Source organism: Bradyrhizobium centrosematis (assembly GCF_045571495.1).
Lineage (GTDB): Bacteria > Pseudomonadota > Alphaproteobacteria > Rhizobiales > Xanthobacteraceae > Bradyrhizobium > Bradyrhizobium centrosematis.
In genome coordinates this window covers 1,670,428-1,783,010 of sequence record NZ_CP120703.1, presented here as the reverse complement: position 1 = coordinate 1,783,010, position 112,583 = coordinate 1,670,428, and the positions used below count along the sequence as shown (strand labels likewise).

At 61.9% G+C, this 112,583-nt stretch carries 109 protein-coding genes and 5 pseudogenes (2 of these 114 only partly in view); 31 read left to right on the top strand and 83 right to left on the bottom strand.

Annotation, left to right across the window (positions count from 1 at the left end; translation table 11 throughout):
• Nucleotides 1-595: the 3' portion of a hypothetical protein gene (locus P6U31_RS08545; RefSeq protein WP_407187766.1), read on the top strand. The gene continues 8 nt to the left of window position 1, outside the view; only the last 595 of its 603 coding nucleotides appear in the window; its start codon lies off the left edge, out of view; its stop codon occupies nucleotides 593-595.
• Nucleotides 596-784: 189 nt separating this feature from the next.
• Here the strand turns inward: P6U31_RS08545 and P6U31_RS08540 are convergent, their stop codons facing one another.
• From P6U31_RS08540 to P6U31_RS08515, 6 genes are all read right to left on the bottom strand, one after another.
• A complete protein-coding gene (locus tag P6U31_RS08540) occupies nucleotides 785-1,231 on the bottom strand; it encodes a hypothetical protein (RefSeq protein WP_407187765.1) in 447 nt (148 codons plus the stop codon).
• Nucleotide 1,232: 1 nt separating this feature from the next.
• Nucleotides 1,233-2,147: a DUF2950 domain-containing protein gene (locus tag P6U31_RS08535; protein WP_407187764.1), complete on the bottom strand. Its 915-nt coding sequence runs from the start codon at nucleotides 2,145-2,147 to the stop codon at nucleotides 1,233-1,235.
• On the bottom strand, nucleotides 2,144-3,808 hold the full coding sequence (locus P6U31_RS08530; protein ID WP_407189796.1) for a DUF3300 domain-containing protein: 1,665 nt from the start codon (nucleotides 3,806-3,808) through the stop codon (nucleotides 2,144-2,146). The genes P6U31_RS08535 and P6U31_RS08530 overlap by 4 nt, the downstream gene beginning before the upstream one ends.
• A gap of 103 nt (nucleotides 3,809-3,911) precedes the next feature.
• Nucleotides 3,912-5,816: an ATP-binding protein gene (locus tag P6U31_RS08525; RefSeq protein ID WP_407187763.1), complete on the bottom strand. Its 1,905-nt coding sequence runs from the start codon at nucleotides 5,814-5,816 to the stop codon at nucleotides 3,912-3,914.
• Between the two features lie 79 nt (nucleotides 5,817-5,895).
• Nucleotides 5,896-7,131 (bottom strand): HlyD family secretion protein, encoded by a 1,236-nt coding sequence (locus P6U31_RS08520; protein ID WP_407187762.1) that lies wholly within the window; start codon nucleotides 7,129-7,131, stop codon nucleotides 5,896-5,898.
• Nucleotides 7,124-7,582 carry a hypothetical protein gene (locus P6U31_RS08515; RefSeq protein WP_407187761.1) on the bottom strand — a complete coding sequence of 153 codons (459 nt, stop codon included), beginning with the start codon at nucleotides 7,580-7,582 and terminating at the stop codon, nucleotides 7,124-7,126. Before P6U31_RS08515 ends, P6U31_RS08520 begins: the two co-directional genes overlap by 8 nt.
• Nucleotides 7,583-7,734: 152 nt before the next feature.
• On the opposite strand from P6U31_RS08515, the gene P6U31_RS08510 reads away from it, so the two are divergent.
• Complete coding sequence (locus P6U31_RS08510) at nucleotides 7,735-8,190, top strand: hypothetical protein (protein WP_407187760.1); 456 nt, start codon at nucleotides 7,735-7,737, stop codon at nucleotides 8,188-8,190.
• Between the two features lie 7 nt (nucleotides 8,191-8,197).
• Nucleotides 8,198-8,998 carry a polyphosphate kinase 2 gene (gene ppk2 / locus P6U31_RS08505; RefSeq protein ID WP_407187759.1) on the top strand — a complete coding sequence of 267 codons (801 nt, stop codon included), beginning with the start codon at nucleotides 8,198-8,200 and terminating at the stop codon, nucleotides 8,996-8,998.
• Between the two features lie 66 nt (nucleotides 8,999-9,064).
• Here ppk2 and P6U31_RS08500 read toward each other — a convergent pair whose 3' ends face one another.
• From P6U31_RS08500 to P6U31_RS08480, 5 genes are all read right to left on the bottom strand, one after another.
• Nucleotides 9,065-9,490 (bottom strand): hypothetical protein, encoded by a 426-nt coding sequence (locus P6U31_RS08500; protein WP_407187758.1) that lies wholly within the window; start codon nucleotides 9,488-9,490, stop codon nucleotides 9,065-9,067.
• Between the two features lie 23 nt (nucleotides 9,491-9,513).
• On the bottom strand, nucleotides 9,514-11,214 hold the full coding sequence (locus P6U31_RS08495) for an aspartate:alanine exchanger family transporter (RefSeq protein ID WP_407187757.1): 1,701 nt from the start codon (nucleotides 11,212-11,214) through the stop codon (nucleotides 9,514-9,516).
• A 12-nt stretch (nucleotides 11,215-11,226) separates the two neighbouring features.
• Nucleotides 11,227-13,980: a decarboxylase gene (locus P6U31_RS08490; protein ID WP_407187756.1), complete on the bottom strand. Its 2,754-nt coding sequence runs from the start codon at nucleotides 13,978-13,980 to the stop codon at nucleotides 11,227-11,229.
• Between the two features lie 137 nt (nucleotides 13,981-14,117).
• On the bottom strand, nucleotides 14,118-15,815 hold the full coding sequence (locus P6U31_RS08485; RefSeq protein ID WP_407187755.1) for a SulP family inorganic anion transporter: 1,698 nt from the start codon (nucleotides 15,813-15,815) through the stop codon (nucleotides 14,118-14,120).
• Nucleotides 15,812-16,495 carry a YoaK family protein gene (locus P6U31_RS08480; protein ID WP_407187754.1) on the bottom strand — a complete coding sequence of 228 codons (684 nt, stop codon included), beginning with the start codon at nucleotides 16,493-16,495 and terminating at the stop codon, nucleotides 15,812-15,814. Before P6U31_RS08480 ends, P6U31_RS08485 begins: the two co-directional genes overlap by 4 nt.
• A 143-nt stretch (nucleotides 16,496-16,638) precedes the next feature.
• On the opposite strand from P6U31_RS08480, the gene P6U31_RS08475 reads away from it, so the two are divergent.
• Genes P6U31_RS08475 through P6U31_RS08465 form a run of 3 tightly spaced genes read left to right on the top strand, consistent with a single transcriptional unit; the run spans nucleotide 16,639 to nucleotide 19,832 of the window.
• Nucleotides 16,639-18,327, top strand: a complete 1,689-nt coding sequence (locus P6U31_RS08475) for an aspartate:alanine exchanger family transporter (RefSeq protein ID WP_407187753.1) — start codon at nucleotides 16,639-16,641, stop codon at nucleotides 18,325-18,327.
• 13 nt (nucleotides 18,328-18,340) lie between these two features.
• Nucleotides 18,341-19,231, top strand: coding sequence for an alpha/beta hydrolase family protein (locus P6U31_RS08470; RefSeq protein ID WP_407187752.1), 891 nt, complete (start codon nucleotides 18,341-18,343; stop codon nucleotides 19,229-19,231).
• 31 nt (nucleotides 19,232-19,262) lie between these two features.
• Complete coding sequence (locus P6U31_RS08465; RefSeq protein WP_407187751.1) at nucleotides 19,263-19,832, top strand: invasion associated locus B family protein; 570 nt, start codon at nucleotides 19,263-19,265, stop codon at nucleotides 19,830-19,832.
• A gap of 20 nt (nucleotides 19,833-19,852) precedes the next feature.
• Here the strand turns inward: P6U31_RS08465 and P6U31_RS08460 are convergent, their stop codons facing one another.
• Nucleotides 19,853-20,518 carry a helix-turn-helix domain-containing protein gene (locus tag P6U31_RS08460; RefSeq protein WP_407187750.1) on the bottom strand — a complete coding sequence of 222 codons (666 nt, stop codon included), beginning with the start codon at nucleotides 20,516-20,518 and terminating at the stop codon, nucleotides 19,853-19,855.
• A gap of 341 nt (nucleotides 20,519-20,859) precedes the next feature.
• On the opposite strand from P6U31_RS08460, the gene P6U31_RS08455 reads away from it, so the two are divergent.
• Entirely contained in the window at nucleotides 20,860-21,294 is a 435-nt protein-coding gene (locus P6U31_RS08455; RefSeq protein ID WP_407187749.1) for a L,D-transpeptidase, read from the top strand.
• Between the two features lie 1,077 nt (nucleotides 21,295-22,371).
• Here P6U31_RS08455 and P6U31_RS08450 read toward each other — a convergent pair.
• Both P6U31_RS08450 and P6U31_RS08445 read right to left on the bottom strand, forming a co-directional pair.
• The gene (locus P6U31_RS08450) at nucleotides 22,372-22,722 is read right to left on the bottom strand and encodes a response regulator transcription factor (protein ID WP_407187748.1); all 351 of its coding nucleotides are present in this window, start codon (nucleotides 22,720-22,722) and stop codon (nucleotides 22,372-22,374) included.
• 178 nt (nucleotides 22,723-22,900) lie between these two features.
• Nucleotides 22,901-23,530 carry a response regulator transcription factor gene (locus P6U31_RS08445; RefSeq protein WP_407187747.1) on the bottom strand — a complete coding sequence of 210 codons (630 nt, stop codon included), beginning with the start codon at nucleotides 23,528-23,530 and terminating at the stop codon, nucleotides 22,901-22,903.
• A gap of 342 nt (nucleotides 23,531-23,872) precedes the next feature.
• On the opposite strand from P6U31_RS08445, the gene P6U31_RS08440 reads away from it, so the two are divergent.
• A complete protein-coding gene (locus P6U31_RS08440) occupies nucleotides 23,873-24,556 on the top strand; it encodes a helix-turn-helix domain-containing protein (protein WP_407187746.1) in 684 nt (227 codons plus the stop codon).
• Here P6U31_RS08440 and P6U31_RS08435 read toward each other — a convergent pair.
• The 4 genes from P6U31_RS08435 to P6U31_RS08420 are packed head-to-tail and all read right to left on the bottom strand — an operon-like array spanning nucleotide 24,537 to nucleotide 28,605.
• Entirely contained in the window at nucleotides 24,537-24,992 is a 456-nt protein-coding gene (locus P6U31_RS08435; RefSeq protein WP_407187745.1) for a potassium channel family protein, read from the bottom strand. The genes P6U31_RS08440 and P6U31_RS08435 overlap by 20 nt on opposite strands.
• Nucleotides 24,993-25,008: 16 nt before the next feature.
• A complete protein-coding gene (locus P6U31_RS08430; RefSeq protein WP_407187744.1) occupies nucleotides 25,009-25,185 on the bottom strand; it encodes a hypothetical protein in 177 nt (58 codons plus the stop codon).
• Nucleotides 25,186-25,224: 39 nt separating this feature from the next.
• Nucleotides 25,225-26,088, bottom strand: coding sequence for an alpha/beta fold hydrolase (locus P6U31_RS08425; protein ID WP_407187743.1), 864 nt, complete (start codon nucleotides 26,086-26,088; stop codon nucleotides 25,225-25,227).
• Between the two features lie 9 nt (nucleotides 26,089-26,097).
• Entirely contained in the window at nucleotides 26,098-28,605 is a 2,508-nt protein-coding gene (locus P6U31_RS08420; protein ID WP_407187742.1) for an alpha/beta hydrolase, read from the bottom strand.
• Nucleotides 28,606-28,738: 133 nt separating this feature from the next.
• Here P6U31_RS08420 and P6U31_RS08415 point away from each other — a divergent pair, with 133 nt between their 5' ends.
• The 5 genes from P6U31_RS08415 (at nucleotide 28,739) to P6U31_RS08395 (ending at nucleotide 32,122) form a co-directional block, all read left to right on the top strand.
• Nucleotides 28,739-29,665 (top strand): alpha/beta fold hydrolase, encoded by a 927-nt coding sequence (locus P6U31_RS08415; RefSeq protein WP_407187741.1) that lies wholly within the window; start codon nucleotides 28,739-28,741, stop codon nucleotides 29,663-29,665.
• Nucleotides 29,662-30,273 (top strand): hypothetical protein, encoded by a 612-nt coding sequence (locus P6U31_RS08410; RefSeq protein WP_407187740.1) that lies wholly within the window; start codon nucleotides 29,662-29,664, stop codon nucleotides 30,271-30,273. The genes P6U31_RS08415 and P6U31_RS08410 overlap by 4 nt, the downstream gene beginning before the upstream one ends.
• A 67-nt stretch (nucleotides 30,274-30,340) precedes the next feature.
• Nucleotides 30,341-30,994, top strand: a complete 654-nt coding sequence (locus P6U31_RS08405) for a CoA transferase subunit A (protein ID WP_407187739.1) — start codon at nucleotides 30,341-30,343, stop codon at nucleotides 30,992-30,994.
• 4 nt (nucleotides 30,995-30,998) lie between these two features.
• Nucleotides 30,999-31,649, top strand: a complete 651-nt coding sequence (locus tag P6U31_RS08400; RefSeq protein WP_407187738.1) for a 3-oxoacid CoA-transferase subunit B — start codon at nucleotides 30,999-31,001, stop codon at nucleotides 31,647-31,649.
• A 14-nt stretch (nucleotides 31,650-31,663) separates the two neighbouring features.
• A complete protein-coding gene (locus tag P6U31_RS08395; protein ID WP_407187737.1) occupies nucleotides 31,664-32,122 on the top strand; it encodes a MaoC family dehydratase in 459 nt (152 codons plus the stop codon).
• Between the two features lie 30 nt (nucleotides 32,123-32,152).
• Here P6U31_RS08395 and fabI read toward each other — a convergent pair whose 3' ends face one another.
• The 7 genes from fabI to P6U31_RS08360 all read right to left on the bottom strand — a co-directional run bounded on the left by fabI (nucleotide 32,153) and on the right by P6U31_RS08360 (nucleotide 40,476).
• Nucleotides 32,153-32,941, bottom strand: a complete 789-nt coding sequence (gene fabI / locus P6U31_RS08390; RefSeq protein WP_407187736.1) for an enoyl-ACP reductase FabI — start codon at nucleotides 32,939-32,941, stop codon at nucleotides 32,153-32,155.
• Entirely contained in the window at nucleotides 32,938-34,152 is a 1,215-nt protein-coding gene (locus P6U31_RS08385; protein WP_407189795.1) for an acetate/propionate family kinase, read from the bottom strand. The genes fabI and P6U31_RS08385 overlap by 4 nt, the downstream gene beginning before the upstream one ends.
• A 5-nt stretch (nucleotides 34,153-34,157) precedes the next feature.
• The gene (locus P6U31_RS08380) at nucleotides 34,158-35,120 is read right to left on the bottom strand and encodes a phosphate acetyltransferase (RefSeq protein WP_407187735.1); all 963 of its coding nucleotides are present in this window, start codon (nucleotides 35,118-35,120) and stop codon (nucleotides 34,158-34,160) included.
• Between the two features lie 29 nt (nucleotides 35,121-35,149).
• Nucleotides 35,150-37,369, bottom strand: coding sequence for a DUF3141 domain-containing protein (locus P6U31_RS08375; protein WP_407187734.1), 2,220 nt, complete (start codon nucleotides 37,367-37,369; stop codon nucleotides 35,150-35,152).
• A 64-nt stretch (nucleotides 37,370-37,433) separates the two neighbouring features.
• A complete protein-coding gene (locus P6U31_RS08370; RefSeq protein WP_407187733.1) occupies nucleotides 37,434-38,522 on the bottom strand; it encodes an AI-2E family transporter in 1,089 nt (362 codons plus the stop codon).
• Entirely contained in the window at nucleotides 38,519-39,163 is a 645-nt protein-coding gene (locus P6U31_RS08365; protein WP_407187732.1) for a hypothetical protein, read from the bottom strand. The genes P6U31_RS08370 and P6U31_RS08365 overlap by 4 nt, the downstream gene beginning before the upstream one ends.
• A gap of 17 nt (nucleotides 39,164-39,180) precedes the next feature.
• The gene (locus tag P6U31_RS08360) at nucleotides 39,181-40,476 is read right to left on the bottom strand and encodes a DUF2254 domain-containing protein (RefSeq protein WP_407187731.1); all 1,296 of its coding nucleotides are present in this window, start codon (nucleotides 40,474-40,476) and stop codon (nucleotides 39,181-39,183) included.
• Nucleotides 40,477-40,650: 174 nt separating this feature from the next.
• Here P6U31_RS08360 and P6U31_RS08355 point away from each other — a divergent pair, with 174 nt between their 5' ends.
• On the top strand, nucleotides 40,651-41,034 hold the full coding sequence (locus P6U31_RS08355; RefSeq protein WP_407187730.1) for a DUF1622 domain-containing protein: 384 nt from the start codon (nucleotides 40,651-40,653) through the stop codon (nucleotides 41,032-41,034).
• A gap of 699 nt (nucleotides 41,035-41,733) precedes the next feature.
• Here P6U31_RS08355 and P6U31_RS08350 read toward each other — a convergent pair.
• Nucleotides 41,734-42,126 (bottom strand): hypothetical protein, encoded by a 393-nt coding sequence (locus P6U31_RS08350; RefSeq protein ID WP_407187729.1) that lies wholly within the window; start codon nucleotides 42,124-42,126, stop codon nucleotides 41,734-41,736.
• Between the two features lie 222 nt (nucleotides 42,127-42,348).
• On the opposite strand from P6U31_RS08350, the gene P6U31_RS08345 reads away from it, so the two are divergent.
• The gene (locus tag P6U31_RS08345; RefSeq protein WP_407187728.1) at nucleotides 42,349-42,642 is read left to right on the top strand and encodes an ABC transporter substrate-binding protein; all 294 of its coding nucleotides are present in this window, start codon (nucleotides 42,349-42,351) and stop codon (nucleotides 42,640-42,642) included.
• A 79-nt stretch (nucleotides 42,643-42,721) separates the two neighbouring features.
• Nucleotides 42,722-42,853, top strand: coding sequence for a hypothetical protein (locus P6U31_RS08340; protein WP_407187727.1), 132 nt, complete (start codon nucleotides 42,722-42,724; stop codon nucleotides 42,851-42,853).
• 461 nt (nucleotides 42,854-43,314) lie between these two features.
• Here the strand turns inward: P6U31_RS08340 and P6U31_RS08335 are convergent, their stop codons facing one another.
• The 10 genes and pseudogenes from P6U31_RS08335 to P6U31_RS08290 all read right to left on the bottom strand — a co-directional run bounded on the left by P6U31_RS08335 (nucleotide 43,315) and on the right by P6U31_RS08290 (nucleotide 54,681).
• Nucleotides 43,315-44,202, bottom strand: a complete 888-nt coding sequence (locus P6U31_RS08335; RefSeq protein ID WP_407187726.1) for a terpene synthase family protein — start codon at nucleotides 44,200-44,202, stop codon at nucleotides 43,315-43,317.
• The gene (locus P6U31_RS08330; RefSeq protein ID WP_407189794.1) at nucleotides 44,199-45,749 is read right to left on the bottom strand and encodes a hypothetical protein; all 1,551 of its coding nucleotides are present in this window, start codon (nucleotides 45,747-45,749) and stop codon (nucleotides 44,199-44,201) included. Before P6U31_RS08330 ends, P6U31_RS08335 begins: the two co-directional genes overlap by 4 nt.
• Before the next feature lie 190 nt (nucleotides 45,750-45,939).
• Nucleotides 45,940-46,923, bottom strand: a complete 984-nt coding sequence (locus P6U31_RS08325; RefSeq protein WP_407189793.1) for a polyprenyl synthetase family protein — start codon at nucleotides 46,921-46,923, stop codon at nucleotides 45,940-45,942.
• A gap of 106 nt (nucleotides 46,924-47,029) precedes the next feature.
• A complete protein-coding gene (locus P6U31_RS08320; RefSeq protein WP_407189792.1) occupies nucleotides 47,030-48,373 on the bottom strand; it encodes a cytochrome P450 in 1,344 nt (447 codons plus the stop codon).
• The gene (locus P6U31_RS08315; protein WP_407187725.1) at nucleotides 48,373-49,218 is read right to left on the bottom strand and encodes an SDR family oxidoreductase; all 846 of its coding nucleotides are present in this window, start codon (nucleotides 49,216-49,218) and stop codon (nucleotides 48,373-48,375) included. Before P6U31_RS08315 ends, P6U31_RS08320 begins: the two co-directional genes overlap by 1 nt.
• Nucleotides 49,205-49,513, bottom strand: coding sequence for a ferredoxin (locus tag P6U31_RS08310; protein ID WP_407189791.1), 309 nt, complete (start codon nucleotides 49,511-49,513; stop codon nucleotides 49,205-49,207). The genes P6U31_RS08315 and P6U31_RS08310 overlap by 14 nt, the downstream gene beginning before the upstream one ends.
• Nucleotides 49,514-49,519: 6 nt before the next feature.
• Nucleotides 49,520-50,803: pseudogene (locus tag P6U31_RS08305) on the bottom strand (cytochrome P450); the annotation flags it as partial.
• A 93-nt stretch (nucleotides 50,804-50,896) separates the two neighbouring features.
• Nucleotides 50,897-52,102 (bottom strand): cytochrome P450, encoded by a 1,206-nt coding sequence (locus P6U31_RS08300; protein WP_407187724.1) that lies wholly within the window; start codon nucleotides 52,100-52,102, stop codon nucleotides 50,897-50,899.
• A gap of 1,792 nt (nucleotides 52,103-53,894) precedes the next feature.
• Nucleotides 53,895-54,320 (bottom strand): TauD/TfdA dioxygenase family protein, encoded by a 426-nt coding sequence (locus tag P6U31_RS08295; RefSeq protein ID WP_407189790.1) that lies wholly within the window; start codon nucleotides 54,318-54,320, stop codon nucleotides 53,895-53,897.
• 109 nt (nucleotides 54,321-54,429) lie between these two features.
• A complete protein-coding gene (locus P6U31_RS08290; protein WP_407187723.1) occupies nucleotides 54,430-54,681 on the bottom strand; it encodes a hypothetical protein in 252 nt (83 codons plus the stop codon).
• 353 nt (nucleotides 54,682-55,034) lie between these two features.
• Here P6U31_RS08290 and P6U31_RS08285 point away from each other — a divergent pair, with 353 nt between their 5' ends.
• Complete coding sequence (locus tag P6U31_RS08285; RefSeq protein WP_407189789.1) at nucleotides 55,035-55,943, top strand: TauD/TfdA dioxygenase family protein; 909 nt, start codon at nucleotides 55,035-55,037, stop codon at nucleotides 55,941-55,943.
• A 164-nt stretch (nucleotides 55,944-56,107) separates the two neighbouring features.
• On the opposite strand, the gene P6U31_RS08280 is transcribed toward P6U31_RS08285, so the two are convergent.
• From P6U31_RS08280 to P6U31_RS08165, 24 genes are all read right to left on the bottom strand, one after another.
• The gene (locus P6U31_RS08280) at nucleotides 56,108-56,344 is read right to left on the bottom strand and encodes a DUF2274 domain-containing protein (RefSeq protein ID WP_407187722.1); all 237 of its coding nucleotides are present in this window, start codon (nucleotides 56,342-56,344) and stop codon (nucleotides 56,108-56,110) included.
• 4 nt (nucleotides 56,345-56,348) lie between these two features.
• Nucleotides 56,349-57,557 (bottom strand): TrbI/VirB10 family protein, encoded by a 1,209-nt coding sequence (locus P6U31_RS08275; RefSeq protein ID WP_407187721.1) that lies wholly within the window; start codon nucleotides 57,555-57,557, stop codon nucleotides 56,349-56,351.
• Entirely contained in the window at nucleotides 57,554-58,588 is a 1,035-nt protein-coding gene (gene trbG / locus P6U31_RS08270; RefSeq protein WP_407187720.1) for a P-type conjugative transfer protein TrbG, read from the bottom strand. Before trbG ends, P6U31_RS08275 begins: the two co-directional genes overlap by 4 nt.
• Nucleotides 58,585-59,268: a conjugal transfer protein TrbF gene (trbF, locus tag P6U31_RS08265; protein WP_407187719.1), complete on the bottom strand. Its 684-nt coding sequence runs from the start codon at nucleotides 59,266-59,268 to the stop codon at nucleotides 58,585-58,587. The genes trbG and trbF overlap by 4 nt, the downstream gene beginning before the upstream one ends.
• Before the next feature lie 93 nt (nucleotides 59,269-59,361).
• Nucleotides 59,362-60,591 carry a P-type conjugative transfer protein TrbL gene (trbL, locus tag P6U31_RS08260; RefSeq protein ID WP_407189788.1) on the bottom strand — a complete coding sequence of 410 codons (1,230 nt, stop codon included), beginning with the start codon at nucleotides 60,589-60,591 and terminating at the stop codon, nucleotides 59,362-59,364.
• Nucleotides 60,588-60,965: a putative entry exclusion protein TrbK-alt gene (gene trbK-alt, locus P6U31_RS08255; RefSeq protein ID WP_407187718.1), complete on the bottom strand. Its 378-nt coding sequence runs from the start codon at nucleotides 60,963-60,965 to the stop codon at nucleotides 60,588-60,590. Before trbK-alt ends, trbL begins: the two co-directional genes overlap by 4 nt.
• A complete protein-coding gene (gene trbJ / locus P6U31_RS08250; protein WP_407187717.1) occupies nucleotides 60,965-61,693 on the bottom strand; it encodes a P-type conjugative transfer protein TrbJ in 729 nt (242 codons plus the stop codon). The genes trbK-alt and trbJ overlap by 1 nt, the downstream gene beginning before the upstream one ends.
• A complete protein-coding gene (gene trbE, locus P6U31_RS08245; RefSeq protein WP_407187716.1) occupies nucleotides 61,690-64,131 on the bottom strand; it encodes a conjugal transfer protein TrbE in 2,442 nt (813 codons plus the stop codon). Before trbE ends, trbJ begins: the two co-directional genes overlap by 4 nt.
• Before the next feature lie 10 nt (nucleotides 64,132-64,141).
• Entirely contained in the window at nucleotides 64,142-64,405 is a 264-nt protein-coding gene (locus P6U31_RS08240) for a VirB3 family type IV secretion system protein (RefSeq protein ID WP_407187715.1), read from the bottom strand.
• A complete protein-coding gene (locus tag P6U31_RS08235; protein WP_407187714.1) occupies nucleotides 64,405-64,728 on the bottom strand; it encodes a TrbC/VirB2 family protein in 324 nt (107 codons plus the stop codon). The genes P6U31_RS08240 and P6U31_RS08235 overlap by 1 nt, the downstream gene beginning before the upstream one ends.
• A gap of 1 nt (nucleotide 64,729) precedes the next feature.
• The gene (gene trbB, locus P6U31_RS08230) at nucleotides 64,730-65,644 is read right to left on the bottom strand and encodes a P-type conjugative transfer ATPase TrbB (protein ID WP_407189787.1); all 915 of its coding nucleotides are present in this window, start codon (nucleotides 65,642-65,644) and stop codon (nucleotides 64,730-64,732) included.
• Between the two features lie 230 nt (nucleotides 65,645-65,874).
• On the bottom strand, nucleotides 65,875-67,203 hold the full coding sequence (locus P6U31_RS08225) for an MFS transporter (RefSeq protein WP_407187713.1): 1,329 nt from the start codon (nucleotides 67,201-67,203) through the stop codon (nucleotides 65,875-65,877).
• A 132-nt stretch (nucleotides 67,204-67,335) separates the two neighbouring features.
• Nucleotides 67,336-67,761 carry a CopG family transcriptional regulator gene (locus P6U31_RS08220; RefSeq protein ID WP_407187712.1) on the bottom strand — a complete coding sequence of 142 codons (426 nt, stop codon included), beginning with the start codon at nucleotides 67,759-67,761 and terminating at the stop codon, nucleotides 67,336-67,338.
• 6 nt (nucleotides 67,762-67,767) lie between these two features.
• Entirely contained in the window at nucleotides 67,768-69,756 is a 1,989-nt protein-coding gene (locus tag P6U31_RS08215) for a conjugal transfer protein TraG (RefSeq protein ID WP_407187711.1), read from the bottom strand.
• 36 nt (nucleotides 69,757-69,792) lie between these two features.
• A complete protein-coding gene (locus tag P6U31_RS08210; protein ID WP_407187710.1) occupies nucleotides 69,793-71,556 on the bottom strand; it encodes a relaxase/mobilization nuclease domain-containing protein in 1,764 nt (587 codons plus the stop codon).
• A gap of 548 nt (nucleotides 71,557-72,104) precedes the next feature.
• Nucleotides 72,105-73,169: an IS110 family transposase gene (locus P6U31_RS08205; protein ID WP_407187709.1), complete on the bottom strand. Its 1,065-nt coding sequence runs from the start codon at nucleotides 73,167-73,169 to the stop codon at nucleotides 72,105-72,107.
• Between the two features lie 367 nt (nucleotides 73,170-73,536).
• Nucleotides 73,537-74,226, bottom strand: coding sequence for a lytic transglycosylase domain-containing protein (locus tag P6U31_RS08200; RefSeq protein WP_407187708.1), 690 nt, complete (start codon nucleotides 74,224-74,226; stop codon nucleotides 73,537-73,539).
• Nucleotides 74,227-74,432: 206 nt separating this feature from the next.
• A complete protein-coding gene (locus tag P6U31_RS08195; RefSeq protein WP_407187707.1) occupies nucleotides 74,433-74,945 on the bottom strand; it encodes a S26 family signal peptidase in 513 nt (170 codons plus the stop codon).
• Nucleotides 74,942-75,406 carry a DUF2840 domain-containing protein gene (locus P6U31_RS08190; protein ID WP_407187706.1) on the bottom strand — a complete coding sequence of 155 codons (465 nt, stop codon included), beginning with the start codon at nucleotides 75,404-75,406 and terminating at the stop codon, nucleotides 74,942-74,944. Before P6U31_RS08190 ends, P6U31_RS08195 begins: the two co-directional genes overlap by 4 nt.
• Before the next feature lie 289 nt (nucleotides 75,407-75,695).
• Nucleotides 75,696-76,577, bottom strand: a complete 882-nt coding sequence (locus P6U31_RS08185; RefSeq protein ID WP_407187705.1) for a replication initiator protein A — start codon at nucleotides 76,575-76,577, stop codon at nucleotides 75,696-75,698.
• A 22-nt stretch (nucleotides 76,578-76,599) separates the two neighbouring features.
• Nucleotides 76,600-76,881, bottom strand: coding sequence for an AlpA family transcriptional regulator (locus tag P6U31_RS08180; protein ID WP_008561544.1), 282 nt, complete (start codon nucleotides 76,879-76,881; stop codon nucleotides 76,600-76,602).
• 130 nt (nucleotides 76,882-77,011) lie between these two features.
• The gene (locus tag P6U31_RS08175; RefSeq protein WP_407187704.1) at nucleotides 77,012-77,509 is read right to left on the bottom strand and encodes a DUF2285 domain-containing protein; all 498 of its coding nucleotides are present in this window, start codon (nucleotides 77,507-77,509) and stop codon (nucleotides 77,012-77,014) included.
• 79 nt (nucleotides 77,510-77,588) lie between these two features.
• A complete protein-coding gene (locus P6U31_RS08170; protein WP_407187703.1) occupies nucleotides 77,589-77,783 on the bottom strand; it encodes a transcriptional regulator domain-containing protein in 195 nt (64 codons plus the stop codon).
• Nucleotides 77,784-77,948: 165 nt separating this feature from the next.
• Nucleotides 77,949-78,221 (bottom strand): DUF2285 domain-containing protein, encoded by a 273-nt coding sequence (locus P6U31_RS08165; protein ID WP_407187702.1) that lies wholly within the window; start codon nucleotides 78,219-78,221, stop codon nucleotides 77,949-77,951.
• Between the two features lie 161 nt (nucleotides 78,222-78,382).
• Here P6U31_RS08165 and P6U31_RS08160 point away from each other — a divergent pair, with 161 nt between their 5' ends.
• The gene (locus P6U31_RS08160; RefSeq protein WP_407187701.1) at nucleotides 78,383-78,634 is read left to right on the top strand and encodes a helix-turn-helix domain-containing protein; all 252 of its coding nucleotides are present in this window, start codon (nucleotides 78,383-78,385) and stop codon (nucleotides 78,632-78,634) included.
• 130 nt (nucleotides 78,635-78,764) lie between these two features.
• Here P6U31_RS08160 and P6U31_RS08155 read toward each other — a convergent pair whose 3' ends face one another.
• Nucleotides 78,765-79,889, bottom strand: a complete 1,125-nt coding sequence (locus tag P6U31_RS08155) for an XRE family transcriptional regulator (protein WP_407187700.1) — start codon at nucleotides 79,887-79,889, stop codon at nucleotides 78,765-78,767.
• 114 nt (nucleotides 79,890-80,003) lie between these two features.
• Nucleotides 80,004-80,729, bottom strand: a complete 726-nt coding sequence (locus tag P6U31_RS08150; RefSeq protein WP_407187699.1) for a hypothetical protein — start codon at nucleotides 80,727-80,729, stop codon at nucleotides 80,004-80,006.
• 252 nt (nucleotides 80,730-80,981) lie between these two features.
• Here P6U31_RS08150 and P6U31_RS08145 point away from each other — a divergent pair, with 252 nt between their 5' ends.
• Together P6U31_RS08145 and P6U31_RS08140 are read left to right on the top strand one after the other, a co-directional pair.
• A complete protein-coding gene (locus tag P6U31_RS08145) occupies nucleotides 80,982-81,953 on the top strand; it encodes a competence protein ComEC (RefSeq protein WP_407187698.1) in 972 nt (323 codons plus the stop codon).
• A 6-nt stretch (nucleotides 81,954-81,959) separates the two neighbouring features.
• Nucleotides 81,960-82,727, top strand: a complete 768-nt coding sequence (locus P6U31_RS08140) for a hypothetical protein (protein ID WP_407187697.1) — start codon at nucleotides 81,960-81,962, stop codon at nucleotides 82,725-82,727.
• A 204-nt stretch (nucleotides 82,728-82,931) separates the two neighbouring features.
• Here P6U31_RS08140 and P6U31_RS08135 read toward each other — a convergent pair.
• Both P6U31_RS08135 and P6U31_RS08130 read right to left on the bottom strand, forming a co-directional pair.
• Nucleotides 82,932-83,105 (bottom strand): annotated as a pseudogene (locus tag P6U31_RS08135) (DUF736 domain-containing protein); the annotation flags it as partial.
• A gap of 165 nt (nucleotides 83,106-83,270) precedes the next feature.
• Entirely contained in the window at nucleotides 83,271-83,570 is a 300-nt protein-coding gene (locus P6U31_RS08130) for a DUF736 domain-containing protein (RefSeq protein ID WP_407187693.1), read from the bottom strand.
• A gap of 609 nt (nucleotides 83,571-84,179) precedes the next feature.
• Between P6U31_RS08130 and P6U31_RS08125 the strand changes: the two genes are divergently transcribed.
• The 4 genes from P6U31_RS08125 (at nucleotide 84,180) to P6U31_RS08110 (ending at nucleotide 88,090) form a co-directional block, all read left to right on the top strand.
• Nucleotides 84,180-85,388, top strand: a complete 1,209-nt coding sequence (locus P6U31_RS08125; RefSeq protein ID WP_407187696.1) for a tyrosine-type recombinase/integrase — start codon at nucleotides 84,180-84,182, stop codon at nucleotides 85,386-85,388.
• On the top strand, nucleotides 85,382-86,302 hold the full coding sequence (locus P6U31_RS08120; RefSeq protein WP_407187695.1) for a tyrosine-type recombinase/integrase: 921 nt from the start codon (nucleotides 85,382-85,384) through the stop codon (nucleotides 86,300-86,302). The genes P6U31_RS08125 and P6U31_RS08120 overlap by 7 nt, the downstream gene beginning before the upstream one ends.
• On the top strand, nucleotides 86,299-87,306 hold the full coding sequence (locus P6U31_RS08115) for a tyrosine-type recombinase/integrase (protein WP_407187694.1): 1,008 nt from the start codon (nucleotides 86,299-86,301) through the stop codon (nucleotides 87,304-87,306). The genes P6U31_RS08120 and P6U31_RS08115 overlap by 4 nt, the downstream gene beginning before the upstream one ends.
• Before the next feature lie 484 nt (nucleotides 87,307-87,790).
• Nucleotides 87,791-88,090 (top strand): DUF736 domain-containing protein, encoded by a 300-nt coding sequence (locus tag P6U31_RS08110; protein WP_407187693.1) that lies wholly within the window; start codon nucleotides 87,791-87,793, stop codon nucleotides 88,088-88,090.
• 140 nt (nucleotides 88,091-88,230) lie between these two features.
• Here the strand turns inward: P6U31_RS08110 and P6U31_RS08105 are convergent.
• Together P6U31_RS08105 and P6U31_RS08100 are read right to left on the bottom strand one after the other, a co-directional pair.
• Nucleotides 88,231-88,386 (bottom strand): annotated as a pseudogene (locus P6U31_RS08105) (DUF736 family protein); the annotation flags it as partial.
• A 188-nt stretch (nucleotides 88,387-88,574) separates the two neighbouring features.
• Nucleotides 88,575-88,862, bottom strand: coding sequence for a hypothetical protein (locus P6U31_RS08100; RefSeq protein WP_407187692.1), 288 nt, complete (start codon nucleotides 88,860-88,862; stop codon nucleotides 88,575-88,577).
• Here P6U31_RS08100 and P6U31_RS08095 point away from each other — a divergent pair.
• Nucleotides 88,826-89,005: pseudogene (locus P6U31_RS08095) on the top strand (DUF736 family protein); the annotation flags it as partial. The gene P6U31_RS08100 and the pseudogene P6U31_RS08095 sit on opposite strands and share 37 nt — an antisense overlap.
• Before the next feature lie 79 nt (nucleotides 89,006-89,084).
• Here P6U31_RS08095 and P6U31_RS08090 read toward each other — a convergent pair.
• The 6 genes from P6U31_RS08090 to P6U31_RS08065 all read right to left on the bottom strand — a co-directional run bounded on the left by P6U31_RS08090 (nucleotide 89,085) and on the right by P6U31_RS08065 (nucleotide 99,579).
• The gene (locus P6U31_RS08090) at nucleotides 89,085-89,417 is read right to left on the bottom strand and encodes a hypothetical protein (protein WP_407187691.1); all 333 of its coding nucleotides are present in this window, start codon (nucleotides 89,415-89,417) and stop codon (nucleotides 89,085-89,087) included.
• A gap of 139 nt (nucleotides 89,418-89,556) precedes the next feature.
• Nucleotides 89,557-90,480: a DUF2493 domain-containing protein gene (locus tag P6U31_RS08085; protein ID WP_407187690.1), complete on the bottom strand. Its 924-nt coding sequence runs from the start codon at nucleotides 90,478-90,480 to the stop codon at nucleotides 89,557-89,559.
• A gap of 340 nt (nucleotides 90,481-90,820) precedes the next feature.
• Nucleotides 90,821-91,879, bottom strand: a complete 1,059-nt coding sequence (locus tag P6U31_RS08080) for a toprim domain-containing protein (protein WP_407187689.1) — start codon at nucleotides 91,877-91,879, stop codon at nucleotides 90,821-90,823.
• On the bottom strand, nucleotides 91,879-96,201 hold the full coding sequence (locus tag P6U31_RS08075; RefSeq protein ID WP_407187688.1) for a strawberry notch-like NTP hydrolase domain-containing protein: 4,323 nt from the start codon (nucleotides 96,199-96,201) through the stop codon (nucleotides 91,879-91,881). The genes P6U31_RS08080 and P6U31_RS08075 overlap by 1 nt, the downstream gene beginning before the upstream one ends.
• Before the next feature lie 184 nt (nucleotides 96,202-96,385).
• Nucleotides 96,386-98,503 (bottom strand): ParB/RepB/Spo0J family partition protein, encoded by a 2,118-nt coding sequence (locus tag P6U31_RS08070; RefSeq protein ID WP_407187687.1) that lies wholly within the window; start codon nucleotides 98,501-98,503, stop codon nucleotides 96,386-96,388.
• 128 nt (nucleotides 98,504-98,631) lie between these two features.
• Nucleotides 98,632-99,579, bottom strand: coding sequence for an ArdC family protein (locus P6U31_RS08065; protein WP_407187686.1), 948 nt, complete (start codon nucleotides 99,577-99,579; stop codon nucleotides 98,632-98,634).
• Nucleotides 99,580-100,800: 1,221 nt separating this feature from the next.
• Between P6U31_RS08065 and P6U31_RS08060 the strand changes: the two genes are divergently transcribed.
• Nucleotides 100,801-101,064 carry a hypothetical protein gene (locus tag P6U31_RS08060; RefSeq protein ID WP_407187685.1) on the top strand — a complete coding sequence of 88 codons (264 nt, stop codon included), beginning with the start codon at nucleotides 100,801-100,803 and terminating at the stop codon, nucleotides 101,062-101,064.
• A 29-nt stretch (nucleotides 101,065-101,093) separates the two neighbouring features.
• Here P6U31_RS08060 and P6U31_RS08055 read toward each other — a convergent pair whose 3' ends face one another.
• The 4 genes from P6U31_RS08055 to ligD all read right to left on the bottom strand — a co-directional run bounded on the left by P6U31_RS08055 (nucleotide 101,094) and on the right by ligD (nucleotide 102,944).
• Nucleotides 101,094-101,279 (bottom strand): DUF3606 domain-containing protein, encoded by a 186-nt coding sequence (locus tag P6U31_RS08055; protein ID WP_407187684.1) that lies wholly within the window; start codon nucleotides 101,277-101,279, stop codon nucleotides 101,094-101,096.
• 273 nt (nucleotides 101,280-101,552) lie between these two features.
• Nucleotides 101,553-101,717 (bottom strand): hypothetical protein, encoded by a 165-nt coding sequence (locus P6U31_RS08050; protein ID WP_407187683.1) that lies wholly within the window; start codon nucleotides 101,715-101,717, stop codon nucleotides 101,553-101,555.
• Nucleotides 101,714-102,019: a hypothetical protein gene (locus P6U31_RS08045; protein WP_407187682.1), complete on the bottom strand. Its 306-nt coding sequence runs from the start codon at nucleotides 102,017-102,019 to the stop codon at nucleotides 101,714-101,716. Before P6U31_RS08045 ends, P6U31_RS08050 begins: the two co-directional genes overlap by 4 nt.
• Before the next feature lie 34 nt (nucleotides 102,020-102,053).
• Complete coding sequence (gene ligD / locus P6U31_RS08040) at nucleotides 102,054-102,944, bottom strand: non-homologous end-joining DNA ligase (RefSeq protein WP_407187681.1); 891 nt, start codon at nucleotides 102,942-102,944, stop codon at nucleotides 102,054-102,056.
• A 359-nt stretch (nucleotides 102,945-103,303) separates the two neighbouring features.
• Between ligD and P6U31_RS08035 the strand changes: the two genes are divergently transcribed.
• From P6U31_RS08035 to P6U31_RS08020, 4 genes are all read left to right on the top strand, one after another.
• Nucleotides 103,304-103,504 carry a hypothetical protein gene (locus tag P6U31_RS08035; protein WP_407187680.1) on the top strand — a complete coding sequence of 67 codons (201 nt, stop codon included), beginning with the start codon at nucleotides 103,304-103,306 and terminating at the stop codon, nucleotides 103,502-103,504.
• Nucleotides 103,505-105,184 (top strand): PHP domain-containing protein, encoded by a 1,680-nt coding sequence (locus P6U31_RS08030; RefSeq protein ID WP_407187679.1) that lies wholly within the window; start codon nucleotides 103,505-103,507, stop codon nucleotides 105,182-105,184.
• Between the two features lie 544 nt (nucleotides 105,185-105,728).
• On the top strand, nucleotides 105,729-106,688 hold the full coding sequence (locus P6U31_RS08025) for a sensor histidine kinase (protein WP_407187678.1): 960 nt from the start codon (nucleotides 105,729-105,731) through the stop codon (nucleotides 106,686-106,688).
• 78 nt (nucleotides 106,689-106,766) lie between these two features.
• The gene (locus P6U31_RS08020; RefSeq protein ID WP_407187677.1) at nucleotides 106,767-106,940 is read left to right on the top strand and encodes a hypothetical protein; all 174 of its coding nucleotides are present in this window, start codon (nucleotides 106,767-106,769) and stop codon (nucleotides 106,938-106,940) included.
• A 107-nt stretch (nucleotides 106,941-107,047) separates the two neighbouring features.
• Here P6U31_RS08020 and P6U31_RS08015 read toward each other — a convergent pair whose 3' ends face one another.
• The 4 genes from P6U31_RS08015 to P6U31_RS08000 all read right to left on the bottom strand — a co-directional run bounded on the left by P6U31_RS08015 (nucleotide 107,048) and on the right by P6U31_RS08000 (nucleotide 110,106).
• Entirely contained in the window at nucleotides 107,048-107,275 is a 228-nt protein-coding gene (locus tag P6U31_RS08015) for a hypothetical protein (protein ID WP_407187676.1), read from the bottom strand.
• Nucleotides 107,276-108,436: 1,161 nt separating this feature from the next.
• On the bottom strand, nucleotides 108,437-108,604 hold the full coding sequence (locus P6U31_RS08010; protein ID WP_407187675.1) for a hypothetical protein: 168 nt from the start codon (nucleotides 108,602-108,604) through the stop codon (nucleotides 108,437-108,439).
• A 55-nt stretch (nucleotides 108,605-108,659) separates the two neighbouring features.
• On the bottom strand, nucleotides 108,660-108,977 hold the full coding sequence (locus P6U31_RS08005) for a hypothetical protein (protein ID WP_407187674.1): 318 nt from the start codon (nucleotides 108,975-108,977) through the stop codon (nucleotides 108,660-108,662).
• 22 nt (nucleotides 108,978-108,999) lie between these two features.
• Nucleotides 109,000-110,106, bottom strand: coding sequence for a DUF1236 domain-containing protein (locus P6U31_RS08000; RefSeq protein ID WP_407187673.1), 1,107 nt, complete (start codon nucleotides 110,104-110,106; stop codon nucleotides 109,000-109,002).
• 216 nt (nucleotides 110,107-110,322) lie between these two features.
• Between P6U31_RS08000 and P6U31_RS07995 the strand changes: the two genes are divergently transcribed.
• Nucleotides 110,323-110,550 carry a hypothetical protein gene (locus P6U31_RS07995; protein WP_407187672.1) on the top strand — a complete coding sequence of 76 codons (228 nt, stop codon included), beginning with the start codon at nucleotides 110,323-110,325 and terminating at the stop codon, nucleotides 110,548-110,550.
• A 267-nt stretch (nucleotides 110,551-110,817) separates the two neighbouring features.
• On the opposite strand, the gene P6U31_RS07990 is transcribed toward P6U31_RS07995, so the two are convergent.
• From P6U31_RS07990 to P6U31_RS07980, 3 genes and pseudogenes are all read right to left on the bottom strand, one after another.
• Nucleotides 110,818-111,327, bottom strand: a complete 510-nt coding sequence (locus P6U31_RS07990; RefSeq protein ID WP_407189786.1) for a PRC-barrel domain-containing protein — start codon at nucleotides 111,325-111,327, stop codon at nucleotides 110,818-110,820.
• 163 nt (nucleotides 111,328-111,490) lie between these two features.
• Nucleotides 111,491-112,501: pseudogene (locus tag P6U31_RS07985) on the bottom strand (glycosyltransferase family 4 protein); the annotation flags it as partial.
• 4 nt (nucleotides 112,502-112,505) lie between these two features.
• Nucleotides 112,506-112,583: the 3' portion of a hypothetical protein gene (locus P6U31_RS07980; RefSeq protein ID WP_407187671.1), read on the bottom strand. 45 nt of this gene lie beyond the right edge of the window; only the last 78 of its 123 coding nucleotides appear in the window; its start codon lies beyond the right edge, outside the window; it ends in the stop codon at nucleotides 112,506-112,508.

Below are 112,583 nucleotides of genomic sequence, written 5' to 3'. Positions count from 1 at the left end.
AGGCGAAGTAGGCCAGCTCAAGTGCTCGGACATCCGCTCGGACGACCAGTTCTATTATTTCGACCTCCGCCCTTTCGACGCGCGCGAGGGACGTGGTGCCTTGAAAGATATCCGAAACCTGAAGACCCAAAATGCCGGTCGGGTAATTCCCATCCACCCGTTGCTGATCGAGCTCGGCCTGCTTGAACGAATGCAGGAGCTCTTGGACAGAGAAGAAGATCGCCTCTTCCCCGAATGGGAACCTTACGAAAGAAAGGACGGCACGAACCGCTGGTCCCAACCGCTCAGCAAATCCTGGCAGTATGTGAAGAAACTACCCAAACTCAGCCGCGCCGACCTTTGCCTGTACAGCACTAGACACCTCATGGCGGACTGGCTCGATAATGAGGGCATCGCCCAGCGTACGCGCGACCGGATCTTGGGACACGCCAGCGACGTCCGCGGTCGCTACGGCCGCAAAGGCGTTCTCGACCCGCAGATCGCCGCGAAAATCGAAGTGCTCGAACCGCCGCTGGTCAAGCAGATGAGGGAAATCTTGCTCACCGCAAAGAACCGTGCCGATGCCGGCGAGCTCATTGTGCTGAAGACGTATTGATTGAGAGCCCCTCCAGCTTCTGAGGGCCGCCCGGTGGGCGCCTTCGCGCCGACGCCTGCTGGATGCGTTCACAGCGCTTGTCGGTAGTCGCCAGATGCGTGCCGAGTGCAGAATTTCTCTACGCGAACTTCTGATGTCGGCAAGAAATTCCAGTCGCCGCAAGTACTAGGCCTGAAGGCCTACAAGAATTCACTTCAGCGAGATCGTAATCGCGCTGAGGTTGGCGGCCATCTCGAGTCCGGCCTTGGGCCCTTGCAGTACCATCACCACTCCGTTGTCGTTCCGCAGGTGGACGCCGCCCACGCCGCCGACGAGAGCGCCGCCACCGCCAACCGAACTGTAGGTGCCAGCGAAGTCGCTGATATCTCTGATCCCGGACGCCCAGCCTTCAAGGCGCCCAGCAGTCGCTCCGGCTGTGATGCCGAAGCTTAGTCCCCTGATCCGGAAGGGATAGCTGCGGCCGCGATAGGTCAGCACGCCGTTGCCTGCGCCGCCGCCAACCAGCAGGCCCGCTTTGACGATCTTGACCCGGACATGACCGGCCGCTTGCCCGAAAGCGGGACTCGCCGCGATGCCCAAGGCGAATAGCGCGATCACGACAAGCCGGCCGATGGACCGCAGCAGCGTGCTCGTCATTTCACTGCTTCGCAGCATCGACTTTCTTCCAGGTCTGATCGGGATCAAACAGAGTGAGGCGCTTGGCCACGAAGTCGGTGCGTTTGCCGAGATCCTTCTGGTAGACGACCCCGGCATGATTGACCAGGAAGGTCATAACGCCGGAATTGCCGTATTCGGCCGGCCAAGCGATCAGCGCAAAACCGCCAATCATCTTGCCCTTGACGACGTAGTTCATCGCGCCGCCGGGAGCATCCGGTCCCTGCCCCTTCAGAATGCGGAAGTAATAGCCGTGATAGGGCGACATACCCTCGCCGGCTTTGTAGCCCTCGCTCGAGGCTTGCGCCGCGAGCGTGCCGAGCGGGCTCGGATCGCTGTCGTCGCGCCAGAACAATCCATCCTTCTTGCCGGGCGAGGAGACGATACGCTGAGCGTAGACTCCGACGCCTTCGCCGCGGTCCTTGTCGGCATATTCGTTCTGCGCGTCGACGAATGCGAGCGCGGTCTGGATCGCATCAAGCTCGTTGCGCCCGATGCGGCGGCGAAGCACCTCGATGCGTCCTTCGTCGGTGTCAAATTCCCAGCCCGCCTTGGTGTTAACAAGCGGAATCGGGAACGGGAATTCGTCGGGCCCCAGGAGGAGGGTCGCGCTCTTGTTGCCCTCAGCCTTGATGCCGTGCCTTGCGTCGTACATCGAGCTGAAACGCTGGCGGATGTCGTTGTCAGCAATTTCGTCGCCAGAGAAAACGATATCCTCGGCTGCCCTGCCGAGCACTCTCAGAATATCGCGAGGCCCGCTCTTGACTGCGGCGGCAAGCGCCGCGGCCGCATCCTCCGGCGTCTTGTAAATTTGCTGGGCCTGGGCCCCCGAGCCAAGCAGCGCAAGCATGAGCATACCCGGCAACATCGCGCGCCGCAGCAACTTCAAACCGATCATGGCATCACCTCCGCAGGGATCTTCGCGCCGCCGGCGAGCCAATCGCGGTAGGTGCAGAATGTCAGACCAAGCTTTTGATAATAGACGCGCAGATAGCCATCGTGGCCGCGGACCACAGCGTCAGGCATGACCTGCGCGACCTCCTGCGCCATCACACCGACATAGGCCTTGTCGCTGCCGATATAGCTGAACCGATAATAGCCGAGACCGTTGGCGAGATGGCCGAGCAGGACGATGTCGTGCTTCAGCGCGATATCCGAACGCCGGCCACCGCCGCCGCCTCCGCGGAAGCCGCCTCCGCCGCCGCCACGCATCGCCATTCCGCCCCCACCACCACGGCCAGCCATGCTCGGGCCGCCGCCACCGCCACGCGGCATGCTCGCCATGCTGGAACGGCCGCGCGCCGATGCGGCGGCCGCAGAGCGACCGGACGAGACGTTCATCGCGCCACCGCGATTGCCTCCGCTGCGGTTAGCTGCACTACTGCCGGCGCGGTTCGCGGCCTTGGCTCGATCGCCGCCGCCTTTTGCAGCTGCTCTTGCACGGTCACCCCCGCCCTTGGCGCGATCCGCGGCACCCGCACGGTCGCCGCCGCCGGGCCGATCGCCGCGGTTCCCGGCGCGGTCACCCGCACGATCTCCGGCCCGGTCGCCAGATCCGCCACGATCACCTGCGCGATCTCCGGCCCAATCTCCCGTTCCCTGATTGGGGCGCAGCACCTGGTTGCCGTCACGGCCCCGGAAGTCCATCCGGTCCGATGCGCCGGCCTTCAGATTGTTGTTGCCGAAGCGCTGCTGAACGTTGGTGTTGCTGTAGCGCACGCCCTGCCGATGCGCCGGATTGTGCTGCCATCCGTTGCCGATATTCGTCGTGCGATGGTTGACGTAAACGTTGCGGTTGCCCCAATTGCAGCCCCCGCCCCAGTAATTGCCCCAGCGTCCGATCGCCCAGGCAGTGCCGAACGCGATGCCGGCAGCAACCACTCCGGCGCCGATATAGGACGGATAGCCCCAATAATAAGGTGGATACTCCGCATAAGGCCAGCTGCCGTAGACAGTCGCCGGGTCGTAATACGGCACATACATCGCCGCGGGGTCCGCCTGCTGGATCACGACAACCTGCTTGCCTTCCTGCGACTGCACACTGACCTTCTGCTGCTTCGTGGTAACCAGCTTCTTGTTGTCATAGGCCTTGGTACGCAGGCGCTGGATCGCGTCCATCACATCGGGCTGCTGGGCAAGAAAGGCATCGCCAAGCTTCTTGGTCCAGTCGAGCTGATCGCTCATCATGGTCAGGACATCGGCGGTGCTGGCCAGAGCCTTGACGCTGTCATCCCACCCCTGCTTGTCGACTTCGGCCTTCAGCGCCTCGCCCTTGAGGTTCTTGCGCTCCTTCAGCCAGCGGTCGGCCTGCACGATCTCCAGGGGGTAGGTCGAGGCGGCCAGCACATTCGCAAGCAATTCGTCCGGATAGAGCGCGATCGGCGCGACGAGAGCCTCCAGCTGTTCGGGCTTCAGAAGCTCGGCTGTCGCCGCAGCGGGATTCGCCGGCTGCGTCTGGGGGGCGGCCGCCGCCGGCTTGTCGGTCGCCTGGGCCGACACGCAAACGGGCGTGGCCAGCAACCACGCAAGCGCGATCAACATCTTGCCGCAGCGGATCATCGCATCCTCCATCTCGGTTCTGCCGAGACCATGGGACCGAGAGAAGGAGGTTCATTGACAAAAATCAACGAAACGAGAGTGCCGCCTGTTGCAACGCGGGATACTAGCTCGCGAGCGGCAGTCGAACGGTGAAGAGCGCCCCAGCGAACGGCTGGTTCTCCGCGGAAATCGTGCCGTGGTGCGCCTCAACGATGGTCCGGACGATGGCCAGGCCCATGCCCATGCCTTCCGGCTTGGTGCTGAAAAATGGATCGAAAATAGACTTGAGATGGCCGACTGCAATGCCAGGCCCAGTATCTCCGATGCGAATTTCGGCAAAATTGGCAGAGCGGCCGACGACGACGCTGACTTCGCGTTTGACTGGATCAACTTCCGAAATCGCGTCCAGCGCATTGAGGATCAGATTGAGCACGACCTGCTGCAGCTGGACGGGATCGCCTTTGACTTTCAAATCAGTGTCGGGTGGCGCATAGAAACTCAACTCAATTTTTCGCCCCGTTGCGAGGTCACGGACAAACCCCATCACCTCTCGCACGGCCATACTTAATTCGATTTCCCTGAGCTCGTACGGCGCTTTTCTGAGCATGCTGCGCAAGCGACGGATGACCTCGCTGGCGCGCTGATCGTCGCGTCTGATATCGGCCAGAATCTCGCTGATCTCATGAAGATCGGGAGAACCGCGCCGGAGCATCAGTTCCGCCGTCTCCGTGTTCGTCAGAATGGAACCGAGCGGCTGGTTGAGCTCATGCGCAATAGAGGCGGTCAGCTCGCCGACCGCCGAATAGCGATTGAGATGTGCGAGTTCGGCAAGGCGCTGCCGTGATTCCAACTCCGCCAGCCTCCTGCGCCGTCGCTCATGCAACAAGCCACTGATAAGTCCGGCCTGGATCAGGATGATGGCTGCAATCATGGCGAGCGGCCAGCGGTACGCTTCCCAAACGGCCGGCTGCCGAAACATGACTTGGCTGCCTGCCGGCAGCCTGTTCTCGCTGATGTGCCAGCGCTGCAGTTCGCGCCAATCGAACTTCGGGGCGGCGAATGTGACAGGCGGGATCCTCACATCGGCTGGCTTCTCGCCACCAAGGATTCGTACGGCAACAGCCGCGGTCAGCCGGCTGATCTCCTCGACCGAATACATCGGACCGCCGACGATCTCCCGCCCGAAAAAGCCGTCGTCGTAAGAAAATATTGGAGCATTCGCCACGCGAAAGAGCAGCTGAAGCGCCCGGTCGCCTTCGTAAGCAACTCCGGCTGCATCAACGTTCATCAAATGCCAGAAGATCGCGGTGTCGGGCGGCAGGGCCGCGCAATTCTTTAAAATTTGGTCAAAGGCGACACCGTCATACCAGATGAATTCTAGCTTGCCCTTGAACCGATCTGCATCCTTCTGGATCTCGCCACGCCATACTTTTTCGTTTGGCGAAGCGCCATTTATGACAACGATTCGCTTCGTTGAGGGCAGGACTTCGGTGATGGTTTCGAAGGATCTCTGGAAGTCATGTGCGACGGCCACAACCGTATCTTCAGAGGATAGGCTGGCGAAATCCACCCGACGCCGTTCCACAGCCGTCAGCACCATTGGCGTGTTGCGGAACAAATCCCTTCGGTTTCGCTGCACGAAGTTTGCTGCCGGCGCACCGATGGAAATAATCAGGTCGGGCGGATGTATGGAGTTGAGCTCCTTCAAATAAGTGACAAACGCGGGCTCCGGATTCTCATTGCTCGACCGTGCTGAAACCAGCGAATGATCTTGAATGTCCAGCTGCCACGGCGACAGCCGATCCAACTGGTCGCGAATTGTCTTCGCGTATTGCCCCCATGGCCTGAAATCACGCCCGAACGAATGCAGGACAATGACTCGCCTGGCATCGTCGGCCTGGCAAGCAGAAGCGAAGCCGAAGCAGGCAACCGCTACGAGAATGGCGGCAGGCCACGTCCGCCGGCCTACATGGGCTAATCGCAGGCTCGCGCGATAGAGCCGGCGCAGATGCCGATCGGCCAATCTCATGGACCAACCATAAGGCGATTTTCCTGCTGACGGGCAAATTGAAACCATTCGCCCCCACCTTCCAATCAGCCCTTGGATCTCAATGCCCGCCGCTGAAAATCAGCGTCTTGAACGGCAGCAGCAAAGCCTGGATCCGCAGCAACAGCGCATGGACGAACCCGATCGCGTCGATGGCATGGAGGACGATCCGCCTTCCGGTCGAGGTCTTGGGATCGACGATCTGATCGTGATTGCTGGTATAGGCGTTGACGATGCAGGTGCTGCCGGCCGTCACGCCGTCGAGGCCACCCTTATAGAGCGGCTCGAGGAAAGCCAGGATTGTCCCCGGCTTCGCGAGATTCTGCGCCTCGAGGAGCTGTTCGCCAGTTCGAAACTGGCCAGCCGCGATGTAATCCTGTACGGAGGTCACGACCAGGGGAATGACAACCCATGGCTTCGAGATGCAGGTTGCCTCCGCAACCATGCCCTCCTTCATCACGCCGGCCTCGATCTGGCCGAAGCCGGCCTGCAGCCGCTCCCGTCCTGAGCCTTCAGGAATCAAGACGCCCGCGGGCCGCATCAGCTGATTGACCACATCGCCGGCGCGAACGAGAAACTGCTCGACGCGTCCATCGACGCCTGCGCGGACGAAGGTCTTGTCGAGGTCGACCTGCGCTTCTGCAAGGGTTGCCTCCGCACTTGCCTTCTGTGACGGCAGCAAGGTCGACACCTGTAGGGCCGCCGATTCTTTCGCAGCGGCGGCGGCATCGATCCCGGCCTGGCGCTGGTCGACGACGACCTGAAGCTTCTCGATATCACGCTGCGGCACGATGCCGGGATTGCGACGTTGCAGCTCGGTCTTGACTTCGAGCTCATCCTTGGCCTGCTGATAGCTCGCCCTGGCCTCCTGGATCTGCGCTTCTGCCTTGACGACGTCAGCCTTGGCCGACGCCATGGAAGCCTCGATCTCCGCCACCTTGCGCCTAGCCGTTTCCAGCGCCGCCGTCTGCTTCGAATTGTCCAGTCTGAAAAGGACCTCGCCCTTCTTCACGGCCTGACTGTAGCCGACATTGACCTCGGCGACGCGGCCCGATCCCTCGGGCAGAATCGGGACGGTCCGGAACAGCAACGCCGCGTTGGAGGTCGCCGGATGGAAGAAGAACACGCTGGTAATCAAGCCCACCGTCAGCATCAGGCAGCCAGTGATGCCCCATCGCAGCTCGTACCAGACGGAGAAGAGCGTGATCTCCTTGCCGAATCGCTTGCCCTGAACAAAGCGGCGGTAGAGGTAGTCCGGAAGGATGGTCAACACCGAGCAGATCAGAAGCTCAAGCATGGCTGCGCACCTTTTGGTCGGTGTCCACGTCCTGTTCGCTTCGACCGATCGCCGCCGGGGTGGCGATCGTGCTCACCTGCGTTACATCGTCCGCGGCAACCTCTGACGAACCGCTCGCGATCTTTTCCACGGATCCGGCGATGCTACGTAGCGGCGTCCCGAAGTCTGGAAGCTCGATCAGCGCAAGAACCAAGGCCGCAATCCAGTACAGATGCTCGTGCGTGAACAGGGCAATAAGGCCCAACACGGCGACGATCTCGAACTGCAGTTTCTGGGTCTTGTGTGCCATGCGCTCCGGCAGGCTGTGCAAATGCCAGTACAAAAGGCCTACCGCGAAAACGGCCACGATCAGGATGATGCCCGTCACGATCATCAGCGCGTCTGTTTCCCCGGGTGAGGTGATGTAGAACGGCAGATGATGTGGTGCCATTGGATGAAGCTGCTCGCTCAACGCGCCCTCCTGATCAGGGATCCGGCCGCCGCGGCCTCGACTGCAGTCTGGCGACGGTCGGCGTTGCTTTGTTGACTTGAATCAACGGAATGGAGCCTGCCCGGCCTAACCTACTCCAAAGCAGTGTAGCAGAGCAGCAGGAGACATCGTCAATGTCCGCCAATCTCGACACCCTGATCCCCAGTGCCACGCAGATTCGCAAGGAAGCTGCCCTCAAGGAGGCCGAAAAGGCGGAAGAATATGCCCGCCTTGCCGCCGCGGCAGAAGCCGAAAAGCGCGCTCTGATCGAGCGGCTGAGCAAGCCGTCCGGCAAAACTGAGGAAGAGAAGATCCAGCTCGCCGCGACCATCATTCAGCGTGCGGTGCGAAACGGGCTGACCGAGGTGCAGGTCTATCGCTTTCCCAACACGCTGTGCACCGACAAGGGGCGCGCCATCAACCAGCAGGAGCCGGGCTGGGAGAACACATTGACCGGTATCCCGAAGGAAATCTTCCAGCTCTGGACCGACTATCTGAAGCCGCGCGGCTACCGCATCAGCTACCAGATCATCGATTTTCCCGGCGGCATGCCCGGCGACATCGGCGTCACGATCTCCTGGGGCGACTGATCATCCCATGGCAAAGGACGAAGCCGGAACTCGGATGAAGCGCAAGACCTACGAAAAGGAGCTGGAAAAGCTCCAGGTTCAGCTCTGCCATCTGCAGGAATGGGTGAAAGAAAAGAAGCTGCGGGTCGTCGTGTTCTTCGAAGGCCGTGATGCCGCGGGCAAGGGCGGCACGATCAAGGCGATTACCGAGAAGGTCAGCCCACGCGTGTTTCGCGTGGTCGCCCTGCCAGCGCCGTCCGACCGTGAGAAATCCCAGCTCTACATCCAGCGCTACATGCAGCACTTCCCCGCCGGCGGCGAGGTCGTGATCTTCGACCGCAGCTGGTACAATCGCGCGGGTGTGGAATACGTCATGGGGTTTTGCTCGCCGGAGGACCACAAACGATTTCTCTCGCTGTGCCCGCAGATGGAAAAGCACCTTGTCGAGAGCGGGATCATCCTGATCAAGATCTGGCTCGAGGTCGGGATGGGCGAGCAGGAGCGTCGGTTCCGCGCCCGGATCGACGATCCATTGCGGCAGTGGAAGCTGAGCCCGATGGATACGGAATCCTATCGGCGCTGGTACGATTACTCCAAGGCTCGCGATTTGATGTTCGAGGCCACCAGCTCCAAGCACGCGCCATGGACCATCGTCCGGTCCGATGACAAACGACGGGCGCGGCTCAACTGCATCGCGCATCTCTTGGATTCGATCCCGTACAAGCGGATCAAGAAGGACAAGGTCAAGCTGCCGCCACGCTCCGAGAAAGGACGCTACAACGACCAGGCGAGCCTGCGGGGAATGAAGTTCGTCGAAGAGCGCTACTGAGCCTGGGCGTCCAGACTGAAAGATATAGGCCGCGCGGTGCGCGGCCTATTCGTCTGTCGATACGGACTACTTCAGCTTGATTGTGACTCCGCCGACGGCTGCCGACACTTCGGCACCCACCTTCGGTCCGCTGAGCTGCAGGATCACACCGTTGGCGTTCTGCAGTTGAACCGCTCCCGCACCGGCCGCCACGGCGCCGCCGGCCCCGCCGACCGCGTAGGAGCCTTCGATCGATGCCGGGCCGCGCAGGTTCAACGCACGCCCGACGAACTTAGTGGTCGAGGCCCCTACGGTCAAACCGACGCTCATGCCGGATACTGTGAACGGATAGTTCTTGCCGCGCAGGTGCAGCACGCCCTCGCCGCCTCCGACGCCGACGATGAAGCCGCCTTTGGTGAAGACCACGGCGACGCTGCCGGTTTCGGCGCGCGATGGCGCGCTGAAACTCACGACGCCGAGGACAAGAGCAGCAACAGCAACCAGTTTCTTCATGACTTTCCCCTGAGTTTGGCTCGCTATTGAGCCAGAAGCATTGCGAAGTAGCCGAACACGGTGAGCAGGATCCCCGAGACGGCATAGCCGACGGGGAAACCGATCCAGGGCACGGAGCTCTGGATCTCCACCGCAGCCTCCCGGCAAGGACCGGAATGCGAGCGCGCACCGGCCACGCCACCCATCAGCACGGCCGGATTGATCTTGAAGACGTGATACCCGATCGCCCAAACGATGAACGGCGGGATCGTGCAGGCGATGAAGCCGACAATGAAGATTTTCAGCGCAACCGCACCGGTGAGCTGGGCAAGGAGTCCGGCACCGGCATTGACACCGACGATGGCGACGAAAACCACGAGACCGAGATCCTCGAGCACGTTGCGCGCCGCATTCGGCGTATTGCCGAAGAAGCGCAGGCGGGACACGATCGAGGAGACGATCACACCCGACAGCAGCAGACCGCCGGCGTTGCCCAGGCCCACCTTGGCGCCGAACGCCGGGAACTCCACCATGCCGATCAGGAAGCCGATGATCATGCCGACCGACAGGGTCAGCAGGTCGGTCGACGTGTTGGTGCGGGCAATGCGGCCCCACATGTCGCCGAGCTCGTTGACCGCGGACTTCAGGCCGACGACGGAGACGATGTCCATCCGCTCCAGCTTGGTCTTCAGGCCGGCCGGAATCTGCACGCCGCCGCGCTCGACCTTGGTGACCTGCAACTGGCCGGCAATCGCGGTGTCACGGAAGGACTCGAAAGTGCGCCCCACCATGTCCTTGTTGGTGACGAGGATGTCCGCCTGGTCCATGGGAATGCCGAGCGTCTTGGCGTCGGCGACCTCGGGACCGATCAGGCCCATCTTGTCGGTGAGATGCTCGATCGAGCCACCCAGCGCGACGATATCGCCTTTTTGCAGCACGAGGTCGGCGTCGGCACCCTGCGGCTCGCCGTTCCGCCCCACGTTGACGATCCGGTACTCCGGATTCATCGCGCGGAATTTGGCGATGCTCATACCGGCGGTTGCGGGATTTTCCAGCCGATAGGCGCGCAGCCCGAACTGGCGATAGCCGGTGAGGCCGCCGCCTTCGAGATCCTTGACGCCGAACTCCTGCTCATACTGCTTTGCAGCGGCCTTGGCATCGACGCCCCACCAGCGCGGCAGGTATTTGCAAATCAGGATGATGCCGACGGTGCCCCAGATATAGGTGATGCCGTAGGAGAGCGCGATCATGCCGGATGCGTCCTCGGGCTTCATGCCCGCGGGCAGCTTGACGACACCGGACGTGACCGCCTGCTCGGCCGAACCGATGGCGGCGGACATGGTCTGCGACCCCGCGAGCATGCCGCCAGCCGCGCCGGTCGGTAACGCGAACAGCTTTGCACCGATGACCACCAGCGCAAGACCGAGCATGCTCGAGACGACCGCGAGTAGACAGAACTTGAGGCCATCGCCCTTCAGGCTGTTGATGAAGGACGGTCCGACGCGCAAGCCAACGCCGTACATGAAGAGGTAGTAGAACAGGCTCTTGGCGAAATTGTTCAGCTCGAGCTTCACGCCGTAGGTGGAAGCCCACACCGACAGGCCCGCCCCTACCACGATCGCGCCGGCAACCATGCCGAGACCATAGCCCTTGATGCTGGCCCGACCGATATAGACGGCAAGGCCGACGACGAAGAACAGCAGCAGATATGGATACTGCTGAAGGAATGTGAAAAAGCTCTGCATGTTCGGTCCCCTCTAAGATGCGGCCTTGAGCTTCGGCGCGGCCGCAGGCTTGGGCCTGCCGATCTTCGCCAAGGCTTCGGTGCGCACGAGCTTCAGGCCCTCCTTGGCGTCGTAACCATGGATCTCCTTGACATCGAGCTTGCGCATGAAGTCGATGGTCTCCTGGGTGATCACCTGGCCCGGCACCATGATCGGGAAGCCAGGCGGATACGGGATTACGAAATTTGCCGAGACAAGCTCGGGTCCTGCTTTCAGCCGCCGGTCGATCTCCGGGTCGTTGAGGCGGATGTGTTCGCAGCCTGCCGCATCGTAAGCTGCGTAGAAGCCGGTGCGGATGTCGCCCTCGTTCGTCTTCGCTCCAGCGTCGCCACGGAAGCTCGGGTGGAAATGCGAGAAGTTCGGCAGGTCCGGCACGTCGGTCATCAAGCTCTTGACCCGCGCCTCGAACGTCTTCCTCGCGTTAGCGCCTCCCTGCGCGAGGCCCCGATCGATCTCGCCAGCAATCTCGGCAAGCACCCGAACCAGGTGAGCGACGTCGCTGCGGGTGTTGTTGATGTTGGACTGGACCAGGATCGAATTGCGCGAAGTCTTGTTGACCTGAATGTTGTACTCACTGGCCAGGAGACCCTTGAACTGCGTGCCGTCGTAGCCAGCCGTTCCGCACACCAACGTCATGCGGGTCGGGTCGAGGCAGAACTCGTCCTCGTCGAGGCTCCTCAGCGTATTCGCCCAGTTCACGCCGGCCGCGAGATAGTCCGTAAAGCCGCTCTGGCGATACTGCGCCGGCACCATGGCGTCTGCGCCCAGCACGCGGAAGTATTTCGAGATCAGCGGATTGCTGTTGACGGCATGGCGAATGGCGAAAGCGATCTCGATCGCGTTGGCCACGAGGCCGTAACCTTCAAGCTCCATCTGCCGCCGCGAGATGTCAAGGCTGGCGATGAGCTGCTGGTTCGGGCTCGTGGAAGCGTGGGTGAACACCGCTTCCTTGAACTGCTGTTCGACTGTGTGGAATTCGACGTCCTTCACGGAGAGCATGGAGCCCTGGCGGATCGCTGACATCGATTTGTGGGTCGAATTGGTCTGGTAGACGCGAAGGCGGATCTGCCGGGGGTCAGGGATGAGCCTGGTCTTGAGCAGCACCTCGTCCGATGGGTTCTTGCCGAGTTCGGCCTGCTGCTTCTCATAGGCTGCCACGGACTTTGGATCGCGCATCCACGCCTCGATCTCGTTGGCGGCGCCCATGGCGGTGCGTCGACGCAGGAACGGCGAGAAGCGCGCGAACCCAAACCAAGCCTCGTCCCATAGGAAGATCAGGTCCGGCTTGATGGCGAGGCATTCCTCCATCACGCGGCGGGTATTGTAGATGTGACCGTCGAAGGTGCAGTTGGTCAGATCGATCATCTTGACTCGATCGAGCCGGCCGTCGGCCTTGGCATTGAGCAGCGCCTGCTTGATCGTCTTCAGCGGCACCGCGCCATACATCGAGTATTCCGTCATCGGGAAGGCTTCGACATAGAGCGGCTGGGCACCCGCCAGCACCATCCCGTAGTGATGCGACTTGTGGCAGTTGCGGTCGACGATGGCGATATCGCCGGGCGCGAGCAGCGCCTGCACCGCCATCTTGTTGGAGGTCGAGGTACCGTTGGTGACGAAGAAGACGCGGTCGGCGCCGAGCGCCCTCGCCGCCTTTTCCTGTGCTTTCTTGATGTTGCCGGTCGGCTCCAGCATGCTGTCGAGGCCGCCGGTGGTGGCGCTGCTCTCCGCCAGGAACAGGTTGGGGCCGTAGAACTCGCCCATATCGCGGATCCAGTCCGACTTGAAGATCGACTTGCCGCGGGCGATCGGCAGCGCGTGGAACGTCCCGATCGGCCGCTGCGCATATTTCTTGAGGTTGTCGAAGAACGGCGTGTCGTAGCGGTCCTGGATGCCTTCGAGGATCGACAGATGCAGCTCCAGAAGCTCTTCCACCGAATAGAAGATGCGGCGGACGACGCTGGCCTCGGGATTGCCTGCGAGTTCCTCTACGTCGCGGTTCGAGATCATGTAGAGGTCGAGTTCGGGACGAACCTTCTTGATGATCTGGGCAAGCCGCAGCGCCGAGGCGTCGGTTTCGTCCTTGAGACCGGCTGTCGCCATGATCGAGCGAAGGACAGGCGCGTCGTGGCGTGACCGCAGGCCAAAACCCTCGTTGATGACGACCGCGGCAATGTCTGGATTAAGCATGGTCGCGCAGAACGCGTCTTCGAGGCTGCCGACGATGACGGGCTCATAGACGAAGCCGTCGACCGGTCGACGCAGCTTGCGCCATTCGGCAGCGAGTGCCGGCCAATGGCTGGACGACACACCGGTCACGATGAGGGTTTCGAAATAGGGCCGGCGTACCGTGGCCCCGCCAAACGACGGCGGCACCAGTTCGGGCACGTCGCCATTGCCCTCGTCCTTCGCGCTCCAATCGCCGGCATGCTGACGGAACGACCGCGCCGCCAGCGCCTGGGCGATCTTCGTTGCAAGCGCAAACGATGTGGCCCCATCGCCCGCGGCTGCGGCTTCCCGCAGCGCCGCCATCAGGTGCAGACCGGGATAACCGTGAAACTCCTCGGTGACCGAGAGCTCGGCCAGCGCCGTATCGTAGGCCGCGCGATTGCCGACCCGCGCCCAAGTCTTCGCTGCTTCCACGAGATCGCGCCAATCATCCGCCCGCGCTCCGGGCCCGGAAAAGAATCGATCGATACGCTTTTCTGCGGAGTTGGCATCCTTGGACATGTCTCTCTCCCGATCCGAGGGCAATTGTGACGCGGGATCGTGGCCTTACGGACCTGCGCTCCATTGATCCAAGTCAACGGTCTGAATGATCTTGGACGACTTCATCGGCGCGCGTGCATCTCGCAACGCAAAAACGTTCAGCCGCCCTTCGGATCACTGTCGCCCAGCACGCTGTCGAGCGTCCGCAGCCATTGTGCGCTGTCGGTCTTTTCGGCGAGCCCCTCCGCACGGAGGAGATCACGCAGCTGCGCGTGCGCGCCAACAATGCAGAGCGCGATGTGACGAGAGGCGAGTTCGTCATAGAGTTCGTGCAGCATGCGGGCGCCGGCGAGATCGATATAGGGCGACGCCGAGAGATCGCAGACGACCAGCCTGATATTCGCCGACTTTCGCAGCGCGCTGAGCACAGCCGCAAGGATGGTCTCGGCGTTGATATAGAGCAGCGAGGCCTCAGGCCGGAAGGCGATCACGCCGACGAGGGGTTCCACACCTTCATGCCTGGCGCTGTCGGAATAGCGGCCGGTTCCGGGCAGCCGCCCGAGAAAAGCGATGTTTGGCTGCGACGCCCGCGCCAGCAGGAGGAAAATTGACGCAATCGCCGCGAGCAGCACGCCTTGAAGGATTCCGAGCAGCAGCACCGCGATCAGCGCGATGGCTGCCGCGTAGAAATCGATCCGACTGACTTTCCACATCCGCCATAGCGCCGGAATGTCCACCAATCTGTACACCGCCGCAAAGACGATCGCGGCCAACACCGCCTTGGGAAGATTGGTCAGCAGCCCCGTGAAGAACAACAGACACAGCGCCAAGGTCGTCGAGCAGATCAGCAGTGCGAGTGGCGTCCGCGCGCCGGCATTGTCGCTCACGGCCGATTGCGACAGGCCGCCGGCGACCGGATATCCGTGGCCGAATGCCGCGGCAAGGTTGGCAGCGCCCAAGCCAAGAAACTCCTGACTAACGTCAAGCACATATCCGTGCTTGGCAGCGAAGCTGCGCGCGGCCGAGACGCCTTCGATGTAGGCCAGCAAGAGGCAACCCGCCGCGATTGGAAACAGCTCTTCGGGCTCGACCAGGCCCAAGGTCGGAACGGCAAGGGTCGGCAGACCCTCGGGAATCTTGCCGGTGACCGGTACTCCCATGGCCGGCAATCCAAGCAGCGTGGCCGCCACGATCGAGAGCGCCACGATGGTGATGCCGACCGGCCGTCCCGGCAGGTGCCGCTCGCCGAGCAGCAACAGCAGGAGCGAAACGGCACCGACGGACAACACAAGCAGATTCGTATCGCCAAGCTGGCCTACGATTTGGATGGCTCGTTCGAAGAAATTGCGACCGCCGCCGGGAATGCCGAACAGGCTCGGCAACTGGCTCATGATGATGGTGAGTCCGGCGCCCGCCTTGAAGCCGACTAGGATGCTGTCGCTGACGAGACGAACGAGACTGGACAACTTGAACAACCAGGCGATCAGGCAGAGCAGCGCCACTGCGCAGGCGACGAGGCTGGCAATCTGCGCATAGCGAACCGGATCGCCTGCTGATAGCGAGCCCACGGTCCCCGCGATCATCAGCGAGATGGCCGACGTCGGGCCGATGGCGAGTTGGCGGGAACTTCCCAGCAGCGTGTAGCCGATACCGCCGAGAATGTAGCCGTAAACTCCGAGCTGCGGCGGCAAGCCTGCAAGGGCGGCATACGCGAGCGACACAGGAATTGCGTACGCGGCCAGTGTCACGCCCGCCACCGTGTCGGAAGGCAGCCACGCCACCCGATAGTCGGAGAGCCAGCGGAAAGGCGGAAAGAGCCGCGCCCAGCCGGCCCGTGGTTCAGATGGCGGCTTCATGAGCTCACCTCGGAGCGCACGACCTCGCAGCGCAGCAGCACGATCAGCAAAGCAATCACAGGAAGCCCCAGCGCGAGGTCGGGAGCGGCCTTGGTCATTAGAGCACCGAGAGCCGCGCCAAGGCCGAAGGCACCGCACACGGCCGTAAAAATGCCAGAGCGACGCAATGTCCCGACCGAAGCACCGCCGGCAGCCACCGCAAAGATGCCCTCGATCGCCTGGCGCATGTTACCGGTGATCATCACCGTGCTGTATGTCGCGCCCTCAACCTTGGTGAAGATCGCGGCTTGCATCGCGGCGACAAGTGAGATCCCCAGCGTGCCGGCAATTTCGGGCATCCGATTGTGAAGAATGCCGATACCGATCAGGAGCAGAATCTCAATCAAGGTACTGATGGCGCTGGCTCTATCTCCCGCAGCGCGGCGCAGCCAGGCGGCGATCACAATTCCGACCGCAAAGGCCAGTATCGGGGGGACAAACTGCAGCGCCCTCGTCCAATCGCCAGCCATCCCGTAAACCCAGACGAACACGAGATTCGCCGTCTGCGCATTCGCCATCACACCGTGAATGATCCAGGTATAGGCATCCAGGCAGCCGCCAGCGAAAGCCAGCAGCAGCGCGACGGTGATCGTTTCGTCGCGGCGCAGTAATAAAGTCGGAGCAATAGCCTGTGAGCTCATATCCGAGATGTCGTGTGCCGCCGATCCGGCTGATGCCCGATTGACGTCGCTCCGGTGGAGAGAAGGCTTGACTTGGATCAAAGCTCTGCGGGGCTTTGAGAATTCAACTTCATCGGGTACACATGCGCTGGGGAATGGCGACCATGGACACCGTCAGGTGGATCATCTCCACCGCTCCCGAAATCTTTCTGCTGCTTGCGGTTGCTCTTGGGACCTTGCTCGGCCGGATCAGGATCCGCGGTTTCTCGATCGGCACCACCGCCTGCACGCTCATCGTCGCCGTACTCATCGGCCAACTCGGCAGCTTCGCGTTTCCGTCGGTGCTGCGGGTGATCCTGTTCAGCCTGTTCGTGTTCACGATCGGCTACAAATCGGGACCTGAATTCTTCGCCTCCTTGAGCATCCGTACTTTGGCCCAGGTCGCCATGGCGCTCGTGCTTGGCGGGACCGGCCTGATCATCGTGCTGGCGTTTGCCTTCACCGTTGGACTCGATCCAGGCACCGCTTCCGGCCTGGCTGCAGGTGCACTGACGCAATCCTCGATCATCGGCACAGCCTCGGGAGCCTTGGCACAGCTTGGTCTGCCGAAGGCCCTGCTCGAGCAACAAGAGGCGAATATCGCGGCCGGCTACGCCGTCACTTACGTCCTCGGCTACATCCTGACTCTCATCTACGTGCCGTTCGTCGCGCCCAAGCTAATGGGGGTGAACCTCAAGGACGAAGCCAAGAAGCTCGAGATCGAGCTCTCCGGCGGCGAGCCACCCAAGACCGAGAACCTGCACTATCGCAAATTCCAGGCGCGCGCCTATCGCGTCTCGGCGGCCGCGGGCCGAACCGTGAAGGCGATCGAGGACGAGATCGGCAGCCGCACCGTCATCGAGCGAATCGTACGTCAGGGAAACGACGTTGAACCCCATCTCGACACCGTGCTCGAGGCCGGCGATGACATCGTGATCGCCGGACGGACAGCGGTGATCGTCGCCGCGCGTCCCGTGCTCGGCACCGAGATCGACGCCGACGAGATCCTGAAGGCGATGCCGGGCAATGTCGTCGACGTGCTCGTCGATAACCGCGATCTCCACGGCCGATCGGTCCAGGACATCGCCGATCGCGTCGGCAGCAATGCGCGCGGCGTGTTCCTGCGGACCCTGACCCGGATGGGGCGCGAGGTGCCGCTCAGCCCTGACACGCGCGTCTATGTCGGCGACGTGATGACGCTGGTCGGCACCAGCCGCAACATCGAACGCGCAGCGGCACAGGTCGGACAGATCTTGCGCGCCGGCGACCGTACCGACATCGCCTTTCTCACGGCGGGAATCGCCGCCGGCCTACTGGCTGGCCTGATCAGCTTTAAGGTCGGAGGCATCGCGCTGACACTCGGCGGTGGAGGCGGCGCCTTGATCGCCGGCCTCGTCTGCGGCTGGCTGCGGTCGCGCCGACCGACCATGGGCGCGATGCCGCCCGCCGCGCAGCAGACGCTGAGCGACCTCGGCCTCGGCGGTTTCATAGCCGCCATCGGCCTCGGCAACGGCCATGCGGCCTGGATCGCGATCCAGGCGCATGGTGTGCTGCTGGTCGGAATGGGTCTTGTCGTCACGCTGGTGCCGCTGATCGTGGCGACGCTGTTCGCTTATCACGTGCTGCGCATGAACCCGGTCGTTACGTGCGGTGCACTGGCAGGAGCCATGACGGTCGACGCTGCCGTCACCGGCGCCTGTGAGGTCGCCGAAAGCCAGACGCCGGTGCTCGGCGTCGCGGTGCCTTATGCTGTGGGCAACGTCGTCCTGACGGTGCTGGGCCCAATCATCGTGGCGGCGACATTTGCGGGATGAGGAGGAGAACGGAATGCGCTCGTATTCCTTGATCCAAACCCTGTTGCGAACGGTGCTGCTGCTGCCGGCTTTCTGGATCGGGATGGCCCGTGCGGATGACCAAGCGCAGCGACGCATACAGGAAGAGGTCTGGGCTTTGCCGCTGCCGCTCCCGATGTTTGCCTATCTGGTGCGTCCCGTCGGCGACGGTCCCTTCCCGCTGGTGATCATGAACCACGGCGTCTCGCTCAACCCGACCGAACGCAGCTTCTTTCCGCTGGTCGAGTTTCGTGATGCCGCCAAATGGTTCGCCAGGCAGGGCTATCTCGTTGTGGCGCCCGTCGGCACCGGATATGGGGCTTCCGCAATCGACATCCCCGAGCGCGGCATCTACGGCCCATTCTTCTCGAAGGTGGGCAAGTGCATCAATCCGAATTTCCGCGACGCGGGTCTTGCCGTCGCCCAGGTCGACCTCTGGATCATCCAGTACATGGTTGCCGAGAAGCGCGTCCTGCCAGACGGCGTGGTCGTGGTCGGACAATCCGCCGGCGGATGGGCAGCGATCGCGCTGTCCAGCCTGAACCCACGGCAGGTCGGGGCGATCATCACCTTCGCCGCAGGTCGCGGGGGGCGGGTCGACGGCAAGCCGAACAACAACTGCGCACCGGACAAGCTGGTCGAGACGACCGGTGAATTCGGTCGCAGCTCGCGGGTGCCGATGCTGTGGATCTACATCGAGAACGACACGTTCTTCGGCCCGGCATTGTCGAAGCGGATGCATCAGGCCTTCACCGCCGCCGGAGGCAAAGCCGAATACCACCTGGTGCCGCCATTCGGCAACGAAGGGCATTATTTCATCGGCTCGCCCGATGCCATTCCGATCTGGTCCCCTCTCGTCACAAGGTTTCTCGATGCGCGGAAGTGATGACCATTGCCGACATCAGGAGGAGCAAGACATGCATGCTCGCAATCAGAACTCCGCTCGCCGCTGGATCGGCATGGCCGGCTTTGCGACTCTGCTGTCCATCGCCATGGCAGCGCCGGTGTTCGCCGAGATCACGCCTCGCGGGCAACGACTCGCGAACGACATTAAGTACGGCGAGTGGAAGAAGCTCTGCTTCAAGGCCGCGGGGGCCCCGCTGCTCTGCAGGACCTCGATCTCGGGTACCTATGAGACCGGACAGATGGCGGTTCGGATTGATCTGATCGAACGCGAGAAAGGAGGTAATCCGCGCCTGCAGATCTTTGTGCCCGTCGGCATGTACCTGCGCGCACCGGCCAAGCTGAAGGTGGATGCCGGCGCGTCCCACCCGATTCCCTATAATTGGTGCCTCAGCAACGGCTGCATCGCAGGCGACGTCGCGAGCTCGAAGCTGATCAAGGAAATGGACGGGGGAAAGGCGCTGACTCTGGAGGTCGTCGATTCCAACTTGCTGTCGCTGTCCACCTCCCTGCCACTCGCTCAATTCAGGGCCGCCCACAATGGACCGCCGGCGCAGACCCTGGAGCAAGACATCGAGGAGTGAGCACGCAACCCCGAATCTTCTCACGCGTCATATTCGGCAAGCCCCTTACGGTCCAGAAGCACGATCTGCCGCTGCGTCGCGCCCTCGAACCTCAGCATCTTGTGGTCGCGGAGTATGGAGCAAGCGCGCGAGACCGTTTCGAGGGTCAATCCGAGATAGTCGGCGATGTCGCGACGGCTCATAGGCAGCATCAGAATTCTGGGGTGACCTAGCCGCTCGTCGAGTTCGAGCAGAAACGCCGCCACCCGCTCCAGCGCCGTCTTCCGTCCAAGCAGAAGCATGTGATTTTCTGCATGCTGCAGATTGCGCGTGACGAGGCCGAGAAAGCTGGAAGCGCCGGATTCCCGGCTTTGCATTGTTTCAAGAAGGCTGCGCCGTTTGGTAATGCGAACCCTGGTCTCGACCACCGCCTCGGCAGTGAAACGATGGGTGGCGCCGTTCTCGAGCCCGAACATGTCACCTGGCAGGTGGAAAGAATTGATCTGGCGGCGGCCGTCTGAGAGCAGCTTGTAAGTCCGCACCGCACCGGAGATGATCTGGTAGACGTACTCCGTTTCCTCACCTTCGCCGAAGACTTCCATCCCTCTACGATACCTGAACTCACTGCAGAACACGCGCTCGCCGGCGAGTGCTGCGAGATGCCCGTCAACCGGACGGATGCTGGAGGTGTTGGTCCTGAGCAGCATCTGGAAAACTCCGACTGAATTAACAATGCACGAATGTTATGCAGGCGGCGGCCGAGCGAATTTGATCTGCAGCAACTTAGAGTGTCACCTACGTAATCTCCCGGAAGCGGCCGGCCACGCGCTTGCAAGTTCAACATCAAAGTGCCGGATTGCCAAAAGCCGATAGGGCGCTGAGAAGGGGCGGATTTGCGTCGGATCAACAATGCGCGCCGAAACTCACTTAGCTTGCAGCACTCTTGAGGATGCGTCCGTCGCGTGCTCGGCGCCGACAAGCGATCGGCCTGATCACATCTGGGCGCCACCTTTCTGTCGCAATTCGCGAATGCTTAAAAAGAAACGAAATGCCTGCACGCCTGTCTTCATCCCTAATCTTGACCGTAATTCTGCTCCTCGGCGTCGCCGGTCAGAGCGCTCAGGCCGCAGTCACGGTGCGAGTTCAGCTTTCCACCCAGACAATGCTGGTCAGCGTCGACGGAGCCGAGTATGCGACTTGGCCGGTCTCAACGGCGCGGCGTGGTTACCGCACTCCCACTGGCACATACCGACCTTATTCTCTCCAGCGCATGCATTACTCGAAGCTCTACGACTTCACACCGATTCCCTATTCGATCTTCTTCCATGGCGGATACGCAATCCATGGGACATATGAGATCCGCAATCTGGGCCGTCCTGTGTCGCATGGGTGCATCAGGTTGGCGCCCGACCAAGCGCAATCGCTGTTTGAATTGATCCGAGTTCAGGGAGCGCAGAATACGACGATCGAGATCTCGCCCTGACCGCAGGCACCTTTGCTAAAGGTCCTAGCCTGTCCTCTGGACCGGCGCAGCGTCCGCGAAGCACCGACCCGGTACGTCAATGGGAGGCTTGCAGACCGCTTTGCCAGATTTGAGCAGATCTCGCGGTTGCAGACGCACCGGCACTTTGTCCAGCGCTCTACGCCTCAGTTGCAACGATGGCAGCCTGTCGCTCTTCCCCGAGCGATTGGCGGCTTGCTGGAGGGAGGACTGAGGTCCTGCCGAAAGGCCAGGCAGTGGAACGGCCCGGTGAACGGCCATCGCGGTCGTCATGCCCGCGATATAGACGAGGGAATGCAACGTGAGTGTCTTGAAAAGCATGATGCTGCTCATTCCACTGGTGTCCGTTCTGGACATCGCCCCACGTGATAGCAAAGGCTAGATCGAGGTCGGGATACCAAGATTGATCTGACGCAAATCCCGGGCCGCCTCCGCAATCCTCCTCAGTAATACCTGTCGGACGGCCAAACAGAACCCCGGCTCAAAGCCGGGGTTCTGTCGTTACGCAGACTGGAGCGCCAGCTTCATCGGCGCTCGATCCGGTCTACGGGGCCGTCGCGATTTATTGGAGTTCCGGGCCACTTCGCTCGGCGCTCATGTTTGCGGCGGGTAAAGCAGGCTGAGAGCCTCACCGCGAAGCTCAGTAGCAAGGTGGATACGGATAGTACCCGCAGGCCCTCGGATACCGATACGCACCATAAGCTGCAGCTCCCGCAGCGGCAGCGCCGTAATAAGCACGGCGATGCACCCGGCGATGGACACCCGCCACGCTCATCGGCGTCAGCGGTCGCCCGACCCTGGCCTCGGCACTATTCAGGGATACGGTGACCAGACCCGTCGATGATGGTTGGAGCGACAGCGGCGCTAGTACGAAGATCGATGCAGCCGCGATCAGTCCAAAATGCTTGGAAATTCCCGTCATGCTCGTCTCTCCCAATTTGCTGGTGATCGAGCCGAGCGTGCGTTCGTCCCGTCGTTGGATCGTTGACGAAGATCAACAGAATTCGATTGAATCGGCGAGCGGGAATGAGAGTGCCGGGCGGCCAACAACAGGCCCAGCTAGGCTGGACGCCCGCACACCGCCTCGACCAAGGCAATCAGCGAACCCGGCTTGAAGGGCTTGTTCAGATAAGCTGCGCAGCCGGACGTCATCGCCGCCGACCGACAGTCTTCGCTGTTGTTGCCGGTGACGAAGATGACGGGCACCTCGATACCCCTGGCCACCAGCTGACGGCGCAGATCGATTCCGGATTCGCCAGCCAGATCGATGTCGAGAACGATGCAAAGAACCTGATCATAGTTTTGATGCTGAAGCAGCGCCCCGGCCGAGTCGAACAGCATGGTGTCGTACCCATGCTCGCGGAGAAGCCGCCTCATGCTTCTTCGGAAGGACGGGTCGTCGTCGACCACGAAAATTGATCTGTCTGCAAGCACGAGACCGGGCCTTGTTTCGAGACGAGCGGAGGCGGCGCGCGCTCCGCGATTTTGTCGTGGCGCATTGCGCGCCTCGCAAGGCCGTCCGGTCAATAACCTATGATATTGGCCTTTCGTACAGGGTGGCGGCCACGCGTGCCTGCAGGCGTAATGCCTAGTCCTTCGAAGCGTTTGCATCGATCAACCCAAGTCGCTCGGCGATCGACACGAGTTCTGCGAACGAGTGGACTCGCATCTTTTCCATGACCTGGTGGCGATGCGCCTTGATGGTGCGCTCCGTCGTTCCGAGTTCATGAGCGATTTGCTTGTTGATCTTGCCCCGCACGATGAGGTCGAAGACCTGCCGTTCGCGCGGTGTCAAGGACGACAGGAGCGCGCGAAACGCATCGAGCTTGTTCCGCTGACTCAGTGCGGCATCGTGACGGGCCAAGGCGCGCTCGATGGCCTCGATCAACTGTTCTGAGGACACAGGCTTCGTCAGGAAATCCTCGGCGCCAGCCTTGATCGTCCGCACGGTAGTGGCCGTATCGGCGTAGCCGGTCACGAAGACGATCGGCAATGTCAAACCCATATCGAGCAGCCGAGCCTGCAGATCGGGACCGCTCAGCCCCTGCATCTTGACGTCGAGCAGCACGCAGGCCTGCTTCTCACCGCTCGGGGGGCGAGACAGCAACTCCTCCGCCGAAGAATATACCAGGACGTCGTAGCCTGCCAGTTTAAGCCGGCGCTCTATCGCCGTCCGGAACGACGCGTCGTCGTCTACCACATGAACCAGACCGGGCAACTTTACCTCTTAATCGCAATATTTGAAGCAACGCCTCTTTGTCAGAACGCCAGCCATCTTGCGTTAGATCACCAAGCAATCTGTCTGTCTGAATGAATTTGTACTCAGCAGAATTGGTCAATCGAAACACATTGCACAAAGTTGAAGATGCTTGTCGGCCCTTCTCATCCCGCGCACGAAACTTCGACCCTGTCCCAAAGTACAATGTCCCCAGAGACAATGGACGGGAATATGCTCTTTAGTCGTAAATCAACCTCGGCGGGAGTTCGATAGCGCGGCGCATTCCCGACGATGGAATTTCGATCTGCTAGGCGATTTCAGCGACTCTTTGAGGAGTTGGCCATGTTTGTGCGCAGCACCACCGCCCCCAGACCCCGCCCCAGCTCACTGCGCGACCTCGGTATGACCAGCAATTCTAATACAATGGTCAGCTTAAACGAGTTCACTTACAAGAAGGGGACCGAAATTTACGGCGAGAAGGAGCCAGCCGAATACGTCTATCAAGTCAAGACTGGCGCGGTGCGAAGCTACAAGCTTCTCTCGGACGGGCGGCGCCAGATCGGCGCGTTTCACCTTGCCGGCGACATCTTTGGCCTGGAGAACGGCAGTTTGCACCGCTTCACGGCTGAGGCGATCGTTGATACCACCGTCAGGCTGATCCGCAGGCAAACGCTGGAGCTGGTGGCGGACAACGATCCTGTCGTTGCCAACAACCTGCTCAACATGACGACGACCAACCTCCAGCACGCCGAAGATCATATGCTGCTGCTGGGCCGCAAGACGTCGCTGGAACGGGTCGCTGCCTTCATCCTGGAGATGGATCAGCGACTGACCAGGGCTGACGTGATCGCGCTGCCGATGTCGCGACGCGATATCGCCGACTATCTTGGCCTGACGCTGGAAACGGTGTCGCGCGCCTTGTCCCGACTGCATGAATTCGGTATCATCGATTTCATCGGCAACACGCAGCGCCAGATCGTGCTCTCGGACCGTCAAAAGCTAGCCACTATCGATCTGCAGGGCTGAATCCGCCGGCGCCGATCGCGACGAGGTGCTCGAGCGTCTTGCGCAGAACTTCGAACAGCACGGCAGTTGACCAGCCGAACAGAAGAATGCCGTTCATGGCGGTCATTGGTCCCGTCAAGCGCCATGCTTGATGCGGCGTGATGTCGCCGTAACCCAGCGTGGTGTAGTTGACAAAGGCAAAATAGAGCAGATCGGATTCCGCTGGCGCAGCGCCGAGGATCAAATAGGCGAGCGCCCAGACCAGAACCTCCAACGTGTGCGCGAGCATGAGCACCGCAGCGGTCGCGACCATCACCGCCATCAGGTGTAGCCTTGGTCGGTGCGTGTGCCTCAATCCGGCGGCCCGAGCGATGCCGATGGCACCGACCGTCACGATCGCGTGGATCATGATGTTGATCGCGCTGACGAAACCGCCGGCCAGGAATTGGATTGCCAACACAGCCGAGCGCAATTCAACTGCGCTTGCGCGAGATTGGATCGAGACGCTGCCTTTGTGCTCTCATGCGTTTGATCTCTTTTTGCAGCGCCTCGGTCTTCTCATCGCGCTGCTCCGTCCCGGTCTTCTGCAGTTCGTCGCGGCGCAGCTTTTCGAGCGCCTTCTCAACCGAGAGCTTGGTCGTGCCTGCCATGATATTGTCCTCGTCCCGTCGTTGCCGATAGCGATGCCGCTATCTCGCTAATCCTCCGAACCACGCCCCGAAATAGCCGGCATAGAGCGCCGGGATTTCGAGGTTCATCGAATGGCCCACGCCGGGCACGATCACCAGCCGGCAGTCCGGCATAGCGGCCGCCATGGTCCTCAAGTCGGCCGGCGGAATCCATCCGTCCCGCTCTCCCCACAACACCAGGTGCGGATGCCGAATTTTGGCCATGCGGCGCTCCAGCTCCTTGCTCTCCCACTCCCGGTTGAGGTTGACGGGTGTGCCGATCCAGATGCCCTCGGAGACGCTGAAGGTCTGCTCGAGGATCCGCTCGAACAGACGCTGGATGTCTCCCAGTCCTTCTCGAAACCGAGGCATGGTGTTCGGCGCAAGACTGTCGGGAACGAACAATGAGGAGGCCGCGGTGGCCATCACCGCCCGCGTCACTTCCCTGCTCGCCATCATCGCCCGAAACACGTCAATCTGACCGGCATTGAAGGCCATGCCGAGCGGCGTAACCGGATCGAGCGCGAACACCCGCCCGAACCGTTGCGGCTGCATCAGCAGCATCCGCGCGGCGATGATGCCGCCGGTGGAATGGGTGGCGAGATGGCAGAACTCGATTCCGAGCGCATCGAGCGCGGCCAGCAGATCCTGCGCATGTTGCTGCATCGCGTAATTGGCATAGTCCGCGGCCGGCTTCGGCCGGTCGCTGTCACCGCAGCCGCGCCAGTCGATGCCGATCACGCGGATCCCCGAGGGGAACAGCGGTGCGGCGAGTTCGATCCAGTCTTTGCTGGCGAGATTGCCGTGGATGAAGACGACCGTGACTTCGCCTGCTCCCCACTCTCGCCAACCCAACTGAACCTCGCCCGCCTGCACTCTTGACATGATCGTGGCCTACTTGTTCAAGCCAGCCGTGGGAGCCGCGCCCGGGGGCGTCGGCGCCACCGGCAACGCCGAGACCACGGCGCCCTTGATCATGCGATCCGTGCCCATCGGAGAAGAGGTGTCGACCGTTCCTCTGGTCACGAAATCGACGATGTCGGCCGGGAATTCCACCGGATTATCCGTGTGGATGAAGTGCCCCGTGTCCGGATAGATCTTCAGCATGGGCCGGTTGCCCGCATTGGTCATCCGGGTCATGAACGGCGTGATTGCGTCACGGCCCAGATCCGTCAATCCGTTGAACGCCGGCGTCGGGATGAAAGGCTCCTTGTCGCCGAATGAGAGGAAGATCGGCGCTCTGATCTGGGTGAGCCGCTCGTAAAGGTTCTTCGGATCGTCCTGCTGGAGTTCGGCCCCAATGGTGTAGATGTCGTAGATGAAGACGTTGCACCACTGTTCGAGCTCCCTGGGGTTGCTTTTGGTCAGGCCGACGCGCTGCTCGGTGTGGAAGCGGGCATATTCGCTGTCGCTGAAGAAGTAGCCGCTCTTGGCAGCCGAGACAGCGCCGGTCTCCGGATCGCGCTTCTTGAAGTAGAAGAAGTCGCGGATGTTCTGCTCATCGCGCGCCTTCTCCGCGGCGAGGATGCCTGTCTGGCCCCAGGTTGCGTTCCACTTGTCGAAGTCGTGATCGAAACCCTGATCGAACAGCTTTGCCTTCTTGTTCTTTGCGATGGTGATCTCGCGCGGATATTCCTCGAGACCGGATGGCGCTTCGAGCGCGAGCCCCTGCACCGCGTCCGGCCAGGTCAGCGCATAGCCCATCACGAACTGGCCGCCGAGCGAATGGCCGAGATAGTAGGCCTTCTTCACGCCGAGCTGGTTGACGACGAGGTCGTAGATGACTTCGCGCATGTCCTGCATGGTGCGCGCCGGACTCTTGTCGAGATTGCCAGGTCCGGACATGCCGTAGTGCGGAAGATCAGGCGCGATCACGCGCAGGCCGCTGCGCAGCGCATATTGCATGACGTTGCCGTAGTGGCCCGCAAAGGCGCCCTTGCCGTGGATGATCACCAGCACCTTCGGATCCTTGTCGGTTCCGGCATACTCGTCCATGTAGCCGATCTGCCAGGAATTGCCGCTCTTGTCCTTCGCGTTGGCGTATTTGACCGGATACGGATAGGTCACGAAGTCCTTCCAGAAGGATTTCTTCGGATCGATGTTTTCCGCCACGCCGGGCACGCGGTAGTTCTTGTCAACGAAGGTCTGTGCGCGATCCAACGCCGCGACGTCGTCCATGAAAGCGACGAACTTCGGATCATTCTTGCGCTGATTGATGATCGGGAACACACCGTAATGGGCGACCGGGCTCTCCTGCGCGATGAGATCTGCGCCGGGAACACGGTCAACAGCCTTCTCAGCCAACTTGAAATTCAGCCAGAGATCGTTGGTGATGTGCATCACCAGCGTGCGCGCGCGAATGCGACCGAGATAGGGATTGACGTTGTGGGTCTCGCCGACCCGGTTACGCCAGACGAGGTCGACGGCGTCGTAGAGCTTGGCACGGTTGATGACGTTCAGCGCTGCTTTCTCGTTCGGCGGATCCCAGTAGAAGATTTCGGGCTGCACCGCGCTCCAGTTCTGAGTGGTGCGGAAGGCGAAATCATAGCCCGTCATGCCCAGAATCGACCAGCCGAATGCAAGCCCTGGAACAGGATGCTTCTCCTTCGGCAGCTTGTAATAATCGCCCTTGGTCTGCTGCCACACCGGATCCGACTGGATTGCGGCCGTCATCATCTGGAAGGTCCAGTTGCCGACGGGATCATCGCCGTCTGATTGCGTGGTGCCACCAATCGGCATCAGCGCGCCCATGAACTCCGGATGCATCACGCCCCAGACGTAGGTCTGGGTGCCGCCCATCGAAACGCCAGTAATCAGTGCAGCGCGGGCGATCTTCAGGCCATCGTGCAGCATGCGGTAGTTGGCCTGCACCATGTCGTAGTAGCTGTATTGAGGGAATTTGATCCCGAGCCCATCAGAGGGCTTGCTTGCGCCCCAGGTGCCGAGCGGATCGACCATGACCACGTAATAGCGATCGGTATCGATCGGCCTGCCCGGACCGATGATCGGCACGCCACCGGACAACGCAGCGCCCTTGACCCACTGCTCGTACATATCGGTGGAGTCGCCGGAATAATAGGAATTGACGATCACGGCGTTGGTGATCTCGCCTGCCGCGTTGCGACGAGGGGTTCCGATTGCGATATAGGCGGTCCGCAGCTTCCCGGCGCCGAGAGATTCTAGCGTGACGCCGCCCTCGCCGCCATTCTCCCATTTCGAGGAATCAGACAGATCGTATTTGCCGCCAAGACGGAAGTCTGAAACCTCGTAGGTCTTCTTCAGCGCGTCATGCTGCATCTGAGACGAGCGACGCGTGAATGGCTGCGCAAGGGCAAACGAGGTGCCGATCAGCAGCAGAACCAAGCTCACGAGAAGGCGACGAACGGCCTGATTCCCATCCATGGCAAATTCCTCCAGATCATATTCTGCTTGGAGGCTAGGTGCAGTTGTGCGCCGTCCTTTGACTTAACTCAACGGATTGCGGAAGTTCTGACTGAGGATGTTTCGGCACCAAATTACCCGCTGGATTGTCGCAATGCCTTTCCTCAGCCACGGCCCGTATCGGATCCGCTACGAGCTTGACGGCCCTGCCGACGCGCCGGCCTATGTGCTGGTGAACGGTCTCACGCAATACGCCGAGCTGTGGACCGCCTATCGCGATGCGCTCATCGCGCGAGGATACCGCGTTGCAACGTTCGATTTGCTCGGCCAAGGCGAGTCCGACAAGCCTGCCCTCTTCATCAGTCAGGACGATCAGGTCGAGATTCTGCACCTCCTGATCCAAGAGCTCGGCAACGGCCCGGTGTTTCTGAGCGGCATCAGCTTCGGAGGTCTGATTGCACTGCGCTATGCGATCCAGCATGGCAAACGGCTGGCGGGGCTGGTGCCGATGAGCTGCTTTGCCGAACTGCCACCGCAGCTCTACCTGCTAGGCAACGCGTTGCGGACCGGGCTGATTCTTGGCGGCACGAGCTACCTTCAGGATTTGCTGCTGCCGATGAACGTCTCCGACCAATGGCTGGCGCCGGTGCTGGACAAGCTCGACAGCGTGAAGCGGCAGGGCTGGCTGGTCAACGACGTTTACGCTCTGCAGAACCTGATGGAATCCTTCCTCGACTTCCAACCCCTCACACCGCAGCTGCCGTCGATCAGCATACCGACGATGATTCTCAACGGCGAGTTCGATTTTCTCACGCCACGCGCCCTGCATGAAACACTGCGCCTTCAGATTCCCAACAGCTCTCTCGTCATCATCCCGCGGGCTTATCATGCCTTCACATTGGAGAAGCCGGCCCTCACCGCCGATTTGCTCGCCCGCTTCGCTGATGACGTGCTGGCCGGACGTTGGCACGGCAACAAGTCGGTATGGATCGCCCCGGAAGAGGCGGGCGGCGACCTCATGCCGTTTCCTGCCGGCTACGATCACCTGCGTGCAATCCCGGTCAAGGGAGCAGTCGCATGAGCGCCTTCTTCGGTCCGCTCGATTCCGATGGCCGCGTGTCTGCCCGACAGCAGACCCGCGTCGCGAGCTTCCTGATCTCAGCGCACGGCGCGCTGGGACGTCGCTTCGCGCTCGCTTTACCCCTCAGGATGGAATCAGCCTGGCAGACCGAGCTGAACGCGCAATTCTACAACCAGTCTGAGATCGTTTCCCTGCTCCTGCGGGCAACCAGTTGGACGACGGATCTTGCCTTGGCCTATCTCACCGCCGCATGGGAGATCGCTTGGCTCCCTGCACCGGTGGAGAGGATTCCCGATCACTCTCTCGCACTTGCGGTCGATCTCGCAACACTTGCGCACGCCGTTCATGCCGGCATCCGGCCGGCGGCGCTGCTTCCTGTGGAGGCGAACCCGAACGATCCCTTCTCGATGGCGCTACGGCGTGTCGAGTTTGAGAGCGGTCGATTGCTGCAGGCGCAGATCATGTTCCTGAAGGGAGAAATCCTCCTGCCGTATCGCGACACCGTGAGCACCGCGCTCGAGCGGCGCCATGTGCAGATACGCAAATTGTGGTGCGAGATGCTGGAAGGAATCGATATTTCGCGTAGCGAGAATGGCGCGAAGGCTTGACCCAAATCAAAGGAATACGCTGACCACCCGCCGACATTCAGGCGGCGAACTGACCGGAGTTCTCAACATGAAGGCCGTTTCCGTCGAAGAAGCCGTTGCGATGATCCCAACCGGCGCCAGCGTGATGGTCGGAGGTTTCATGGGGGTCGGAACGCCCGAGCGTCTTCTCGATGAACTCGTGCGGCAGAACAAGAGCAATCTCACGATCATCAGCAACGACGCAGCCACGCCCGGCAAAGGCGTCGGCAAGCTGTTCGATGCCGCGCTGGTATCACGGCTGACGGCCACCCACATCGGGCTCAATCCGAAGGCGCAGCAGCAAATGCTGACGAACCAGGTCGCGGTTGATCTCATTCCGCAGGGGACCTTCGCCGAGCGCATCCGTGCCGGCGGTTGCGGCCTGGGTGGCGTGCTCACGCCGACGGGGGTCGGTACGCTGGTCGCCGAAGGCAAGCGCCAGATCGAGGTTGATGGCAAGCCATACCTGCTCGAAACCGCGCTGCGGGCACAGTTCGCGCTGGTGCATGCCTTCCTCGCCGATTATCTCGGCAATCTCTCCTACGCCCTGACCTCCCGCAATTTCAATCCGGTGATGGCGATGGCGGCGGATACCGTCATTGTGACGGCGGAGCACATCGTGCCGGTGGGCGTCATTGCGCCGGATCACGTCATGACACCGGCGCCGCTCGTCGACTACCTCATTGCGAACTCGAATGGGTGAACTCATGGACGCACAGGAGATCATCGCCCGCCGCGTCGCGCAGGAGCTCAAGCCGGGCAACCTCGTCAATCTCGGCATCGGCATCCCGACGCTGGTCGCCAACTATGTCTCGCCGAATTTGAAGGTCTTCTTCCAGTCCGAAAATGGGCTGATCGGCACCGGTCCTATTCCCGAGCAGGGGATGGAGCATCCGCTGCTCACCGACGCCGGCGGCCGTCCGATCAGCGCCCTGCCCGGCGCAAGCACGTTCGACAGTGCGATGTCCTTCGGGTTGATCCGCGGCGGCCATGTTGACGTCACCGTGCTCGGCGGCCTCCAAGTCGATGCGCACGGCCACCTCGCCAACTGGATGATCCCGGGCAAGATGGTGCCGGGCATGGGCGGAGCCATGGATCTGGTCAGCGGCGCCAAACGGGTCATCGTGGCCATGCAGCATGCGGCGAAGGGCAAATCCAAAATCGTCAAGCTATGTGACCTGCCGCTGACATCGGATCGACCGGTGAGCCTCGTGGTCACCGACCTGGCAGTGATTGGCTTTCCGGGTGGCAAAGCGACGTTGCTTGAGACTGCGCCCGGTGTCAGCGTCGGCGAGGTCATGGCAGTCACGGACGCCGATCTCGTGGTCGGCGACACCGTCCCGGAAATGAAGATCTGAGCGGGGGAAGCAGGATGCGGATATTCAGCGACTTCAAAGAAATCAAGGCGGCTGTGGGCACCGAGATCGGGGTGAGCGACTGGGTCGAGATTACCCAGGAACGGATCAACCAGTTTGCGGAGGCCACCTGCGACGAGCAGTGGATCCACGTCGACCAGGAGCGTGCCAGGAAGGAGATGCCCGGCGGTAAGACCATCGCCCACGGGCTTCTGTCGCTGGCGCTCGCACCTCTCTTCATCCGATCGGTGATCGGCCTGAAGGGCCTGCGCAATACTCTCAATTACGGCGCGGACCGGATTCGCTACCTGGCACCCGTGCCGGCGGGATCCAGACTACGAGGACGCGTGACCATTGCCGAAGCGGAGGACGTGCCTCCCGACGGCTTGCGCGTGAACTATCATCTCGTGATCGAGATCGAAGGCGGCGCGAAGCCGGCCTGTGTCGCCGAGCTGATCGCGCTGCACTATCGCTGAGTGCTGGCGCGATCAACGCCATCCCGTTGTTCAGTCGATGATATGGTAGCCGCCATCGATATACAGCACCCCGCCGGTCATGAGCTTGGCACCATCGAGCGCCAAAAATGCGGTGGCATTGCCGACATCGTCAATGCTCACGAGACTCCGCGCCGGCGCTTTCGACTGCGCCTTGTCCATCAGTTCATCGAACTCCGGAATACCCGAAGCCGCACGGGTGGCCAACGGCCCCGGCGAGATCGCATGCACCCGGATGCCCTTCGGACCCAGTTCGGCCGCGGCATAGCGAACGGCAGATTCCAGCGCCGCTTTCGCCACGCCCATGATGTTGTAGTTCTCGACCACCATCTGGCTCCCGTAATAGGTCATGGTGAACATCGTGCCGCCGTTCTTCATCAGCGGCTCGGCCAGGTGGGCCATTCGCAGGAAGGACCAGCAGGAGACCTCCATGGTCTTGAGGAAGCCCTCGCGGCCGACGTCGACGACGCGGCCGTGCAGCGCTTCCTTGGGCGAGAACGCGATCGAGTGCAGCAGGAAGTCGAGCTGTCCCCACTCCTTTGCGATCCTTTCAAAGACCTGCTCCGTCTGCCCTTCAACCATCACGTCGAGCGGCATGAAGATCGGCGCTTCCAGCGCCTGGGCGAGCGGCTCGACGTGCTTCTTCGCACGGTCGTTCAGGTAGGTGACGGCGAGCTCGGCCCCGAGCGCTCGGAACGCCCTCGCGCAACCCCAGGCGATGGATTGATCGTTGGCGATGCCGACGACCAGTCCCTTCTTGCCCTTCAGGGCAACCTTGGTATCGGGATAGACGGGAATCATGACACCCTCTCCTGCTTGGGGTTGCTCGATGGCGTGTTCATCAGCAGCGAAAGCGTATGCTGCGCTATCATCAGCTCTTCGTCGGTCGGGACGACGTAAACTGGAATGAGGCTGCCGGGCTGCGAGATCAATCGCGCGTGGCGCGAATTTTGGATTGAGTCCAGCGTCACTCCGAGCCAACCGAGCTGCTCGACCACGCGGGCGCGAATGGTTGCGGAATTCTCGCCGATGCCGGCCGTGAAGACGAAGGCATCGAGACCTTGCAGAGCCGCCGCCAGCATGCCGGCGTTGAGGCCGATCCGGTAGGCGAAATAGTCGATCGCGAGCTTTGCTTTGGGATCCTCGCTCTTTTCCAGCTCGCGCATGTCGTTGCTGACCCCAGAAAGGCCCTTCAAACCGCATTCGCGATAGAGGAAGTCCTGCACGCTGGCAGCAGACATTCCCTTCTCGGCCATGAGGTAGAGCACGACGCCGGGATCGAGCTGGCCCGGCCGGGTTCCCATTGGCAGGCCGTCCAGTGCGGTGAAACCCATGGTGCTCTCGGCGCTGCGCCCGTCCTTCATGGCGCACATCGAGGCACCACTGCCGAGGTGAGCAACGATCACCCGGCGCTTCGCGATCTCCGGCGCAACGCTTGGCAGGGTTCGCGCGATATATTCATAGGACAGGCCGTGAAAGCCGTAGCGCCGCACGCCCTCCGCATGTAGCTGATGCGGGATTGCATAGTAGTCCGCCAGGGGGCCGTGCGTGCGGTGAAATGCGGTATCGAAGCAGGCGACCTGCGGCAGCGTCGGAAAATTCGCCAGGATGGAGCGGATCGGCGACAGGTTGTGCGGCTGGTGCAGTGGCGCGAGATTGACGAAGCGCACCAGCCGGGCCACCACGCCGTGGTCGATCAGAACCGGTTTGTCGTAATCCGGGCCGCCATGAACCACCCGGTGCCCGACCGCAATCGGGTGAATGCGAAGTTCCTCGCGCAGCCACTCGCCGGCAACACCCATCGCAGTCGAGACGTCGGGCACGGCCTCGATCGGATAGGCGCGATCTGCCAGGGGATCACCCGCCGCGCCGCTTGCCTTCAGCCGCGGACGGCTGCCGATGCCATCCATCTGCCCCTTGATCTGCCGCCGCAGCCGGCCCTCAGCCTCGACAGAGAAGATCTGGAATTTGACACTGGAGGACCCGGCGTTGACGACGAGGATCGTATCCATGGCGGTCACGCGGCGATCGTGGGGGCGTGCTTGCGTCGCGCGTTGGCGTAGAGCGACGCCACCGCGCAAGACGCCATCCGCGCACGCGGCGTATCGGCCCGCGAGGTCAGAACGACAGGTACCCGCGCGCCGAGTACGATACCGGCCCCGTCGGCCTTGGCGAAGTAGGCGAGGTTCTTTGCCAGCATGTTGCCGGCCTCGAGATCGGGAACGACCAGGATCTGAGCCTTGCCGGCGACCTCCGACTTGATGCCTTTGATACGCGCCGCCTCAGGGTCGATCGCATTGTCGAACGCCAGCGGCCCGTCAAGCACGCCACCTGTGATCTGGCCGCGGTCGGCCATCTTGCAGAGTGCTGCGGCCTCGATCGTCGACGGAATCTTCGAAGTGACGGTTTCGACCGCCGACAGGATGGCCACCCGCGGGGCCTTGCCGAAGCCCGCCTGTGTGTAAAGATCGATCGCGTTCTGGATGATGTCGCGCTTGGCGTCGAGGTCGGGAAAGATGTTGATGGCGGCGTCCGTCACGAACAAGGTCTCGGCATAGGCCGGAACGTCCATGACGAACACATGGCTGATGCGGCGATCGGTGCGCAGGCCTCCGGCCTTCGCGGTGACGGCCCGCATCAGTTCGTCGGTATGCAGGCTGCCCTTCATCAGCATCTCGCCCTTGGCAGCGTGGATCAGCTCGACCCCTTTCGCCGCGGCGTCCTCGCTGTGTGCGGCATCGATGATCTCGAACCCCGAGATATCCAGATCAAACTTATTGGCTGTATCCCGGACCTTGGCTTCGGGACCGACTAGGATTGGCCGGATGATGCCGGCTCGTGCGCTGTCGAGGGCCCCGCGCAGCGAGGTTTCGTCGCAGGGATGCACCACGACCGTTGGAACCGGAGGAACGGCCTTGGCCGCGGCGATCAGCCGGTCATACTTGCTGGCGAATTGCGATTGCCCGGTTTCGGCTGCCATGACGTTGCTCCCGATCCTATTAACGACGGCTACGACGCTCTCGCCTGGTCGAAAGGGGCAACGTTGCTCGCGCTCCCCTCCCCGGCCTCGATGCCAAGAAGCGTGGCAATCCGCTGGAGACGGTTCGCACGCTCGCCGGTAATCCCGCCGCTGGCGGAGAGCACCTCGCGCATGGATGCAATCAAAGTCCGGCGCTGATTGACGTCATCAGGCAACAGCCTCGGAATAGCGGCGAGCGCACTGTCCTGATCCAGGAGCAACATGAAGAACTGCTCTCGAACCAGCATCTTGAACTCGGCGAGCGACAGACGCGGCCCGCCGTAGTCCCGCCGCACCCGGCGCAGCGCCTCGATGCTGCGCTCGTCGACCATTCCGCGCGCCGATCCGATATAGAGCAGACTTCGAATGGCCGCCTCACGCGGGCCACCCTCGCCGATCTTCAATTTCAATTCGGCGATGCGTTTTTCGAGCATCGTCCGGTGCTCGGCAGACATTTCGCGGCGGCGAGAGACCTCCGACTTAGGATCGATCCCCAACGCCGACTGCAAGGCCGGCGATCCATAGACATTGAGGAAGATGGTCTCGCTCAACGCCTCGGTTGCGTCGCGCCAGCTATCGAGCGCGTGCACGATCTGCTTGGACATCTGCTCCTGGAACGCCAGAAACGGATTGTCCTTCGATACTGGCTTGCGCTTGTCCTCGATCTCCTCCGCGGCCGACCTGACCGTCGCCATCAGCGGATTCTTGCTGCTGAACACCTCATATTGCAGTCGCAGCGGATGCAGGTCGCGCATCGTCTCCGCCAATTGCGGGCCTACGACCTTCTTGATCCAGGGCTGGATAAACTTGCGGTAGGCGGCAAGATTGATCTCGGAAACGCGCTTGGCGGCCGCAAAGCGCCGCTCGTCCTCCGGCGAATTACTGCCCATCGCCCTGATGTCGTCCAGGGTCCGCGCCTCGCAGCGCATGACCCACTTGCCGACGACCAGATCCGAGTTCGTGGTCTCCTCGTCTTTGGCCTCGAAGGTCGCTTCGTAGAGGCCCGGCGGCAGCACGTCGATCAGATCGATGTTTTCGGAGAACTCTGCGTGCTCCTTCTTGGCGACGCCGCCGGAGACAAAGATGCCGAGATGGCCGACGCTTTTGTGAACGGTATAGACGATGGTCTGCCCATAGGCCCTGATCTCGTCGACGTCCGCGTAGCAATCCAGGATCCAGTCGAGAGCCTGCTGGGGGGGCGTGACATTGTCGCCCTCGGAGCAGAACACGAGTATAGGCGATCGGATGTTGCGAAGGTCGACCTTCTGGCCGTCAGACATCTCGATGTTGCCGGCGGCGAGATTATTGCCGATGAAGAGCTCATCGACGATGAACTGGATCTCCTCGGCGTTCAGATTGACGTGCCCGCCCCACCAGCGTTCGAAATCAAGATAGCGGTCTGCCTCGGTGTCGACCTTGGAATAGACGTTGTACTGCTTTGTCCAGAGCGTGTTCGAGGGGTTCTGGTTCTCGAAGTTCTGAACCAGCCACGCGCCGTCGAACTTGCCCGCGCCGAGATCGCTCGCAAGGGCCGTCAGCCAGCTTCCGCCCAACAGACCGCCCGAATAGCGCATCGGATATTTGCCGTGCACGCCGGCCCAATAGGCGAGCGGCGCGCCGGCGATGATGATCGGTCCGAACAGCTCCGGCCGCAGCGAGGCCAGAATCATGACCGCCCAGCCGGCCTGGCAATTGCCGATGACGCAAGGCTTGCCGTCGGCTTTTGGATGCAGGCTGATGACTTTCTCGATGAACAGAGCTTCAGCACGCGCGATGCGCTCGATCGTCTGTCCCGGCATCGGCTCCGGCAGGAAGCCGACGAAATAGCAGGGATGGCCCGCTTTCATCGCGACACCGATCTCGCTGTCGGCCTTGAAACCGCCGATGCCCGGGCCATGTCCGGCGCGCGGATCGACCACGATGAACGGACGCCGATCCAGATCGATCTCGATGCCCTTCGGCGGAATGATGCGGACCAGCGCGTAGTTGACGGGCTCGTCGAGCTTGCGACCATCGATGATCAATTCGGCGGCATATTGCAGGACGTGCGGCGCAGTTTGCGCAACATGCTCGCGATATTGATCGCCGCGCCGGCGCATGACGTCCAGAAACAGCACGCTACGTTGCCCGGCATCGATCAGATAGTCCACCGCCGAAGCAACGAGTCCGGACAGGGGACCACCCGGGAGATTTGGAATTTCCATCGACATGTTCCGACCTCTTTTGTCCGCCCCTTCATAGAAGAACCGCGGCGGGGAGATACGTTGACTTAGGTCAACGGTCGGCCGAACTGCGAGCCGCGGCAGAACGGTCGATGGCGATCCACGCCACCGACAATTCCCAGACGAGCGACAAAACGATAGGTCCGATAAAGAGACCGACAATGCCATGCGCGAGGGTCCCCCCGATCACCCCAAGCAGGATCACCAGAGTCGGCGTGGTGAGCCCACGGCCCATCAGCAGCGGCTTCAAGATGTTGTCGAGGAGACCTACGATCACGAGAAACAGCGTCAGCAGAACTGCCGTGGTGACGTCCTTGTCGGTCCAGATCCAGATGATCACAGGCAGCATGACGATTGCGGCCCCGATTTGCACGATCGAGAGCAGCAGCACGATGAATGCGAGCAGGCCGGCGATCGGAATGCCGGCCAGGTTGAAACCGATCCCCGCAAGCAAAGCCTGGATAACCGCAATACCAATCACACCTTGGGATACCGCGCGGATCGTCGCGCCCGCCAGATCCAGGAAGTGCTCGCTCTGTTCGGGTACGATCCGCGACAGAAATCCCCTTCCAGCCGCCACGAACAGCTGACCATAGGGCAAGATGAACCCAGCCACTGCCACCGACAGCAGAAACTTGACCGCGCCAAGGCCGGCATCCCCGACAAGCCCGAGAAGCGTTCCGGCAAACGGCTTCAGGTAAGGGGCGGCCATGCGCAGAACCGAGCGAAGGTTCGACGATGCCTGGTACCAGAGCTCATAGAGCTGCGATCCGACGAGCGGCCAGCTCTTGATCGCCTCCGGTGCGGACGGGATCTTGAGCTCGCCGGCGGTCAATTGTGCGGCAAACTCCTTGAGTCCCTCCACCGCGCCGATACCGAGCCACGCCGCCGGTCCGATAAGAATGAGAAGATTGAGCGCAGTGAGAAGGCCGGCCGCGAGCTTCGGCCGGCCGCCCAGAATTTTCGCCAGCCTTACGAAGACAGGGTTGAACGCGACGGCCAGCACCATCGCCCAGACGAGAATTGTCCCGAACGGGCGGATCAGGACAAGCGCCCAGATGATCAACAGAGTCAGCAATCCAATGCGGATCACCAGCCGTATCAACTCCTCTCCCGTCAGCAGCTGGCGGAGCGTCCTCACGAGCGCACCTCGTGCTCGTCCTTCTCGAGCCAGATGTTGATGCTCACCAGGAGCACCCAGAACGGGAAGGCGACGAGGCTCCAGTCGATGTAGTAGCTTCCGATCAGGAGGATGGCGGCAACTGCATAGCCACCATAGGCGAGCCAGCGCGGCGTCAGCCCCGTGTAGAGCGCGATCGTCGACGTCGTTATCATGAAGACAGGCTCGGTCTTGACGAGATAGATGTTGACCATTCCGTAGGCCAGGCCCCGCCCGAAATGAAACGTCGCGGAATTGATCAACACGTTCGGCGCGGCGTGGAAGGCCAGAATGACGGCGCCGATGACGGCGGCGGCGGCAAACAACATCGCGAGCAGCAGCACCGCACTGCAGAAGAAGATCGTTGCGAAGAACTGATCCTCGCGCGTGCCCAGCCGGTCCCGCAGGAAGCCGACGAACCAGAGGAATGGCACGCCTGCGAAGGGCACGAGGTTCAACGCCAAAGCGACATTGCCGGTGCCGCCGTGAAGCCAAGCGCCCGGCTCGAGCGGATCGTCCGGGACGGAGCGCCGCATCAACCAGAACACCGCGAGCAGCAGCACCGAGAACAGGATTCCCGCCACCGCCGCGACGCGCGGGGCTCGCAGTCTGGCGCGTGTCAATCCGGTCGCTTGCACGATCACGAGACTGCCCGTCCTTTCTCGCTGGAGCCCGCAAAATTTGCCGATTGCACCTCGTGAGGGTGCGACAAGCCGAGGCCCTGGCGGTCCTCGACACGGGCCGCAGCGCGATCCTCGGAATCGAAGCTGGACCGCTCGATCCCGGCGTCGAGATGACCCAGATAGTCGCGAACCCGCTTCGCACGCCGCTCTTCGCCGCACTCGGCGAGTTCAGCGAGCGCGGCGCGCAGGCGGCGCATTACCTGGATGGAGGTCGATCCGAACTGGCGGATTTCGTCGAAGGCCAGCGCGAGATAATCCTCCCAGGTCGGCATCCGATAGAGCACTCTTGGAACACCCTCTTGGTCGAAGGCCCAACAGGCCTCCAGGTCACATTTCGCCAGCCGCCGCAGCAGGTCCTCGATCTGATCGATGGCCTGCACGGCCGTCGTTGGATCGTTGATGGCCGGAGACAGCGCCTTGATCGCGACATCGACGAGCAGCCGCATGGCATATTTCGGGTCCTGCTCGAAGGTGCGTTGCTCGTCGAGATGAACGCATGCGCTCAGCTCCTTCTCGGCTGTCGGATTGGTCCTGCCCCGGGCGCGCAGCACGACACTGTCCTCGAGCAGCGTGTCGCCGACACCGCACTCCAGCACGATGACGCCGTCCAGCCGGCGCGCGTGGTCGAGCAGCCTGCCGATATCGATCGAGGTCACCGACTGCGGATTGCCGACGTGCCTGACGGTCACGTCCGCCGGATAGGCCTGCTGCTGGGCTGGGACAGCCTTGCCCGATCTCCGCCACGGGGTTGACTGATACGTGCTGGCGATGACCTGCCGGCCGGTATCGCCGAGCGCCTGCAGCACCCTAATGATCTGGAGATTGTTCAAGCGCTGCACGAGCTGCGCAAGCATCAACACGCTGGCCACCAGCATGGTGGCCACGATCGCCGCGGACAGCAGAGGCACGCCTTCGGTCCCCTGGCGATCGACCCAGGCGAGCGTGGAGAGGCTGTACATGAAGGTCGCGACGAACATGCCGAGCGAATGAAACAGCAGCCGGTCTCGCGCGAACCAGACGACGAGGCGGGGCGAATAGGCTAGGGCATTGAACTGCACGAGCACGAAGGCGATCGAGAACACGATGCCGGTCAGCGCCATCATGCCGGAGGCGACTGCCGACAGGTAAGCCTGGGCGGAGGACGTCGACAGGTTGAGGCTGACGGCGAGGAACGACGATTCCACGCGCGGGACCAGGAAGCCGGCCGCAACGCTCGCAATCGCGTAGAGCGTGGGGATCAGCCAGAGCTGCATGCCACTTCCTTTCCCATCCACGGCTTCCGACGAGGCGCAGGCGACAGCATCTTCGCGGTTGCGAGCGGTTCGTTGATCTTGATCAATGATGCGAACTGTGCGCGTGGATCAATGCGCGCTCATGGGACGGCCCCTCGGCCTTCGGGACGCCATGCCGCAACGCAGCCTCTGAACATGAATTCCGCCACTGATCCTTCTCCCTCCTTCGAGACCGCCACCAGCCAGTGGATTCACCTCGTCGGCATCGGGATCGAAATCTTCGGCGTGTTCATCATCGTGATCGGGATCGTCTGGTCCGCGCGCTACGTGTTTGGGCGAAACGTCGCGTCGCGCTACGACAGCTACAAGATCAGCATCGGACGATCGCTGTTGCTCGGGCTCGAGGTGCTGGTTGCAGCCGATATCGTTAAAACGATCGCGATCGAGCTGACGTTCGCAAGCCTCGGCCTATTGGCCGGATTGGTCGTGGTCCGCACCTTCCTGAGCTGGACACTGACATTGGAGATCGAAGGCCGCTGGCCATGGCAGCCGGAGCGCGAGCCTACGGATCAAGCGTAAGGTCGAGAAGCGCGCTCAGCCGACTAAGCGCTCGCCGGCTCTGAATGTTGCCGCAGACGCAATTGGGCTCGACTATCGAATACCGAGCAACGAACGTCGAAAGCCACTCGCAACGGCTTCCTTCCGGCAAACGTAGCTCCCGTTGTCTCCGAGGCCGTAGAGCTTCTGCCCGGCCAGATAGTAGCGCCTGGTCCGGAAATCGAGCCAGACGACTTGGTCATCCGGGCAGTGACGTCCTGCCTGATCCTGGTAGCGAAATGGTGTCAGCGGTATGGCCGCGCGTCGGCGAAGGATTCGAAATCTTGGGTACAAGAGCGGGTACAGAAGGCGCTTGCAGCGCAAGGGTAAGCCGCTACGGATGACGATCAAATCGATACATGATATTGATTTGTCGAAAGAAAATCTTGGTAGCGGGGGACCGCTACAGCGCGAAGCCCACTATTTCGGAAGCCCTATTTTCCTATCGGCGGTCAGCCTGACCCACGAGGTGGCGAGTTGATAATTCGCCAAAATCCGCGGTTCGTGCGCGATTCGCCTCGTCCGCCTCGCCCCCTTCGGGCGAGTTCAATTCATGGGTTCGCAGCACTCGGTTCTTGCGCTTCGTCGGGCGCCACACGCCGAAGTCCTCACCGGCGACGCGCAACGTCCTGGGCCGCCGGAGGAGGCCGTCAGCGTCGTCAAAGCCTATTCACACGTGGCCTAGGCAAACCTGGAGTGCGATCCACTTCTATACCGTGCCCCAATACTCGCGCGCAGTGTCTGGGTCAGTGCCAGCCTGGCGCTTTGAGCCGCTTCGGCAATGAGGTTGCCTTCGACCACGCTGGCGAAGCCGCACTGCGGGCTAAGCGCCAGCAATGAGGGATCGATCAAACGCGCAGCTTTGTCCAGGCGTCGCTTGAGGGTATCTTTATCTTCGAGCCAGGCATGCAAGCCCAGTACGACTTGTTTTTCGTTGAGTATGAAGCGGAGCGGAGCAAATGAGCCGCTGCGCTCGTCGTCATATTCGAGCAGGAAGCGATCGACATTGAGCAACGCAAAACACGCGTCCGTGATCCCTACATGCGTTCCCTGCGCCAGCGATGTGCTGCGCATATTTGCAGCGGCAAATTAATACCGACCGTCGTGTGAGCCGATCTCTCCGAGATGCAGTAGTTGATCCGACGGATATAGCGCCGCAGCCTCGTATGAGAATCTTCACCATTGGCGACGACTTCAGCCCGCAAATTGGGATCGAGGAAGTAGCTGAGCAGGGGATCGTCAATTTGGATATAGTGGCAACCAGTCAAGGCCTGCTCGCCCTACAGCTTTCACTCGATGAACGGCGCCTACGCACTCACTGCGGCCCCGCCGGAACGGGTGCTGAAGCGCGGCGGAGATACCTGGTTCTTCATCACGGCCGACTTCGCGTTTGGCAAGTCGAAGGAAGCCGAAGCGACGAAACGTATCCAAGCAGGCGGCGATCGTAGGCGGCGTGCGTACGCCGCAGGATACGCCCGACTTCTCGTCGTACCTGCTGCAGGGCAGGAGTCTGGTGCCAAGATCATGGCACTGGCCACCGCAGGTAGCGACACCAGCAACGCCATCAAACAGGCGCAGGAATACAGGTGATCGGTCCGAACACTCAGGTCGTCACGTTCCTGATGTTCATCAACGACGTAAACGCATTGGTCTGAAGGACGAACAAGGCTTGATTTCGTCGACGACCGACTATCATGATCTCGACGACGGTAGCCGCAAGCTCGCCAAGCGCTTCTGGGACAAGATGGGCCGGCCGCCGTCCATCGTTCAAGCCGGCGCCTACAGCTCGGTCGTGGACTAAATTAGGACTATCTCAAAGCGATCGCGGCGATGAATTTCAATAACGCGGACAAAGTTGGGCGAAGATGCGCGGGATGCCCTTCGAAGGCGGATTTACCCACGGCGCCCAGATTAGGGCGGATGTCGCCTGCTGCGTGATCTCTATGTGACCGAAGTCAAGAAGCCGGAGAAATCGAAGGGGCCTTGGGACTATTGAAAGATCGTTGCGACAGGAGGTTGATCAAGGCATGGCAGGCGATCCGAAGCTGTTTAGCGAGAACGACGGGCCGATCACGCTCATCACCATCAATCGTCCTGCCGTCCGCAACGCTCTCGCCAGCGCTGCAGTCTACAGTCCTTGGAGACCACCTTAAAGGTTCGCAACCTAGTATCCCGCTGTCGTTCATGATCATTCAAATCCTTTCCTCGGGCGGCGGCGGACCGAGCCGCGGCGGCGTGCGCACGCCGCCGCCTCGTGCGCATTCAGGCGAACGAGCCCTCTCCCGCGGAGTCGCTGCGGTACCGGCTGGGTGAGGTCTGGTAGTACTCCGCGCAGATGGCCGCCATAGCCTCGAGCAACGATTGCCACGGCGCCGGGAAGCGTTCTTCCGCCATGATCTGGTGCAGCATGCGCGTATAGCCGGCCAGCTCATCCTCAAGGAACTCCACCACCGGTATACCTGGATAGCGCTGCAGCAGCAGGACCACCGCGTTGTCGGCCTCCCCGGCCGAACTGTCCTTGTCGCTTCCATGCAGATCGTTCTGCAGGCGCCCTATCGCGGAAATGAGCCGCAGGACCCGCCGAAACGCCGGGCGCGCGCGCAAGGTTGCTAAGTCTAGCCCCCACAGCAATGACAGGCAACAGAACACGTTCGCGTAGGCGATCGAAACGATGCCGTTGTGCAGGTACTCGGCGTAGGACCAGCGTTCCCCCTGCGCGTGTCCAGCGCGAAGAGCCGCGCAGTAGCGCTGGGTATCCTCCAGAAGGTGCGCATAGTCGCGCCGATCGTAGGCGAGCGTCGCCAGCGAAGCACGTTGCATAGCGCAGCCCTCGAATCCGGGAAGTGCGCACGGCTCGCCCTGCCCTACTGCCTGCTCCACCGCGACAAGCTGCTCAGGCGCGATCAAGCCAAGGTCATTGCAGTCGTCGAGCCAGAATAGCAGCGCCAATTCGCGATAGAACGTCACAATCAGCGTTTCGTCCTGCGGGTGGCGACCCGTGCGGGCGCTGATGTCGCGCAAGCCCTGGTGGATGCTCTGCAAGATGTACCGGCCGCCCCTCACCGCTTCTTCGGCATGTTCGTCGGCAAACCCGGTCAGGGATCGTCCCCACTCCAGCACGTGTTGCAGCGCGCGTTCGGGCTGGATCATTGCGTCGCTCCTGCTCCCTCGCCCAGTCCGCGCCGCCCCCAACGAAGCGCCAGCCACAACCCGGCGAGTTCAGCCGCCCGCACGACCCGAGTGGGGCAATACAGTTCCTTGCCGATCCACAGCGGCGTCTGCGGCGATGCATGCACAGCATGGCGGACGAGCATCCACTCCAGCGCACGCGCCACCACCTGCGCGATGCGTCGGCGCCCTGTCGCCTCTTGGTTCTGGTCGATCACGTACAGCGCAAACAGCGCATACGCAGTCTCCTCAAGCGTGGACGTGCGGCCGGAGCCCCACCCGCCATCATGGCGCTGCGCCTGCAGCAGCGCCGCTAGCGCACGCTCGTCGCGCCAATCGGGCTTGCCTTGCGCTAGCGCAGCTATCGCATGCGCGGTGGTGTAGAGCCACGAAACGTGCCATTTCTCGTTGTCCCATAGCCCGCGCGGACTGCGATTGGCCTCAACGTACGCGCAGGTGGTTGCCGAGGGCTTGCCTAAAAGTCGTAGCGCATGCAGGGCGTGGATGTTGGTAGACACCGAGGTATTGCGTTCGCCGGGAAAGGTTGCGAAAAGCTCGCCGCTTTCGAAGCGGCGCAACGCATCGATCGCCGGGTCGCGGCCCGCAAGATGCAGGACGCACAGCGCAACGGCGGTGTCGTCGGCATCGGGCGCGAAGTGCAAGGCCGGGCCGAGACCGCGAACGCTCAGATGGGCTTCGAGCTGCGCGACGATCACGCGGACCGCCTCGGCGAGGGCGGGATGCGCTAACAGACCGGCGAAATGCAGTGTGTACAGCGACCAGCATGGTTCGAACACATCGATAGGCCAGACGTTGGGAACCACACCTTCGATGCCACAGCGCGTCGCCCGGGAGGCCGTCTGCAGATAGCCATCGGCGCGCGCGACGGACGGCGTATTCCCCTGTATTACGGCGTACGCACGCCAGGCGGCAGTAGCCGCCGGACTGATGCCGATGCTACCGTCGTCATCCGGGAATGCGGTGGTGGGCGATGTCCCCCAGGCTTCCCAAGAGTGTAGCATCGGATGGCCGCTCGGCAACATCGCCCCCGCCGCTAGCTTGGCCAAGCGCGCTTGCCGCAGCGGCAACAACGCTGGATGGCGCGGAAACCCTACGTCCCCCAGCAAGGATGCAGCCTCGTCGCAAAACTGCGGCAGGATCAGCTCAGCGCCGATCGGCGCGTCTTCCGGAACCGCATCCACGTAGGGATCAGGTTCGCGCTGAAGGAACCGGGTGGCAGCACGGAGTGCGTCAGCGGCACCAAGAAGAGGATCGACACGCCGCAATGCCAGCAATGCCGCCCACGTGGGCGCATGGCGGAAAAGAGGGAAGTCCGCGCTTCCCCATCCGCCGTCGGCCTGCTGCTGCGCGATGAGCCACGCGTATGCGTCTTGCCGATCCGCGAGCTTGCCGTAGAAGCGCAGCGCTTGCGCCGTATCGTAGACGGACGGACCGACACTGCCGCCATCGCTCATTTCGCACAGCAGGCGGTGCAATTCGGAAAGGATCTGCTCGGACAGCACGTTCACGAAGGAGGCCCTTTTGCTGACGGTTGACGAGAAGCGGGATTCGGCAGTCATTCCGCATGTCGCCGCAGGCACGCCCCCGGAGCCGGCAACCGCAGCAATCAGCGCCGAGGGACCGGGGGTAGGCAGCAGCATGCACGGCTGCCGCCGGCAGATGGAGCGGGACAGCGGCGGCTCAATGAGGGGGGCGCGTTCAAGCGCATGGCGCGTGCTGGAAGAGATACACGTTGGTCCGCCCTAAGAGTTGCGCCAGCCGTTCCGCACGCGGCCCCAGTGGCGCGATTGCCTCCCCGGCATCTCGTAACAGATCCAGCGCGAACTGACGTGCTGCCTGCAGTCCCATGATCGACGCGCAGGTCGGCTTCTGTGCCGCCGCGTCCTTGCCGGTGGTCTTGCCCAGCGTCGCGGTATCCGCTGTCACGTCGAGAATGTCGTCGATTACTTGCAACGCCAGGCCGAAACCGGCGCTGTAGTGATCAAGCGCACGGTATAGCGCTGCGTGCGCAGCATCCTCCTCGACCGCACATAGTGCGCCCATGCGAACGGATGCGCGTACCAGCGCTCCGCTCTTCATCCGGTGCATCGCCACAATCCTGTCCAACTCGACGTGCTTTCCAACCAGCGACAGATCCATGGCCTGCCCGCCCGCAGCACCCTGGGCTGACACCGCCTGCGCCAGTTCGCGCACAAGCGCGATACGGTTTTCGCCCGGCGCATTCAGGCCCGCCAGGGTTAGAAAGGCGTGCGCCTGCAGCGCATCGCCGACCAGGATCGCAGTAGCTTCGCCAAACTTGACGTGGACGGTCGGAAAGCCACGACGAAGCACATCGTCATCCATCGCGGGCAGATCGTCGTGGACCAGGGTACAGGCGTGCATCATCTCGATGGCGGCGCCGACGTCGTCGAGCATGTGCGCCGGCCTGTCGGCCAATGCGCCGGCTGCCAGACAGAGCAAGGCGCGGGTGCGCTTCCCGCCATGCAAGGTGGCGTAACGCATCGCCGCCATCAGATCGGTCTCACCGTCATGTTCGGCGCAAAGAAGACGCGCAAGCACCCGTTCGACCCGCTTTGTTCCGTCCCGCATCCAGATCTCGGGCTGCGGCCCGCCAGATGGGTCGGCGGCCAATCCGCCGGACTCACCAGTTCTGTCGTTCTGTGGCGTGTAACCGGTCTGCATGTTGTTCATATCCTTATCCTAGCCGCCGAGGTGTCGTCGAGATCGCACCGTGCAGCGGCGGCAGCGCTGGCGCTGCTGCGTCGATACCGGGGCACGCGATGCCAACTCATGAGAATCCGATGCGGATAGTCATGGACGGATGTGCGGTCGGGTAGTACCGCCGGCCTTTTTCGACGCCGCTTAGCAGCCGCGGCCGCATCTTGGCCGCGCCCATGGTGAACGCCAAGGTGATGGAGAACTGGACCAATTCCATCCATGCCAAGTGGTAGCCCATACAGACGTGTGGGCCTGTACCGAACTGCAGCATGTCCACCGGCCGAATCGGCTCTGTGCGTTCCAACCACCGCGCCAGCCGAAACTGATCGGGCGCCTCGTGCATCACCGCCGAGTTAGAGAAATGCAGCAGCGGGATGCACAGATCGGTGCCCGCGGGAATGCGCCGTTGTCCGAGTCGCAATTCACGCACTGCGCGACGTACCAGGAGCGGCGTCGGCGGATGCATGCGTAGTGTCTCACGGAACAGCGCCTCCGCTACCGGACACTGCACCAAGTCCCCGTGCCGGGTCGGCACCGCGCCCACGCGGTGCGCCTCCTCGACCAGAGCGTCCCACAGCCCGGGCTGGCGCGCCAGCTCGATCACCATCCAGGCCATCGTCGAGGCGGTGGTGTCGTGCCCCCCAAGCAGCAGCAAACGGACATTGGCAACCAGGACCTCATCGGAGAGCGCGCTGTTGCTGCGATCGAAGGCGCTCACCATGTCGTTCATCAAAGCGGTGCGCGCGGCATGTTCACGCGCGTCGCGAATGAACTGACGCAGCCGCCCATCGATCCAGTTGCGGGCAGCGCGGCCGCGCCGCAAAGGCAATCCGGGCAGATCGATCGGGGGCGCGACAATCAACTGTAGCAGTTGCCGGTACTTGCGATGCCATTCCGGCAGCTCCTGCGTAGGGATTCCCATGAGGCTGAAGATGAGCTCGAGCGTCAGATCGCCAGTTTCGCGCAGGATGGGTACGTCGCCGCGGTCCCGCCATCTCTGCACCCGCGCCCGGATAATGGGCGCGAACAAATCGCCGATGCCGGCTTGGGTCAAGCCCATGGGTAGGAACGCCGCTTGGATCGCATCACGCGCCTGCCGGTGCGCGCCGCCGTCCTGCACCACCAACGTTCCCCCAAAAACTTCGGGCGCAATCTTTTCGATCAGCGCCGAGGATACGTCGCGGTGTCGCAGCAGTGCGAACGCCTCCGAATCCATGGAGGTCATCAAGTGTCCGACAGGCCCGAAATCCAGCCAGAAGTGGCTCCCCAACGTCTGTTCCGCTTGCCGTAGCAGACGCGGCAGGTCGCAGACGATGGCGGGAAGATGCCCGATCAACGGGAAAGCGCCGGGCACGACCGGGATGCCGTGCCGCAGCCGATGTCGGCGATTCAGCGGGTTGAGCAGCATGTCTATCACCAACGCGGCAACTGGGCCGATTTGGTGGTCTCGCCGAAAGTCCGTGCAGCGGGGCTGTTGCCACCGTCGGCGTAAGTCGGCACATGCGCCAGCATGCCGCCGTCGATGCACAAGACCTGGCCGGTGATGAACGTAGCATCGTCGGAGAGCAGGAAGGCCACCAGCGCGGCCACGTCCTCGGGGCGGCCGACCCGCGGCAGGAGCTGATGCCGGCGCAGATGCCGTTGCATGCATTCGTCTAGCTTGGCGAGAAGACGCTCGGTCATGATGAGACCCGGTGCAACTGCGTTGCAGCGGATATGCGCATGACCGTACTGGGTGGCTAGCGAGGCCGACAGCATGTTCATCGCTGCCTTGGACGCAGCATAAGACGTCTGCGCGGTGTCACCGCTGAGCCCCTGACACGACGACATGTTGACTATCGCGCCCCCGCCGCGGACGACCATCTGTGGGATGGCCTGCCGGCAGCAGAGCAACGTGCCGCGCAGATTGGTCGTCATAGTCTGATCCCAGACCGCAAGGTCCAGGTCGAGGATCGCGCGGTCGCGCAGGGTCAGATGCATGGCGCTCGCGTTGTTCACCAGCAGGTCGACCCCACTGAAACGCCGCTCCGCCATCTCGAACAGCTCTGCCACAGCCTGTGCATCGGCGATGTCGGTAGCCAGGGCCGGCGCGTGCCCCCCCTCCGCGGCGATTTGCGTGGTGCAGGCGATGGCCGCCGAGCCGTCAATGTCGGCGACCATCACTTTGCCGCCCTCGCGCGCGATGGCGAGGGCGCATGCCTTACCGATACCAGCGCCGGCGCCGGTCACGACAGCTACCTTGCCTTCAAACCGTCCCATCCGTTCCTCTTGTATTGCGTTCGTCTCTTGCGGCATGCCGCTCGCCTCCCGCCGGGGAAGACGCATTGTCGATGCGGACGTGCTCGTCATCGCCAACTTCGCTTTCGATAACTCGAATGGCGGCGACCGGACATTGACTGGCTGCGAGCCGCACGGCGGCGTGCAGCGTCTGCGGGACTCGATCTCCGGCCACTTCGGCTACCCCGTCCGATTTGCGCCGGCGAAAGGTGCCCGGCAGTGCCAGCACGCACTGTCCGCTGGTCCCGCACAGATCCCGGTCGACCACGACGCACATCTCAGCCCCCCGCGCACGCAGCCGTACCGGCAGCGAACGGAACGTTCTAAGGAATGCAGAGGGTTCCCGCGTAGGCTGCTCGGCCAATGCCAATGTCGGGAAGCGGACCTGAATCCGTGGCAAACACTCCGCCAACTGCACCCGGGCCAGTTCCGCACCAAGGCAGAAGTGGATGCCATGGCCAAAACTCAGCATGATTTTCCCGTCGGCCGACATGCCAGGAGTGGTGCCGTAGAACCGCGCTGGATCGAAGCGGTCGGGGTCGGCGAAGGCGTCCGGGTCGCGATTGCCGGATGCGACCAGAACGCGCACGTCCGCGTTCTTCGGGATCACCACGCTGCCAAGCTCGATGTCGCGCTGGGCGATGCGCGGGATAGAGCTAAACAAAGCGGGCGCATCGTAGCGTAGCACTTCTTCGACGAATGCTTTGACACCCATGGCGTCTCGCTGCAGCCAGTGCTGCTGTTCGGGATACGCCAGCATCGCCAAGACCGCATGATCGATTGTTGCCGCAGTTGTGGTGAATCCGCCCAGCAGCATGCCCCATAACATGCTGATCAGCTCCGCATCCGACAGGGTGTCGGCATCATCGTCGTGTACGCTGACCAGCATCGACACGATGTCGTGGCAAGGAGCGGCACGCTTGCGCTGTATGAGCCCCCCGAAGTAAGCCTTCACTCTAGTACTGGCCGCGTCCGCGGCGGCGATTTGGGGATCGCTTGCGCGCGGGCTCAGGCCCTCCAGAATGGCGCCGATGCTTGTGGCGAGATCAAACATGTCCCCTTCGGGCATGCCAAACATTTCGGCAAAGACCAGCATGGGCACGACCAGCGCAAATTCCCGATGCAGGTCCACGGTCTCCCCGCGCTCCAGCGCGGGCGCCATGCTGTCCAGTCGTGCCGCGACAATGCCCGCAATACTCGGCCGCAGTTTGTCGATCTGGAGCATGGTGAAATCGCGCGAGATCAGCCGGCGCAGACGCGTGTGGTTCGGTGGGTCCTTCATCGCTAGCGTGGAGGCCAGCATATGAAGCGAAAGGCTGGTCGCCGCCTGCGGAAAATAGCGCGCCAACTCGCCCAGCGCCGGCCCCCGAAACGCGTCGCCTGTTGCATTGAGCGCCCAGTAGATGTCGGCGTGGCGGCTCAACAGAAAGAGGCCCGACGACGCACGATGCACCGGATCGTGCTCGCGCAACCACCGCATGAACGGATACGGGTCGCGGATCCGCGACGGCGATGCTAGTTCGGCGAAGGCGTCCCGGCATTCAGCCGTGATTTCTTGTACGTCCATCTTCAATACCTGTGGGCGGGCTGATCTGACCGTTACGCAGCTGGCGGGCCGGAAAATTGCGGAGACGGTTGCATCCCCAGCGATCTCTGCACATCACCAGCGCACGAGGAACTTCTCGAACCCACGTGTGATGATCTCCTTGCGCAAATTCAGTGCCACGGGCGCCACGGCCAGGCGCAGCGCGGGGAAGCGCTGGAAGATCGAACCGAACAACGCCTTGAGCTCCAGCCTGGCCAGCGCCCCACCGATGCAGGAGTGCGGACCGCAGGAGAACGCCAGGTGCGGCTCTCTCTCGCGTTCGATGTCGAAGAATTCCGGGTCGTCGAAATGGCGCGGATCGAACGAGGTTGCTGGCAGGCCGACCAGCACCTTACTCTCCGCACGAATATGCACGCCTGCGATGGTTACGTCGCTCCTTGGATAGCGCATGATGCCGTCCCAGCCTGCGCCCGGGGGGTACATCCGCAGCATTTCCTCCAGCGGCTTGTCCACCAGGGATGGATCGCCGACAAGGCGTTCTCGCTGTTGTGGATGGCGGAGCATGGCCAGTAGGCCGAATTCGATCTGCGCGACGGTGCTCTCGTGCCCGGCCACCAGCATACCCGCCGCCAAGCCTGCCGCCTCTTCCTCGCTCGCCTTGCCCTGCTCGACGGCCACCAGCAGATCCGTAAGCAGGTTCTCGCCCGGATCCTGGCGCTTGTCCCACATCTTGCCACGAATGTAGGCGCGCAGTTCTTCGCAGGCCAGCAGCGAAGCGCTGCTCGGGCCGCTTTCATGCTGGTGCGTCATCACCTCGTCCGACAGCCTCGCGAAAAAGGCGTGATCCTCGTAGTGCACGCCAATCAGCGCGCTGATGAGCATGGCCGGAAGCGGAAAGGAGAGGTGCCGCCGCAGATCCGCGGGCTGGGGCAGGGCCGCCAGCGCCTCGAGCAAGTGCGCGGCGATTGCCTCGACCTGCTGCGCTAGCAGCTTCATCCGGCGATCGCTAAAGGCCGGAGCGACGATCGTACGTAACCGAGCATGCTCCCGTCCCTCGTGCGAGACCAGCCACCCCGGCGAGCCGAGAATCACCGAATCCGGGGTGAATGCCACCGGCGGCATTCCCGCGGGCCGGAACGCTGCGTTCGACAGCACCGCCTTGGCCTCGTCGTAGCCTGTCACCCACCAGCCGTCGTGCCCGGACGGGAAACGAACGCGGTGGATCGGACCGTTGGCGCGTAGCGCCAACATCTCGGGCGAGGGCTCAATGTGATCGCCGCGCCACATCGGCAGCGTCGGCAAGGGCAGCTGTTGGGGCATAATGGCGCTTCAATCTCAAAGCAATGGAAGAGCAAAAGGTGACCAGCGAGCGCTGCGGGCAGCGAATGATGTAAGACAGCGTGTAGACGAGATCCTCCGCGGCGATGGAGCGCGGCGATGGTCAACGCCACCCTCTCCAACCGCACGAACAGCACGGGGGAGCGCAGCGCAATTCCCGGGCGCGCTAGCTCGGCGCCTCCAGCTAGAAATGCGGGCCCTTACCGAACGACAAGTGCGGGCTGTGCGGCCGGTTGACATTGGATCTGTCGGAATCGCCATAGATAGACTGAATGTTGGAATTGACGAAGGAGGTTCGATTAATCCCGCCACCCAAGTCTCCACCAATATAGCCTCGGATCAGTCCCACAGCGCCGATTGCGGTCTCACTCCACGCTCAAGGTCTTTTCCCGTTTGGTTGCATCGCTTGCGAGGAGCGCAATTCTTGTGGGTTCCCAAAAGAAGAACTCTAGATCGCATCCAACACTTCCCTGCACTTTTCGGTCTACAGCCGAGCAGCAAACTATTGCCACAGCGAACTGTTGGAGGGACCAGACGCGAAGAGCGACGCGCCTCGAAGATCACCACACTGCCATTGGTGACGATGCCGTAAACAGAGCAAATTGCGTGCCGCCGTGAATTCACAGGCCAACGAGGCGCTTCATAGCTGCGTGTAGTGTCAGGTTCCCAGCATTGAGTCTCAATGCCGACAATCGGCGCAGCAACTACGACAAAAGGCTGCCCCCGCGCTCAATGTGCAAGGCAGCTATCGCGCGAAACTTCAAGCAGTCGGATTGGTCGCAGCAGGTGTGGTACGCGGAGACCACTCCGATGTCGGCAGTCGCTATCCGGGACAGCGGAGCCGGCTTAGATAGCGAACTCTTTCGACGGCATGTCATGATGACGGTGTCGAGCGGCGGCAGCGATGGGGGAGGAGAGCAATCGTTCGACCTAGGTCAGAAGCGTGGCCATCCCACGGACTGATCAGACCACGCATGGCACCGCTTTCGTCGATGAAGACGAAGCGCTTAGGATTAACATCGATTTGCTCTTCAAACCGCTTCTCGGGCGCAGCATTTATCTCTGCGCCGCACCTCGGAGACGCGCCCTATCTTTTCTGCAGCTAAAGAAGCGCCAGAGCGACGCGGTACCGGCCGATATTCTACGGCGTTTCAAATGTTCTCGGTGCCTGTGATATTTTCGCGGTCACCGCCTCCAAAACTAGCTGCGAGTGTGCCTCGATACGCTGCGACATGCGGTGGAAGCCATGGACGTTAGTAACAAATCGCAAATTTCCCAGGCGACTGCGTCAACGGATCGCGCTGGCTGGACTAACGCCAAAACGCTCGGCGGCCCTGTCGACGGGACGAGCCCCTGTCAATCGCAGCTACCATTCTTTGGTGAAGATCAACAGAGGGCCTTAGTCATGCATGTTCCCCCTATTCGCCAGCGTCCAACTTTCACCTGACACGCGCCTTTTAAGGATCACCTGTGGAAAAATGCTCCAGAGCAGCAATCTCCTTGAGCAGGCACTTCATTGGGGACTAAATCACGCCGATCGCGACTAAGATTGGGCGCACGCCGTGAGTTAACGAAGTCGCAGAATTTAGATCAGACCGTATTTGTGGAATGCCGCTCTCGGATACATTTATGCGAGACATGGCTTACTAGTTTGTACCGATTTTGTTGACGTTTTCGCGCAAGCTAGGCGACATTCGCTGACTGTTGCTTGACGCGCGCTATACTGTGCCGGCCGTTGACGCCGATGGGCACCTCACCCTCTATGGCCGCGCGACTAATGCATGGTGGCTCGTTTGTCCCAGATTACAACGTCATCCTGCCTCCAATTCCAGCGCAGTGTATTTTCGGGCGCGATGATGTGAGACTCGAATAAATTGAACAGCCTTTGGCCGTAGTATCTCGGCACGTCAACAAAGCGCTTCTCATATATGCCGAGCACTAGTGCGCGCTCGCCGGTCTCTGGGTGGACACGTACTAGCGGATGCTCGGTCTCGAGCCTCGCTTCAAGGACCTTTACAAAATGCTTCCTGTCAGCCTTGGTTGGCTGATGAAATATAGTGGGGTCGAACGCATTGCAGTGAACAACCCAGAGGTCGTCAGCGAGCCGCTGCAGCGGCGGGGGCAACTCGAGATATGCAGTCGCGGTGTTTGCCCCTACCGTGTCGCCGCCGGTTCGTCGTATGACAACGCCTCGGAGCACTAAAATCTTGGGGTAGCCTCCATATAGGCCATATCGACGTGCCACCAGTCGGCTCGGAGACCGCGCACCGCATCAATCGCGATCACCGAAATCGTTCCATCGAGAGTCCTCACCGTCGAAGCCGGTGAGACAGCGTTCCCAAAGCGACACCGAAGCGTTCCTGTTCGACGTCGTCTAGATGACGCTGCTCGCGGAAGAAGATAACCTTGTATTGAAGCAGCAGACCGTTGATTGCAGCGATGATCTGCTCCGGCAAATGGCCCGACAGCTTGATATTTAATATTTCAGCGCCTATGCGCCCCGAGCGTTTGACGATATCGGCAGGTGGAATGACGCCATCGATCAAAGACCTCTCATTCATGGCGGCATTCTCCAAGTGGCTAGATGGTTTGTCTTTGGTACACAGTGACACTTGTCTGTATTCCGGCAGAGGCAGAAGCTCGTGTCAGGTCCAGTGCAACGCGCATAGTAAGCATTGACACTGTCAAAAACCCGGGCAGCTTTTTATGGCTTGCGATTTGACGGGGTGAGATTGGTGATCGACTTCTTTTCGTCACTCGGCCCAACCACTCGCGCGATTCGAGAAGGCCCGCTAAATCACACGATTCGTTCAATGCCCTTTTGCCGAGTACATGTTTGTCTTTGGATGGCACGATGCTTGCTGAAGTAAACCCGCTCCAGGGCGATCGGGCTTGCGGGGTTTGGAAAAACGAGATGAGTACGAACGCGTTGATCTCTGACGTCATACCGAGCACCTATGTTGTGAAACGTGCGGCGCGCATAGGTGCCGAAATCAGAAATATCAAGCTATCAGGCGATCTACCGGATCCCGCGATCGCTGCGATCAAAAGCTTATTGCTAGAGCACAAGGTAATTTTTTTCCGCAACCAAGGACATCTCGACGATGCCGAGCAGGAGCGCTTTGCCGCTCGTCTCGGAAAGATAGTGCCACATCCGATGCTCGGCGCTACCAAAGGAATGGCGTCGATCCTCGAATTGGACTCAACTCGCGGCGGCGGTCGCGCTGACGTTTGGCATGCAGATGGTACGTTCGCCGATGCCTATCCCAAGATTTTGGTCCTGCGTGCCGTTATGGTGCCAGCGTTTGGAGGCGATACCATTTGGTCAAATACAGCCGCGGCCTATCTTGGTTTGCCGCCTGCGCTACAACGGCTTGCCGAGGACCTTTGGGCCGTTCACAGCAATGTTTTCGATTACGCGGGGATTGCTCGTGTCCGCGAGGTTGACAAGAAGCACTTTGACGAGGTGTTCACTAGAACGGTTTTTGAGACCGAGCATCCCGTCGTACGCGTCCATCCCGAAACAGGCGAGCGGGCGCTATTGCTTGGCGCCTTGGTTAAGCACTTTGTTGGAGTCCTCAAATACGACGGACAAAAGCTGTTCGACCTATTCCAAGCTCACATCACCGCGCCCGAAAATACTTTGCGATGGAATTGGTTAGAGGGAGATGTTGCGATTTGGGATAATCGCGCAACACAGCATTACGCCGTCAACGATTATGGCGACCAGCATCGCGTCGTACATCGGGCGACGATCGAGGGTGACGTGCCCCTCAGCGTCGACGGCCGGAGCAGTGTAACGCGCATGAGGGTGGCCGAATAACTGCAGGTCGACCAGGAGAAAATTGGTAGTCGGATTTGTTTCGGGCAAACGCGGAAGTACACTTTCCTATGCCGCATCCCAGCTCTTAACGCTAACTCGGCAGCGCTTGGCTCTGCTGGCAAATATTTGTGTCGACAACGGTTTCAACGAAACCTTGAGCATTACTATCCTTCGCCAGTGGCCGCTACCTGGTCACGTTTCAGTTTAGAAAACCCCCGATCAGTGGCCATAAAGCGGGCCAACATGGGGGCTATGAGTTTGGTCGGATCGACGAGTTGACCACCCTGACGCGTAAGCGCTTCTGCATATGCGATGAGATCGCGATGAACAGCCGCCGGCAACTCCACACTTAGTTTGACCGGCTTGTCGTCCGGAAGCTCTCCTATTTTAAGTCTTGGCATGTTGTCATTCTCTATATGGGGTAAGCATCAGATCACGATTCACAAGAACACGAACCGGGAAACCAGGTCGCACGGTCAGCGTCGGCTGGATGTTGAGACTGCGCCCAATTACCTGCTGTCCAGTTTGGTTTAGTGAGTCCGACGCGCCGTGTCGCAATGCCTGGATGATTGCGCTGTCGTTGCTGTTGGTGTCCGAGCCCGGCCCCAGTTCGGTCCCCACAGCGAGAAACGTCGATAGTGCCGCAGCCTTGAACAGCTCGCCCCAGTGGTTGTCGACCTGATCTTCGAGGCCGGCGTATCCTGCGGTGTCAGCGCCAGGCTGCCGCTCGAGAACGATTGAACGTCCATTCGGCATGATCAGCCGTGTCCAGACGAGCAGGACACGGGACTGGCCGAAGGTGACCTGACTATCGTACATACCAATAAGACGCGCTCCCTGAGGCACAAGCAGAAAACGGCCGGTCGGCGTGTCATAGACGTTCTCGGTTACCTGCGCAGTGACCTGGCCTGGAAGGTCTGATCGGATCCCGGTGATCAGAGCTCCCGGAATGACCGTTCCAGCCTGCACGATATACGGTGAAGCTGGCCTCGTGATGCGGTCAGGACTTACAGTGCGACGATCCACAGAGGCGTTCACGAAGGCAAGCTTGCGGTCCTGACCGTTTTGCGCAGATCCATCGTCGCCGGTGCTCGTTGCGTTCGGCGGCACGACGCGCTCGCTGCCAGCAGCAGCGGCGGGCGGACGCAATTCTCGTGCATTGGTCGAAGCGAACAGATGACTGATGCGGGCTGCTTCGGTCTCCTGGTCCCTCCGCTGCTGGTCTGGATCAGCGCCGCTCGTCGGCAGCTGGCCTTGAGCGGCAAGGATCGGTCGACCTAGGTCGCCGGGAAGCGGCGAACCTAGCTGCGGAACTGTTTGGCGTGGAACGCCAGCGTAGTCCTTCGGCAGTGTCGTAATGCCATCGGCAACATTGTGGTGGTCGGTACTGTAAAGCTCGTCAGTCCCCTGATTGCGCGAACGATTGCTTTGCAACGACCATAGCACCGCACCGCCGATGACAAGCAGAGCAACCGCGCTCCCGCCAGCCAGGATCTTCCGCGACAACCTTGTCACGGGCGGATGCTCTGCTCTCAAGCGAAAGCTCCCGAACTGCTCCTCTTGCATTTGCGGCGGAGCGACCCGGACGTGTTCGTTCTCGTTAGCCGTATTCATGATGACCGCCTCCCATCCGTCCTGACGATCCTAACCTTCTGCTGGTGCTCGCTGCCGAGCCGGAGTTCGGCGGCAGCAAACAGCCGATCCACGATCAGCACGTTCCCGTAGGTACGGTAATTGACGAGTTCGGTCTTGCCGTCCGGTCCAATGACAAAGAGCGGAGGCATCTCGCCCTGCACAATGCCCTGCGGGAATTCGACATAGACCTTGCGGCCATCATCATATGCGGCTAGCGGCCGCCAGGGAGGGCTGTCCCCTTCGATGGCATAGCGGGAGATACGCTGGGCCGGATCGGGAAGAACGGGTTTCAGAGCAACTGAACGGGATCGCTCGCGCGCTGCTTCCGGATAGTACCAAGCAACAGACGGCATGTATGGCCGCTCGCGGGAGCGGAGCTCGATCAGGTAGGTGCGTCGATCTGTGTTGACGACGAGGTTGGTCTCAATCGATGCGCGGGTAGGCTTGACCAGGATATGGACGCGTCGTGTGTCGCCGCTCCCGCTCTCGGTATCGCCCACGACCCAGCGCACGGTATCTCCGGCCGCGATCGGCCCCGATCCCGTCAACTGTTCTCCTTCCTCGAGCGCGATATCCGTGATCTGCCCCGGTGAGGCGTAAATCTGATAGAGCGCCCCGGGACTGTAGGCGTAGATTTGCGCCGCGTTGAAATACCCTCGCTTGCGCGGTTCGACCCGGGCTGCGCTGTTTGCGGTCTCAACCCGGCTCACGGGTTCAGCATCTTCCTTTCCCCCCGACTTGCCGCCGAGCGCCGGCTTCCAGAGGGGTGGAACGTGAAGCGGTGGCGATCTGTCGTCGAGAGCCACCGGCGTCGCCGGTAACGGAGGCACTTCCGCGTCATAGCTGATCTCCAGCGGAATGTAGGTCGCGCACCCACCGAGCGCCGAGGAACCAAGCAGGAGGGCAACCAAAACTGCTCGCTTCGCGGTCAAGAATTCGGGCCAAGTCGGACCGATTCTGCGGTGCGGGACGGGATTCCTCGAATGAAAGTCATGCGGCATCTTCGTCACTGACTCAACTCCTTTGACCAGTTGATGGCGCGGACGTAGACCCCAAGGGGGTTCTTGCGCAGGCGTTCGGCATCGCGCGGCGTTTCGATCGCGATGGTGAGAATAGCAGTCCAGCGCTCGGTCGAGCTCAACGAGCCGTTGTCATAGGTGTGCTCGGTCCACGCGACCCGAAAGCTTTCCGACGACGCGCGAATAACGCTCGAGACGTCGACGGAGATTTGCGCCTTGCCCAGCCTGGCAAAGGGGTCATTGTTGCGGGCGTAATCGTTGAGCGCGGCGGCGCCGCGATCGGTCGTAAAATCATAAGCCCGGAGCCAGTTCTGGCGCAGAACGATGCCATCGGCGGGCAGGCCCCTGACATCCTCGATAAAGCGCGCCAAATGCCAGGCGATCTGCGCATCGGTTGGTTGATAGTCAAAGTTCGCTGGCGCGACCCTTTGGGCCTGGCCGAGATGATCGACTTCGACCACCCACGGTGTGATCGAGCCCTGGCTCGATTGCCAGACAAGGCCACCAGCGAGACTGGCCGACAGCATGAGGCAGCCAAAGGCCATCAGGCGCCAGTTTTTGGCCTGGACGCGCGCCGATCCAATGCGTTCGTCCCAAACCTGCGCTGCTTTTTGATACGGCGTAACGGGCTCCGGCATGCGCCCGTAATGAACGGATTGTCGCTTGAACATCGATGATTGCCCCTGAGATCCAGTGATCGGTTTTGAGTCCTGCGGCGTGCGGGTTTGCCGCGCAGCGGGTGGCGAAAGCGCAATGGCCGCGCGTCAGCGCTCTCCTTCAGACAAATCGACGGACGAGCCGCTGCCACCATGATCGCCTGAGCGAACCGCGTGGCCGGCCGCCGCCGCGCCGTGCCGAATGGTCTGGGCCCGCTTCAGGCGCCGCGCCCAATCTGGCTGCCCTTCGGCCGAAGTGCTCGCGGTCTGGTTTTTCGTCTGCCCAACTGCGCCGAACGCTGCCGCTGCGCGACGCAATGGACTCAGGGCAGCCGAGCTGCCGGCCTCCGCGACGCCGACGAGGCCACCGCTCCGATAAGCGGAGGTTGCTCCGCTCATGAGAGCGCCGCCACCGCGCGCGGCACCTGCAATCGCGCCGCCGGCAAGACCAGCACCTCCGGCCGCAACACCTGCGCCCGCCGCAACAATGCCTCCGGCAGCAAGTCCTGTTGCAATCGCGGCGCCGGCACCGAGCTGCGGCCCGCCGGAGACCAGGCCGTTTGCGATCCCGGGACCAAAAATGCCGAGGCCTAGCAATGAGAGCGCAGCAAGGACCAGCGTCATTGCGTCTTCTATCGTTGGCTGGTTGCCACCGAAGCCAGTGGTGAACTTCGAAAACAGGGTTGAGCCGATGCCGACAATGACAGCCAGGACCAGGACCTTGATCCCGGAGGATATGACATTGCCCAGGACCCGCTCTGCGGCGAATGCGGTCTTCCCAAACAACCCGAAGGGAATAAGCACGAAGCCGGCCAGCGTCGTGAGCTTGAACTCGATCAGGGTGACAAAGAGCTGGATCGCCAGAATGAAGAAGGCGAGCAACACCACGACCCAGGCGAACAGGAGAACGACGATCTGGACGAAATTCTCGAAGAAGCTGATGTAGCCCATCAGGTTGGAGATCGAGTCGAGCAGCGGTCGGCCGGCGTCGAGTCCGACTTGAGCGATCTTTCCAGGTCTCAGGAAGTCGGATGCGGACAGGCTTGCGCCCGATGCCTTCAGTCCAAGACCGGCAAAGCTCTCGAAGACGATGCGCGCCAGGCTGTTCCAGTTCCCGATGAGGTAGGCGAAGACCCCCACGAAGAGCGTCTTCTTCACGAGACGCGCAACGATGTCCTCGTCCGTTCCCCAACTCCAAAACAATGCAGCAAGCGTGATGTCGATCGCCGCAAGGGTCGTTGCGAGATATCCGATATCGCTACCCAGCAGCCCGAAGCCATTATCGATATAACGCGTGAACGTTTCCAGGAACTGGTCGATGATCCCCGTACCCATTATGGCTTGCTCGCTTCGGGGGTTGCCGGCTGCGGTTGCGGATAGCCTTGCGGGATCCGGCTCTGATCCTTTGGAGCGGGCGCTAGCCCTGTGGCCGGATCTTCCTGGCCAAAAACCGCAGCATGGGTTGTCTTGCCAAAGAAGCGACGCCGGTTTTCGGCCCAGACCTGCCTACAATGGCGATAACTTGCCGTTTCCTCCGCAGTGACGCTGCGACAGTGTGCGAGGTCAGAGCTGGTTGTATCTGTCGTCTGCTCCGCAGTCGATAGCGCGGGCGCCTCGTCACCACCGCGAAGCTGAATCGTGCAGGCAGTGACGGCCAATACGCCGATTGTCGTAAGCAGTGACAATGCCTTGTATGCCTTTATCTTGGTCATCAGTGGAACATCTGCACATTGGAGGATAGATAACCCTGCCCCGGTGTCAGGAACCGCCGAAGCTGCTCTCGTCCCTGATCCTGGGCGGAGGCGCGCTGAGCTGCTTCAAGGCTCTGCGCCCGGCCTTGCGCAGTCACGACAGCGGTAAGGTCGGCGAGTTGCTGCGCGTTTATCGCGAGAATCTGATTGCCGGCCTGAGTCGCCTGCAGGGCACCACTGGCACTCTGGCTCGAGGTTACGAGGGCGGACGTCTGGATGCGATTAGTGTCGAGGTTGCCAACGATGCCGGCCTGGACGCGAAGCGCGTCTTGCGTCGCGGCAAAGGAATTCTGCCAACGCGATTGAGCGTTGGAGATCAGCAACTGGTTCGACTGGCTGCTTGTGGCCGGAGCGTAGCTGGTCGAAAAAGCCCGATCGATCTGCTGCACGTCGTATGCGATGCCTTGGGCCTGGGCCAGCAGTTGTTGCGTGCGCTGGATCGAGGATTGCAATTGCTGCAGCGAAGAGTACGGCAGGTTTGCCAGATTCCTGGCCTGATTGATCAGCATTTGCGCCTCGTTCTGTAACGAGGTGATCTGGTTGTTGATCTGCTGGAGCTCCCGCGCGGCAGTCAGGACGTTCTGGACGTAGTTGTTGGGATCGAAGACGATCAGCGCCCGTGCAGGTACCGCGACGCCAAGCACCAGCGCGACAGTGCCAGCGGTTGCCAATTGGGCAAGACGCCTCATAGCGATTTCTCCAGATTTGCGAGATTGGGGATCAGGTCGGTGGCCCAGGCGACGCCACGGTGCTGGAGCCAGGCCGGTACGAAGCCGTCCGGCCCATGTTCGGCGAGGAGTTGCGCGATGGCAGCCTGGTCGGTCTTGGAAGAGGCTGCGGTGAAGGCGAGCGCAATCTCGCCAAGACCCAGTTCGAACATCCGGTTGCCGCGGCGGGACTGGCAGTAGTAGTCGCGCTTCGGCGTTGCCCGGCTCAGAAGCTCGATCTGGCGGTCATTGAGGCCAAAGCGGCGATAGATGGCAGTGATCTGCGGCTCGATCGCCCGTTCGTTCGGCAGCAACAGACGCGTTGGGCAGCTTTCGATGATCGCCGGCGCGATCGCGGAGCCATCGATGTCGGAAAGCGATTGGGTGGCGAAGATAACGGACGCATTTTTCTTGCGAAGCGTCTTCAGCCACTCTCGGAGTTGGCCAGCAAAATCTTCGTCGTCAAGGGCAAGCCAGCCCTCGTCGACTATGAGAAGTGTGGGCCGACCATCGAGACGGTCCCCGATTCGATGAAAGAGGTAGGCCAGCACGGCCGGGGCCGCGCTCGTTCCGATCAACCCTTCGGTCTCAAAGGCCTGGACCGAGGACTCGCCAAGGCGCTCGAATTCGGCATCAAGCAGTCGCCCTGATGGACCGCCCAGGCAATAAGGTTGCAAGGCGCGTTTGAGGGAGTTCGATTGCAGCAGGACAGACAGGCCCGTCAGGGTCCGTTCCTGCATCGGCGCCGAGGCGAGCGACGTCAGCGCCGACCAAAGGTGATCCTTGACCTCCGGGGTGATCTCGATCTTTTCCCGCGCCAGGACCGCGCCGATCCATTCTGCGGCCCATGCGCGCTCGGAAGGATCGTCGATCCAGGCCAACGGCTGCAACGCCACGGTCTGGCCGCCTCCGTCAGACAATGCACCACCGAGATCATGCCAATCGCCGCCCATCGCGAGCGCCGCCGCCCGGATCGAACCGCCAAAATCGAACGCAAAGATCTGAGAGTTCGGGTAGCGGCGGAACTGCAGCGCCATCAGGGCCAGCAGCACCGATTTGCCGGCGCCCGTCGGTCCCACCACGAGGGTATGGCCAACGTCGCCGACGTGGAGAGAGAACCGGAAGGGCGTCGATCCCTCCGTCTTGCCAAACAGGAGCGGCGGCCCCTTGAAATGCATGTCCCTTGCTTCGCCCGCCCACACGGCCGACATCGGAACCATGTGCGCCAGGTTGAGGGTCGAAATTGGAGGCTGTCGCACATTGGCGTAGACGTGCCCCGGCAGACTGCCGAGCCAGGCCTCGACCGCGTTCACCGTCTCAATCATGCAGGTGAAATCGCGGCCCTGAATGACCTTCTCGACCAGACGAAGCTTTTCATCGGCAGCATTGGGATCGCCGTCCCAAACGGTGATGGTCGCCGTGACAAACGCTTGTCCGATCTGATCCGAACCTAGTTCCTGCAGCGCAGCATCGGCATCCAGCGCCTTGTTGTGAGCGTCGGTATCGAGAAGCGTCGATGCCTCGTTGGTCATGACCTCCTTGAGGATGGCACCGATCGACTTTCTCTTTGCGAACCACTGCCGCCGAATCCTGGTCAGCAGCGTGATGGCGTCGGTCTTTTCGAGCATGATCGCCCGGGTCGACCATCGATACGTGAATGGCAGGCGATTGAGGTCATCGAGGATTCCCGGGGTCGTAGCGCCCGGAAAGCCAACGATAGTGAGGATCCGAAGATTGGCTGAGCCCAACATCGGCTCTAGCCCGCCAGTCAGCGGCTGGTCAGCCAACAGCGCATCGATGTACATGGGAATTTCGGGCACCCGAACCCGATGACGCTTGGTCGAGATCGTCGAGTGCAGGTAGGTCAGCGTGTCCTGATCATCGAGCCAGGCGCATTCCGGCATAAACCCTTCAAGAAGCGCGAGCACACGATTGGTTTGGTCGACAAACCCGCGCAGCACCTCGCTCGCGTCGGCTCCGAACGTCCGATCACGCCCTTCGTAAAGCAGTCGCTCTGCCTTGGCGGCCCGCTCCTCCGGCGGCAAATAGAGGAAGGTCAGGAAATAACTGGACTCATAATGAGCGCCGGCCTCCTCAAACTGCGCTTTGCGTTCGGCATCGACCAGCGCAGACGCGACGTCCGGGAAGGTGTTCGGCGGGTAAGACCCCGCAAAATGGCGCTGCGCCTCGACGAATACGGCCCAGCCTGATCCCAGGCGACGCAAAGCGTTATTCAAGCGACCCGCGACGGCGACGAGTTCAGCCGGCATTGCGCTATCGAGGTCGGGTCCTCGGAACTTTGCTGTCCGCTGAAACGAGCCGTCCTTGTTCAGGATGACTCCTTCGTCAACAAGGGCGGCCCAAGGCAGGAAGTCGGCGAGGCGCGCGCTGGAGTGGCGATATTCGGCAAGATTCATCATGACCGAGAGCTCAGGTGTTGAGATGACCGGGAATGCGCAGATGCCGGCGCACCACCTCGACGAAGGCGGGATCGCGCTTGGCGGCCCAGACGGCGGCCATGTGGCCAATGAACCAGAGCACGAGACCCGCGATCCAAAGCCGAAGTCCGAGTCCGAGGGCCGCCGCAATCGTGCCGTTGACGATCGCGACCGACCGCGGCGCACCGCCCATCAGGATAGGTTCAGTGAGTGCGCGGTGAACGGGCACAACAAAGCCTGCGACCTGATCATCCATCAGATCACCACGCCGCCGCCGAATGAGAAGAACGACAGGAAGAAGCTCGATGCGGCAAACGCGATTGACAGTCCGAACACGATCTGGATCAGCCTGCGGAAACCGCCTGACGAGTCCCCGAATGCGAGCGTGAGCCCGGTCACCACGATGATGATGACGGCGATGATCTTGGCGACCGGTCCTTCAACCGACTGCAAGATCTGATTGAGCGGCTGCTCCCATGGCATATTCGAACCAGCGGCCCATGCCGGCGCCGACGCCAAAACCACCGCGCCGAAGGCGACCAACGGTGTACCTCGAAGAAAGCGAAATTGCTGACGCATGTCAGTCTCCTGCTGATGAAAGGTTGTAGTCACCGGCGGCCCCGAGCCCAGTGACGATGGCGAGCTCAGCGAGGCGACGGTCACCGCCGCGCCCCGCAAGCACAGCAACGAGGTTGATGGTCTCCGCGATCAGGGAGCGCGGAACCGTGATGACGGCTTCCTGGATGAGTTGCTCGAGCCGCCGCAGCGCGCCGACTGCGCTGCCCGCATGGATAGTCCCGATGCCACCGGGGTGACCGGTGCCCCATGCCTTAAGCAGGTCGAGCGCTTCGGCACCGCGAACCTCGCCAACCGGAATGCGATCCGGACGCAATCGCAACGATGAGCGAACTAGGTCGGAAAGCGTGGCCACGCCGTCTTTGGTCCGCAACGCCACGAGATTTGGCGCTTTGCATTGGAGTTCACGTGTATCTTCGATCAGCACGACCCGATCGGAGCTCTTTGCCACCTCGGCCAGGAGCGCATTCGTCAACGTTGTCTTGCCGGTCGATGTCCCACCAGCAACGAGAATATTCTTCCGTGCAGCGACCGCGTCCTTAAGGGTCCTGGCCTGCTCCGAGGTCATGATCCCCCTGGAGACGTAGTCCTCGAGCGTAAACACGGCGACCGCAGGCTTGCGGATAGCAAAGGCCGGTGCCGCAACGACCGGGGGCAACAGACCTTCGAAGCGCTCTCCTGTCCCAGGCAATTCGGCCGAGACCCGCGGCGAGCCGGCATGCACCTCCGCTCCTACGTGGTGCGCTACCAGACGAACAATGCGCTCGCCGTCCGCTGCGGACAGAGTTTCGCCTGTGTCGATCAGACCACTCGACAACCGGTCGATCCACAACCGCCCATCCGGATTGAGCATCACCTCGACGATCGCTTCGTCTTCGAGGTAGCCGGCAATCGCAGAACCAAGCGCGCTACGCAGCATTCGCGCACCGCGCGAACTTGCTTCCGATTGAATGGAATGGATTGCCACCGTTCGTTCCCACCGAACGAGGATGCCCAAAGAGCGCCCTCAGATGGGAGCAATTAGAAGAGGCACCAATGGACTTGGCGCAACAAGCGCTTTCGACGATCGTAGGCTGGCGTAGAAAAAGGAAGACTGCGAACTGATATTTGATGGCGACCTAATCGAATCCATTCGCCGCGAGTTACTGCTCACCACTCCGCATCGTGATCCGCGGGCAGGAGCATGACCGAATCCTCGTACAATCGAACTGACTCGACAGCGTAGGAAACATCAGCCGGCTTGAAGAAGAGTATTGAGTACATCCATGAAGCGATGGATCTGCACCAGGGCAGCGAGAACCAGACCAACGCCGCGATCTGCAGCGCTACGTTGACTCCGAACGCGACCTGATAGGCTTGGACGGTCCTATGGCCATCGTTTATGGGCCATTGCTCCAGGATCAGACCTGTCGCGCATTGTGCCAGAAATGCCCAACCGAAGTGCAAGACGTTCAGGGCGCCATTGGCACGACCGGCAAGCTCTGGCGGAAAATGATCTGCAATCACCGCGAAGCTGACCACGGTTGCCGTTCCGGCGATTGCGACAACGGACCAGGGAAAGATGGACGGCAGAGCCGCTCGCAGGATCAAGACTGACTGAGCTGCGATGAACAGCACTGCAAAAATCGCTAATATCACCTCCGCTCCGATTCCTCTGCGTTTGATTTGATGGACAGCCACACCGAACAACCAGGCCCCGCCACTCAATACGACGGACATTATGAAAAGCTGTTCGACGAGGCTTGCGCGATTAAGCCCCTCTACGTCGATCAGCCACGGCGATGCCCACAATCCCTGCAGGGACCAGGACGATCCAACGCAAGTCGCTGACAGCGGGGCCATTCGCCAAAAGCGCCGATCACCGAAAACGGAGCTTAGGGTGGCGCGCGCTGTTGACAGGACATCGCGTCGTTCAGGCACCACGCCGTAGATGAGAAGAGCCGTCGCTCCGGTCGCAGCCGCCAGGATCTCAAAGAGCTGCCGCCAGCCCACCCAGGCGAGCAGGTGCTCGACGGGAGCCGTAGCGGTCACCGCTCCTAGCGATCCCAGCATGACCATGTAGCCATTCAGCAAGGCAACTCGTTCCCGGGGGAACCAAAGGATGATGGATTTCAGACCTGCTGTCAGCGCCGCCGCTACCCCCAGCCCGATCATTGCGCGCGCGATCAAAAGTGACAGGAAGCCAGTCGATACCGCGAATAGTCCGGCGCCGACTGCTGCGAGCAACAGCAAAGCGCTCTGGACGCGACGCGGACCAAAGCGGTCCAATAGAATGCCGATGGGGATCTGAGCCGCCGCGAAAACAAGAAAATAGACTGACGTAAGCAACCCGAGATCGGCAGCCCCAACTCCGGTATCAGAGCTGAGATTGCTGGCAATCAGAGCGTTGATCGTTCGAAACAGATAAGAGAGATAGTATCCAGCTGCAAACGGGAGAAAAACGCGCGCGATTCGACGCCATGGTGTTGAGATTTGCATGCTGGCCCCTTTGCTCTCAGCTCGCTGAAGCCGATAGCGCGTCCAGCTTTTGTCAATTCGGCTAAATCGCTACGGTCGTAGGCTGGCGTAGAAAAAGAAGGACCGACGAAATCGTCTTTCTACATGGTTCAATCAGCTTTCTTCGGCCGGTTCCTGACGGCGGATATCTTCTGGAATCTCGCGCAGAAAGCTTTGCCCTTTCTGCAAACGGCGCCCGAGCGCCTCAACAAATCCTTCAAAGCGCTCGCGCCCCTTTGCCTGTGCGGCCGCCTGCGCGTCGTTGGGCAGCGGCGGCGTGATCGTCAGCCAGAAACGAATGAAGAGGGCCAAGGTCTCGGCTGTCAAACCAACGTCACGCTCCAGTCTCTGCATCTGACGCGACAGTCGATCCAGCCGACGGGTAAACGCTGCCTCCCGCCTGTCTGCGCTGTCCGGTGACAGAAACGAAGCAACCGCCGCTTCCACGATCGCGGACCGGGAAAGCTTCTTGCGATCGGCGAGTTCCGAAATCTGTTTCAGCAGCTCGGGCGGGAAGTAGACGTTCATCCGGTCGCGCATATTGGCTCAGAGCTCCATACCGTCATTCGGGTCCAGGGCGACTTGACGGGCGACACCGCGCATTTGTTGGCGTATGAGCCGGGACTGGCGGACCGCTTCATCGTCATCGTCAAGAACGGCGGCAAATTCCTCTGCCGGTGTCGGCTCAGTTGTTTCCTTGACGATCGCGACGTGGTCGGGGAGTTCGGGCTCACGACGGAGTCCGCTATTCGCCGTGTCATCCTCGGCCTCCGCGGCGTTGTCATTTGGACCTGCCGTCGGGCTCAGCGGTCCGAGCGGTGACCATCCGTCCGTCCGTGATGATCGGCCAGCGCTCGCCGGATCGGGTGGCGGCAGAACCCGCTCAATGAATCGCCGGTCCTCGTAGTAGCGGACCTTCTTCGCCCGGATCGGCGGCGTGCCCGCCACCATCACAATCTCGTCCATCGGCGGAAGCTGCATGACTTCGCCCGGGGTCAAGAGCGGTCTCGCCGTCTCTTGACGTGAGACCATCAGGTGCCCCAGCCACGGGTTCAACCTGTGACCGGCATAGTTCTTCATCGCCCGCATCTCGGTCGCCGTACCCAGCGCATCGGACACCCGCTTCGCGGTCCGCTCGTCGTTGGTGGCGAAGCTGACCCGGACGTGGCAATTGTCGAGGATCGCATTGTTGGGCCCATAGGCCTTCTCGATCTGATTGAGGGACTGCGCGATCAAGAAACTCTTGATGCCGTAGCCCGCCATAAAGGCGAGCGCGGACTCGAAAAAGTCGAGCCGCCCAAGTGCCGGGAACTCGTCGAGCATCATCAGGACTCGGTACTTGCGATCGCGGGCCTGCAAGTCCTCGGTCAGACGCCGGCCAATCTGGTTCAGCACCAGGCGGATCAGTGGTTTGGTCCGCGAGATATCCGAGGGTGGCACCACCAGGTACAGCGTCGCGGGGCGACTATCTGCGATCAGATCGGCGATCCGCCAGTCGCATCGGCGGGTCACCTGGGCAACCACGGGATCGCGGTAGAGACCGAGGAACGACATCGCGGTGGAGAGGACACCGGAACGTTCATTCTCTGACTTGTTAAGGAGCTCGCGTGCGGTCGAAGCTACGACGGGATGGGCGCCATGCTCGCCAAGGTGCGCGGTGGTCATCATCGCTTTGAGCGTCGCCTCGATCGGCCGCTTCGGATCAGAGAGGAAAGCCGCGACTCCGGCCAAGGTCTTGTCCGCCTCGGCATAGAGGACATGGAGGATGGCACCGACCAGGAGCGAATGACTGGTCTTCTCCCAATGGTTCCGCTTGTCGAGCGAACCTTCAGGGTCGACTAGGACGTCGGCCACGTTCTGGACGTCGCGCACCTCCCATTCCCCGCGCCGGACCTCGAGGAGCGGATTGTAGGCTGAGGACTTTGCGTTGGTGGGGTCGAACAACAGGACGCGGCCATGCCGCGAACGGAAGCCCGCGGTCAATTGCCAGTTCTCTCCCTTGATGTCGTGCACAATGGCTGAGCCGGGCCAAGCCAGCAGGGAGGGGACGACAAGACCGACGCCCTTGCCGGATCGGGTTGGTGCAAAACACAATACGTGCTCCGGTCCGTCATGGCGGAGGTAGTCGCGCTCAAGCTTGCCCAGCACCACACCATCAGGACCGAGAAGTCCGGCCCCCTTCACCTCCTCCACACCAGCCCAGCGCGCCGAACCATAGGTCTCGACATTCTTGGCTTCGCGCGCTCGCCAAACCGACATGCCGATCGCCGCCGCGATCGAAACGAAGGTCCCCGAAGCCGCGATGAAGGCCCCCTCGACAAAGACCAGCGGCGCATACGCGTCGTAGACGAACCACCACCAGAAGAAGATCGGTGGGTAATAGATCTTGAATCCCGCCAGTTCGAACCAGGGCCGCCCAAGCTCCGGTTGCCAGGCGAGTTGCCAAGCCGTCCACTCGGTCGCGCCCCAGATGGCGAGCAGAACGATCAGGCCGACAACGATTACCTGTCCCCAAAGGATTTTGGTTCCGGACATCCCGAACGCCCTTCCGCATCTGGACTGATGAGATTGCTAGAGACCGAGGTCGCGCTTCCGACCAAAGCCCCATTCGATGCCACCGCCGTCCTTCACGACGCCGGTGACGTGTTGGCCGAGCCTCTTTTCGAGTTCGCGCGACCAGGGCACGAGTTGGAAGCCGAGCCCATTATCGATCATGGCGAAGCGTCCCGAGGCAAGCGTCAGCCGCTGGCGATACGTGCCTGACACATGCTCCCCGGAGGGGGCGTTCACAGGAGGCAAGCCGGTGTCAGCCGAGACCTTTGCGGCCACCTCGTCCAGTTCGCGCCTGCGCAACGTGTTCAGGAGGTCGCGCTGCAAGATGGTGCGTTGGCCGTGCCGCTGTGCCAGCCCCTGCTGGATCAGATGCTCGGTGCGGGCTTCCATGGCGTCGCGGGTCTCGCGGCCGAATCCCCCCATGGCGAGTGGCATGGGGTCGCGTTCGACCAGCCTGTGGTCGAGCCAGGTGGCCCCTTTTGCAGCGACCTGCTCACCGAGATCGAGGTCGGAGCGGGTTGCGAGCACCATGGTCGGCCGCGGATCGCCGGCTTGACCGAAGCGTCGGACTTCGACGATTCCACCGGCCGGTGGCGCCTGTTCGAAAGCTTCGAGCCCTCGGAAGCGCACGTGGTGGGCGCGTCCGTCTGTTCCGTCGATCAGGGCGTAGGCCTCGCCAGTCAGTTCGTCATACAATCCGCGGTCGACCAGTCGTCCGATGATCTGGGACATCGGTTGTCCACCTTCGATAACGAAGTCGGCAACGCCGCGCGCTTCCCCGCGCTCGGTAAAGGCGCGATGCATAGTCTTGATGATGTCGCCGCGCATGCCGAGATCGCGCAAGCTGCGCTCGGCCTCGAGGCCGACCATCCATTCCCCTGGTGAGGCGGATGCGGCAAGGCCCATCTTCTCCAGGTGTTGAAGGCGACCGACCATCAGACGCCTGATCTCGGGATCGGATTTGCCGGGATTATCTGGGCGAAGATCAATAGTGCCGGTCTCATCCGCCGCCAGCCGAATTTCTCGATCGAGCCGGGTCCATCGTTCCGCCGTGACTTCCCGCTCCAGCGAATTGCGGATCTCCTGCTCCGGTTTTGGACCCAGTTCGACGGCGACCAGCTCTTCGGCGCGTGAGCGAAGGCCCTGGCTTATATAGTCGCGGGAGATCACGAGATCCGCCCCTTCCTCATCTACGCCCCGGACGAGAAGATGGACGTGAGGGTTGTCGGTATTCCAATGATCGACGGCCACCCAATCGAGCCGCGTGCCGAGATCAGTCTCCATCTGCTTGGCGAGGTCGCGGGTGAAGGCCCTCAGGTCGGTCATGTCGCCGGCGTCCTCCGGCGAGACAATGAAACTGAAATGATGCCGGTCATCCTTGCAGCGCTCTGCGAAAGCCGCGCTATCGGCACGGTCGCCGCTGGCATCGAACATCTCGGGCCGTTCACCACTCCGGGTCACCCCGTCGCGCTTCAGATATGAGAGGTGGGCGGTCAGCGGCGCTGAACGAAAGGCTCGCCCTTTATGACGAACCACGCGCGCCTTCACCACAACGCGCCGCGTCGGGATGAACAGCCGGCTCCGACTAAACGCGAGCCGGCCTCGGCCGAATGTCGCACGTCCATAGACAGCAGAACGCCTGCCAGCCGTAGCCTGACCCGAGGTATGCCCGGCTTTCTTCGCGGCACGCAGCACCTGGTTGATGAAACTTTTCGGCTTCGGCGCGCCGGTGCCGCGGATGCGCCCAGGCCGAATGCGCAGATCGCTGTCGCGCACGGTCATGAACGAGCCTCGAAAACCGCATTAGCGCCTACAGTGCCGAAAACATGCTTGAATCTTCTGACGAAACTCTTGGGCGCGGCACGCGCCCCGACCGACCGGCACGCCAGAACCCAAGCCATGTCAATGGCTTGCGGTTCGACCGGCGAGCCCCTTTTATCTCGCCTTCCTAATCGGGTGGGCAAAGTCAACTCATTCCTACGCTTTTCTTCGACTCTTCCAAGTTCAGCCATGATCGACTCCCTGCACCAACAACGCGCAACTTCACCACAGCCGCGTACGCGACGTGCATTCACCAGGCGGGGTCCATGCGTTCCTTCGCGTTCAGCACTTCGGCCGTCGCATGCTCTTCATCAGGTTCGTAAACAGGGCTGTCCAAGCAGTCCGGCGCTCTCGTCCTCGAAGGGCGGCAGCAGGCAAGAGATAGCGGACATTCCCCGTTTCGCGGCCCCGCCAGGGGACGCTCACCGCGCGCGCGGATCTCTAATTTCGCTCCTCCTCAACATGCCGGGCGCAAACCCAGCGCTAATCCATCGTCATGTGCACCGCGGCTACCGTGAAGGTTTCAACCGCAGCCGCTGCGTGACTTTGGCGCCAAACCCGACGTGGAAGTCGGTCTCGTTGATCCACATTCGGTGCAGAATGCTTGCGAGCTTGCGCGCGACCGCGGTGATTGCGCACAGCATGCTCGACCGTTTGGCGATCCGCAGGCCCCACGCTCGCAATGCCGACCATTTCCTGACCCGCAGCAGCAGGCTTGCGGCCGCCTCGCAAAGCGCCTCGCGCACCGCGACGTCGCCCTGTTTGCTGATGCGTCCTTCGTAATCGATCGACGTGCCGGACTGGTGCCGCCTCGGCGTCAAGCCAAAATGCGCGCCTACAGTCCGCGATCGGGCAAAGCGATAAGGGTCATCCACGCCGACTTTGAACGACAGGGCCGCAACGGGACCGACGCCTGGAACCGTCATCAAGCGCCGGCAGACAGCATCGTGCTGGACCACCTGCAGCAACACACGATGGAGCCGATCGTATCCCTCGAGGATGGCGCGGCGTACGTCGAGCATGCTCTCGATGGTCATCACGAAGATCGGATCGCTGCGCTCGATCAGCTCGCGGACGCGGGCGTCAAAGGCACCGCGGGCGACGGCTCCGACGAGCAGCCCATAGGCCCGCAACGCACCACGAATGTGGTTTTCGAGGTCGATCAGTTTGCGCTTGAGCAGCTTCCGGCTGGTCAGCAGCGTGCGCATCTTCTGCATTTCGATGTTCTTGACATGAACGGCGCGATACCAGCCCAACCGCATCATCTGTGCGATGCCGCGCGCGTCATTCCGGTCGGTCTTGTTGCGCATCGTCGACAGCGAAACGCGCATGTGACGTGCTTCGACCACAATGATCGGGAGCCCGGCTGGCTGCAGTTCGCGATACAGCCAGATGCCGAGCGATGACGCTTCGACTCCCACTCTCTCGAGGCGATCCGCGTAGCCCTCTACTGCGGAGCGGATCGCCGCTGGCTCAGTCATAACCTTGACTTCGCGAACGGTGAGACCCTCGCCATCGACGATGCAAAGACTGGTTTCTTCAAGACCGACGTCCAACCCAACGTAAAGCTTCATCGGAGCTCTCCTGTGTGGCAACGACCGCCTAAGTCGTTGCACCAGGCCCCGGATTCGGCCACACGGCGGCTATAGTCGTGCACCGGTTTCTCGAAGCCCGATTTGAAGAGCCGTCCTGCCGTCGTGGTCTCCCAGTCGCCGGATCCCGAAAGAGCCGTCGCGACCTGGCAGCCGGCTCGCGAAGCCCCCACTGCTTCCGAGCACTTGCGATAGCGATCGTTACCCGAAGGGCCGAGACACCCGAAGGGTGGCTCGGTGAGGAGCGAAGCGACGAGTAGAGCGCGGGCCGAAGGCATCGCCCCTACGCCATCAGCACGCGGCACCTCCTTGGTGAAGCACACCAAAGCTTGCGAACTCGCACACTTGGTCATTGCGATGCTCCCGAATCCGGTCGAGGGACGAACACGCCAATAGGCCGCGGGACCATGGGTGAAACATCGGGTGCCGAGATTGCGGTCGTGACGCCGCCCGACGGCATGAGCGCCGGCAACCGATCACGCGTTTTCATGAGATTGGATCGCGTGACGAATAGCGTCGCAGTTGCTGATGACTGTCCGCTGGACGGCCACTTCGACGGCAGTTCGATGGCAAGCAGATTTGCAAGCTTTGCGACGTAGGCTCGCGTCTCGCCTGGAAGAGAGCCACCCGCGAGATGCTCTTCATAGCGAGATGGTCCCGCATTGTACGCGGCAAACACGCCAGGCGAGCCATACCGATCGAGCAGTTCGCGCAAGTACGCCGTGCCGGCCAGAATGTTGTCGTGCGGGTCGTAGGGGTCGTTCCCGAGATTGTAGCGCTCGCGTAGTTCCGCCCAAGTCGCCGGCATGATTTGCATCAGACCCATTGCGCCCCTGGGCGACTTGGTATGCACGTCTCCAGCGCTTTCGACGTTAATGACCGAACCGATCCAGTTCACCGGAATTGCAAAACGCTTCGAGGCTTCGTCGACGAAAGCTGCAAACCGGTTGCTTGCCTGAGCAACCGCTTGAGCTAACACTGATCCACTCTGGGCTAGAGCAGCACTGTCCGACGCAACGAAAATAAGCAGCAGCGACACGACAGCCCAAACACGCACGCCTGACCGAGGCAAGCTTGCCGTCGTCCTCGCGCCCGTCCAGGGTAAAACCGCATCGCGCCGGTCATGCGGCCGCCCCAGACTGCCGCGGCGCGCGCCGACCCTGCAAGCGTTGGCCGGGACGGAGGAAAGGCCCCGCGATCGATCGAACAGAGGAATGGCGAGGAAGACACGTCGAATACGCACGATCAATCCTCCCACGTCCACACCGGCAGCGCACGGCCGATCACGCTGGATGCCGGAAGAAATCCAAAATACCTGCCATCTAGAGAGTCGTCCGACTGCCAGTTCATCAGAAACAGCTCGCCGTCGCCGACGACGCGGCAGCCCTGCCATTTCGGCAGCGGCCGCCCGCGTCCGTCGCGGTCCCGCGCCTCGCCCATTGCAATGTCGTCGACCGAGATCGTGAGGCCGGTTCTGCAAACGGTCTGCCCAGGAAGAGCAAGCACGCGCTTCAGCATGGGGACGCCAATGGGCAAATAGCCGTTAAGGTCGAGGAAGGTCGCGAGCGGCTCCGGCGGCTGCACGGCGACCAACTCAGTGACTTGGATTTGGTCCGCCGGTCGGAGGCTGTAGAGGCCGATCGGCACGCTCGCGGATGCGTTCCAGATGTAAAGCGGAAGCGGCTCCAGAACGATCGTCGCGGTGAGCGCAGCGGCAGTTCCAAACGTCGCGATGAGTATCTTCAGGGAGCCCATCATCGCATCACCCTTTGGCGATGAAGCCAGGCCTGGTGCCGCGCTTTCGTATATGGGCGCGGGTTTTCGTTGACGGACAGACGATTGTGAACGTGATGCCAATGATCAGGCGCGACGTCAGCGGGATCGATGCCGAGCGCCTCTATGGCATCGATCATCTGCAACACCCGTTCGGTCTTCGGCCAGCCGGACAGACGCAGCAAAATCTCTCCGCCGGGTGTCACATATGGGATGGTCGAGCAGCGCTGTCCCGGAGCGACCGCGCGCAAGATGTCGATGCGCGAAATGATCGTGCCAAAGTCGTTGGAGGTCCACCGGACGAAGGCAAAGATGCTGCCCTGCGCGAATGACAGGACACGCCGATGTCGATCAAGCTTCCGTTCCTTGACAATACGACCGAACCGAATGCGGTTTTCGATACGCTTCTCGAGCCACAACACTTCCACTTCCGTGAGGTCGCTCATGCGGCGGCACCCCGACGCTGGAGCTGGCAGCCGAGAGCTTGGGCCTCGGTGGAGAGTGTGTATGGCCTGCAAAGGCAGGCTGGACTGTCGAACTGCCGTTTCCGGGCGCCGCCAACGCGACTTTCCTCCTGGTCCGTTAGAAGAAATCCGAAGGATTTCTGGTTAGTAAAGTTAGAGCGGCTGGAAAGCGTGGGAAAACAAGCTCTTAAGCTCGATTCCGGTCCCCGATAGCACGAGGATCGGGTCCCCGATAGCACGAGGTTTGCGGTCCCCGATAGCACGAGCTGATTCACAGGCTGTCCTCCGGATTTGGAATGAGACCGCGCCGGCGCAGGCGAGCCGTTAAGGGATCAACAGGCGCTGTCGCGAAGTTCAGTCGCTCGCCGCCGTTCCGATCGCGCGCGAGCACGAGCTGATAGCCGGGCAATGCCTGGCGCTGGACGATCTGACGTACGTCGTAAGCAAAATGCTTGAGCGGTGAGATGATGCCGGACTTGGCATGGAGATGCACAAGGTCAAAGCTCCAGCCGCCTTCCTGGCGTCCGCCGTGCTTGCGCACGAGGCGGTAAAGCCACCTCTCAAGTCCGCCCGTCAGATCGAAATAGGCGCGATCGATCGTCAGCACGAGCGCATCATCGATGACGCCGGCATAGAACCAATCCGGCAGAATCAGCTCGATCCCAAATGGCCGGCCGTTTGCATCTGATGTCTCCTTCCATTCGTTGATCCAGGAGAAGCGGTGTCGCCGTCGTTCTGCCGGCTGACGGATCGACGTCAGCACTGTCGTTGACTGAAGCCTGTCAAGACCTGCCTTCAGGCGGTCATAGTCACGCGCGCTGGTGCCGCGGCCCACGAACGTCAAAATCTCATAGGGCGTTGCAGCCATCAGGCGCGACGTTTTCAAGCCTGCGTCACGTGCTTCGACGATCTGGGACGCAGCCCAGATCAGGACATCTGCATCCCAAATGGTCGCCATACCGTGTTCCGGCACGGCTTCGACACGAATTGCGATCGCGCCGGCACGGAAATCGATCGGCACGACACGTTTCGTCTTTGCGAGCGAAAAGAACGGGTAAGCCATCAGATCCTGCGCATCACGGGGTGCAAGATCGCCGGGCAGCGCCCGAAAGAGCTCAAGCTGATCGCGCTCGGAATGGAGTTTGCGCCGCATGATCACAGTCCTTCCGTGGTGATCAGCGACGTTCTTGGCCGGCATAAGGGCGCAGCGCGGGATGCTTCTTGGCCGGCAGCACCGTTCCCTTCCCAGGGTCCGAGGTCGATGTCTTGGCGCCGCGGTCGGCCCATGCTTTCAGGTCATCGACAGCGTAGACAACACGTCCGCCGATCTTCCGATACGTGGGCCCAGTACCGTACGTGCGGTGCTTCTCCAGCGTGCGGCCGGACAGGCCAAGATAGCGCGCCGCCTCAGGTGTACGCAGGAATCGCGGGGGAAGACCGGCCATCGGATCGGGCATTTGAGAACTCCAGGAGGACAGCGCACTACGCTTGGCTAGGCCAGCGTGTGTGCGGTCATCATGGAGGAGCGCGGTTTCGGAGGGGGATGCCGAACATCGAGGGGTCGATTTTCGGCACCCTCGGGATGCGCTACTCGTCCTTGCGACCGGGCCGCAGAAGTTTGCGGTAACCATCGCGCATCAATGCGAGGCCGCCTTGCACCAGGCGGATTGTTCGATTGCGCAGATCATGCGTCTTCCAGGCGCGGTCGGGGATGCGCTTTTTGCCGAACAGAGCTTCGGCGATAACGCGGTAACTGCCGCCGGCGCTATGCGCATCGAGCGCGCGGATCGCAGCGCTCAGGCGTTCGCGCCGCTGTCTAGATAGTTGATGAAAAGCAGGACCTGGCACGCGTCCACTCATCGCGCGCCATAGTCGTCGGGCTGCATAGGCACGCGCGCCGAAATCGCCGTCAAACGGTAATTCGGCTGCGTATGACGCGCCAAGCACCGGCGGGTCCTTGGACCAGACACGGTGATTTACTGCACCGATGCGCAGCACAGCGTGCCAGCCGTCGGCGGCGCGCCGTATCTGACCTGCCGTAAGATCAAGCAGCGGCTGAGACGGCGCCCTGCCGTCGTCGGCCATTGCTACCTTGACCGGCACGACCGCCGTTAAAACCTCGGGCGTCCAAAAGATCGTCTGCTCGTCGAAGGACCTCTGCGGGTCATGGGCGAAAGCAGATACCCCATTTCCTCCTGAATTCGCCAGTGACTTCGCCGTTCGGACTTTCCGCGATCATCGCTTCATACTCACGCCGATAGTCAGGGTTCCGACGGAGACATTCCCAGGCGATGTCGGTGACGTCCGCGTCTTGTAGGCTCTCGTAAGATTCCGGCGACCGCCAGTCGAATTCAGGCATTGCTTGCGCCCCATTGCACACAACTAACAACGATTGCGGCGCAATAGGTATGAACGAAGCGGTTGTAGGAAGCCCCTAGTTTGGCACCACGTGGTGCACCGGAATGACCACCGATCAGCAAAAGAAAATAGTTCTGCCTGCAAGTCGTCAGCCGGCGATTTTCTTCTATTTTGAGCCGGTGCCGCGTAAGAGGCGCCCTTGCTCAGTCACCCATTTGGCCCGCGCAAGGTGACTCTGATATGCGCTGCGCGCACGGTCCGGCTCTCGCTCTGGGTCCATATGCAAGACCACTCGAGCCACTTCGCGCCAGTCGGCCCCCTCACCCTCCGCCTGCAGAAGGCGCATGTACGTGACGAGGCGCTGCTCGTCATACGCGGTCAACGTCGGCTCGCTCGGCGCGACATCCGCGACATCGGGATCTAGTTGCGGTTTTGTCATAGACATCCCAACAAGCAGCGAATGATTCTAATTCCCCGGTTGGCCAAGATCGTCCGCATGTCTCATTTTAGCCCCATCGCGAACTAACGGGCCAGCCGACAGGTCGAAATACATACTATAGGAGATAAACCTCATAGTATGTAAAGCTCCAATTTGCGCCGATGGACATGCGCAAGTTGGTCGGCCGGAATTTCGCAAGACTGCGGAAGCAGAGGCGCTTCACGCAGGAGAAATTCGCCGAAGTGTCCGGATTCACCCAACAGTATATCAGCGACCTTGAGCGCGGCCGTCGCAATCCAACTGTCGTCACTCTATTCGAACTCGCCAGCACGCTGGGCGTTAGTCATGTCGATCTAGTCCTGCCAGATGATGAGGCACGAGACGAGCGACCAAGACTAGGCAAACGGCGGTGATTGATTTGCAGCCGCATTATGTCGCATCGGAACGGCTTTAAGATGCTTGCGACGGGCACAAAAGCAGTATTGTACATAAAAGCGCGACATACGAGCTAGGTAGGTTGTGTACTCATTGAGCGGGTGAGATCTACTTCCGTGCAAAGGGAACGACGATGCCTTGCCCTCGCTCGAAGGGCGTTTCGCGGTCAGCTGGCGCTTTGAGTTGAACAACTTCAGCTGCTGGCGCAGAAAACCAGCCGGCTGGTAGTGAAGCCAAATTTTCGATGTCGCCGGCGGACATCGTAAATTCGACCGCAAGCAAATCGGCCTTTGTGCGAACGCCTGCGTCGGCGATAAGGTTCAAAGCGTTTGCGAGAATGCGCGGCTCTGTGAGTGGCCAGGCATCGTCAAGTGGTTCTTCTCGATTCCAACCCTTGGCGGAATAGAGTTTGTACAGATCGACATCATAGCCTTCGGGAATAAGTTCGAGATCTTTAAGCCGCTTGATTTGTGCCTTGATGGACACGCGCCACCTCTCCTTCAAGGTCTCCAACACGGCGAGCGACGCGCGCTTTACTTCGCGCGGGTAAGTGGTCGACGGCAACAGAAACGCACTTGCGAGACGGAAGGCCTGCACTTCGATCTGCTTGAGATCCTTGCGTAGCTCTTCGGGAGACACGCGCCGGTGCAGGACGGCATGCGCCAGCTCGTGGGCCGCGTCCATCTGGCGACGCGGAAACGACATCTTGTCGGTCGCCAAGAGTATGTGCGGCCGTCCCTCCGACGCAGACCAGGTGCAAACGCCATCAAGCTTGGCGGTGCCCATTTCAATCGAGCCGACGATAACCCCGATCCGTTCCAGCAAAGCGACCATGTCCGTACATGGCCCCTCTCCAATCTTCCAATGTCGGCGCAGATCAAGCGCGATACGTTCGATATCTTCGTCGCGCAGCTGCTTGTAGCTTGCGCCAGCGAGCACATCGGGGATATCGACCGCCGGGAAGTCGACATAGTGCTGCAGGATGGAGCTGATTTCCTGCAACCATCGTAGCTGCGACTCCTGGTAATTGATGTCGCGTACAAGCGTCGAGGACAACGAGCGGTAGAAGAGTGCGTTTTCGTTCTCATAAGTTGGACGAAGAAAAAATTCCCGGCGAACCTGGAGCGTCTCCGTCAACGCCGTCATGGTCTCAGCATCCGGCGCGCTTGTGCCGTCCTCCCAGCGCGTGACGCTGCTCGAATTAACGCCAAGACGTCGCGCCAAAGCGGACATACTTGTTAGCCGCCGCGCTGCCCGAATTTCGGTCAGACGCGCCGGCACGAATCCGGGGGTCCCTACTCGCATTTATTCACCAATGTCGAACGTTGCCTTTGCCCGAAGGAGAAATCAGCCTTGGGCATCACCCTCCTCATTGTTGGCCGAGGGTGCCTCAGGCGGCACAAACGGTTTCACACCCTTCTTCAACGTAACCTTCGGTTGGTCAACCGTCGGCGGCGCAATGGGCGTCGGCGCCGGAGCATCGGGTTCCACATCGCCGTCATCGGCCAGGAACGAGCTTATGTTCTCGTAGTAAAGGAATCCCTCGTAGCTGGACTCGATCACGCCGATCGCGATCTCCTCGATCTTGCCGGCGCGGTCGCGGTCGCGGGCAACCAACAGGGTGACAAAGATGTCGCCGATCTTCGGCCCCTTACCGTCGAAATCCAGCCGAAGCGAGAGCTCGTAGTTGACAGTCACGCCGGCCAGGCGTGACTTGTTCTTCGCCGGCAGGGTGCCGCTCTCCGGCATGCTGGCCAGCGCCAAGATGACCCCCTGCCCTTCATGCTCAAAGCGCATGAACGGCTGGTGCACCCGTAAATCCGTCTTCGGGATGACGCCGCCTTCGAGCAGGTGACCGCCGTGCTCGGCGCAGACTTCCTCGAAACCCTGCTCGCAGATGCGGAAGCGGGCCTGCCCTTCGATGGCGCGGGCGCGCACTGGCGTCAGCCCTTCAAAGCCATCGCGGACGACTTCATGCGCGTGCAGCGCATCGGCTTTGATGCGATCCTCAAGATCAAGGATCAAAGATCTGGGCAACACGCGGCGCAGCCGGAGGCGAAGGGGAGCGGTCATGCGGTTCCTCGATTCGTGCACATAACACGATTTTGATCGTATATTTTTGCGTAAAGCAAGAAAATTCGTCCGATTATACCCTATAAGGGCTGCTCACGGCAGCGCGGCGTCTGTCCCTGCTGCCGGCTGTCCACAGCCGCGGAGGTTCCTTTGCCAGATTTTTTTGAGATCGATTTTTTGGATGTCGAAGCCAAAGACAGCGGCGACGCCATCTGCCTCCGCTACCAGCTCGGCGGGGAGACCTACATCCACGTGGTCGATGGCGGCTATCAGATGACCGGCCAGTCGGTGGTCGACCACATCAACAAGTATTACGGCAATCCCAGCTTCATCGACAACGTCGTCTGCACCCACAATGACGGAGACCATGCCGGCGGGCTGCAGTCCGTGCTCGAGAGCTTCGATGTCGGCGCTCTTTGGATGCTGCGGCCGTGGATGTACGCCCAGGAATTGCTGCCGCGGTTTCCGACCTACAACAACGTCGACCGTCTCCGTAGTCGCTTTCGTTCGGCTTACAGCAACCTCGCCGCGCTCGAAGATATTGCGATCAAGCGCGGCATCCCGATCTATGAGCCGTTCCAAGGCGCGCTCATCGGCGCCTTCCATGTGATGGCGCCGACGCCGGCGCGCTTCAAGGACCTGGTCGTCGAATCGAACAAGACGCCTGAAGGCGCCGAGGATGGCCTGCTCGCGAAGGCCACCAGCTTCATCGCCGATGCTGCTCGCCAGGCGACAGCATTGGTGCGTGCCGCTTGGGGCGACGAATATTTTCCAGGCTCAGACACCAGCGCCGAGAACGAGATGAGCGTGGTCCAGTATGCGCTGCTCAACGGTGAGCGCATCATGCTCACCGGGGATACCGGACGCGCTGGCCTCAGGGAAGTGATCGAGTATGCACCTTATGTCGGTCTCGTCCTGCCCGGCATCGATCGCTTTCAGGTGCCGCATCATGGCGGTCGGCACAACGTCACCACCCAGCTGCTCGACGAGCTTCTTGGCCCTCGGTTGCCCGTGAGAGCCCAGTCCGGCACGTTCGTCGCCGTGATCAGCTGCGCTAAGGCCGATGACGATCATCCGAGGAATTCGGTTGTTCGCGCCATGATCCATCGCGGTGGGAAAGTCATCACCACCGAAGGCGGCGGCGTACGTACGCAAAGAGGGGCACCGGCGCGGGGTTGGTCAGCTGCCATCCCGATGGATTATCCCGAAGTTCAAGAGGCTTGAGCTGGCATGGAAGAGCTGAAGAACCTCTTCGACGGCTACAGCCGCCAGGCTCGGCTGTTCCCCGCCCTTTTGACGATCTTCGCGCCGTTGGTGACGGCGCTGGCCTGGTTTCCCGAGCTCCTGACCTCCCACATCGGCTCGACTTTGCTGACAATCGCGACATCATGCGGCCTGTTGTATTGGCTCAGCTCAATCGCGCGTAGCCGTGGGAAGCGGGTGGAGCAGCGCGTGCTGCAGGAATGGGGTGGTTGGCCGACCACGTATCTGCTGCGTCACGCGAGCCGGCTCGATCCCCACACGAGGGATCGGTATCATCGTTACCTGGGGCATCACGCTCCCAATCTGGTACTGCCTTCCGCGGCCGCCGAGCGATCGGACCCAGATGCCGCTGATGCGGCCTATGCGTCCGCCATCAAATGGTTGAAAGAGCATGTCCGCGGGAAGGCGCCGCTGGTCGACAAGGAAAACGCCCAATACGGCTTTCGCCGCAATATGCGAGGAATGAAGGCATTTGGCCTTCTCGGCGCCATCATCGCCTTGCTTACCTCGCTGGGCGCCGTTGGGCTCCAGCTCGACTCTTGGCCCCATACTCTGGGCGACATTCGTCCCTTCGTGACACAGCTCCGCGAGGCGGCCAATCCGGCGATCTGGGGCTCGGTTATCTTTGACCTTCTGGCTAGCCTCGCCTGGGCCTTCGCTGTCACCGACGCCTGGGTCACGGCCGGTGCCGAGCAGTACGCTGAGGCGTTGTTGGCGACGATGGATCGATCCTAGGCGCGGATCCGACGCGCCACTCTTGCCGCTCTCGGCCGCGGCTTGGATATCCGCTTGGTGCCTGGCTTCATCCATCTTACCGAAGCGGCGCGAGCTTGTGGAAATGAAAATAGGGCTGCATGCCTAGATGCACGAGGTAAAGACTGTAGCCGGGTTTTTAGAAGCCCCGTCCGATCTGTTCGGACGGGGCTTGGTGAGGCGCTCTTACTCGCCGGTCTTGCGCGGCCGCGACCAGAGCAGGGTGTAGCCTTCACCGCCTTCGTCGTCGAACAGGTTCGCGTAGATCGGCGCGTTGAACGAGGGGTCGTCGAGCTTGAGTGAGAGGTAATCGCGGCCCTCCTCGGAACGCTTCGACCAGGCTGCGCCGATCTCGGCTTTATGCGGCGCACCGCATAAGGCCGATTATGCGGAGCAGAGCGTTATGCGGGGCGGTGTGCCGTGAACGTAGGTTTTTCGGGACTTTGTCCAGCGCGGCACTCCGCATAATCTCGTGAAGAGGAGCCGCGGCGCCCCGCGCGAGGCGAGGCGCCGCAAGCTTGCGGATCACCGCGACCAGACCAATGCGTAGCCGTCATCGACCGCGACGAGGTTGGCGAAGATCGGCGCCGGGAAGGATGGGTCGTCGAGCTTCACCGAGTGGTAAACGGTGTTGTTGTCCTTGGAGGTCCGCTGCCACGCGGCGCCTATCTCGACGTCGCGGAACATCACGCGCAGGTTCGGAGCCTTCTCGTTCTCGGAGGGTTCGGTCGGAAGCAAGCGTGCCTTGATGTTGAGCGAGAGCGTCTTGATGGTGCCGGTGTACGAGCCGTCTTCAGAGCGGGTGAAGGTGCCAATCTGAGCCATGGTAATCTCCTGTTGCTGTTCCAAGCCCGCGACCATCGCGGCCTTGATGGCGATCTCTGAGCGCCGCAACGACCGTCCCGCAGCCTTGGCCCGCAGCGAAGCGGAGGATGGCGGATTGAGCGATCTTGTTGCCTCGCGAGGAATGCCGCCGCTTGGCGGCAGGGGAAGAAGATCGCGAAGAGCCATTGCGGGTAAAGGTCGGTGAGCGCAGCGAGCGTATTGTGGCGCGCGATCCGCCAGCAAAAAGGCCGCTATGGACGTGGGCCCAACAGCCCGACAGGAGGGCACCGGCTCAAAATCTTCAACCGCGGTGATTGCGGACGCGTCGCGGCAGCCTTCTGCTCTCCTGTGCAATGCACGCGTTAGGCCTCGCACGTAAGAACGCGAAGAACCGGCCTATGCGCGCCAGCAGCAACAGCGAGAGTGCGGCACGGGCAGGATAACATGACGCCGCTGAGTGAGGCCGTTCCGGCGCGTGCCTGACACACGGCCCGGACGCGGGGATTGTGCGAGAAGAAACGCCTTTTGCATGGAATGGCATCGCAACCTTCGGTTTGCTCGACGCGCCGGACGTCTCCGGCGTGAACAAGCAAATCGAAGGAAAACAGAGTGACAAAGCGAAAGCGCAGACATCGCCGGAGTGTGGATGTTCGGATCAACTGGCTACAGCCCCATGCCGACGGCTTCAAGGTTTGGCTTGCTCAGCGGAATTACTCGCCGGCAACCATAATCGAGGTGGTGCGCGTCCTTGCCTTGTGGGGCGATTGGGTGCGTGCGGCTGGCTTTGAGATCGAAACGCTCACCGCCGGCTTCGCTGCATCGGCATCGGTGTTCCGGGGTAGCAAGACGGCGCGTGCACCGCAGGGCGCGGCCGCCCTGTTCATCACCCATCTGCGCGAGATGGGCGTCCTTCCGCCGGAGCGACGGCCGTCGCTGGAGGAGACCTGGCCGACGCTCGCTGCCTTCCGCCGGTGGATGCGGGAGCAGCGCGGCATCAAGGACTCCACGCTCGATACCTATCAGGTGATCCTGGTCGATCTGTTGGTCGCGCTTGGTACTGCTCCGAGCGCCTACACGGCCGCCGCCATCCGCAGCTTCGTGCTCGATCGCGCGAAGCCTCATGGACGCGGACGGGCGCAGGGTATCACCGTCGCGACGCGCGCCTACCTCAAGTATCTTGTGGCGATCGGGCAATGCCCGGTCGGCCGCGAACATGCAGTTCCGAGTTTTGCAAGCTGGCAGTTGGCGACGACACCGCGCTTCCTCGGGCAGGGCGACCTCGATCGCCTTCTTGCCGCGTGTGACGGCGAGGACCGCCTGCGCGACCGGGCCGTCATCCTCCTCCTTGCCCGGCTGGGGTTGAGGGCGAGCGAAGTTGCCAATCTCGCCCTCGACGAAATCGACTGGGCGACTGGCCGGATAAGCCTTGCCGGCAAAAGCCGGCGCGAAGAGCGCCTCCCGCTGACCCAGGAGATCGGCGATGCGATCATCGCCTATATCGAGCGGGCACGACCACGCATCGCGACGACACGTGTGTTCCTGACGAGTGCGGCGCCTATCCGTCCGCTCAGCCGCTTCGCCGTCAAATGCATCGTGCGCCGCGCACTCGACAGGGCCGGCGTCAAGAGCGCTCATCGAGGTGCCCACGTTCTGCGCCACTCCGCCGCGACAGCAATGCTGCGCAATGGCGCCACTCTTGCCGGCGTCGGCGCCGTCCTGCGGCATCGTTCGCCGTCGGTCACGGCGCTCTATGCCAAGGTGGACATCGGCCTGCTGTCGGAGATCGCACAGCCTTGGGGTGGGAGGCTGCCATGTTGAGCGACGACGCGAACCGCTACATTACTCTGCGCCGAACGCTCGGCTATAAGCTGGTCAAGGCTGAACGGCATCTTCGCGCCTTCGCGCGCTTCGCTGCAGCGCACGGCGAAACCCATATCCGCGCCGCATCGGTTCTCGCCTGGCTGGCAACGGTTGCTCGCACGCCTATCGCGCGCGAACGGCGCCTGACAGACCTGATCCTGTTTGCGCGCTTCCTGCATGCCGAAGATTCTCGGCATGAAATCCCACGCGCCGACGTTACGCGAGGCCGGGAAAAGCGGCCGATCCCCTATATCTACACACCGGACGAGATCGCCCGCATCCTCGATGCCGCCGCCAAGCTTCGGCATCAGAGGCCCAATCCGCTGCGGCGCCAGCTCTACGTCATGCTGTTCGGGTTGATCGCCGCCACGGGACTACGCGTCTCGGAGGCGCTCGCGCTCAAGCTCGACGACATCCAGCCTGACGGTGTGCTGTACATCCGCGAGACCAAGTTCTGCAAGAGCCGGCTCGTGCCACTGCATCCGACGGTCATCGGGGCGCTTGAGCGTTATCTTGACGTTCGCCGCCAACGCGCCGGCGAAAGTGATTGGCTGTTCCCATCGGTCCAGCACCGAAAGATGTTCCCGACGACTGTGAACTACACATTCCGCTGCATCTTGCGACAGGCAGGGATTGCGCCGAAGCGAAGCCGGCAGCCTCGCATCCATGATCTTCGCCATACCTTCGCAACCCGGGTTCTGGAGCAATGCGGCATTGAACGTAGTGCCGTCGCCCGGCACTTCGTAGCCCTGTCGACCTATCTGGGCCATGCCGATATCCGGAACACCTACTGGTATCTCCAGGCGACGCCGGAGATGATGATGGATATCGCCTCGGCGGCGGAAATGCTGGTCGGGGAGAGCGTCGCATGACGAAACTCGGCCCTCTCATCACCGGCTTCCTGCGCGACTACATGCCCCACCAGCGGGGCTACAGTCCACAGAGCTGCGAGACATACGCGTTCAGCTTCAAGCTGCTGTTCGACTTCGCTGCGAAGCGGCTCTGCACCCGCCCATCACTGCTGACGATCGAGGACCTCGACGCACCGTTGATCGTCGCCTTCTTAGCCCATATCGAGCAGGAGCGAGGGAACGGAGCTGCCACGCGCAACCTGCGACTCGCCGCCATCAAGACGTTCATGCGTTATGTGGAACACAAGGTGCCCTCCGCCTTGGAGCAGATCGGCCGGGTCCATGCGATCCCGGTCAAACGCCACGATCAGAAGCTCATCCGCCATCTGACGATGGAGGAAGTTCGCGCGATCCTCGACGCCCCCGATCTTGCCACACGATCCGGCGTGCGCGACCGGGCAATGATGCACCTCTGCTTCGCCGGAGGCTTGCGGGTCTCGGAGCTGGTCGGCGTCCTGACCCAAAACCTGTCGCTCCAACACGGCGCGAGCGTGATGATCCGGGGTAAGGGCCGCAAGGAACGTTGCTTGCCGCTCTGGAAGGAAACGGCGCGAGATCTCCGCGCCTGGCTGAGCGTCAGGGGCGCGGTTCGCGTCCCGGAGCTCTTCGTCAATGCACAGAATGAGCCCATGACCCGTGCGGGCTTCGAGTATGTGCTGGACAAGCACGTCAGCAAGGCGGCCGAGACCTGCACATCGCTGCGTCATCGGAGCGTCTCCCCGCATCAGCTCCGGCATAGTTGCGCGGTCATCATGCTACAGGCCACTCGCGACATCCGGAAAGTGGCCCTGTGGCTCGGGCATGCCGACATCCGCACGACCGAGGTCTACCTCCGCATGGATCCATCCGAAAAGCTCGAGGCGGTGGAAGCGGTCATTCCGCCCGAGCTGCGCCGCGGACGGTTCAAGGCACCAGACGCGCTGATCGCCTCGCTGCTGGAGGACACATCTCTATCTTCGGGGTGAGAGACGCCGAGCTGACTACTGTCACTGCGGCATTCCTTGGGTCAGATCCGACGCGGCGGCATGCCGGTGCTCATCTGGATGAGCATCGCGCACTTCTCCGTTGGATCGGGGACGGCGGAATCCAACCGCCGTGCCTCGATCGCGCTCCTGTTGCCGTGGTGGTGTCGCAATCACCGCGGTTGAAGATTTTGAGCCGGTGCCCTCCTGTCGGGCTGTTGGGCCCACGTCCATAGCGGCCTTTTTGCTGGCGGATCGCGCGCCACAATACGCTCGCTGCGCTCACCGACCTTTACCCGCAATGGCTCTTCGCGATCTTCTTCCCCTGCCGCCAAGCGGCGGCATTCCTCGCGAGGCAACAAGATCGCTCAATCCGCCATCCTCCGCTTCGCTGCGGGCCAAGGCTGCGGGACGGTCGTTGCGGCGCTCAGAGATCGCCATCAAGGCCGCGATGGTCGCGGGCTTGGAACAGCAACAGGAGATTACCATGGCTCAGATTGGCACCTTCACCCGCTCCGAAGACGGCTCGTACACCGGCACCATCAAGACGCTCTCGCTCAACATCAAGGCACGCTTGCTTCCGACCGAACCCTCCGAGAACGAGAAGGCTCCGAACCTGCGCGTGATGTTCCGCGACGTCGAGATAGGCGCCGCGTGGCAGCGGACCTCCAAGGACAACAACACCGTCTACCACTCGGTGAAGCTCGACGACCCATCCTTCCCGGCGCCGATCTTCGCCAACCTCGTCGCGGTCGATGACGGCTACGCATTGGTCTGGTCGCGGTGATCCGCAAGCTTGCGGCGCCTCGCCTCGCGCGGGGCGCCGCGGCTCCTCTTCACGAGATTATGCGGAGTGCCGCGCTGGACAAAGTCCCGAAAAACCTACGTTCACGGCACACCGCGCCGCATAACGCTCTGCTCCGCATAATCCGCGCGCCCCACATAGATGCGGTGGCTGGGAGCGTTTTCGTTGGACCGGTTGGTCTCGGCGACGATGCGGACGCCCTTGGCCTTCAGGCTCAGGGTCACGATCTCGCCCTGGAATTCGTTACCGACCTTCTTGAAAGAACCGATGTTAGCCATGTCACTTCTCCTGTTGTGTTTCGAGCCCGCGACCACCGCGGCCTCGATGGCGATCTAGGGCCGAGGACGATCGACGACGCACCCGCTCGGGCCGGAGCGCAGCGGAGGACGTCGTTGTGGCGACTTTCTTGTCTCGCGAGGAATGGGCGAAGCCCAGGGGAAGAAAGTCGCATCAACGGCGTTGCGGCTCAGACGATCGAGGCGAAGCCGGTCTTCGGCCAGATCAAGCCATCAACGAGGCCACGTGCGTCCGCGTGCTGAACCACAACCTTACGGAGAAGCGTGGCTATCTCGGTTTTGATGAACAAGCGGCGGAACGATTCAGCGCGGAAAGAGAAACAATCTGCTGCAAAGGGCGGAATCGTCTCCCCCAAGAACGGATCGAGATAAAACCGCTCCGACGCGGCTGGGTGGGCCGGACCGAATGCCGGCAGCTTGATCGAAGCGTTCCGAGGAGGGCCGCGATTACCTCTCACTCAAGCTCGACGGCCCCTCGTTCAATGCACCGATCTACGCGTACCTGTTCGACGATGATGGCGTGAAACGATCATCTTTCGAGGCTTGCGGTCGTAAGAACCGGTTAGGACGAGTTCTCCACCACCACCCCACCCGACTCTAACGGGCGGGTCTTCACCAAAGCAATCAAGCGCATCCATGACGTTACGCCAATGCAAACCGCGCCGAGACACGCGAAGACCTCACGCCAAGCCAGCGAAGGCACCCCGATGGGACAGGGCGAACGCCACATGATAGCCGGCGACGGCGGCGGGAGCAGCGAATACTGTGGCGATCGCTGCGCGCAAGGCGGAGGACCGAGTAGCAGCAAAGGCGACCTGGCCGAGGAGGAGCGTCAGCGCACCGGCGGCCGTTGCGCTAAGCAGCGCACCAATGAGGCCGGCGCCGCTCTGAAACGCGGTCATCCCGATACTCAGTGCGACGAAAAACGGCAGGGCATACACAGCGAGCGTAAAGATCGCCCAGCAGAACAAGCCGATGCCGAGTGTGTTGAGAACAAGCCCAATAGCGAGCATGGGGTGGCTCCATGTGCATAGATGTACCAGTTGCGCCTTCCACCACCACCACGGCGCAACCCTGGATGTGAGACCGAAACGAGGCGGAGTTGCGGCGTGAGCAATTTCGCCTCAAAGACTTCAGTCGAGCAGACGGCGCTCACGCGCCGCCGAACATCCAGACCGGGATGCCGAGCCGCTTGGCCTTATCGGCCAGGTTGTCCTGGATTCCCGTGCCCGGGAAGTGCATGACGCCGATCGGCAGGATTTCGAGCATGGCATCGTTGCGCTTGAAAGGTGCTGCCTTGGCATGTTTCGTCCAATCAGGCTTGAAGGCGATCTGAGGCACCTTGCGGATCGTCGCCCATTTGGAGGCGATCAATTCGGCCCCCTTCGGGGAGCCGCCATGGAGCAGAACCATGTCGGGATGCTTGGCATGAACCTTGTCGAGACGATCCCAGATGAGGTGGTGGTCGTTGAAGGCGAGCCCTCCGGTGAGCGCGATTTTCGGCCCAGCGGGCAGCATGACCTCGGTCTCGGCGCGGCGCTTGGCCGCGATGAAGTCGCGGGAGTCGATCATCGCTGCGGTCAGCGTGCGGTGGTTCACCAGCGATCCCGATCGAGGGCGCCAGAATGAACCGGTGTAAGTCTCGAAGCGTTCGATGGCCTGGTCGCGGAAGAGCTCCAGGCAATTGCGGCGCTCAATCAGTGTGATGCCTTCCGCCGTCACGCGCTCGAGTTCGACCGATCGAATTTCGGAGCCATCCTGCTCGCGCTGGCTCTTCTGCTGCGCCTGTTCGTTGTCGTCGAGTTGGCGACCGATGCGGTCGACGGCACGATGGAACAGGTTGACAGTCGACCAGAGCAGATCGTCGAGGTCCGGCTCGAGCCGCGTGTCGCTCAACGTGGCGACCAGGGCATCGAAGATGTCAGCGACGGCGCCGGCGATGAACTTGGTCTCGGGAAGCGGCCGTGGATCGGGCTGGTCCTCGAAGGGGCGGTAACCGAAGAGCTGCAATTCGGTCAGAACGTGTTCGGTCGGAGATGCGGCATGCTGCGGTTCGATGTCGTCGTGATCGGTCATGGAAGAGGTCCTTCCGGATCGGCCGCAACCATCGCGGCCTTCGTGGCGATCACTTAGACGGCGGGCGGAGCGGGCCAGAACCCGGAGCGAAGCGGAGGGCCGAAGCGGCAGCGGAGGATGGCGAAGGCCGGCTATTTTGATTCGCGATGCAAAGCGCGCCGGCTAGATAATTAATGATGTGTCTTCTCATTGCCGGCGCGCGGCGGAAAATAGCCGGTCGCAGCCATTGCCGGCCCGAGCCGCTTGCCGTCCGATCGCCCTCTAGAAGGCCGTGGTCGCGTGCTCTTCCGGCAGTGGCCTTGCTATGACGGACCTGCCGACGCCCATCGAGACGTCGCTGCTATTCTGTGGCTACTGCCGGAGAATGCAGGAAGCGGACGACGTCCTCTGGTACGAGCTGAAGCCGCAACGCTGTCCGGAGGGCCTCGAGGCCGAGGATGTGCAGATCTTCGTTGAAGTCGCCCACCCTAGGCGACAGCGGAATCGCTTCAACGCCGACCTCTTCCGCGCGCTTCGTGAGAATCGCTTGTACGGCATCTCCGGCAGCATCGTCATCGCGGGTGATATAGAGCCGACGCAGGCCAGATGGCAGCATCATTGCTGCGAGATGATTAGCCGAAAGCGCGGCGGCCATGGGCAGGGCCGGCAGTGCGCAACGCAGTGACAGCATGGTCTCGATTCCCTCGCCGGCAGCGAGCACATCATCGACCACGCCGAAGCGAACGGCGTTGCCGAGCAGGTCACCCATGGCGCGTCGTGGTGTGTCGATCGGAGCCTTGCCGAGCCGCACGCGATCAAAGCCGTTTGGATCGAGCCAAGTGCGATGCACGCCGGTGATCCGTCCCTCAAGGTCCGTGACAGAGCCTATCATCGCCGGCCAGGTTTCAGTCGGCAATTGCTCATCCGGTCGGTAGTAGCAACGTGGGTGGAAGCGTAGGCTGCCACCATGGTGGACGTGGCCTATTCCACGACGCTGCAAGTACGTCTCGGCTAGTGTCCCTTCAATCGGGCTGGACATCCCAAAGAGCCGACGAGCCGCCCCTTGTGATCCGGTCGGCGCTGGCGAACGAACTGGTTTCTGAGCTGGCTGCTCAGAACGAGGTAGTTTTAGAAATCGTTTCGCCTCCTCCGCGACCTCGCGAAAGTCTCGCAACGCCATACTTTCGCGGATAATGTCGAGGAGATCGCCATGCTCCCCGGTCGCGGCATCGGTCCATTTGCCGGAAGGCGCCTTCGGGGATTCGTGCAGGCGCACGAACAACGAGCGGCCCGGCGTGTTGTGGACGTCGCCGACCAACCAGTACCGCCCCGCCCGCTTGCCATTGGAGAGATAGTGTCGGCACACCGCCTCAGCTTCGCGCGAGAGGCGGCGTGCGAGTTCGGAAGCATCGCGGGACATCACGCGGCCTCCCGCTCGCCGATGCGCGCCACCGGATAGCTGACGAGCACCTTCGCTAGGATCTCGACACCGCTCGCGTCCGTGGGCACGAACATGCGCAGCTTCCAGGAGATGATCTCCCCAAAGAGTCCGTAGGCCCGCAGTCGGTCGCGCATCGTGTCGTTGAAGCCCGACAGCTCGATGCGGTATGCCCCCATCACTCGGACGCGGCGAAGCTGGAGCTCCTCCACGAGCTCGAGGACGGTCCGTCCCTCCATCAGCGCGGCAAAGGCGGCGTCCGCCGTCAGCGAAGGCGCGTCCGTCGCAAGGACGTTTGCGACCCACGCGGCCGAAACCTTGCGGCCGATGATGCGCTCGCCCGCATCGGTCTGAAGGCGATAGACGCGGGTCGATTCGTTCGGCAGCCGCTTCCAGATGGGGAGCAGCAAGCCCGCCACAACGTGGATCGTGCTTTCTGTGAACTGGGGCACCTCCGCACGCTCCGCCAGCCAGGCCGCTGCGAAGCGTTCACGGTCCGCTTCGATCCAGTGGCTCTCCGCCATCATGCTCAAGGGGACCGTGTGCTGATCCATCGGCCGGATCAGACGGACGCGCCGCTCGATCTCGCCGTCATCGAGCATGACGCTCGCCGCGGGGACCTGCACGGCGGCTCGTCCCGAACGCTCATTGAGCAGCAGGACGGCCTGACGATCGGAAAGACGAGCAAGAGCATCATCCAGACTCACAGGATGGTTGCGCTGGCGCTGTGTGACCGTGAGCAGCCGGGTCTCGGCGCCGGTGCCCGGATGGGCGTAGATCGTCCGCCGGTCAGTGACGACAAAGCTTTCGGCACGGAGTGTTTCCAATCCGAGGTCGTAGGTGCCGGATGCAACCGCGCCTTCGATCCGAGCGGTCAAGAGCTGCTCGAAGGCGGTGAAGAGCACATTCTGTAGGTCGATGGTGAGCGCCAATAACCTGTTCAGAAAGGTCGTGATGGGCGGTAGGTCATCCCTGAGCCCATTGGCATCCATGAGCTTCAGACCGGTCGCATCCTCGAATCTCCCGAGCGAGCAGCTGTCAACCTTGCCTCGCGCGAGCAGCATGTAGAGCTGACGCAACGCGTCACGCCCGTACTGGCTTTCGAGATTGTCCTCGGGCCGGAACAGCCCCTGCCCTCCGGTCTGGCGCTGGCCACGCGTAATGGCTCCCAGCGTGTCGAGCCGGCGGGCAATGGTGCTGAGAAAGCGCTTTTCGGCCTTCACGTCGGTCGCGATGGGGCGAAACAGCGGCGGCTGCGTCTGATTTGTCCGGTTGGTCCGGCCGAGCCCCTGGATCGCGGCGTCGGCCTTCCAGCCCGGCTCGAGCAGGTAATGGACTCGCAGGCGGCGATTCCGGGCCGACAGTTCGGCATGGTAGCTCCTCCCCGTGCCGCCTGCGTCGGAGAACACGAGGATTCGCTTGATGTCATTCATGAAGGCCGACGTCTCCGCGAGGTTGGACGATCCGGCTCGGTTTTCGACGACCAGCCGGTCGCCCTTGCGAACGATGCGGCGCGAGCGGCCGGTGACCTCGGCGACCATGTCAGTGCCGAACCGCTGGATGACCTGATCCAGCGCGCCAGGTACCGGCGGCAGCGAGGCGAGCTTCTCGATCAAACGATCGCGGCGAGCGACGGCCTCCCGGCTCTCGACCGGCTGTCCGTCGCGGTAAACGGGCCGGGAGCAGAGATTGCCTTCCGAGTCCGTGAAGGGCTCGTAGAGCTGGACTGGGAAGGAATGGGCGAGGTAGTCGAGCACATACTCACGCGGGGTGATGTCGACCTGGACGTCGCCCCATTCTTCAGTCGAGATCTCCGCGAGCCGGCGCTCCATCAGCGCTTCGCCCGTCGACACGATCTGGATGACTGCGGCGTGTCCAACCTCAAGATCGTTCTCGATCGATCGGATGAGCGACGGCGTCTTCATCGAGGTCAGGAGATGACCGAAGAAGCGCTGCTTCGCGCTTTCGAAGGCGGATCGTGCCGCAGACTTTGCTTGCCCGTTCAGCGTTCCGGTTTCGCCGGTGATGTTGGCCGCTCGCATCGCCACGTCCAGGTTATTGTGGATGACGCTGAACGCACCGGCATAGGCGTCGTAGATGCGAACTTGCTCAGGTGTAAGCTGGTGCTCAACGAGGTCGTACTCGACGCCTTCATAAGAGAGCGAGCGGGCCGCGTAGAGACCGAGCGCCTTCAGGTCGCGGGCCAGCACCTCCATGGCCGCGACCCCACCTTCCTCGATCGCTTCGACGAACTCGGCACGCGTCGCAAACGGGAAGTCGGCGCCACCCCACAGGCCGAGGCGTTGGGCATAAGCGAGATTGTGGACTGTGGTAGCGCCGGTCGCCGACACATAGATCACACGAGCATTCGGTAAAGCGTGCTGGAGCCTAAGGCCGGCGCGCCCCTGCTGAGAGGCCGCCTGGTCGCCGCGCTCGCCCTTGCCCCCGACTGCATTCTGCATGGCGTGGCTCTCGTCGAAAACGATCACTCCGTCAAAGTCCGAGCCCAACCATTCGACAATCTGCCTGACGCGCGAAAGCTTTTCGCCGTGCTCCTCGGTCCGTAGCGTAGCGTAGGTGGTAAATAGGATGCCTTCCGAAAGCCGGACCGGGGTGCCCTGGCGAAACCGCGACAGCGGCGTAACAAGCAATCGTTCCATGCCAAGCGCGGACCAGTCGCGCTGGGCATCCTCGATCAGCTTGTCGGACTTGCTGATCCAGACCGCTCGGCGGCGGCCCTTGAGCCAGTTGTCAAGCAGGATGCCGGCGGCCTGCCGTCCCTTGCCCGCCCCGGTGCCATCGCCCAAGAACCAGCCGCGGCGAAAGCGGACGGCATTTTCCGCGTCGTCGCGCGCGGCGGCCACAACATCAAAAGTCGTGTCGACCGTCCAGGAGCCCGCGAGAAACTCGGAATGTGCCTCCCCGGCATAGATGATGCTCTCGAGCTGGGCATCCGATAGAACTCCGTCGGCCATGACACTGGCCGGCAGGTGCGGCCGGTAGGACGGTTTCGGCGGCGCAACGGAAGCCATTGCCGCGGATTGCACGAGTTTGGTCGGGTGTTCGCACGATCCGGGAATACGGATCGACTGCAATCCATACTCCTCGTAAAGCGCATCGGTCAGCCGGGCGCCTTCCGGCGGCGACCATTCGACCGTCTCGTACGCAAGTTCGACACCTTCTGGTGCTGCGCTTATCGAAGAGGACGACGAAATTGGTGCAGCGGCGTCGACCGATCGTGACGTCGCTGGCCGCCGGAAAGCAGCGATCTCCGATGGTGAGGCGACGGGCAGCCTTTCAGGCACATGCTGGTTCACCCAGCCAAGCAAGGTCGCGACATCGCCCGCCATTCCTGGCGAGTCAGGAAAAGCTTTCGGATCAGCGGCGGGCAGCTTGTCGATCACAAGCAGCCTCGTATCCGTCCGAGTCCCATGCTTGGCGTAAAGGCTGCCATCGATCGCCGCAGAAAATACCACCCGCCCGTGTTCCTGGAGCCGGATAAAGGCATCTCGCCAAGTCGGGTTATCCGGCGCGAAGCTTGCACCAGCGATGGCAACGAGGCGCCCACCGTCGCGAAGACGCGCGAGCGCCGAAGCGACGTGGCGGAGGGCCGCATCCGTCATCCGCCGATCGACATTCGCCAGTGCGGAGAACGGCGGGTTCATCAAAACAACGCTGGGTACGACACCCGCATCGAGTTGATCATCGATCTGAGCGGCGTCAAACCGCGTGACTTTAACGTTGGCGAAGAGCTGCTCGAGCAACCCCGCTCGGGTCTCGGCCAACTCGTTCAACATCAAGGCGCCCTCGGCAAGCTCGGCAAAGACGGCGAGCAAGCCCGTCCCCGCGGAAGGCTCCAGGACGCGATCGACCGATGTAATGCCGGCTGCACCGCATGCGACCAGTCCCAACGGAATGGGCGTCGAGAATTGCTGAAGTACCTGGCTGTCCTCGGAACGCCGCGTATGGGTTGGCAGACAGCTCGCAATTTTCGCGAGCATCGGCAGCATTGCTGCCGTCGAGCCAGCCTTGGCACGCATCGCGGGGCCAAACTTGCGAAGGAACAGAACAGTTGCCGCCTCGCAGACGTCATAGGCGGTCTTCCAGTTCCAGGCCCCGGCCGCGTCGGAGGCGCCGAAGGCAGCCTCCATGGCGCTACGCAGAACAGCGGCATCGATGCGCCGGCCCCGTTCGAGCTCGGTCAGGAGCTGTCGCGCGGCCTTGACAGCGGCGGAGGTGAGACTTGCAGCGGCACGCATCGAGATCGGCGCGGCGGCAGCGCCGCCGGCGAGAGATTCGGTCATGGTGGGATTTCTCGAGAGAGCAGGAACGGGTCGAACCGTCAGGCGCTCTCCTTTGACCCCGACGGCTCAAACCCTTCCCGGCCCGACTCTCACTCTCGGCCGTTCCCAATAAGAATGGGGACCAGCGCTGCGCACCGGTCCCCAAGCTACCGCGGGACGGCCGGAGCCGTCCCGCTCTGTGATTTCACTCAGCCGCGTCGAGTTGTTGCGGATCGTCGTCGCTGGCGTTCTCCTGATCCTCCTCGTCGGCGAGGAATTCGGGCAGCGGGCCCGCTTCACCCTCCTGCTCCGCTGGCATCAAACCAGGAGCGGTAAGACGCAGCGCCTCCGGCAGCCAGCCCGAGCCATCCAGCAGGCGCTCGGCCTCCTTGGCCATCTCGGCCTTCTTCAGATGGTCGATCAGCTGCGCCGACGACTCGCCCTTGGCTTCCCGCACAGCCTCCAGAATGCGCGGCTTGGTGACCCGGCCGAAATAGTTGTCGACGGTCGGTCTCCAGCCGGCTTGCACCATGTCGAGCCCAACCGCGCGCGCCAGCACATCAGCCTGGTCGAGACGCGTGCGAACGCCGTGGGAAGAGACGCGGCCCTGATTGTAGCGGTTGGCCGGCTCATAGACGGCGTTGACCGCAAACGACGCACAGTGGGCGAACAGCGAAGCCTGTGCACCACCATCGAGAGCCGTCAGCGCATCCCAGAGATCGTTCTCGCTCTTCGGCAACCGTGCCTTCCAGGCCTCATGCCGAGCCTCGACAGCCTTCGCCGAGGCGCTTTCCCTCAGCCCCGGAGCTTGAGCGGGAAAGATCGGCGTGCGAAGGCCGATCTCCAGACAGCTTCCTGACGATGCGAACCGGTAAAAGGCCGTCAGCACGAAGTTATGCAGCACCGCCTGGAACGCGATCGCAGGATTTTCTGCCAGCGCATCGCGCAATGCCAGTGTTCGATGCGCCGTCAGTTCGGTGATCAGCCGATCCGGCAGAGGTTTGGCCGCGTCCTCATCATCCTCTTCGGCTTCAGAAGCACTACCCGCGACCGCGATGACCGTGCGCTGGACAGAAGGGCCCACTTCTGGACCTCCGGTCGACGACGCCTCGGCTCCCTGCCCGACATCAGGATCAGCTGCCGGCACCTCGTCCTCCGGCCGGACGTAACCTCGGTCCACGGCGAGGCGTCCTTCGGAATCGATGCTGATGAAGACACCTGCTCGGGCGATCTCGTCCGGATCGTAGAGCATCGGCCGGTCTTCGAAGGCCGCCAGTGCCGTCTCGATTTCGCCGAGGCGCTGATCGACTTCGTCGGGCAATTCATCGGCATCCTGGTAATCGGCTTCAAGCTTGGCCTGCTCGGCGTTGAGAGCATCGATGGTGGCCTGCTCTTCAGGCGAGAGATCGACAGGTCTGCCCTCGATTTCTCGTAGGCCTTGGGTGTGACCGTAGGGGAACTCTACGGCGACTGAGATCCACTTCCAGCCTTCGGCAGCAATAGTCTCAGCTTCGGCTTTGAGCTTTTCGGTTACGAGGCGGTCGAGCAACACGACGTCCTGAAGCCAGCCGCCGTCGTCGTGCTCGAACAGATCCCGCAGAACGCCGCCACCCGCGTGCTGATAGGCATCGAGGCCCACAAATTGGGCGCGGCGATCGGACCCGCGTACGGTGTTCTCGGTGAGCAAGCGCCGGATCTGGTACGGCTCGTCGTACCCGGAGCGGCTGACGTTCTCCCAGACTTGCTCCTGGCGGGCGTGATCGGCTGTGACCGAGAACGCCATGAGCTGCTCGAGCGTCATGCCGTCTTCGGCATAGACGTCGTGCAGCTTTGGCGAGACCGACGCCAGGCGCAGGCGCTGCTTGACGACCGCCGGCGCCACGAAATGCCGTGCGGCGATCTCCTCTTCGCTCATACCGCCATCGCGGAGGATCTGGAACGCGCGGAATTGATCGAGTGGATGCAGGCCGATGCGCTCGTCGTTTTCCGCAAGCGAGTCGTCCTCGGCGATACCGCCATCCCTGACCACACAGGGGACCGCTTGGGTCTTCGCCATACGCTTCTGCTTCACTAACAATTCAAGGGCGCGGTATCGCCGCCCGCCCGCAGGAACCTCGAACATGCCGGTCTCCGTTCCGTCGGCATCGACGACGGCACGGACGCTGAGGCTTTGTAGCAAGGTACGCTGCGCAATGCTCTCGGCCAGTTGCTCGATCGAGACGCCGGCCTTGACCCGGCGAACATTGGACTGGCTCAAGACCAGCTTGTTGAAGGGAATGTCCCGGGATGGACTGAGTTTGATCTTCTGAACGGCGCTAGCCATGTCGGATTCTCCGCGACGGGCGGCCGAAAGGCTCTCTCTCGACCTCCAACCCGTCACGAACTGCACCGCCTGTCCTCTCACTCTCTGAGGCACCGCCGCGAAGGCAGCCGAAACAGCCGGCGGACGCATTAGGCGGCCTCCTCGTCGCCCTCGTCGAAGGAGGCGATCGGCCGTTGCTGAAAGCCAAGCAGGAAATCGGCGGCCTTCGACGCCGCGCTCGCCGCCCGTACAACTGCGCGGTTGTCTTCACGCAGCACCTCCAGCCAGGAGCCGATATAGTCGGCGTGGCGTACGGTCGGCACGATGCCAAGTGAAGCGCAGACGAACGCACCTGCCATCTCGGCGACCAGTTCCTCGCGCGCGTAAGATTTGGAGCCGAACGAGCCCGAGAGGTCCCGACCAAGCCGGGAAACAGCTCCACTCCAATGCGACAGTTCGTGGAACGCGGTCCGATGCCAGTTGATCGGCTCGAAATACGCCGCCAGCGGCGGGACCTGCACAAAATCCCCGGTCGTATTGTAGTAAGCGCGCACCCCGCCAATGCGGAAGTCGGCGCCGGTTGCGGCAATCAGCGCTTCCGCCTGCGGTTCGATCTGATCCGGTGGCGGCGGGACGACTGAGCCAACGACGTCCCCGGGCAAGCCGTCACACTGCTCTATGTTAAAAACGGTAAAGCGCTTGAGAAACGGAATCGTGCCCGGCTCCTCCCCAGTCTCTGCGGTACGCCGACGCTCGTCCTCGGGAATGAAGCGATCCGTGTAGACAACGGTCGTACCTCGCTCTCCCTTCCTGACATGGCCGCCGAGCCCGAGCGCCTGACGAAAGGTCAGCCAGCTCTGGCTGGAGAAGCCGCACTCAAAAACGGCACCCCACAAAATCAGCACGTTGATTCCGGAATAACCCCGCAGCGTCGAAGCATTGCGCGGCATGGCGAGTGGCGCCTTGATCGCCGCCGTTCCCCATGGCTGCACCCAAGGAATCCGGCCGGCCTCCAGTTCTGCGATGATCTTGTCGGTGATTTCAGTGTGCAGGCTCGCCCGGTCATCGCCAACACGAACTCGTGTGTGTCTGGACATCGCGATTCTCCGCGACAGGCGCCGGAAGCCTCTCTCCCGACCTTCGACCCGTCACGACGAACCCGGTCCGCACTCTCACTCTTAATCTCGATGACGGCGCACAGCCGGAGACCTCGAACCGAATGGGCCACGCGTCCGACCCGTCTGGATAACCTGCAATTCGACGCGGAAAATTATGAATGACGCCGCGCACACTACTCGTCTGAGGGCCCCCGGCGTCTGAGCGGCGAGGCGGTGGCGGGTGGGGTCAGGAAGCTTTGTGCCCGAGGTTCGCGGCTCCCCGTCATTAATATAGAAGAGAAGCGTGTGGGCGGAGCGAAGCGGAGACCACTGAGGGTCGCGAGACCCGGCTAAGAGGCACCCGCAGGAGGGTCAGCATAGCGCCGACGCGTAGCGGCGGGACCCGGGACCGAGTGCAGTCGCGAGACCGGTTAAAAAGGCACCCGACCCGAAGGGCAGTGATAGCGACGCCGGCATGCAATGACGGCGGGCCCGAGGGCGAGTGCCTCCGGCGAGCGACTCAATGCGGATGCGCGTCTCGTTGGTATCAATTTTGCTTTTGTGATAGCGTCTCACTCGTGTGCATGTCTATGCACGGCGTGGGCATGTTCACTGAGAGCCAATTCTTACAGAGGACGACATGGCCAAGAAAGCGAAGAAGGCAAAGAAGACCGCGAAGGCAGCTACCAAGAAGGTGGCAAAGAAGACTTCAAAGAAAAAGAAGTAGTCGTATCGGCTACTGATCTATTGCCGCCTTCGGGTCGCAACCCGGATAAGAAGCGAGACCTCCCAAAGGATATGAAGCGTCCTTTGCAGCCGTTTGGTATCGCGGCACGCTGAGATAAGGCCGGACCTTTGTGCAGGTGGCTGCTGCATAAAGGTCCGCTTTTTCGTTTCTGCCCCGCGAGGGCATGATCTGCTCCTGCGCGAGGGATCGAAGCCGCATGGCGGCCGAGACGCAGGGCGGCTCGGTTCACGAGAGCCCGGGGCGGCGACAGCCGCACGCGCAAAACGGACAAGAGCAACCACCTGAGCTCGGACGTCTGAAGTATCGGAGAACGGTCTCTCCAGTTCGTTCTTACCCACCCTAGCACAAGGCCGGGCAAAAATTCGGCCTTCGAAAAACCACGAGATCCCACGATCCCGAATCCCCGTCGTGTGTTGGCGATAGGGAACGTCTGCGGGACTAAACGATTCGTCTCAGCGTGGGAGAACCTTTCAATGCTGATGACCAAGCAGAGACGGCCGGCGATCCGTACCCTGCGCGGTTGGGCCATCAACGTGCTGAACGAAGCCGGCGCCATCCGCGAGTGCGAGGAGCACGGCTGGATGCGGGACCGCGCCGATCCGCACGCACGAGAGCGGGCCTTCGACATTGCCCGTCGAGCCCCGCCGGCGGGCGTCACCCCCGATGCAGCGTTGGCTGAGGTTCGCGACGTGCTGAACTCGATTGGTGATACGTGCCCGGAGTGCCCTGCAGATTAGAGGGGCTGGTGCTGAGCCAGGCTTCCAAGTCAGCGGCCCAGCTTTTTCTCGACGCGCTTGCGGGAATTGCCGACCTTCTTGACAGCCTTCTTCACCGCCGAGGCCGAGCGCCCAGTCTTCTTCGCTTCATACCGGACCTCGTAGTCCTGCCCTTTCGCGACCCGGGCGCGATCCTGTTTGCGTCCACGCGCGGTCCTCTTCTTCGCTGCGGCCATCGGCTCCTCCTCTTTAGAAGTGATGGCAATGCAACGCTGCAAGGATTCACGGGTTCCGTTCGTTGGCCGCAGCTCAGTGGCCACAAGCATGGCCACGTACGATTGGCGTCCATCCATCGAGCAGCAGACCGTCCCAGGAAATGACGCCCTCATCCCATCTCGACGCGTGCTGGCGGTACATCGAAGCCCACTGAGGGCTCCATTCGATGATTTGGTCATTGAGGCCATCGTGCACGCGACACGGCCTATCCGGATCGAACGTGTCCATCGAGTTCATGCCGGATGTCCGGGATCGACGTCCTTGGGCGTCTTCTTCTCCCGCTGAGGTGTCATTTTCGCCGGACTTTCCTTGCCGCCGCGCGGACCCAGCTGCTCGCGCTGAATGTCGTCCTCGGAGCGTTGGGGCTCCACGCCATTCGTGGGCTTCTCAGGCATCATTCCATCCGAGCCTTGTCTTTCAGGTCACGTATTCGGGTCTCGGCCTCTTCCTTCGAGGTGACGATCTCCGATTCATCCGGTACCCGTGCGATCGCGCTGAGCCTCTTGAGCTCGGCGAGTTGTTCTGCAGTTGGTTTTCCCATCTTCGAATCCTTGAGCGCCTGCACGACGGCCTCGTCGTCGAGCACATCCAGGAGCTGGTTTATGGTTTGCTCGCAATCTCTGGGGCCAGGCTCGACATACCGGGCCAGGATGCCCTGAGCGTCCTCCAACGCCTTCGCAACTCGCTGTTCCGGATCCATGACCGGTACTCCAGATACTCTCAGGCAAACGCGGCTATGAACGGCGCGTTCCTTTGCTCAGCCCCTTGAACGAGCTGGCCCGCAGGAGTCCTTCGGAGGTGATGTCGCGGTACTCGATGTCGGCAAAGAACTTGGGTTCGACCCAGGTGGCCTTCGGTTTCCTGATGGTCTTGGTCAACTTCTGCTTGGGGCTGACGGCGGTATCGAGCGCCTTGCGGATCTGCGCCGAGGTGGTCCGGCTCCATCCTGTGCCGACCTTGCCCATGTAGACGAGATCTTTGCCTTCTTTCTTACCCAGGTAGAGCGCGGCCACGCCGGATGGATCCTTGATGAAGCCGACCACGGGAAACTTCCCTTTCTGGACGACCTTGATCTTCTGCCAGGCTTCGACCCGCTCCGATCGGTATGGCGCGTCCACGCGCTTTGAGATGATGCCCTCATAGTTCAACTTGCTGGCGGCGACGAACAGAGCCTGCCCGTCGCCTTCATGGTGTTCACTAAAGAAGATGGGCTCCTCGAGCCTGTGCTCCTCGATCAGTTCTTTGAGCAGCCTCTTCCGCTCAAGCTGCGGCTCCTTGCGCAAATCCTTGCCGTCGAGCCACAGCAGATCGAACGCGAAGAAGATCAGCCGGTCCTGGTCGCCTCTGCCGAGGTCTGCCTGCAGCTCGGAAAAATTGGTGCGGCCGTCATGGATGACGACGACTTCGCCGTCGACGATGGCCTGCCCCTCGATATCGAAGGCGGCAGCGATCCTGGAAAACTTGCTGACCCAATTGTAGCCGTTGCGGGTGTAGGCCCGGCGATCGTCACCGTCGATCCGGAGCTGGATGCGGTAGCCGTCGTATTTGATTTCGTGAATCCACCGAGAGCCCGAAGGTGCCTTCATCTTCAGGGTCGCCAGTTGGGGGCTGATGAACTCCGGCATCTGAGGAGCTTCTGGCTTCTCGGCCGGAGGCACCGATCTTGTACGCTTTGCCACGCTACGCCACTCACAAAAAACCGCCGCCGGGTTGGAGCCGGCGGCGGGCAGTCTACCTACCTTACTCAACGAGTCTCGCAACTTCGAAGGCAGCGAGGAGTTCCCAGACGGTCGCACCTCGCAAGCTTTCGAATAGGAGCGATCCGCCACGCATTCTCAGAGTGCAGTGCCGAAAAAGCCAATCCCTGCCGCATCGAACTCCGGTCGATGGCGGGCGTTTACCTATCATGTCAGACGCATTCGATTACTTTCGGGCCTACGCGGTCCGAGCTCTCTGCAAAGCGAGATCTATGCCGCGGGGCAGGATGAAGCATCTGCAGCTGGTGGTAGGTCGGGTCTACAATCTCCTCAAGAAGGAGGCTGCCTACGGCCCCAATATCCAGTACCTGGACGATTTCCGCGCAGCCCAGAAGCTTGAGAGCTCTCTTGATCGCCAGCCTAGCGGCCGCTCCGGCGGTCGCCTTACTTCGGTGGCGCCGCAAAGCGCGGACCGGGAGGCTCGCTGAATGCCTTCGCTCGACGCTCGCGGTGTGGCAGGTCTCTTGCGAGAGTACGCGCAGCGCACCGCGTTGCGAGGCGGCAATCCCTACCGGGCGAAGGCCTACTCTCGGGCGGCCGACAGTCTGGCGGCTCTTGCCGTCCCTTTGGACGTCCTCATCGCCGAGGATCGTCTGACGGAGATCCCCGGCGTCGGCGACGCGATAGCCGATATCATCACCAAGCTTCACAAGACAGGCAATCATCCGAGCCTCGAAAAGCTTCGCAAGGAGATTCCCGAGGGCGTGCTCGAGATGCTCGCGGTACCCGGTTTGCGGCCGGAGAAGGTGCTGCGGCTCTATCAGGATCTCGGCATCACCTCGCTCGCGGAATTGGAGGCCGCCGCCAAGGACGACCGCATCAAGAAGGCGAAAGGACTCGGTGCCGCGCTGCAGACCAAGATCCTGCAGAACCTGGCGATGGCCAAAAGCGGAGAAGGCCGCCTCCACCTGCACCGCGCCGCCACCCTGCTCGCGCACGCGAAGGAATCCATCCGGAAGTCCCGGCCAGAACTCAAGCGCGTGACGATTGCCGGCGATTTCCGCCGAGGCTGCGAACTCGTCGCCGACCTCACAATCGTTGCGGAGGCCGCCAAGTCGGCCGAGACAGCGATGCCATCGTCCGAAGGACTGCAAGTCCGGGTGTCCGACCGCAAACATTTCGGCGCCGCCCTTCTCTTCGCCACCGGCTCCGCCGCTCACATCGAGCAGCTCCAAGCCTTGGCCGCCGAGAAGGGCATGCGGTTGGACGCTCACGGCCTGCACAAGGGCCGCGCACTGATCGCCGGCGAGGAGGCTGACATCTACCAGGCTCTCGGGCTGCCCTTCATCGATCCCGAGCTAAGGGAAGGCCGCGGCGAGGTCGAGCTGGCCTTGAAGGGCAAGTTGCCGAACCTTGTGACCGACAAGGACTTGCGCGGAATCCTGCACTGCCACACCGATGCTTCCGATGGGACAGAGACCCTAGAGACCATGGCGAAGGCGACCCGTCAGCGCGGCTTCGAGTATTTTGGGGTCGCCGACCATTCCAAGTCCGCCCATTACGCCGGCGGTCTCTCCCTCGAAGAGATCGTGCAGCAGCACCGGGAAGCCGACCGCCTGAACAAGCGCTTCGGCAAGGACTTTCGGATCCTCAAGGGAATTGAGTCGGACATTCTGGCTGACGGGTCGCTCGACTACGATGAAAAGGTGCTCGAAGGTTTCGACTTCGTCGTCGCCAGCATCCACGGCCGTTTCAAGCTGGACCGCAAGGCGCAGACCCAGCGCCTGCTGCGGGCCATTTCCGATCCTCATACGACAATCATCGGCCACATGACTGGCCGGCAGCTGCAGCGGCGGCCGGGCTACGAAATCGACGTCGAGAAGGTGCTTCGGGCCTGCGCGAAGCACGACGTTGTCGTCGAGATCAACGCACATCCGTGGCGTCTCGATCTGGATTGGCGCTGGCACCAGGCGGCCCTCGAATTCGGCTGTATGCTGAGCATCAATCCGGACGCGCACTCGATACCAGAGCTCGACCACATGCACTGGGGCGTCGAGATGGCTCGCAAGGGCGGCGTCCCCGCCGAACGGGTCCTGAACGCGATGACATTGCCACAGATCACGCGTTATCTCCGTCAGAAGAGGCGCTCGCTTGCCCGGGCCGCCTGATATTGCCACAGGAGCTCCAGAAAAAGCCCGGGTCTACTCGCAAGACGGCCAAACGCGGGACGTGATCCCAGAGCGTTCCGGAAATGGCGGGTGTTCGAAGGTATGCTCGGCTATGCCGCGGTGGGGCGCGGCCACTAACACCGTTCGGCTTCATTTGGGCTCTCTTAATGGGCTGACCGCTCCAAGCCGTCGATCTGAACGCGGTGCCGACCTTGATCTGGGCGGCATGGCTCGAGAGCAGCTCGGCGACGACTTCCGGACCGCGCTTGCCGAACTCCCTGTCGGAGTGCCTGCGGTGCAGGGGCCAGATGCGGTGGTTCATGTCGAAGCTGCTGGGCCGGGACCCGACGGCCACGATAGTACATCGGTTCGTTTGTCCAGGTTGCGAGGGCATCGAGAAATCGAAGCCGACTTCAAGCCGATCCGCGTCTCTCCGGATGATCAGGCGGAAGCAAGGCCTGCGGCGCGAGCTGCTTAAGAAGGCTCTCGGAAGTGGCCTGACGGGCTCGCGGAACATCGAACCCCGAGGGCACGTTGCTCCGGGATGGAAGCCTTTCTGCACCGCCTCTTTACGGCCAGGTCCGACTTTCCGATCTGGGTACACTACACGCTGACGCTTGGCCTGGTGGGCACCGCGTTCATCGCCCGGGTGATGCTGGACGATCACCTTCGATCCTATCCGTTTCTGCTGTTCATTCCGGCCATCTTCCTGTCCTCCGTCCTATTCGATCGGGGCTGCGGGATCGCAGCGACTGCGGCGGGCGCCGTGCTTGCCATCGCCTACTTCATGCCGCGGCCCCCATCGTCCGCCGTGATCCCGCTCGTCTTGTTCATCCTAACCGGCATCTGCATCGCCGCCGTCACCGAGCTTCTGCGGGGCACGTTGCGGAAACTCTCCGAAGCCAACCGGTATTCGGAAGTTCTGCTGCAGGAGCTGGCGCATAGAACGCGCAACGACCTCGCAACCATAGTCTCCGTCCTTCGGCTTCAGGCCCGCTCGGCCACCGACCCGGCGGTCCAGACGGCGCTCGCGTCCGCGGTGAGCCGGGTGGACGTGGTCGCCAAGGTCCACGACCGTTTGCGGGATACCGCGGACAGCAGCCGCATCGACCTCGCCCCGTACATCGAAGCCCTATGCGGAAGCCTCGCCGACTTCCATCGTGGCGTCCGCACGATCTCGATCGGTGTCCGCTGCGAGAATATCGAGGTGCGGACCTCGCAGGCGGCGTCGATCGGGCTGATCGTGAACGAATTGGTAACGAACTGCTTCAAGTACGCCTTCCCCGAGGGGCGCCGCGGCGCCGTGGACGTGGACGTGCGCGCCAAGGGCGACCGCATCCACGTGACGGTGCAGGACGACGGTGTCGGCTGTCCGACCGAGGTCAAGAGCGGCCTCGGCACGCGGTTGATCAGTCTGCTGGCGTCGCAGATGAAGGGGACCGTAACGAGAAGGCCTCTTCCGGAGGGTTGCGAGGTGCAGGTCTCTCTCGCGCGTGACGCCTGAGGCCGCAGGCGATGAATTTCTCGAAGCTGGCTGCAACCGAAGACAGGCTCTCGCGTAGACGGGTCGGAGCTTGCGACCATGACCGCCCCATCGACGAAGACTCTCGAAGACCTGGAGCGATACCGAAGGCTGCACGCGGAGGCGACCGACCCGCTTGCGGTGCGGCTGCTGCAGGACATCATCGTCGAGCTCGAGGCGAGCCTTTCTGCCGGGGAGCAGGAGGACGCAGGCAAGAAGTCCGAGGACGGCTAGGCGGATGGGTCTGGGCGAGCGCGACATGGCCCACGATTGGCCGGGCCGGTCCCGCATAGGCCCGGTCGGACTCCAATTGGATCGTTCGCAGTGCATCTTTCGTGGCATCATCTCTCTGGTAGACCCAACTCTTCGACGGCCCGACCGCAGATCTCGGCGGGGTCCTTGAGGCCGGTCTGGCCGATCTCGATGATCTTCTTGGCAATCAATTCGGTCAGGGGATCGTTGCGGTCCTGCACGCCAATCGTGCGGAGGGCCCGTTCATAGGCTTTGGAAAGCCGCGCGATCTCTTCAGGCCCCAAAGGCGAGTTCTGAAGTATTCGGTAGATGGCCACGTTGTTGTCCCCTGGTACGGGTAGCCTAGCACCAATCGCCTGAGAGAGCATTGCGTCATCCCAGCAGATTTTAGCTTTCGCAACAGTCCCCTTGTTCGTCCTGGAAGCCATGAAGCTGGCAGCGAAGCGCGCCGCAGACGCGCAAGCCCGACGACTTTGCCTGTATTTCAGAGGACGATCCGTCCCAAAAACTTCCACTGCCTGCATAGGAACGATAGCGCAAGTACCAGGTTTTCCCGAAGCCCCTGCCCCCGAGGGGCGACCCCGAATGGCCCCAGCTCATAGCCCCCCTAGCCCCCGAGCTGGGGCCTTTATCCGGAGCAGAAAGCCCTTTGATGGACGTCTTCTCGGTTCATTAACAGGTTAGTCGTCTGCGGCGGCAGGGCCGTGCGGTCGCGCCGCGCCATGAAAAACGTTTACCTAGCCGCACGTTCGCGCTGCACCCGTTAGCAACGTACGATTCACATATGTGGATGCCGGAACAACGTCGGCCGGATTTGAGTCGGGATTGCATCATTTTCCCTGTTGGTCCACCGGCGGGCCATGATCCAAGTCTGTCCAAAGCTTGGGTGGGGGGTACACGACATGCGTGAACACCATGGGATCGCCGTTGACGCCGCTGTGCTGTATGCGCGTCTGGAGCGGCTCACGTCTCAATTATCCGAATTGAAAAGACTTCGCGCCCGCGTGCTCGAGTTGGAGCGGAGCGCTGAAAATTGGAGCATCGAAGGGTCGTCTTCCAGTGGAAGCGACAAATCTCCTAGACCTTGGTCGCCGTCCAGACTCCGCTGCACCTGGCAGCACCGGAATAGCCGCTCCAAGATCCCGTTCCATTTGTCGGGGCCAATCTGCCGGCGCCCGCGGCATGCTTGTCCTGCACCGTTACGGAAGCGCGCACTGCGCCGGTTCTCGATACGCGCCCCCGAAATCTGACAAGGTTGGGATGAGAGATGTTGCCATTCGAGATGTTCACGTCGAAATTGTAGCTTGGATCGCAAGGTCCGGACCGCGTCTCGAAGATCAGGTGCCACGCACCATCGAAGTCGTGTATCGGGTAGGAGCGCGCCTCGGCGCAACCGGCATAGGCGAGGATTAGACAACCCGCCGACAAGTTAGCAACCAACCGCATCATCGCCATCGCCTCAAACCTGGGTGAGTCTGCTATTTTCCGCCCGGCAGGGGCGCGCCCTCTGGCTCCAGTAGCTTGAGAGCGGTTTCAATCTTGGCGAGCAGCGCCTGAATTTCAGCTCGCTCGTTGCGGCCGGGATGGGCTTCGAGTCGCGCCAGCAATTGCTCTTTCTGTAGTATCAGGTTTGCAAGAGCGGACATTGGTTCCCCACGATTGCCAGTGAAGGGCCGCTCAAAGAGCGGCCCTTTGTCTGGTTCACCAGCTCCGGGTACCGAAGCTGAAGCCAATGCTCGGGCCACCGCCATAGTAGCCGTAGCCGCGATCGTAATAGCTAGGCCCACCGTAGTAGCCGTAGCTGCGGCGGACGACGTATCCGTCATCGCCACCGTAGTAGCGCTGAACGTAGCGAGGGCCGCGGGTGCGGTAGCAGCGACCGTATTCGTTGCAGACCAGGCGGACCTGGTCGATGCCCGAGACTTCCGCCGAGCCGATGGCGGTCGGATTCAGCGGAGCGGCGACCGCCGCTGATCCCAACAACGCCGCGGCCGCGGCGCCAAGTGCGAGTGTCTTCATGGTCGTTCTCCTCTTTCCGAACTCAGTCGATTTCTTCGATGATACGGCGCTCACGGGGTTCAACGATGTAGGTGCGGCTGTCCCGGTTGATGTACCGGTACTCCCGCAGGGTCGGAGCATCCCGATAGACTTCCTCGGGGAAGGCCTCGATCTCCACGCCCTCGGGCACGCGCTCGCCGGTGCGGATTTCGGTCCGAACCGAGCTGCCGGTGGTCACGCGCTTCTCGCGCTCGACCGGACGCGCCTTCGCGTGCTTGCGGACGACCTCGCGATCGCGGTCGCTGAACGTCACCTTGCGCTGCTCGGTGCGCGCCGGCGCGGCGGCCGTCGAACGGCCGGAGTACGGCAGGACCGTCACGATCTTGTAGGTGGACGGCTCGACGATCACGATCTCGTCCTTCACCAGGACGAAGTTGTAGCCGCGATACTGCGGCACGATCTCGACGACCTCGGCCGGCAGCGGCTGCAGGCGGATGTCGCGGGGGACGACGGTGCCAACCGACAGGGAGAAGTTCACGTTGGTGAGCGGCTGCACGTTCAGGTGCGAGATCGACGCGCTGATGCGGGTCCGCTGCTGGTCGTTGATGTTCACCGATGCGTTCACGTTGGTGTTCGACGAACGATCTGCCGTGTTCTGCTGATTGCTCGGCTGCTGGGCGGTGTTGGTCGAGCCGCTACCAGAGGGCGACTGCGCCTGGTTGTTGGTCGAGGACGGCGGATTGGCGCTCTGCGTCGGGTTGTTCGTGTTCGAAGGAGTATTGGTCTGCGCCTGATTGGACGGCGTCGCGGACTGGTTCGACGGCTGATTGGTCTGGGCCTGGTTCGTCGAATTGCCCGAGGGCGCCTGCGTGGTGTTGGTGCCAGTCCCGGAATTGGACGGCTGGCTACCGGCGGTCTGGCCGGTCGACGACGGAGACTGGGTTTGAGCCGAGTTGCTCGAAGGATTGGTCTGAGCCGATCCCGAGGAATTCGACGGCGTCGACGTCGAAGAGGACGGCGTCGCTGTGGAGTCCTTCTGCTGCTGCGTCGCGGACGGAGTGGAGCTCGACGTGCTCGGCGAAGATTGAGCGAAGGCCGAAGTCGCGATCGCGACGGCGGCGGTCGTGGCCAAGAATAAACGCTTGTTCATCTCTGAAACCTCCTAAAAGCGGACGTCGATTAACCCGAAGCGTGGGCTGCGGTTCCGTTTCGGGAAAACTCGGCAATCAGGGATCGATTTCTTCTGCACGCCCGATAACTGGTGCTGTAGCGAAATGGGACGACGGGCTAGTGGGCGGGAAGAACCGGAACTTCGTCGACGAATCCCCGTTGGCAGTGACTACTTTCAAGCACTGAGGAGGATATCATGAAGAAGTTGATCGTGTGCGGCGCGCTCGCCGCTTTCGCCCTCGGCACTCAGACCGCCAGCGCCGCCGAGTTCTACATCGTCCGCGATGCGACCACCAAGAAGTGCACCGTGGTCGACAGCAAGCCCACCACGACCACCACAACGGTTGTTGGCAACGGCGTCTACAAGACCAAGGTCGAGGCCGAATCCGCGGTCAAGACCACCAAGGTCTGCACGGAGCAGTAAGCGACCGTTCGGAGGTCGAAGGAGGCTTGCGAACCGTACTGACAGCAATTGGAGGAGAAAATGCCCGTATTGATTCTGTGGGCCGTTCCTGCCGTCCTCGTTGTTGGCGGCGTCGGCTATTTCCTGGTTCATATGCACTGAGCTATTAGCTTCGCACCAACGGCCCGTCCGGCTCCCCGGACGGGCCGTTTCTGTTTGGCGAGCGTCATCGAACCTCAAAGAAAAAGGGCCTCCGATGGAGGCCCTCGATCCGGGAATGTCGTTCCCTTAGTTGTAGTCCGAATACTTGAACTGCGGCAGCGCTTTCAGCTGCTCCTTGTTGCCGCTCATGACGGCGTGGTCCGGCACCCAATCGTTCGTGTTGCGGTTCGTCGTGGTCGTCGAAGCCGCACCGGTGGTGGTCTCGCGCATAGTGGTCGTGTTGCTCGTCGAGCTTGTCCGGACCGGCTCCTCGACGAACTTCAGCTTGTCCATCGAGACCGCGATATCGTGCTCGCCCATCCCGAGGAAGCCGCCGATGCCGATCACCACGGCGTTGATCTTGCCGCTCTTGTCGACCAGCAGTTCGTTGATGTCGCCGAGCTTTTCGTTGGCCTCGTTGTAGACGTTCAGGCCCATGAGCTTCGAAGCGCGCCAATTGTCCTTCAGCATCATCTTGTCGGCGGGCTGTGCGGTAGCCGCGGGCGCGGCGCGGTCGGCCGGCTGAGCGGATTGCGCGAACGCGGCGCTCCCGACAACGGCGGTGCTCAGCAAAGCGACAGCAAGAAAGCTTTTCATGGATTTCCTCCTCCAGCGTGAGTGCAGCACCCGTTGGGATGCCCGCCCCAACGCCCATCGCTGCCGGTTGTTCCCGAATCGGAACGGGCGCGCCCTTCGCTTTCGAATCCTTCGCGCGAGAGACGATCCTCAGGCGTGGCGAGCTCCCCGAGTGACCAGTCCCCGATAGATAGCTCTCTTCGTACTGCCTGGCCATACGACTGGCGACGAAACGCTCCTCGAAGCGGGCGCGGATTCTGCTCCGGTCCAGCCGGCCCGCTTCCTTGACCGCTTCGATGGCCTGCTCCTCGCCATCCACGATGAAGCCGGTGACGCCGTCCTCGATCACTTCCGGCACCGATCCTGAACGGTAGGCGATCACGGGCGTCCCGCATGCCATCGCCTCGATCATGACGAGACCGAACGGCTCCGGCCAATCGATAGGAAACAAGAGAGCTGCGGCGCCGGCGAGGAACGGCTGCTTGCGGGCGTCGTCCACTTCGCCGACGAGCTTGATCTCCTCGCCGTCGATCTCCGGCTCCAGCTTCTTCTTGAAATAAGCCGTCTCCGCCCGGGGTATCTTGGCCGCGATCCGGAGCGGCATCCGGACGGCGCGAGCGATGCGTATCGCAGCTTCCGGCCCCTTCTCCGCCGTCAGCCGCCCGAGAAAGGCCAGGTACGCGCCGGCTTCATAGGAGGGACGAAACAGGTCCTTAGGCAGCCCGTGCGGAATCGTCGCGATCCAATTCGCGTCGGGAAGCGGACGCCGCTGGTTGTCCGAGATCGAGACGAAGGGAGCCTCTGGGAAAGCCCCGATCACATCGGGCAAGCCGGGAAGGTCGAGCCGACCGTGCATGGTCGTCAGAAACGGCACTCCGGTGCGGCTCAGGACCGGCAGAGGCAACCAATCCACATGGGAATGAATCACGTCGAAGTCGCGCGCGCTCTCGCCGATGGCCTCGATCAAGAGCGCGCAGGCGGCGTTCGGATCGTCGCCTTTCCGTCCCAGGCGCAGCGCGCGCGGCCACACGGCGTGGAGTTGGGATTTCGTGCTCGAATCTCCGCTGGCGAACAGGGTGACGTCGTGACCGAGGTCGACCGATTCGTCCACGAGCCAGGCGATCACCCGTTCGGTGCCGCCGTACAGCTTGGGAGGAACGCTCTCGGCCAACGGCGCAAGCTGGGCGATCCGCATTGAGCTATGCCCCGAACGCGATGCGCAGGCCGAGCACGACGATCGCGGAGATCAGAAACGAAATCGCGAGCAGCGTCCAACT

Bases quoted from the DNA above. Each gene is read 5' to 3' on its own strand.
- P6U31_RS08440 (WP_407187746.1), top strand. From the start codon at position 23,873: ATGTTTGTGCGCAGCACCACCGCCCCCAGACCCCGCCCCAGCTCACTG.
- P6U31_RS08535 (WP_407187764.1), bottom strand. From the start codon at position 2,147: ATGATCGGTTTGAAGTTGCTGCGGCGCGCGATGTTGCCGGGTATGCTC.
- P6U31_RS08075 (WP_407187688.1), bottom strand. From the start codon at position 96,201: ATGACCGAATCTCTCGCCGGCGGCGCTGCCGCCGCGCCGATCTCGATG.
- P6U31_RS08280 (WP_407187722.1), bottom strand. From the start codon at position 56,344: ATGCCAAGACTTAAAATAGGAGAGCTTCCGGACGACAAGCCGGTCAAA.
- trbK-alt (WP_407187718.1), bottom strand. From the start codon at position 60,965: ATGACCAAGATAAAGGCATACAAGGCATTGTCACTGCTTACGACAATC.
- P6U31_RS08355 (WP_407187730.1), top strand. From the start codon at position 40,651: ATGAATTCCGCCACTGATCCTTCTCCCTCCTTCGAGACCGCCACCAGC.
- P6U31_RS08025 (WP_407187678.1), top strand. From the start codon at position 105,729: ATGGAAGCCTTTCTGCACCGCCTCTTTACGGCCAGGTCCGACTTTCCG.
- P6U31_RS08495 (WP_407187757.1), bottom strand. From the start codon at position 11,214: ATGCAGAGCTTTTTCACATTCCTTCAGCAGTATCCATATCTGCTGCTG.
- P6U31_RS08345 (WP_407187728.1), top strand. From the start codon at position 42,349: ATGAACGGCGCCTACGCACTCACTGCGGCCCCGCCGGAACGGGTGCTG.
- P6U31_RS08465 (WP_407187751.1), top strand. From the start codon at position 19,263: ATGCATGCTCGCAATCAGAACTCCGCTCGCCGCTGGATCGGCATGGCC.
- P6U31_RS08170 (WP_407187703.1), bottom strand. From the start codon at position 77,783: ATGCCTGAATTCGACTGGCGGTCGCCGGAATCTTACGAGAGCCTACAA.
- P6U31_RS08005 (WP_407187674.1), bottom strand. From the start codon at position 108,977: ATGAAGACACTCGCACTTGGCGCCGCGGCCGCGGCGTTGTTGGGATCA.
- P6U31_RS08500 (WP_407187758.1), bottom strand. From the start codon at position 9,490: ATGAAGAAACTGGTTGCTGTTGCTGCTCTTGTCCTCGGCGTCGTGAGT.
- P6U31_RS08375 (WP_407187734.1), bottom strand. From the start codon at position 37,369: ATGTCGATGGAAATTCCAAATCTCCCGGGTGGTCCCCTGTCCGGACTC.
- P6U31_RS08475 (WP_407187753.1), top strand. From the start codon at position 16,639: ATGGACACCGTCAGGTGGATCATCTCCACCGCTCCCGAAATCTTTCTG.
- trbE (WP_407187716.1), bottom strand. From the start codon at position 64,131: ATGATGAATCTTGCCGAATATCGCCACTCCAGCGCGCGCCTCGCCGAC.
- P6U31_RS08080 (WP_407187689.1), bottom strand. From the start codon at position 91,879: ATGTCCCGCGATGCTTCCGAACTCGCACGCCGCCTCTCGCGCGAAGCT.
- P6U31_RS08380 (WP_407187735.1), bottom strand. From the start codon at position 35,120: ATGGCAGCCGAAACCGGGCAATCGCAATTCGCCAGCAAGTATGACCGG.
- P6U31_RS08430 (WP_407187744.1), bottom strand. From the start codon at position 25,185: ATGGCAGGCACGACCAAGCTCTCGGTTGAGAAGGCGCTCGAAAAGCTG.
- P6U31_RS08120 (WP_407187695.1), top strand. From the start codon at position 85,382: ATGTTGAGCGACGACGCGAACCGCTACATTACTCTGCGCCGAACGCTC.
- P6U31_RS08155 (WP_407187700.1), bottom strand. From the start codon at position 79,889: ATGTCCGCTTTGGCGCGACGTCTTGGCGTTAATTCGAGCAGCGTCACG.
- P6U31_RS08410 (WP_407187740.1), top strand. From the start codon at position 29,662: ATGAGCGCCTTCTTCGGTCCGCTCGATTCCGATGGCCGCGTGTCTGCC.
- P6U31_RS08210 (WP_407187710.1), bottom strand. From the start codon at position 71,556: ATGACCGTGCGCGACAGCGATCTGCGCATTCGGCCTGGGCGCATCCGC.
- P6U31_RS08420 (WP_407187742.1), bottom strand. From the start codon at position 28,605: ATGGATGGGAATCAGGCCGTTCGTCGCCTTCTCGTGAGCTTGGTTCTG.
- P6U31_RS08000 (WP_407187673.1), bottom strand. From the start codon at position 110,106: ATGAACAAGCGTTTATTCTTGGCCACGACCGCCGCCGTCGCGATCGCG.
- P6U31_RS08510 (WP_407187760.1), top strand. From the start codon at position 7,735: ATGTCCGCCAATCTCGACACCCTGATCCCCAGTGCCACGCAGATTCGC.
- P6U31_RS08405 (WP_407187739.1), top strand. From the start codon at position 30,341: ATGAAGGCCGTTTCCGTCGAAGAAGCCGTTGCGATGATCCCAACCGGC.
- P6U31_RS08205 (WP_407187709.1), bottom strand. From the start codon at position 73,169: ATGAAGCTTTACGTTGGGTTGGACGTCGGTCTTGAAGAAACCAGTCTT.
- P6U31_RS08385 (WP_407189795.1), bottom strand. From the start codon at position 34,152: ATGGATACGATCCTCGTCGTCAACGCCGGGTCCTCCAGTGTCAAATTC.
- P6U31_RS08030 (WP_407187679.1), top strand. From the start codon at position 103,505: ATGCCTTCGCTCGACGCTCGCGGTGTGGCAGGTCTCTTGCGAGAGTAC.
- P6U31_RS08065 (WP_407187686.1), bottom strand. From the start codon at position 99,579: ATGTCCAGACACACACGAGTTCGTGTTGGCGATGACCGGGCGAGCCTG.
- P6U31_RS08460 (WP_407187750.1), bottom strand. From the start codon at position 20,518: ATGCTGCTCAGGACCAACACCTCCAGCATCCGTCCGGTTGACGGGCAT.
- P6U31_RS08045 (WP_407187682.1), bottom strand. From the start codon at position 102,019: ATGGATCCGGAACAGCGAGTTGCGAAGGCGTTGGAGGACGCTCAGGGC.
- P6U31_RS08110 (WP_407187693.1), top strand. From the start codon at position 87,791: ATGGCTCAGATTGGCACCTTCACCCGCTCCGAAGACGGCTCGTACACC.
- trbF (WP_407187719.1), bottom strand. From the start codon at position 59,268: ATGTTCAAGCGACAATCCGTTCATTACGGGCGCATGCCGGAGCCCGTT.
- P6U31_RS08195 (WP_407187707.1), bottom strand. From the start codon at position 74,945: ATGATGGGCTCCCTGAAGATACTCATCGCGACGTTTGGAACTGCCGCT.
- P6U31_RS08010 (WP_407187675.1), bottom strand. From the start codon at position 108,604: ATGTCCGCTCTTGCAAACCTGATACTACAGAAAGAGCAATTGCTGGCG.
- P6U31_RS08070 (WP_407187687.1), bottom strand. From the start codon at position 98,503: ATGGCTAGCGCCGTTCAGAAGATCAAACTCAGTCCATCCCGGGACATT.
- P6U31_RS08140 (WP_407187697.1), top strand. From the start codon at position 81,960: ATGGAAGAGCTGAAGAACCTCTTCGACGGCTACAGCCGCCAGGCTCGG.
- P6U31_RS08360 (WP_407187731.1), bottom strand. From the start codon at position 40,476: ATGCAGCTCTGGCTGATCCCCACGCTCTACGCGATTGCGAGCGTTGCG.
- P6U31_RS08050 (WP_407187683.1), bottom strand. From the start codon at position 101,717: ATGATGCCTGAGAAGCCCACGAATGGCGTGGAGCCCCAACGCTCCGAG.
- P6U31_RS08160 (WP_407187701.1), top strand. From the start codon at position 78,383: ATGGACATGCGCAAGTTGGTCGGCCGGAATTTCGCAAGACTGCGGAAG.
- P6U31_RS08130 (WP_407187693.1), bottom strand. From the start codon at position 83,570: ATGGCTCAGATTGGCACCTTCACCCGCTCTGAAGACGGCTCGTACACC.
- P6U31_RS08115 (WP_407187694.1), top strand. From the start codon at position 86,299: ATGACGAAACTCGGCCCTCTCATCACCGGCTTCCTGCGCGACTACATG.
- P6U31_RS08400 (WP_407187738.1), top strand. From the start codon at position 30,999: ATGGACGCACAGGAGATCATCGCCCGCCGCGTCGCGCAGGAGCTCAAG.
- P6U31_RS08485 (WP_407187755.1), bottom strand. From the start codon at position 15,815: ATGAAGCCGCCATCTGAACCACGGGCCGGCTGGGCGCGGCTCTTTCCG.
- P6U31_RS08480 (WP_407187754.1), bottom strand. From the start codon at position 16,495: ATGAGCTCACAGGCTATTGCTCCGACTTTATTACTGCGCCGCGACGAA.
- P6U31_RS08520 (WP_407187762.1), bottom strand. From the start codon at position 7,131: ATGCTTGAGCTTCTGATCTGCTCGGTGTTGACCATCCTTCCGGACTAC.
- P6U31_RS08300 (WP_407187724.1), bottom strand. From the start codon at position 52,102: ATGCCCCAACAGCTGCCCTTGCCGACGCTGCCGATGTGGCGCGGCGAT.
- P6U31_RS07990 (WP_407189786.1), bottom strand. From the start codon at position 111,327: ATGAAAAGCTTTCTTGCTGTCGCTTTGCTGAGCACCGCCGTTGTCGGG.
- P6U31_RS08425 (WP_407187743.1), bottom strand. From the start codon at position 26,088: ATGTCAAGAGTGCAGGCGGGCGAGGTTCAGTTGGGTTGGCGAGAGTGG.
- P6U31_RS08315 (WP_407187725.1), bottom strand. From the start codon at position 49,218: ATGGGACGGTTTGAAGGCAAGGTAGCTGTCGTGACCGGCGCCGGCGCT.
- P6U31_RS08190 (WP_407187706.1), bottom strand. From the start codon at position 75,406: ATGAGCGACCTCACGGAAGTGGAAGTGTTGTGGCTCGAGAAGCGTATC.
- P6U31_RS08275 (WP_407187721.1), bottom strand. From the start codon at position 57,557: ATGAATACGGCTAACGAGAACGAACACGTCCGGGTCGCTCCGCCGCAA.
- P6U31_RS08285 (WP_407189789.1), top strand. From the start codon at position 55,035: ATGAGTACGAACGCGTTGATCTCTGACGTCATACCGAGCACCTATGTT.
- P6U31_RS08290 (WP_407187723.1), bottom strand. From the start codon at position 54,681: ATGAATGAGAGGTCTTTGATCGATGGCGTCATTCCACCTGCCGATATC.
- P6U31_RS08035 (WP_407187680.1), top strand. From the start codon at position 103,304: ATGAAGCATCTGCAGCTGGTGGTAGGTCGGGTCTACAATCTCCTCAAG.
- P6U31_RS08235 (WP_407187714.1), bottom strand. From the start codon at position 64,728: ATGCGTCAGCAATTTCGCTTTCTTCGAGGTACACCGTTGGTCGCCTTC.
- P6U31_RS08215 (WP_407187711.1), bottom strand. From the start codon at position 69,756: ATGTCCGGAACCAAAATCCTTTGGGGACAGGTAATCGTTGTCGGCCTG.
- P6U31_RS08530 (WP_407189796.1), bottom strand. From the start codon at position 3,808: ATGATCCGCTGCGGCAAGATGTTGATCGCGCTTGCGTGGTTGCTGGCC.
- P6U31_RS08395 (WP_407187737.1), top strand. From the start codon at position 31,664: ATGCGGATATTCAGCGACTTCAAAGAAATCAAGGCGGCTGTGGGCACC.
- P6U31_RS08085 (WP_407187690.1), bottom strand. From the start codon at position 90,480: ATGACCGATCACGACGACATCGAACCGCAGCATGCCGCATCTCCGACC.
- P6U31_RS08350 (WP_407187729.1), bottom strand. From the start codon at position 42,126: ATGCGCAGCACATCGCTGGCGCAGGGAACGCATGTAGGGATCACGGAC.
- P6U31_RS07995 (WP_407187672.1), top strand. From the start codon at position 110,323: ATGAAGAAGTTGATCGTGTGCGGCGCGCTCGCCGCTTTCGCCCTCGGC.
- P6U31_RS08060 (WP_407187685.1), top strand. From the start codon at position 100,801: ATGCTGATGACCAAGCAGAGACGGCCGGCGATCCGTACCCTGCGCGGT.
- P6U31_RS08055 (WP_407187684.1), bottom strand. From the start codon at position 101,279: ATGGCCGCAGCGAAGAAGAGGACCGCGCGTGGACGCAAACAGGATCGC.
- P6U31_RS08150 (WP_407187699.1), bottom strand. From the start codon at position 80,729: ATGACCGCTCCCCTTCGCCTCCGGCTGCGCCGCGTGTTGCCCAGATCT.
- P6U31_RS08165 (WP_407187702.1), bottom strand. From the start codon at position 78,221: ATGACAAAACCGCAACTAGATCCCGATGTCGCGGATGTCGCGCCGAGC.
- P6U31_RS08490 (WP_407187756.1), bottom strand. From the start codon at position 13,980: ATGTCCAAGGATGCCAACTCCGCAGAAAAGCGTATCGATCGATTCTTT.
- P6U31_RS08470 (WP_407187752.1), top strand. From the start codon at position 18,341: ATGCGCTCGTATTCCTTGATCCAAACCCTGTTGCGAACGGTGCTGCTG.
- P6U31_RS08090 (WP_407187691.1), bottom strand. From the start codon at position 89,417: ATGCTCGCTATTGGGCTTGTTCTCAACACACTCGGCATCGGCTTGTTC.
- P6U31_RS08455 (WP_407187749.1), top strand. From the start codon at position 20,860: ATGCCTGCACGCCTGTCTTCATCCCTAATCTTGACCGTAATTCTGCTC.
- P6U31_RS08310 (WP_407189791.1), bottom strand. From the start codon at position 49,513: ATGTGCGTCGTGGTCGACCGGGATCTGTGCGGGACCAGCGGACAGTGC.
- P6U31_RS08240 (WP_407187715.1), bottom strand. From the start codon at position 64,405: ATGGATGATCAGGTCGCAGGCTTTGTTGTGCCCGTTCACCGCGCACTC.
- P6U31_RS08525 (WP_407187763.1), bottom strand. From the start codon at position 5,816: ATGAGATTGGCCGATCGGCATCTGCGCCGGCTCTATCGCGCGAGCCTG.
- P6U31_RS08180 (WP_008561544.1), bottom strand. From the start codon at position 76,881: ATGCCCGATCCGATGGCCGGTCTTCCCCCGCGATTCCTGCGTACACCT.
- trbB (WP_407189787.1), bottom strand. From the start codon at position 65,644: ATGCTGCGTAGCGCGCTTGGTTCTGCGATTGCCGGCTACCTCGAAGAC.
- P6U31_RS08020 (WP_407187677.1), top strand. From the start codon at position 106,767: ATGACCGCCCCATCGACGAAGACTCTCGAAGACCTGGAGCGATACCGA.
- P6U31_RS08335 (WP_407187726.1), bottom strand. From the start codon at position 44,202: ATGATCCAGCCCGAACGCGCGCTGCAACACGTGCTGGAGTGGGGACGA.
- P6U31_RS08225 (WP_407187713.1), bottom strand. From the start codon at position 67,203: ATGCAAATCTCAACACCATGGCGTCGAATCGCGCGCGTTTTTCTCCCG.
- P6U31_RS08220 (WP_407187712.1), bottom strand. From the start codon at position 67,761: ATGCGCGACCGGATGAACGTCTACTTCCCGCCCGAGCTGCTGAAACAG.
- ligD (WP_407187681.1), bottom strand. From the start codon at position 102,944: ATGCCGGAGTTCATCAGCCCCCAACTGGCGACCCTGAAGATGAAGGCA.
- ppk2 (WP_407187759.1), top strand. From the start codon at position 8,198: ATGGCAAAGGACGAAGCCGGAACTCGGATGAAGCGCAAGACCTACGAA.
- trbJ (WP_407187717.1), bottom strand. From the start codon at position 61,693: ATGAGGCGTCTTGCCCAATTGGCAACCGCTGGCACTGTCGCGCTGGTG.
- fabI (WP_407187736.1), bottom strand. From the start codon at position 32,941: ATGATTCCCGTCTATCCCGATACCAAGGTTGCCCTGAAGGGCAAGAAG.
- P6U31_RS08540 (WP_407187765.1), bottom strand. From the start codon at position 1,231: ATGACGAGCACGCTGCTGCGGTCCATCGGCCGGCTTGTCGTGATCGCG.
- P6U31_RS08415 (WP_407187741.1), top strand. From the start codon at position 28,739: ATGCCTTTCCTCAGCCACGGCCCGTATCGGATCCGCTACGAGCTTGAC.
- P6U31_RS08175 (WP_407187704.1), bottom strand. From the start codon at position 77,509: ATGGCCGACGACGGCAGGGCGCCGTCTCAGCCGCTGCTTGATCTTACG.
- P6U31_RS08325 (WP_407189793.1), bottom strand. From the start codon at position 46,923: ATGCAGACCGGTTACACGCCACAGAACGACAGAACTGGTGAGTCCGGC.
- P6U31_RS08185 (WP_407187705.1), bottom strand. From the start codon at position 76,577: ATGCGGCGCAAACTCCATTCCGAGCGCGATCAGCTTGAGCTCTTTCGG.